At 43.2% G+C, this 106,852-nt stretch carries 77 protein-coding genes and 2 pseudogenes; 39 read left to right on the top strand and 40 right to left on the bottom strand.

All coding sequences use genetic code 11. The features are described 5' to 3' along the window. The first annotated feature begins 759 nt into the window (after nt 1-759). The 8 genes and pseudogenes from WKT20_RS04345 to WKT20_RS04310 all read left to right on the top strand — a co-directional run bounded on the left by WKT20_RS04345 (nt 760) and on the right by WKT20_RS04310 (nt 5,701). Nucleotides 760-1,179 carry a DUF2750 domain-containing protein gene (locus WKT20_RS04345; RefSeq protein ID WP_182425018.1) on the top strand — a complete coding sequence of 140 codons (420 nt, stop codon included), beginning with the start codon at nt 760-762 and terminating at the stop codon, nt 1,177-1,179. 121 nt (nt 1,180-1,300) lie between these two features. After that, nucleotides 1,301-1,744 (top strand): hypothetical protein, encoded by a 444-nt coding sequence (locus WKT20_RS04340; protein ID WP_340416893.1) that lies wholly within the window; start codon nt 1,301-1,303, stop codon nt 1,742-1,744. A gap of 51 nt (nt 1,745-1,795) precedes the next feature. Beyond that, nucleotides 1,796-2,053, top strand: a complete 258-nt coding sequence (locus tag WKT20_RS04335) for an Imm32 family immunity protein (protein ID WP_182425019.1) — start codon at nt 1,796-1,798, stop codon at nt 2,051-2,053. 212 nt (nt 2,054-2,265) lie between these two features. Then, nucleotides 2,266-2,622, top strand: coding sequence for a hypothetical protein (locus WKT20_RS04330; protein ID WP_118440947.1), 357 nt, complete (start codon nt 2,266-2,268; stop codon nt 2,620-2,622). A 191-nt stretch (nt 2,623-2,813) separates the two neighbouring features. Then, the gene (locus WKT20_RS04325) at nt 2,814-3,110 is read left to right on the top strand and encodes a hypothetical protein (RefSeq protein ID WP_118440948.1); all 297 of its coding nucleotides are present in this window, start codon (nt 2,814-2,816) and stop codon (nt 3,108-3,110) included. Nucleotides 3,111-3,381: 271 nt separating this feature from the next. Continuing rightward, entirely contained in the window at nt 3,382-3,987 is a 606-nt protein-coding gene (locus tag WKT20_RS04320) for an ankyrin repeat domain-containing protein (protein WP_182425020.1), read from the top strand. Nucleotides 3,988-4,173: 186 nt separating this feature from the next. Beyond that, nucleotides 4,174-4,545: pseudogene (locus tag WKT20_RS04315) on the top strand (hypothetical protein); the annotation flags it as partial. Between the two features lie 397 nt (nt 4,546-4,942). Beyond that, complete coding sequence (locus WKT20_RS04310) at nt 4,943-5,701, top strand: NigD1/NigD2 family lipoprotein (protein ID WP_118440950.1); 759 nt, start codon at nt 4,943-4,945, stop codon at nt 5,699-5,701. A gap of 254 nt (nt 5,702-5,955) precedes the next feature. Here WKT20_RS04310 and WKT20_RS04305 read toward each other — a convergent pair whose 3' ends face one another. Continuing rightward, the gene (locus WKT20_RS04305) at nt 5,956-6,855 is read right to left on the bottom strand and encodes a glycosyltransferase family 2 protein (protein ID WP_117701796.1); all 900 of its coding nucleotides are present in this window, start codon (nt 6,853-6,855) and stop codon (nt 5,956-5,958) included. Nucleotides 6,856-6,866: 11 nt separating this feature from the next. Then, nucleotides 6,867-7,775, bottom strand: a complete 909-nt coding sequence (locus tag WKT20_RS04300; RefSeq protein WP_340416892.1) for a lysophospholipid acyltransferase family protein — start codon at nt 7,773-7,775, stop codon at nt 6,867-6,869. Here WKT20_RS04300 and WKT20_RS04295 point away from each other — a divergent pair. Beyond that, nucleotides 7,676-7,906: a hypothetical protein gene (locus tag WKT20_RS04295; protein WP_181976309.1), complete on the top strand. Its 231-nt coding sequence runs from the start codon at nt 7,676-7,678 to the stop codon at nt 7,904-7,906. The genes WKT20_RS04300 and WKT20_RS04295 overlap by 100 nt on opposite strands. Nucleotides 7,907-7,920: 14 nt before the next feature. Further along, nucleotides 7,921-9,762 (top strand): ABC transporter ATP-binding protein, encoded by a 1,842-nt coding sequence (locus WKT20_RS04290; RefSeq protein ID WP_007560713.1) that lies wholly within the window; start codon nt 7,921-7,923, stop codon nt 9,760-9,762. Between the two features lie 69 nt (nt 9,763-9,831). On the opposite strand, the gene WKT20_RS04285 is transcribed toward WKT20_RS04290, so the two are convergent. Genes WKT20_RS04285 through WKT20_RS04275 form a run of 3 tightly spaced genes read right to left on the bottom strand, consistent with a single transcriptional unit; the run spans nt 9,832 to nt 12,204 of the window. Further along, nucleotides 9,832-10,728, bottom strand: a complete 897-nt coding sequence (locus WKT20_RS04285; protein ID WP_118242330.1) for a glycosyltransferase family 2 protein — start codon at nt 10,726-10,728, stop codon at nt 9,832-9,834. Between the two features lie 9 nt (nt 10,729-10,737). Further along, nucleotides 10,738-11,475, bottom strand: coding sequence for a lipopolysaccharide kinase InaA family protein (locus tag WKT20_RS04280; RefSeq protein WP_340416891.1), 738 nt, complete (start codon nt 11,473-11,475; stop codon nt 10,738-10,740). A 12-nt stretch (nt 11,476-11,487) separates the two neighbouring features. Then, nucleotides 11,488-12,204 (bottom strand): glycosyltransferase, encoded by a 717-nt coding sequence (locus WKT20_RS04275; protein WP_117701792.1) that lies wholly within the window; start codon nt 12,202-12,204, stop codon nt 11,488-11,490. Between the two features lie 244 nt (nt 12,205-12,448). On the opposite strand from WKT20_RS04275, the gene pdxB reads away from it, so the two are divergent. The 4 genes from pdxB (at nt 12,449) to rnc (ending at nt 16,158) form a co-directional block, all read left to right on the top strand. Then, entirely contained in the window at nt 12,449-13,459 is a 1,011-nt protein-coding gene (pdxB, locus tag WKT20_RS04270; protein WP_340416890.1) for a 4-phosphoerythronate dehydrogenase PdxB, read from the top strand. Between the two features lie 158 nt (nt 13,460-13,617). After that, nucleotides 13,618-13,854 (top strand): acyl carrier protein, encoded by a 237-nt coding sequence (locus tag WKT20_RS04265; RefSeq protein ID WP_007560723.1) that lies wholly within the window; start codon nt 13,618-13,620, stop codon nt 13,852-13,854. A 15-nt stretch (nt 13,855-13,869) separates the two neighbouring features. Continuing rightward, a complete protein-coding gene (fabF, locus tag WKT20_RS04260) occupies nt 13,870-15,135 on the top strand; it encodes a beta-ketoacyl-ACP synthase II (protein WP_007560725.1) in 1,266 nt (421 codons plus the stop codon). A 3-nt stretch (nt 15,136-15,138) separates the two neighbouring features. Further along, on the top strand, nt 15,139-16,158 hold the full coding sequence (gene rnc, locus WKT20_RS04255; RefSeq protein ID WP_118242332.1) for a ribonuclease III: 1,020 nt from the start codon (nt 15,139-15,141) through the stop codon (nt 16,156-16,158). 141 nt (nt 16,159-16,299) lie between these two features. Here rnc and WKT20_RS04250 read toward each other — a convergent pair whose 3' ends face one another. Genes WKT20_RS04250 through WKT20_RS04240 form a run of 3 tightly spaced genes read right to left on the bottom strand, consistent with a single transcriptional unit; the run spans nt 16,300 to nt 20,552 of the window. Beyond that, complete coding sequence (locus WKT20_RS04250; RefSeq protein ID WP_118242334.1) at nt 16,300-17,115, bottom strand: DUF3108 domain-containing protein; 816 nt, start codon at nt 17,113-17,115, stop codon at nt 16,300-16,302. Further along, complete coding sequence (locus WKT20_RS04245; RefSeq protein ID WP_340416889.1) at nt 17,112-19,037, bottom strand: Ig-like domain-containing domain; 1,926 nt, start codon at nt 19,035-19,037, stop codon at nt 17,112-17,114. Before WKT20_RS04245 ends, WKT20_RS04250 begins: the two co-directional genes overlap by 4 nt. Before the next feature lie 9 nt (nt 19,038-19,046). After that, nucleotides 19,047-20,552, bottom strand: coding sequence for a GH3 auxin-responsive promoter family protein (locus WKT20_RS04240; protein WP_118242337.1), 1,506 nt, complete (start codon nt 20,550-20,552; stop codon nt 19,047-19,049). Nucleotides 20,553-20,705: 153 nt separating this feature from the next. On the opposite strand from WKT20_RS04240, the gene WKT20_RS04235 reads away from it, so the two are divergent. The 5 genes from WKT20_RS04235 to WKT20_RS04215 all read left to right on the top strand — a co-directional run bounded on the left by WKT20_RS04235 (nt 20,706) and on the right by WKT20_RS04215 (nt 31,346). Next, the gene (locus tag WKT20_RS04235) at nt 20,706-21,716 is read left to right on the top strand and encodes an ATP-dependent 6-phosphofructokinase (protein ID WP_340416888.1); all 1,011 of its coding nucleotides are present in this window, start codon (nt 20,706-20,708) and stop codon (nt 21,714-21,716) included. 476 nt (nt 21,717-22,192) lie between these two features. Further along, a complete protein-coding gene (locus WKT20_RS04230) occupies nt 22,193-25,345 on the top strand; it encodes a SusC/RagA family TonB-linked outer membrane protein (RefSeq protein WP_340416887.1) in 3,153 nt (1,050 codons plus the stop codon). A gap of 13 nt (nt 25,346-25,358) precedes the next feature. Further along, a complete protein-coding gene (locus tag WKT20_RS04225; RefSeq protein WP_340416886.1) occupies nt 25,359-27,293 on the top strand; it encodes a RagB/SusD family nutrient uptake outer membrane protein in 1,935 nt (644 codons plus the stop codon). Nucleotides 27,294-27,306: 13 nt separating this feature from the next. Further along, nucleotides 27,307-28,692, top strand: a complete 1,386-nt coding sequence (locus tag WKT20_RS04220; RefSeq protein WP_118165525.1) for a DUF1735 domain-containing protein — start codon at nt 27,307-27,309, stop codon at nt 28,690-28,692. Nucleotides 28,693-28,775: 83 nt separating this feature from the next. After that, entirely contained in the window at nt 28,776-31,346 is a 2,571-nt protein-coding gene (locus WKT20_RS04215) for a M60 family metallopeptidase (protein ID WP_118165523.1), read from the top strand. A 74-nt stretch (nt 31,347-31,420) separates the two neighbouring features. On the opposite strand, the gene cysS is transcribed toward WKT20_RS04215, so the two are convergent. Both cysS and WKT20_RS04205 read right to left on the bottom strand, forming a co-directional pair. Continuing rightward, nucleotides 31,421-32,902 carry a cysteine--tRNA ligase gene (gene cysS / locus WKT20_RS04210; protein ID WP_117671089.1) on the bottom strand — a complete coding sequence of 494 codons (1,482 nt, stop codon included), beginning with the start codon at nt 32,900-32,902 and terminating at the stop codon, nt 31,421-31,423. A 97-nt stretch (nt 32,903-32,999) separates the two neighbouring features. After that, nucleotides 33,000-34,940, bottom strand: a complete 1,941-nt coding sequence (locus tag WKT20_RS04205) for a glycoside hydrolase family 97 protein (protein ID WP_340416885.1) — start codon at nt 34,938-34,940, stop codon at nt 33,000-33,002. Nucleotides 34,941-35,053: 113 nt separating this feature from the next. Between WKT20_RS04205 and WKT20_RS04200 the strand changes: the two genes are divergently transcribed. Further along, nucleotides 35,054-37,033 carry an alpha-L-arabinofuranosidase C-terminal domain-containing protein gene (locus WKT20_RS04200; protein WP_340416884.1) on the top strand — a complete coding sequence of 660 codons (1,980 nt, stop codon included), beginning with the start codon at nt 35,054-35,056 and terminating at the stop codon, nt 37,031-37,033. Between the two features lie 549 nt (nt 37,034-37,582). Here the strand turns inward: WKT20_RS04200 and WKT20_RS04195 are convergent. The 11 genes from WKT20_RS04195 to WKT20_RS04145 form a co-directional block, all read right to left on the bottom strand. Beyond that, nucleotides 37,583-40,930 carry a glycoside hydrolase family 2 TIM barrel-domain containing protein gene (locus WKT20_RS04195; RefSeq protein WP_340416883.1) on the bottom strand — a complete coding sequence of 1,116 codons (3,348 nt, stop codon included), beginning with the start codon at nt 40,928-40,930 and terminating at the stop codon, nt 37,583-37,585. A gap of 165 nt (nt 40,931-41,095) precedes the next feature. Beyond that, complete coding sequence (locus WKT20_RS04190; RefSeq protein ID WP_340416882.1) at nt 41,096-43,321, bottom strand: GH92 family glycosyl hydrolase; 2,226 nt, start codon at nt 43,319-43,321, stop codon at nt 41,096-41,098. A 27-nt stretch (nt 43,322-43,348) separates the two neighbouring features. Next, complete coding sequence (locus tag WKT20_RS04185) at nt 43,349-45,622, bottom strand: GH92 family glycosyl hydrolase (RefSeq protein ID WP_340416896.1); 2,274 nt, start codon at nt 45,620-45,622, stop codon at nt 43,349-43,351. A 27-nt stretch (nt 45,623-45,649) separates the two neighbouring features. Then, on the bottom strand, nt 45,650-47,866 hold the full coding sequence (locus WKT20_RS04180) for a GH92 family glycosyl hydrolase (RefSeq protein ID WP_445323261.1): 2,217 nt from the start codon (nt 47,864-47,866) through the stop codon (nt 45,650-45,652). Between the two features lie 150 nt (nt 47,867-48,016). Beyond that, on the bottom strand, nt 48,017-49,852 hold the full coding sequence (locus WKT20_RS04175; protein ID WP_118166218.1) for a SusD/RagB family nutrient-binding outer membrane lipoprotein: 1,836 nt from the start codon (nt 49,850-49,852) through the stop codon (nt 48,017-48,019). A 22-nt stretch (nt 49,853-49,874) separates the two neighbouring features. Continuing rightward, complete coding sequence (locus tag WKT20_RS04170) at nt 49,875-53,264, bottom strand: SusC/RagA family TonB-linked outer membrane protein (protein WP_340416895.1); 3,390 nt, start codon at nt 53,262-53,264, stop codon at nt 49,875-49,877. A 190-nt stretch (nt 53,265-53,454) separates the two neighbouring features. Continuing rightward, nucleotides 53,455-54,456, bottom strand: coding sequence for a FecR family protein (locus WKT20_RS04165; RefSeq protein ID WP_302462121.1), 1,002 nt, complete (start codon nt 54,454-54,456; stop codon nt 53,455-53,457). Continuing rightward, on the bottom strand, nt 54,453-55,013 hold the full coding sequence (locus WKT20_RS04160; protein WP_340416880.1) for an RNA polymerase sigma-70 factor: 561 nt from the start codon (nt 55,011-55,013) through the stop codon (nt 54,453-54,455). Before WKT20_RS04160 ends, WKT20_RS04165 begins: the two co-directional genes overlap by 4 nt. Before the next feature lie 153 nt (nt 55,014-55,166). Continuing rightward, the gene (locus WKT20_RS04155; RefSeq protein ID WP_445323260.1) at nt 55,167-57,299 is read right to left on the bottom strand and encodes a glycoside hydrolase family 97 protein; all 2,133 of its coding nucleotides are present in this window, start codon (nt 57,297-57,299) and stop codon (nt 55,167-55,169) included. Between the two features lie 244 nt (nt 57,300-57,543). Further along, entirely contained in the window at nt 57,544-58,224 is a 681-nt protein-coding gene (locus tag WKT20_RS04150) for an SGNH/GDSL hydrolase family protein (protein WP_340416878.1), read from the bottom strand. A 22-nt stretch (nt 58,225-58,246) separates the two neighbouring features. Beyond that, the gene (locus tag WKT20_RS04145; protein ID WP_445323259.1) at nt 58,247-60,598 is read right to left on the bottom strand and encodes a glycosyl hydrolase 115 family protein; all 2,352 of its coding nucleotides are present in this window, start codon (nt 60,596-60,598) and stop codon (nt 58,247-58,249) included. Nucleotides 60,599-60,967: 369 nt separating this feature from the next. Here WKT20_RS04145 and WKT20_RS04140 point away from each other — a divergent pair. Together WKT20_RS04140 and mnmA are read left to right on the top strand one after the other, a co-directional pair. Beyond that, a pseudogene (locus WKT20_RS04140) lies at nt 60,968-63,782 on the top strand (glycoside hydrolase family 3 C-terminal domain-containing protein). 10 nt (nt 63,783-63,792) lie between these two features. Then, nucleotides 63,793-64,842: a tRNA 2-thiouridine(34) synthase MnmA gene (mnmA, locus tag WKT20_RS04135; RefSeq protein WP_118440968.1), complete on the top strand. Its 1,050-nt coding sequence runs from the start codon at nt 63,793-63,795 to the stop codon at nt 64,840-64,842. Here mnmA and WKT20_RS04130 read toward each other — a convergent pair whose 3' ends face one another. Both WKT20_RS04130 and WKT20_RS04125 read right to left on the bottom strand, forming a co-directional pair. Continuing rightward, entirely contained in the window at nt 64,843-66,339 is a 1,497-nt protein-coding gene (locus WKT20_RS04130) for a DUF3843 family protein (protein WP_340416877.1), read from the bottom strand. A 282-nt stretch (nt 66,340-66,621) separates the two neighbouring features. Next, a complete protein-coding gene (locus WKT20_RS04125; protein ID WP_007560223.1) occupies nt 66,622-67,893 on the bottom strand; it encodes a peptidase U32 family protein in 1,272 nt (423 codons plus the stop codon). 88 nt (nt 67,894-67,981) lie between these two features. On the opposite strand from WKT20_RS04125, the gene dusB reads away from it, so the two are divergent. Further along, nucleotides 67,982-68,968, top strand: coding sequence for a tRNA dihydrouridine synthase DusB (gene dusB / locus WKT20_RS04120; protein ID WP_118242368.1), 987 nt, complete (start codon nt 67,982-67,984; stop codon nt 68,966-68,968). A 15-nt stretch (nt 68,969-68,983) separates the two neighbouring features. Here the strand turns inward: dusB and WKT20_RS04115 are convergent, their stop codons facing one another. The 3 genes from WKT20_RS04115 to WKT20_RS04105 are packed head-to-tail and all read right to left on the bottom strand — an operon-like array spanning nt 68,984 to nt 71,872. Further along, complete coding sequence (locus WKT20_RS04115) at nt 68,984-69,958, bottom strand: phosphatase PAP2 family protein (RefSeq protein WP_117701806.1); 975 nt, start codon at nt 69,956-69,958, stop codon at nt 68,984-68,986. Next, nucleotides 69,955-70,965, bottom strand: coding sequence for an NAD-dependent epimerase/dehydratase family protein (locus WKT20_RS04110; RefSeq protein WP_340416876.1), 1,011 nt, complete (start codon nt 70,963-70,965; stop codon nt 69,955-69,957). The genes WKT20_RS04115 and WKT20_RS04110 overlap by 4 nt, the downstream gene beginning before the upstream one ends. A gap of 4 nt (nt 70,966-70,969) precedes the next feature. After that, nucleotides 70,970-71,872 carry a cation diffusion facilitator family transporter gene (locus WKT20_RS04105; protein WP_007560214.1) on the bottom strand — a complete coding sequence of 301 codons (903 nt, stop codon included), beginning with the start codon at nt 71,870-71,872 and terminating at the stop codon, nt 70,970-70,972. 148 nt (nt 71,873-72,020) lie between these two features. On the opposite strand from WKT20_RS04105, the gene rnr reads away from it, so the two are divergent. Then, on the top strand, nt 72,021-74,171 hold the full coding sequence (gene rnr / locus WKT20_RS04100; RefSeq protein WP_340416875.1) for a ribonuclease R: 2,151 nt from the start codon (nt 72,021-72,023) through the stop codon (nt 74,169-74,171). Between the two features lie 78 nt (nt 74,172-74,249). Here the strand turns inward: rnr and WKT20_RS04095 are convergent, their stop codons facing one another. Continuing rightward, the gene (locus tag WKT20_RS04095; RefSeq protein WP_007560208.1) at nt 74,250-74,381 is read right to left on the bottom strand and encodes a hypothetical protein; all 132 of its coding nucleotides are present in this window, start codon (nt 74,379-74,381) and stop codon (nt 74,250-74,252) included. An 88-nt stretch (nt 74,382-74,469) separates the two neighbouring features. Here WKT20_RS04095 and WKT20_RS04090 point away from each other — a divergent pair, with 88 nt between their 5' ends. After that, nucleotides 74,470-75,375 carry a serine O-acetyltransferase gene (locus tag WKT20_RS04090; protein WP_340416874.1) on the top strand — a complete coding sequence of 302 codons (906 nt, stop codon included), beginning with the start codon at nt 74,470-74,472 and terminating at the stop codon, nt 75,373-75,375. A gap of 221 nt (nt 75,376-75,596) precedes the next feature. Here the strand turns inward: WKT20_RS04090 and fucO are convergent, their stop codons facing one another. From fucO to WKT20_RS04065, 5 genes are all read right to left on the bottom strand, one after another. Continuing rightward, entirely contained in the window at nt 75,597-76,751 is a 1,155-nt protein-coding gene (gene fucO / locus WKT20_RS04085) for a lactaldehyde reductase (RefSeq protein ID WP_118026302.1), read from the bottom strand. Nucleotides 76,752-76,783: 32 nt separating this feature from the next. Further along, nucleotides 76,784-77,593, bottom strand: a complete 810-nt coding sequence (gene rhaD / locus WKT20_RS04080; RefSeq protein WP_117701763.1) for a rhamnulose-1-phosphate aldolase — start codon at nt 77,591-77,593, stop codon at nt 76,784-76,786. Between the two features lie 26 nt (nt 77,594-77,619). Continuing rightward, nucleotides 77,620-78,630, bottom strand: a complete 1,011-nt coding sequence (rhaT, locus tag WKT20_RS04075; protein WP_340416873.1) for an L-rhamnose/proton symporter RhaT — start codon at nt 78,628-78,630, stop codon at nt 77,620-77,622. Between the two features lie 65 nt (nt 78,631-78,695). Next, nucleotides 78,696-79,949 (bottom strand): L-rhamnose isomerase, encoded by a 1,254-nt coding sequence (locus WKT20_RS04070; RefSeq protein WP_340416872.1) that lies wholly within the window; start codon nt 79,947-79,949, stop codon nt 78,696-78,698. Nucleotides 79,950-79,955: 6 nt separating this feature from the next. Next, on the bottom strand, nt 79,956-81,434 hold the full coding sequence (locus tag WKT20_RS04065; RefSeq protein ID WP_118165712.1) for a rhamnulokinase: 1,479 nt from the start codon (nt 81,432-81,434) through the stop codon (nt 79,956-79,958). 26 nt (nt 81,435-81,460) lie between these two features. Here WKT20_RS04065 and WKT20_RS04060 point away from each other — a divergent pair, with 26 nt between their 5' ends. Together WKT20_RS04060 and WKT20_RS04055 are read left to right on the top strand one after the other, a co-directional pair. Then, nucleotides 81,461-81,622, top strand: a complete 162-nt coding sequence (locus tag WKT20_RS04060; protein ID WP_181991916.1) for a hypothetical protein — start codon at nt 81,461-81,463, stop codon at nt 81,620-81,622. Further along, entirely contained in the window at nt 81,597-82,490 is an 894-nt protein-coding gene (locus tag WKT20_RS04055) for an AraC family transcriptional regulator (protein ID WP_007560193.1), read from the top strand. Before WKT20_RS04060 ends, WKT20_RS04055 begins: the two co-directional genes overlap by 26 nt. A 75-nt stretch (nt 82,491-82,565) precedes the next feature. Here the strand turns inward: WKT20_RS04055 and WKT20_RS04050 are convergent, their stop codons facing one another. The 7 genes from WKT20_RS04050 to WKT20_RS04025 form a co-directional block, all read right to left on the bottom strand. After that, the gene (locus tag WKT20_RS04050; RefSeq protein ID WP_445323258.1) at nt 82,566-84,929 is read right to left on the bottom strand and encodes a family 78 glycoside hydrolase catalytic domain; all 2,364 of its coding nucleotides are present in this window, start codon (nt 84,927-84,929) and stop codon (nt 82,566-82,568) included. Next, complete coding sequence (locus WKT20_RS18295) at nt 84,875-85,741, bottom strand: glycoside hydrolase family 78 protein (RefSeq protein WP_445323257.1); 867 nt, start codon at nt 85,739-85,741, stop codon at nt 84,875-84,877. Before WKT20_RS18295 ends, WKT20_RS04050 begins: the two co-directional genes overlap by 55 nt. Before the next feature lie 288 nt (nt 85,742-86,029). After that, a complete protein-coding gene (locus tag WKT20_RS04045) occupies nt 86,030-87,586 on the bottom strand; it encodes a sulfatase family protein (RefSeq protein ID WP_118165716.1) in 1,557 nt (518 codons plus the stop codon). A 20-nt stretch (nt 87,587-87,606) separates the two neighbouring features. Beyond that, on the bottom strand, nt 87,607-89,247 hold the full coding sequence (locus WKT20_RS04040) for a RagB/SusD family nutrient uptake outer membrane protein (protein WP_118165718.1): 1,641 nt from the start codon (nt 89,245-89,247) through the stop codon (nt 87,607-87,609). Nucleotides 89,248-89,253: 6 nt separating this feature from the next. Further along, nucleotides 89,254-92,559: a TonB-dependent receptor gene (locus WKT20_RS04035; protein WP_118165720.1), complete on the bottom strand. Its 3,306-nt coding sequence runs from the start codon at nt 92,557-92,559 to the stop codon at nt 89,254-89,256. Between the two features lie 230 nt (nt 92,560-92,789). Beyond that, nucleotides 92,790-93,794, bottom strand: coding sequence for a FecR family protein (locus tag WKT20_RS04030; RefSeq protein WP_304222570.1), 1,005 nt, complete (start codon nt 93,792-93,794; stop codon nt 92,790-92,792). A gap of 66 nt (nt 93,795-93,860) precedes the next feature. Then, nucleotides 93,861-94,469, bottom strand: a complete 609-nt coding sequence (locus WKT20_RS04025) for an RNA polymerase sigma-70 factor (protein WP_340416871.1) — start codon at nt 94,467-94,469, stop codon at nt 93,861-93,863. 466 nt (nt 94,470-94,935) lie between these two features. Between WKT20_RS04025 and WKT20_RS04020 the strand changes: the two genes are divergently transcribed. The 5 genes from WKT20_RS04020 to WKT20_RS04000 are packed head-to-tail and all read left to right on the top strand — an operon-like array spanning nt 94,936 to nt 97,268. Further along, nucleotides 94,936-95,256, top strand: a complete 321-nt coding sequence (locus tag WKT20_RS04020; protein ID WP_117702919.1) for a DUF3836 domain-containing protein — start codon at nt 94,936-94,938, stop codon at nt 95,254-95,256. Between the two features lie 25 nt (nt 95,257-95,281). Then, the gene (locus WKT20_RS04015; protein WP_270653512.1) at nt 95,282-96,115 is read left to right on the top strand and encodes a CPBP family intramembrane glutamic endopeptidase; all 834 of its coding nucleotides are present in this window, start codon (nt 95,282-95,284) and stop codon (nt 96,113-96,115) included. Nucleotides 96,116-96,144: 29 nt separating this feature from the next. Next, the gene (locus tag WKT20_RS04010; RefSeq protein WP_340416870.1) at nt 96,145-96,792 is read left to right on the top strand and encodes a DUF2975 domain-containing protein; all 648 of its coding nucleotides are present in this window, start codon (nt 96,145-96,147) and stop codon (nt 96,790-96,792) included. A gap of 14 nt (nt 96,793-96,806) precedes the next feature. Continuing rightward, nucleotides 96,807-97,046: a hypothetical protein gene (locus tag WKT20_RS04005; RefSeq protein ID WP_340416869.1), complete on the top strand. Its 240-nt coding sequence runs from the start codon at nt 96,807-96,809 to the stop codon at nt 97,044-97,046. A 12-nt stretch (nt 97,047-97,058) separates the two neighbouring features. Beyond that, complete coding sequence (locus WKT20_RS04000) at nt 97,059-97,268, top strand: helix-turn-helix domain-containing protein (RefSeq protein WP_007560176.1); 210 nt, start codon at nt 97,059-97,061, stop codon at nt 97,266-97,268. 62 nt (nt 97,269-97,330) lie between these two features. Here WKT20_RS04000 and WKT20_RS03995 read toward each other — a convergent pair whose 3' ends face one another. Further along, nucleotides 97,331-98,539, bottom strand: a complete 1,209-nt coding sequence (locus WKT20_RS03995) for an ROK family transcriptional regulator (RefSeq protein WP_118165731.1) — start codon at nt 98,537-98,539, stop codon at nt 97,331-97,333. A gap of 299 nt (nt 98,540-98,838) precedes the next feature. Between WKT20_RS03995 and WKT20_RS03990 the strand changes: the two genes are divergently transcribed. The 7 genes from WKT20_RS03990 to WKT20_RS03960 all read left to right on the top strand — a co-directional run. After that, nucleotides 98,839-99,921: a cyclically-permuted mutarotase family protein gene (locus WKT20_RS03990; protein WP_340416868.1), complete on the top strand. Its 1,083-nt coding sequence runs from the start codon at nt 98,839-98,841 to the stop codon at nt 99,919-99,921. A gap of 91 nt (nt 99,922-100,012) precedes the next feature. After that, nucleotides 100,013-100,930 (top strand): dihydrodipicolinate synthase family protein, encoded by a 918-nt coding sequence (locus WKT20_RS03985; protein ID WP_007560173.1) that lies wholly within the window; start codon nt 100,013-100,015, stop codon nt 100,928-100,930. Nucleotides 100,931-100,940: 10 nt separating this feature from the next. Continuing rightward, entirely contained in the window at nt 100,941-102,125 is a 1,185-nt protein-coding gene (locus tag WKT20_RS03980) for an AGE family epimerase/isomerase (RefSeq protein ID WP_340416867.1), read from the top strand. A gap of 38 nt (nt 102,126-102,163) precedes the next feature. After that, on the top strand, nt 102,164-103,402 hold the full coding sequence (locus tag WKT20_RS03975; RefSeq protein WP_117702926.1) for an MFS transporter: 1,239 nt from the start codon (nt 102,164-102,166) through the stop codon (nt 103,400-103,402). 19 nt (nt 103,403-103,421) lie between these two features. Continuing rightward, complete coding sequence (locus WKT20_RS03970; RefSeq protein WP_340416866.1) at nt 103,422-103,868, top strand: YhcH/YjgK/YiaL family protein; 447 nt, start codon at nt 103,422-103,424, stop codon at nt 103,866-103,868. A 15-nt stretch (nt 103,869-103,883) separates the two neighbouring features. Beyond that, nucleotides 103,884-105,506: a sialidase family protein gene (locus WKT20_RS03965; RefSeq protein ID WP_340416865.1), complete on the top strand. Its 1,623-nt coding sequence runs from the start codon at nt 103,884-103,886 to the stop codon at nt 105,504-105,506. 342 nt (nt 105,507-105,848) lie between these two features. Further along, a partial coding sequence (locus tag WKT20_RS03960) for a carboxypeptidase-like regulatory domain-containing protein (RefSeq protein ID WP_340416864.1) occupies nt 105,849-106,852 on the top strand: 1,004 nt, incomplete at its 3' end.

Raw genomic sequence — 106,852 nt, 5'->3', positions numbered from 1 at the left:
TAAATACCATTAAAGACTTCCTTTTAATCTTCAAACCGATTAAAGCGCCAATAAAAAAAGGCCAGCACTCACACCCTTCTTATTCGTAGTACATTCTTTTCCCTCTCGTTCCGAAAGCATCATAGAAGCACAATCCCGTAAATTAGGCACACTACCTTGAACGTGCATCATAAACAAAGAAAACACAATAACCCCAATGACACGATGACACTTTGACCTTATTGAACTTTTTGACCTTTTACCCTTTTTCCACATTATAAACCATCACACCTATAACCGAAGAACCGAGAGCTACATACAACCTTATATTTATAACCGTCAGCCCATAGAACACCGAACCCATATACAAGGCTATCTAGATGAGCAAAGATACCAACAACAAGAGCAACAAGTATCTTGGTCGTCAGATTGATTGTTTTCAGTTGCTTCAATTCATTTATCCCTCAAACAGTGCTATCTAAGGCTATTAAACGCTAATACTTAAGTTATTTACTCTGTGTTTCTTATGCATTAAATACCCATACAGCTCAAACACAATCAAACATTAGTTAATTAATTCACATTACTTTATACATTTTTCATCAGGTAAACAGGTAAAATACACCACAACAAACCACTACTTTTGTATTCTGTGCCACGGACATTTTTTTGCTGATTACAAGCAAAATATTCCACTCTACAGCAGGTAATTAGGATAATTATGCTATTTTTGGATAAGATAGAATGCGGTTCTGCGATTACAACATAAATATGACAACAATGGGAAAAGAAGCAAGTCTAAATGAACTTAGGATTTCTAATGAGGAATATGAGGCTCTAACAAAGTGTCAGCCTGAAGTAAGATATCAGTATACGCTTAAAAGAATTGCTGATACTGAAACAATGTGGTCAATAGTTGGAGATAAAAACTCCTTTGCGATTCAGCCTTTTGGAAAAGAACGACTACTTCCGATATGGTCTTCCAAAGAATATGCTCAAGCATTTTGTATGAAAGAGAATGCAGATTGCGTAAGTATTGCTATAACTCTTGATTCTTTTGAAGAATCTGTAATAGATTATATTTGTAAGGAAGAACTTCTTCTTAATGTTTTTCCGACAATACAAGAGCCCGTTGGCAAAATCGTAGGATTGAATACATTTGCAGAAGATTTAAGTGAAATTTTAGAAGACTACAAATAGTATAGCTTCCTGCTGACATACATGTCGATTCTTAAAGATGAGCTAACTATCCCATAAAGGCGATGATTGACTTCTTATATAGGCAGTAGCAACTTGAAACTATCATTTATTACACAAAATAATGAAAAAGTGGATAATAATAACCGGCTTGATAGTCTTGTCTGTGATAAGCTATTGGTTTATTGATAGCCGAATCATTGATTATACAGATGGTATCCCTGTGAAGTACATGGAACTTCGCAAAGAGGTACAAGATAGCCTTGTATGGCGGGGAAAACATGATGGGTGTGTTTCGATAGAGGATACTGTAATCGTAAGATATAAGCCCGTGATTTGTTTTGATTCGGATTATACGATGTTGTATTTTGATGTTGGACCATGGACTTTTGCTCATTTCCTGAAGCGTAACAGCGATGGGAAAATATGGAAATTTAAAGGGATATACAATATCCCCAAGCCTATGGTCACCATTGGTGATACGCTTTATGTTCCATCTGAATATAATATCAACTCCGGTGGCAGAGTAGATAACAATGCGGTCTTTTACCGACATATTCTAAAATAGATGAAGATTGTACAGAACATATTTGTCACATTTTATAACTACTTAGTAATAATGAAAGAATCACTTAATATTCCAGACTATTCTCCTAATATGGGGATGGCACTAAAATGGGAAGATGGCTATCAAATTAAAGTTTCCAGTGAGAGTGGTATTATTTCAATTGAAGCTAATAAAGAAGGGCTGATTTCTTTAGCAAACCATTTTCTGAATTTAGCTCAAGATGCCGTTCCAACTGGGATGCACATTCATCTGGATGAATTTAACTCTCTTGAAGAAGATTCATTGGAGCTGCTAATTGAAAAAGTTTAATTCTTTTAAGAAGCACATTTTGGCAATCATGTTTTTTATTTCTTATTCAATGCAAGGAGATTAAATCTTTCCAATCTTAAAATGGAATTATGCAATTTGAAAATAATTAATATGAATCATAATTGACGATAGCGTTGAATCGGTACCATGCGTAGCACTGTAATCGGTACCGTTTCGCCGATACTATCATCATAATTCAGCAACGGATAAATATGGGTATAAAGAAGAATATAGATGCGTATGTTGCAATCGTAGGGGTGCTACTATGTATCATCATTACATCCTTTATAAAAACATGCAATGATAATGCATTGCACAAAAACGGTAAAATCACAACCGCCATTGTAGAGAGGATTTACACTATTAGATATACAAAACATTTTCAATATGTCTTTTCTGTAAACGGAAAGATTTTTAGCGGAGATGATGTGTATTATTCTAAGACGGATAGTATTTCAGTAGGAGATTCTCTGCTTGTAATTTACAATATTTCAGACCCTTCGCAAAATCAGCCCATATGGAATATATCTTACCCATCTGATGGATCTGTCGAAGAAAGGAAAAAGTAACTTTGTGAGTAACTGATTAAATGACTACTTTTACTGGATAGTACGCTTGTAGAATCATACAACCTAATAACAATAAGAAGAGATGGCTGAAAGTAATTTGCGTTATAATAGGGGGAGCTATTAGTATTTGCCTCGTTATTTCATTGATTTGCATATTTGATTCAAAGGATAGTTCTCCACACCGATTAAGCATGAGCAAATATGATAGCGGATATGCAGAAATGCTCTTTATTGATCAAGGAGCATGGGGTTCATATGTAGAATTGAAAATCTATGATTTTGATATGAAGTTGATGGAAAGTATTTTCATGAGGTCGGAAGATGCAATTCCTTCGCTCGACAGTATTAAAGGTAAGGATGTCTATATCAGCTGCCAAAATCTTCCAAGCAATGATTCTATTTTAGGGCATGATAGATGTGTCTTAGGTGAATCACTTTGGAGTAAGGATAAACTAAAATATAACTACCATTTTAGAAGCATACGATGAAAAGCGGTAATATAATGAACATACAAAAATAATCTGATAGACAAATATTTATATTCAAAGTGAAAATTTTATCAATGAAAAAGTATCTTTGCAGATAGTTAAACAACATACACCCTCTATGTATCAAATGAAATACAGGCTATTCATCATATTATTTTTCATTCTCGCGATTTCTTGCCAACAGAACAAGACATTTCGCAGTATTGATTCTTTTCGGAATTCTCACATTTGGACACTTGCAAAACTCGTTCAATCCGAAGATACCGCAAAAATGAGGGAGTTCGTAAATTCCAATCCAGCAATTGATATAGATGAATTGGATTCCAAATTCCACAAGAACCTACTGATATGGGCGATATTTAACGGTCGTTATAAATCCGTTGAATCTCTATTACGTTTAGGTGCAGATCCCAATTTTATTGCTTTTGATGGAACGACACCTTTAATTTATGCATCCAGATTCTTGACTTCTGAATACAAAGCTGATAGCAGATATATTGCTATACTTTTAAAATTCGGGGCAGATCCAAATAAAGTTACCAAGGACTCTGTTTCAGGATTAAAAACGAATGCTTTGGACGTAGCTGCAATAACATCTATTGAATATGTAAAATATCTAATCGAAAAAGGTAAAGCAGACCCATTTGTAAAGGTAAATAACATATCTCCGGTTGAACAAGCTGTAATTCAAGATCAATTAGAAATTGTTGACTACCTTATATCATCTTCAAATGTTTCATTACACATCCCGTCAGGAACATATGGTGGTGGAAGGACGGTCTATGACATATTGGTTAAAAAACATTACCCATCCGATAGCGATTTATATACATTACAGCAAAGGATACTTCAGTTGCAGACTACTGTTCCTAATTAGTATAATGGAATACTATGATAGATTACAAAGAATTTTCTAAGTATTAAAATCACGGCGGATGCTTTAGATACAAAAAACAAGAGAGACAAGGAGAAGGTCACTTACTCCTACAACCTCGGCGGTCAGCTGGAAAAGGTACGCGGCTACAAGTCCTACGGCTATGACAAGTTCGAGCAGCGCACCTATCTGAAATACTGCAACGGAGCGGAGACCTTCTACACCTACGAGCCCGCACGCCGCAGGTTGCAGAACCTGACGGTCAACGCAGGCGGCAAGTCCATCATGGACAATGGCTATGCCTACGATGCCGTAAGCAACGTGCTCAGCGTTGCCAACAAGGCCGCTCTTCCCGAAAGTGGAAAGGCGGGCGGACAGATGGCTCATGCCTATACGTATGATGCACTCTACCGTCTGGCAAGTGCCACGGGAACCTATGCCGGAGCGGACAGCAAGACCGCTTCCTACCGGCTGGAGATGGGCTACGACAACATGCACCGCATCGTGTCGAAGAAGCAGCATCTCACGCAGCAGGGCGTACAGTTCGACGGTACGCTCCATGTGGTGTAGATAAGATAAATGTTTTTTCTATAAATTCCACTCTTAGTTGTTTTATTCTTTTAATCAAAATAACTAAGAGTGGATATTTCTACTTCATCAAAGGAATGCCTAATGCATACCACACAAATCCCAACGGACAACGTATTTTATCCAAAGATCTTGATAGTATCGGCGAAACGGTACCATCATAGCGCATGAATCGGTACCGCTATAGCGGACGAATCGGTACCACCTCAGCGCTCCAATCGGTACCAACGTAGCAAATGAATTGAAATAATTTTGGGACTCCTTGCAAAAACACAACACCATTTAACCTTTTTACATGCAGGAATTACCCATATCAAGCATTTTATGTATAAAACAGTAAGAAAAGAGTAAACTTAAAAAATAATGTATTATGAAAACTCAATCATTCATTCGCAAAGGATTCTTCATCCTGATGGCTCTATGTTTATCTATGGGATTTCAATCGTGTCTGGACGATGACAACGACGACTTCTATCTTTCACATTACTATGCCAATGCACTTGTCACAGTAAAACTGGGTGCAGACAATACCCCATACCTGCAACTAGACGATAGTACCACACTACGTCCAGTGAACATGACAACCTCTCCTTTTGGTGAGAAAGAGGTGAGAGCCCTAACCAACTTTGATTTTTCAAATGAAGCTCCTCAGGAATATGATAAAGCTGTATTCATCAATTGGATAGACAGTATATTGACTAAACCTATGGCTCCTAATTTGGGGGAAGAAGAAAATAGCCAAACTTATGGCAACGACCCGGTAGAAATTCTGAATGATTGGGTAACTATTGCAGAGGATGGCTACCTGACACTGCGATTTGCAACCCGCTGGGGCAATGGGCAACCTCATTTTGTTAACTTAATTAGCACACAGAACCCTGATAACTCTTATGAGGTAGAATTCCGCCACAATGCCTTTGGTGATACAGAAGGTAAAATGGGAGATGCACTAGTTGCTTTCAAATTAGACCAACTGCCCGATACACAAGGAGAGACTGTAAAACTGAAACTGAAATGGAACTCTTTCAGTGGAGAAAAGTCAGCAGAATTTGATTATTGCACCCGAAAAGCAACAAATCCAGATGCACAGGAAGTTACTTCCATTCGCAACATACAAAAAGTAAAATAAAAGTAGTGCAAATCACCTGGGCGTCATTTTTCTTTAAAACATCCATTGAGAAAATGGTTAACGCCAAGTAAGGAATCGGCGAGTATAAAATTATAATTTACTCTCCAAATAAATTTTCAAGGGTCGTATCCAATAGGATTACGCCCTTGTTTTTTGTTGACAAGTAAGTCTGAACAATTCCTCTCAACAGAATTGGTGATATAGAAGATTATGATAACGGTATACTGGGAAACCTATCAAAATCCTAAATAATGTCAGGGAAGATACTCTATTTTTGGGTTAAACGAAAGTCCATCCCAACAACCTCGCTTGATTGCATGTATAAATTCTTCTCTCCCTTCTTTTGATGGACGACGATTTAACCGCACCATACACACCCGATATTTATTTAATACTGAAAAGAAAAATACAATTCTATTTACCTGCTTTCTTTTAATATAACAGCTATTACGGATAGAATAATAAAAACGCCAGGCCATATTTGCCGGAGCCTTGTCAATAGAAGGAGAGTAATTGGTAGCCGTCTTATGACAAACAATACTATTCGGAGCATAAAAACAAGGATACGAATTAGCTATACGAAGCGTATATTCCAAATCATCACACCAAATAAAAAATTCTTTAATGGGTAGCCCCAACTGATAAACAGCCTTTGTATTTACCAAGACAGATACAAATGAAGCCAAATTGCAATGTATGCCTAAAACCCCATTATGCTCAACCTTACTTTGTACTCCATTCTTATAAATCAAACATGCTTTATTCATAGCATGAGGCTTTCCATCCGTCCAATTTACCTGGCTACAAACAAATCCTACATTTTCATCTAATAAAGTAACTTTTACCAGCTCTTCTAAGGCAGTAGAAGAAGGAATCGTATCATCATCCATTAACCACGTATAATCACATCCTTCCAACACAGCACTTTTAAGTCCTAATGAAAAGCCACCAGCACCACCAATATTTTCTTTGGAGTGAATAATCAGATACCTTGTATCTGTCAAGCTATCCAGAAACTCAGATGTTCCATCCGTAGAGCAATTGTCCACAATCACAATCCGTTGAATTGGATAAGTCTGATTTTCCAATGCTGATAAACATTCTTTTAATAAAGAAAGTCGATTATAGGTTACAACAACGCAATTTATTTTCATAGCCACATTTTTTATTTATTATCTTCTTTCCACTTCAACCAATCCTCTTTCATCCGTTTCCAGCGCTTATGTGTCCAAAGCCAGTATCCCGGCTGCTGGCGAATCTGCTCTTCTAAACGACGAGCATACAGGTCGGTTAATTCATAATCCGAATATTCTTTCGGATGCAATGCCATGCACTCAAAAGAAGCGCGATAATAGCCACGACGAATCCGCTCTACTCTCACATAATATAATGCCGCATCTACCTGCTTGGCAATGCGTTCTGCACCGATGAAAAAAGAAGTCTCATGATTCAGGAAAGTAGTCCAGTGATTCATATTCTCCCACTTGGGCAACTGGTCGGAAATAAAACCAATCATCACTTTCTTTTCCTGTCCGCGCAAAGTCAGAATACGCCGAAGTGTGTCTTTCATCAGAATAGATTCTCCACCAAACTGCCCTCGTAACTTCAAAAACAAGTCATCGAACGACTGATTGTATATCCGATGATAAATCTGCCCACAATGTATCTCGGGCAACCAGTATGCCAAAGATGCAATATATTCCCAATTACAATAATGCCCTAGATATAGAAAGCAGAATTTCTTGTTTTCACGTTCTAAATCTGCACGAACTTCATCCAGACCCACAAACTCCATCCGCCGCATCATTTCTTTCTTTGAGATAGAAAACAATTTTATCACCTCCATCAGATAATCACAAAAGAAATGATAGAACCGGCGCTCTATATCACGTTTCTCTTTCATACTTTTCTCCGGGAAACATTCATCCAACTGCTTTTCCACCACTTTCCGACGGTATTTTACCACATAAAATAATGGAAAAAATAAACAATCGGAGAAAAAGTAAAGAAGCCTCAACGGAAGTAAAGACAACAGATATAAAAAGAAAAATAATATACGATATACCAGCTTCATCAGGATATGGAGTTATAATTCAAGGCAAAGCTACAAAAAATATATCATCCCCGCAGTACGTAAAGTTCAAATTTTACAGAAAGGATGGCGTACCTATGGTATTTTGCACTATCTTTGCAAAATACAAGTAGTTACATTCTCTATTATGAAAGAATTCTTCCAACTCATGCGGCGGTTTGTATCGCCCTACAAAAAATATGTCTGCTGGGCTGTTCTTCTGAATATCCTTTCGGCAATTTTCAATGTATTTTCTTTTTCTCTTTTAATTCCTATTCTGAACATTCTCTTCAAAACGAATGCACAGGAAAAAGTGTATCAGTACATGGATTGGGAATGGTCGGTCGATTCATTGAAGGAAACTGCTATAAATAATTTTTACTATTATGTAAATCAATTGATAGACAGTTTTGGACCATCGACCACATTGTTGCTTTTGGGATTGTTTTTGGCAGGCATGACTTTTCTAAAAACAGCTTGTTACTTTGGCTCTACGGCTGTAATGGTTCCTTTACGAACAGGCATTGTGCGGGATATACGTACAATGGTATACACAAAAGTCACTTATCTTCCTTTAGGCTTCTTTTCAGAAGAAAGAAAAGGAGATATTATTGCCCGAATGAGTGGAGATGTGGCAGAAATTGAAAACTCCATCACCAGTTCGCTGGACATGCTGCTGAAAAACCCCATTCTGATCATTTCTTATTTCACAACTCTGATGATTATCAGCTGGCAGCTGACTTTGTTCACTATCCTCGTATTGCCCACCATGGGATGGTTAATGGGGAAAATCGGCAGAAAACTGAAAAGACAGTCGCTTGATGCACAGGAAAAATGGGGAGAAACCATGTCGCAACTGGAAGAAACCCTAGGCGGTCTGCGGGTCATCAAAGCCTTTACTGCTGAAGAGAAGATGATTAATCGCTTCAATAAATGCAGTAATGAATATCGTGATGCAACCAGTCGAGTATCCATCCGTCAGGCTATGGCACACCCGATGAGCGAATTTCTGGGTACAGTGCTTATTGTTTTTGTGCTATGGTTTGGAGGTTCATTGATTTTAGGAAACAACTCTTCCATTGATGCTTCTACTTTTATCTATTATATGGTGATACTTTATAGCATCATCAATCCGCTGAAGGATTTCTCAAAGGCCAGCTATATGATTCCAAGAGGATTAGCTTCTATGGAACGTGTTGACAAGATTCTAAAAGCGCCTAACAACATTGTAGAAAAGGAGCAACCGCAACATCTTTCTTCATTGAACAAAGACATTCAGTTCAACCATATCACATTCAGCTACAACGGCCAGACACAGGTGTTGAATGACATTAATCTCCGTATCAAAAAAGGAGAAACAATTGCGCTGGTGGGACAAAGCGGCTCCGGTAAATCAACTCTGGTAGACTTACTGCCCCGATTCCACGACGTACAAGGAGGAGAAATTCTAATTGACGGAGTGAATATAAAGGATGTATCTATCAGTGACCTTCGTTCACTTATCGGATATGTGAACCAGGAAGCCATCCTATTTAATGATAGTTTCTACAACAATATCACTTTCGGTGTAGAGAATGCCACTAAAGAGCAAGTGATAGAAGCTGCCAAGATTGCCAATGCCCATGATTTTATTATGGAATCGGAACAAGGATATGATACCAACATCGGTGACCGGGGATGTCGCCTTTCTGGAGGACAACGCCAGCGTATATCCATCGCACGGGCTATTCTAAAGAATCCGGCTATCTTAATATTGGACGAAGCTACTTCGGCACTTGATACGGAAAGTGAACGTCTGGTACAAGAAGCTTTGGAACGCTTGATGAAAACCAGAACGACTATTGCTATTGCACACCGTCTGTCGACCATCAAAAATGCCAACCAGATTTATGTGTTGTATGAAGGAAAGATTGTAGAAAACGGAAAACATGAAGAACTGCTTGCACAGAACGGATACTACAAACGTTTGAATGACATGCAGGCACTATAATAAACTCAAACGGCTTTAAAGGAATTGTAAACACCCTTTAAAGCCGTTTGAGTTTTTATTCTTATAATTCTAATATCTTCCTAACTTCTCGTGGATTCCATCACGGTAAGCTTGCCAGAATTTGGCTACGTCTTTCAGTGTATACACGTTCTTAAACGGGCAAGTGAATAAAGCTACCAGCAAATACCCCAGCATTCCATTGAAACCACGCAGATATTTCACCCACCAGTTACGTCCATAATGATGATTCAAATAAGTGGAATTACGTACCTGGTAAAAACGTTTCCATTTTTTCTTCCGGCTTCTCTCCTCCCAGTTATCATTTGAAAAGAACTTCTCCTTATCCATCAAGGCTGAGGGAATATATAGAATCCGGAAACCTGCCAATACTGCACGCAGACAGTAATCTGTATCGTCACAGAAAATAAACAACTCTTTATTCGGAAGGCCTATTTCTGCAACGGCCTTACGGCTTATACAAAGTCCTTCAAAAGCCGTACCACAAATATCTACCGGGCCATTAACCACCTGCTTCTTCAGTTTCTGCTGATACATGGAAGCAAACGGATTGCTCAGGTTCACCTTCTGAAAGTCATTGGTAAAAATCTGTCCTGCCATCAAACGACGAGGAGCAAGAATTCCTACCCCAGGTTCATGGGTATAAGGCAGCAGATACTCCATACAGTCCGGACGAGGAAACACATCATCGTCCATGCACCAGATCCAGTCTGCACCTGCCTGATAAGCGTACTGAATGCCTCGATAAAAACCTCCTGACCCACCGACATTTTCCTGATGAATAACGGTCAAGTCTTCCTGTTCATCCAACCATGCTCCAGTTCCATCCGTACTGCCATTATTCACAACAACTATGGAGGAAACAGGAGTATTCAAGCGTAAGCAAGCAATGTTACGCTTCAACAACTCTCTCCGGTTATAGGTTACTACTACAGCTATTATATTCATACCCTCTAGTTAATAAAGACCATCAATCTTTCCAGGCTGAGTACTCCGATAAGCCACCATCAGCTTGTAACACTCGTCGGCATCAAAACCACGTTCTTTAGCGTATGCTTCAGCCAACACCTTATGCATGTGAGGAGTGGCAGGAAGGCGCTCCAGATTCTTACAACCCGCTTTCATATCCAACGGTCCAATGTCCATGCGGTTCAAATCAACAATTTCTATTTTTATACCTTCTGCTGTCTGAGCAAACAAGATATTTCCTCTACCATAGTCTTTATGAGCATAGCCGTGATTATGCAACTGAGCCGTTACATGACCTACTGCACGAAGCACATCATCCTCATACTCAAATTTATGTTTGAACAATTCCTCATAAGTATACGGACAATCGGATGCATACGTTACATAATAACTTCGGTCGAACATCAATCCTTTACGGATATTCAAATAGCCGACGGGACGAGGAGTACCCACACCAATATCCAATAACATCTGGGCATGTTCAAAAGAACGTTTGGCTTTTGAAGGACGAAACACCCCATACACCCAACGATTGATTATATTCGGAGTACGAAAAGATTTTACTACAAGTTTTCCATTATAGGTAATTTTTCTCAATTCATTTCTACCTTTATGTATGATGGTACCCTCTCCCTTCTCAAAACGATCCGGAATAGAAAGCATGAAATCCCTAAACGATTCACATCCGGGACTTAATACCAAAGTCTGATGATTAAAGAAACTCATAAATCGTATTAACTAAATCTTATCCAATCCCTTTGTAAACTTCAACCAATAATATTTCAAAGGATTCTTGTATTTCAGCTGTTTCCATGGGCGACTTCCATGAGGACGATGCCAGACAGGCAAGACAGTAAACAAATAATTCTGGAAACCCTTCTTTAAAGCCTCATGAGAAATCGTTACATCATACCAGTTCTTCGTAGCATCCAGTTGGTGAAAATCAAATTCTTTCAGGAACCTCAATGTCAACAAAGAGCAACAAAAACTACAATGTTTCTTTTCCGCATAGATTTTATTCTCATTTCCCTTAGCATGCAGATAAGGGTAATTTATTTCTCCAGATTCATCCGTAGTCACAGCTGCTGCAATAGCACAATCAGGGCGCGCCAAAGCTCCATCAAACAAATCTTGCAAGGTATTCTTTTTCACCACCACATCCGATTCTACAATCAACAAACCAGCTTCTGCCCCAATCGCTTCCTTCTGAGCCATCTGCAACACCAATAAATAATTAGGTGAAGGATGATCTGTCAAATCAGACAGATTAACTAACCGAAAGCCCAATTGCTTTGAACTTTCCTCCAAAATTTTTGTATTCTCCTCCGTACTAAAATCATTATATACCGTATAAGTATAAGGAACTTTTATCTCGGAATCCAAAATAGCCTTTACTGTTTCTAAAGTAAACTCTATAGAATCCTTAACCGGAGTAATGATATGCAGACTTTTCATGCTATTTATTCATTTACAGATTCTTATTTCATTAAATTCAATACCGTTTCTATGGTTTCATCCATATAGGCATAAGCGCCAACAATCAGATAATCATACTGCTGTACCATAATTAATCCTATTTGGCAAAGATAGGAATAAAATAAGATTTACGATGCATTGTTTATGTTTTAGTATCGCATTTCACCAAAAGTATATACATTTGCAGATTCTAAAAAAGACTTTAGAACTGCATATAATAAAAATGAAAGTAATCGTAGACAACAAAATACCTTACATCCGCGAAGCCATCGAACAACTGGCGGATGAAGTGGTCTATCTGCCGGGGAAAGCCTTCACACCGGAGGTCGTTAAAGACGCAGATGCCCTGATTATCCGCACACGGACAATCTGTAACCGGGAATTGCTGGAAGGAAGCAACGTACGGTTCATCGGGACAGCTACCATCGGCTTCGACCACATTGATACGGTATATTGCCAGCAAGCCGGGATTACCTGGAGCAATTGTCCCGGATGCAATGCAGGGGCTGTAGAACAATATCTTCACGCTGTACTTCTGCTCCTTCAAAAAGAAAAGGGACTCAACCTCCAAGAATCTTGTTTGGGTATTATTGGTGTAGGACATGTGGGAGAACGTATTCGGCAGATGGCACAACGCCTTGGATTGAAGGTGCTGCCGAATGACCCTCCCCGGGCAGATCAGGGAGAAGAAGGCTTCTGTTCATTAGACACACTGGCCGAACAATGTAACATTCTGACCTTTCATACACCCCTCATCCGGGAAGGGAAATACAAGAGCTACCATCTGGCCAACAGCACTTTCTTTCAAAAACTACAACAGTCCCCTTATCTCATCAATACCTCACGTGGAGAAGTCGTAGATACAGAAGCATTGCTTACAGCAATGAATCAAGGGCTCGTAAAGGGTGCTGTCATTGACGTATGGGAAAACGAACCTCACATCAGTCAGGAGTTGCTCGACAAGGTATTTATCGGCACACCTCACATTGCCGGTTATTCAGCCGACGGAAAAGCCAATGCTACCCGCATGGTATTGGAAGCATTTTGCCGTTTCTTCCATAAACAGGCTGATTTTCATATTACCCTCCCCGACAATCCGAATCAAACCTTGTCGCAGGACGAGAATGTAAGGGTACTTCAACTGTATAACCCGCACAAGGACTGCGAAGAATTGCGTGCACACCCGGAGCAGTTTGAACAACTGCGCGGCGACTATCATTTACGAAGGGAATAAGGCATAAAAAAACAAGTTTACGTGCACAGATTGTATAAAAATGTGCAAAGGGAAAGCATTTATTTGCCTGAATATTTGCTTAGAATCAGAAATATTTATTCCTTTGCAGCGAAAAATCAATAAATTACATTATTTATAAACTTAAAAAACTTAGAATTATGTCTGAAATCGCATCAAAAGTACAGAAAATTATCGTAGATAAATTGGGCGTAGAAGAATCAGAAGTAGTTGCAACTGCTAGCTTCACTAACGACCTGGGTGCTGACTCTTTGGATACTGTAGAATTGATCATGGAATTCGAAAAAGAATTCGGAATCTCTATTCCAGACGATCAGGCAGAAAAGATCCAGACTGTAGGTGACGCTATCTCTTACATCGAAGCTAACGCAAAATAATTTAATTCTACCTTTATGGAATTAAAAAGAGTAGTAGTAACAGGTCTTGGTGCGTTGACTCCAGTAGGTAACACTGTTCCGGAATTCTGGAACAACCTCCTGAACGGCGTCAGCGGAGCAGGACCTATTACTCATTTTGATGCGTCAAAATTTAAGACTCAGTTCGCTTGCGAAGTGAAGAACTTCAACGCTGCTGACCATATTGACCGTAAGGAAGCCCGTAAGATGGACCTTTACACTCAGTATGCTGTAGTTGCAGCTAAAGAAGCGGTAACTGATGCCGGTATCGACGTAGAAAAAGAAGATTTGAACAAAGTCGGAGTAATTCTCGGTGTCGGAATCGGAGGTATTCACACTTTCGAAGAAGAAGTCGCTGGTTACGAGAAAACAAAAGATGACCTCGGACCGAAATTCAATCCGTTCTTTATTCCGAAGATGATTGCAGATATTGCATCCGGACAGATTTCTATCATGTACGGCTTCCACGGACCTAACTTCACCACTACTTCTGCATGTGCGTCTTCTTCTAACGCTATAGCTGATGCATTCAACTATATTCGTTTGGGAAAAGCCAACATCATTGTAACAGGTGGAGCCGAAGCAGCTATCTTCCCTGCAGGAGTAGGCGGCTTCAATGCCATGCATGCACTGTCTACACGCAATGACGACCCTGCACGTGCTTCACGTCCGTTCAGCGCCAGCCGCGATGGTTTCGTAATGGGCGAAGGTGCCGGATGTTTGATTCTTGAAGAACTGGAACACGCTAAAGCACGTGGTGCGAAGATATACGCAGAATTGGCCGGTACAGGTGCATCTGGCGACGCTTACCATTTAACAGCCTCTCATCCTGAAGGCCTGGGTGCGAAACTGGTTATGCAGAGCGCTCTGGAAGATGCCGGAATGAAACCGGAAGATATCGACTATATCAACGTACACGGAACTTCTACTCCGGTAGGCGACGTTTCTGAAGTAAAAGCCATCAAGGATTTGTTTGGCGAACATGCTTACAAACTGAACATCAGTTCTACCAAGTCTATGACTGGACACCTGTTGGGTGCAACCGGAGGTGTAGAAGCCATTGCTTGCGTACTGTCTGTAAAAAATGACATTGTACCTCCGACAATCAACCACGAAGAAGGTGACAACGATGAAAACATCGACTACAACCTGAACTTCACTTTCAATAAGGCACAGCAGCGTACTGTACGTGCTGCATTGAGCAACACATTCGGATTTGGTGGTCACAATGCATGTGTAATCATTAAAAAATACACTGAATAAACTGTGTTTAGCAATATACTAGATGAGATAAGACTTCTTTTTCGAAAGGATAAGGAGTCTTATCTTTGTTTTTATAAGATACTGGGATTTTATCCGCGAAACATCGAAATCTATCAGCAGGCCCTCTTGCACAAATCGTCTTCGGTAAAGGCCAAAGGCAGACTGTTGAACAATGAACGCCTGGAGTTCTTAGGAGATGCCATACTGGATGCAGTAGTGGCCGACATTGTGTACAAACGGTTTGAGGGGAAAAGAGAGGGATTCCTGACCAATACACGCTCTAAAATCGTACAACGAGAAACATTGAATCAGATTGCCGTAAAAATCGGTCTGGACAAGCTGATAAAATACACCACACGGCAATCGTCACACAACAGCTACATGTGCGGTAATGCCTTTGAAGCACTTGTGGGAGCCATTTATCTGGACCGCGGGTACGCCACCTGCAAGTTCTTCATGGAAGAACGCATTATCAAACCCTACCTGAATCTGGAGAAGCTGTCGCGGAAGGAAGTCAACTTCAAGTCGAAACTGATTGAATGGGGACAGAAAAACAAGTTCCTCATTGAATTCAACCTGCTAGAGCAGACGGTCGACGAGCAACAGAATCCGGTCTTTGAAACACAGGTCGTGGTAGAACAGGTTCCCGCCGGGCAAGGCAAAGGATATTCCAAGAAAGAATCACAGCAGGAAGCTGCTCATGAAACTTTGAACAAAATCAAGAATGACCCGCAGTTCATTGACGCGATCTTTGCAGAAAAAGCCGCACGAGAACAAGCTGCTGCAGAGGAGAATCCGACTTCAGCTGACGCAACCGAAGCATTGACTATGGAAGCGGATACTCTTCCCGCACAAGCAGACGGGCAGAACCCGGAATCTTTCGATACGGAAGTGAAAGAAGAAATTGCTGTTACTGAAAAGTACGATGACGTGGAGCGGATTATTGCCGAAGCAGAAGAAGCGGCATTCCAGCTTACAGAAGAGACAGAAACAGACAATGAAGAAACAAAAATTACTACGTAGTAATCGCTTGATTACCCCGTAGTAACTTCTAAATTACCTTATAGTAAATCCTCAACTACCCCGTAGTAATAGTTGAGGATTTTTTGTATGCCTTTTTGCTTGCTCCTTCCCAAAAACTCTTCAAGGAAGAAAGCTCTACATTTACCGTTCCTTTACAATGGAAGTCAGCGGATGGCGATTGCCTTTAATATCGGTCAGGAAGGCTTTTGCCGAACCAAAGTTCAGGTACATATCCAGACGTACCGGCAAGTGGTTACGGTCGTCTGTAATATAGAAGGTAATGACTTCTTTTTCCTTCTTTTCTTCTCCCACATATTCTACGAGCGAGAATACCAGACAACGATACGTTACCCCGTTTTCAGCCTTATAATTCTCCTTCCGGCGATAAATCAGAGTCTGTTTTTCCACTGCCCTTCCGGTAGCCATGGAGAAAAGAATCTTCTGCCCGGGCTTGTACTCTGTAGGGTCATACGAACGGGCCTGCAAGAGGATACTCAGCATATCGTACACACACACCGGCATCTCGTCATGATGCTTGTCGGTATTACCGCGCAAGGTGCGCTGCTGGTCGACGATACACTTTCCGTTCTGATAGCTGAATTTCACCTCATCTACCGTGTAACGTTTTCCTTCCTCTGCTCCCTTTCGGAAATACAGAGGAACCAGATCCTGCGAAGTGATGCAGGTCAGCGTGTCACGCATCTTGAAGAAGAAATCAATCTTCTTGTTGGTGTACGACTGTAAGTCCGTTTTCAAACATGGACGACCGTTATAAGTCGTCTCGTTTACCGTCATCTTTGCCCATCCGGCATTAATCCAGACGAATTTCCAGTTAAACTTCAGCTCATAAGAGAGTGTTTCTCCTGGCTTGATTGCATCATTCACTGCACCACATTGTGCGCTGGCTGCCATTCCTCCTGCCAGAAGGAAAAGGCAAAGAATCAGTTTCCTTATCATGTTCTTCCTAGTTTACGAGCCCGCTCCTTGTTGCGGTCTTTGATTTTCTTGGCCTCATCAGGCTTTTGTTTCTTTATCTCGCCCAACTTCTGTTTGTCAAGCGGCATAGCATGTATGTCCCACGTTTCTTCAAACTCAAAGTTGGCTTTCATTTCCCATACTTTCGGAAAGTAGAACACTTCTTCCGGTTGGCGTTTTTCTGCGTAGTTACCAGTATCCCACACCCCGTTGTTATTGTCATCGTTAAACAGACGGATATAATATTTTGTGCTGGGCTGCAAGAAATAGAAGTCACACGTATTCTTGTCCGTTACCGGCTGTTGCCGCACTACTCCGTCACTGCTGTTCAGCAACTGTACTATGGCATGAGGTCCTGCCCCTACGATATTCAGATACAGCGTACCGTAATCTTCAAGGGTCTTCACCTTCAACTGGTTTTCCACCTTGTTGGTATAGAGCCCGTAAATACCCTTGATACCTAACGAGTCTATCTTGAGCTGATACTCCTGTCCGGGTTGCCAGTCGGCCAGAATCTGATACTGACGTGGAGCTACGGAGTCTGCCATCAGAATAAACGGTATATCCTCCCACAACGAGTCTACCTTGACAGCCATGTGAATGGCCGCCGTGTCAATGTGTTCCACCGGCTCCTCAAATTTCAGCACAATGTTCCGGTTCAGGTCTAAACTGGAAGGTGCATCCACCGTCATAGCAAAGAATTTCGGTTGCGCTTTCAGTGTATCTCCCTTCTTTTCACGTTTTTTCCGCTCTTTCTCTTCCTTCTTCAGAGCTTCTTCGGCCAAAGCCATACGGCGTTTCTTGTCAATCTTGTTCACCATACGCAAGGTATCAGTCTTCGGCACAAGCTGACCCAACGTATCCGTAGCCAGATAGTCCATCTGGAAAGTCAACGTATCACGTTCGCACATCACGGTATCCTTAATCCAGTAACGGATGGTATCGTTACGCGGATTACTTTCGATGATAAATGCATCCTTCTCATCAAAATCCAATCCCTTGATGGTAGGAAGCGTATCCGCTTTGGCACTGAAATACAAAGAAAAACGGTTCAACTGTTCGCGCTCGCTCTTCACCAGATACTGCATCGGGTTCTCTTCCTTAAACGAACGAAGAATCAGGTTATCGGGCAGGAAGCGTGTGTAATGCACCTCGTAAATCGTATCATACGCCAATGTATCCAACTCGTTCCATACGGTATCCTGACGCATAGCCGGACGCATGTCGGGCACCACCAGCGAATCCAGGAAAGCAACGGCTTCCGTCTTCGAATCAAAGAAATAGTTCTGGTTACCGTCCATCAAGGCATAAATGCGGTATTTTCCCGGAGCAACTCCACGAATGGTAAAACGTCCGCGGCTGTCAGTACGTGAAATACGGTCAAACGGAAGTTTTACGAACGCACTATCCTCCAAATTCTTATGAAGCCCTACCTGAATACCCTTTACCGGTTCCAGATTTTCAGCTGCCAAGACTGTACCCGATACCTCCATCGTATCAATATGCTCGCCTGTAGAAAAAGCGTATGCAAAGTTGCCCAACGGATTATCTTCGTTATTGTCCACAATGGCATCACCAAAATCTATCGTATAAGTGGTATTTTCACGAAGAGTGTCGAAAAATTCCACCAAGACCCGATGTCCGCTTACCTTCACTTCGGGTGCCTCATTCTGAGGAGGCGAAATAATCACCTTCTCCGATGCCTTGTCAAGCTTGATGTATTCATCGAATTCAATGGAAATTTTCTTACGCTTGTTGTTCGTGGCATTGGGTTCCGGCGTAGCACGCACAAATTTGGGCGGCGTTTCATCATACGGTCCCCCGTCGGGCATACCCGTGCTCGCGCATGCATAAAACCCGATAATGACCAGCAACAAAGCAATATATTTAGGTATAGGTTTCATCTATATAGTTTAGTTATTCAGTTTCAACATTTCTTCAATATAGTCACGGCTGTTGCTCAGGCGCGGCACTTTGTGCTGGCCACCCAGCTTTCCTTTCTGCTTCAGCCAGTCATGGAACAATCCGGCGCGAGCCGTAATTACTTCCAGACGCTGTAAGGTAATATCCTTATGCCGTTTTGCCTCATAGTCTGAGTTAATTTCCTGTAAAGAAGTATCAAGCACCTGTGCAAACTTCTCCAGCGAATCCGGCATCACGCTGAATTCTATCAGCCACTGGTGACGACACTTGGCATTGGCATCCATAAAGACAGGAGCTGCCGTATATTCCAGTACCTGTGCACCGGTTTCCTTGCAGGCTCTTTCCAGTCCTTTTTCTGCATTATCTACCATCAGTTCCTCACCGAAAGCATTGATAAAGTGCTTGGTACGACCGGAGATAATAAACTTGTATGGGTCTTTCTGTGTGAATTTCACCGTATCCCCAATGATATATCTCCACAAACCGCAGGAGGTACTGATTACTACCGCATAGTTACGTCCTACTTCCACGCCCCACAAAGGTACAATCGTAGGATTCGGCTTATCGATTTCCTCCAAAGGAATAAACTCATAGAACACGTCATAGTCAATCATTAGCAACATGGCCGGATCGTGCAAATCGCTTTGCAGGCCAAAGAAGCCTTCACTGGCATTATACGTTTCCATGTAATGCATCTTGTCTGTAGGAATAAGCTGCTTGTACTGTTCACGATAAGGTGTGAAGCATACTCCTCCATGGAAGAAGACCTCCAGATTAGGCCATACCTCATTCAAATACTTGGCTCCCGTTTTTTCCAGTACGCGGTTCAACACGGCCAGCATCCAGGAAGGAACTCCCGAGATGTTGGTCACATTCTGATGAATCGTGGTACTGGCAATACGTTCTACCTTCTCTTCAAACTCACTCAACAGGGCAATCTCTTTCTTCGGCACCCGAATCAGGTTCACCAGCGGACTGATATTCTGAATCAGGATGGCCGACAAATCGCCCACCAAGCTATCCTTCACGTTATAGTTCGGACTATGGCTTCCTCCCAATATCAAGCCCTTTCCCGAAAAGAAACGGCTTTCAGGATTTTCACGAAGATACAATGCAACCGCATCTATTCCTCCTCGATAATGAATCTCCTTCAATCCGTCGGGACTGACAGGAATAAACTTACTTTTATCATTAGTGGTTCCAGATGATTTGGCATACCAGATGACCTTCCCTGGCCAAAGCACATTTCTTTCACCGTGACGCATACGGTCTACATATCCCTTCACATCCTCGTACGTCTGTATCGGAACACGCTGAAAATCCGTATAATCCTGGATATGATTATAATCATACCGCATACCCCACTCTGTAGCGGAAGCTTTATGTATCAGTTTTCGGAATACACGAGCCTGAATTTCTTCGGCCTTTGTCCCATAAAGGTCGATTTCCTTCTGTCGGGGGACAAATATTTTTCCTATTAACTTGGTTGAATTCATTGGTTTCTAAATTTCAAATCCTTATATGTGATGCTTGCAAAGGTAGATTTTTTCTGCCTAATTCAGCAGAGAGGAACATTATTTTTTCCTCCTTCATGACAAATATACAGTTTTTTCTTACCTTTACCACACAATCTATTAATACAGCAAAACATGAAGATAGGAATCTTGACTTCAGGAGGCGACTGTCCGGGAATCAATGCCACCATTCGAGGGGTATGCAAGACAGCCATCAACCATTACGGGATGGAGGTTTATGGAATTCATAGTGGTTTTCGGGGACTGCTGGACAATGACATTGTTCCGCTGGATGAAAGCTCACTGACAGGACTTCTCAATTTGGGAGGAACCATCCTTGGTACTTCACGCGAAAAACCGTTCAAAAGAAAAGCGGGTGCCGTATCAGAGAACAAACCTGCCATCATGCTTCAGACCATCCGCGAACGCGGCCTGGACTGCATCGTGTGCATCGGAGGAAACGGTACGCAGAAAACAGCAGCGAAACTGGCCGAAGCGGGAGTAAATGTGGTAAGCATTCCCAAAACCATCGACAATGACGTGTGGGGAACCGACGTTTCTTTTGGTTTCGATTCGGCCGTAACGATAGCCACCGATGCCATTGACCGCCTGCATTCCACTGCCAGTGCCCACCAGCGTGTCATGGTCATTGAAGTCATGGGCCACAAGGCGGGATGGATTGCCCTTCACTCCGGTATGGCAGGAGGAGGCGACATTATCCTGCTTCCTGAAATTCCTTTCGACATTCACCGTATCGGCGACGCCATCATCAACCGCCTGAAAAAAGGAAAACCTTACTCCATCGTAGTGGTAGCAGAAGGCATTCCTACTACCGGAGGAAAAAAGGCTGCACAATACATTGCCGAGGAAATAGAATATGAAACCGGATTTGAGACCCGTGAAACTGTATTGGGATACATCCAACGCGGAGGAAGTCCTACTGCCTACGACCGCAACCTGGCTACCCGTATGGGAGGGCATGCCACCGAACTGATTGCCCAAGGAATGTTTGGCCGGATGGTAGCACTGAAAGGTAATACCATTGAGTCTGTTCCACTGAGTGAAGTGGCCAGCAAGCTGAAACTGGTTACGGAAGACCACGACCTGGTGGTTCAAGGCCGACGGATGGGTATCTGTTTCGGATAAATATACAGTTTATACACATAAAATCATTGCTGAAAAAACGTCCTTGCGCTTGGAGGAAAACACCTTTACGTTTGACCTTAAACGCAAGGACGTTTTGTGTAAAACGCTTCGACGTTTTAGTTCAAACGCACTTGCGTTTTTTTACTGTCTTTCCACACTCCTATAAACCACTGATTTCCAGTACAAAACACCTTACCCATCCCAGATTATTTTTTTTATTTTTCATTTATTAATAAAAAATATTTCTTTCATATGCCACATTACTATATTTTTGCAAAAAGCAGAAAACAGAAAACCAAGAATCAATACTAACTGAAAACATATAATCAAAAGATTAATCATTTAACCTTATAACCTGAAAATCACAAGAGATAAAGACCGAATAACCTTATTACAGCCTTACTACTGTTTTTTTACCTTGAAACCTCTTCCACAAGAGCTTAATACCTAAATTTAATAACCTTAATTTTACTGACATGCAACAAGGAAAAACGAACAAGTTTACAAAAAAACTTGGACTGGCATTATGTATGCTACCTCTTTCCTCCTGGGCTGTGTCCAGTGCCACACTCGATGCAAGCCCCCTTCCAGCAGTTTCCTTTCATGAAACCAAAGACATCGAGGCTACTGCACAAAGTCCCAGAAAACGAACCATCACCGGTACCATTACCGATGCTTCGGACGGAACACCTATCATCGGAGCCAACATCGTATTGAAAGGAAAAAGCACCGGTGTCATTTCCGACCTGGATGGTAATTATTCTATCGAAGCTACCAGCAAAGACATCCTGGTGGTCAGCTTCATCGGTTATAAAACCCGTGAGATTTCCGTGGCCGACCTCGGCGTCATCAACGTGAAACTACAGTCGGACAATGAAATGCTGGACGAAGTTGTAGTAGTCGGTGCCGGTACGCAGAAAAAAGTCAGTGTCACTGGTTCTATCACCAGTGTAAAAGGTTCATCCCTTGTCACTCCTACTTCTTCTTTGACCAATGCCCTCGCCGGTAAGTTGGCAGGTGTCATCGCCAAGACTTCCAGCGGTGCGCCGGGACAGGCCGCCGAATTCTACATCCGTGGTATCGGTACCTTCGGTGGAAGAGCAACCCCGCTGATTATGTTAGACGATGTAGAAATCTCAGCTGCCGACCTGAACAGCATTCCGGCAGAAACCATTGAAAGCTTTTCTATTCTGAAAGATGCTTCTGCTACCGCGATTTATGGTGCCCGTGGTGCCAACGGTGTAATGTTGATTACGACCAAATCCGGACGTGAAAATGAACGTACACAGATTAACGTGACTGTAGAAAACGCTTTCAATGTCATGACCAACTTCCCCGACTTCGTGGACGGTGCTACCTGGATGACAATGTACAACGAAGCACAGGTAACCCGCACTCCGGGCATCACTCCGAAATATACTCAGGAACAAATAGAAAATACCCGTCTGGGTACAAACCCTTACATGTATCCCAGCGTAAAATGGAATGATGTAATTTTCAAGAACATGGCCATGAGCCAGCGTGCCAACATCAACGTGCAGGGCGGTGGTTCCAGAGCAACTTACTATATGAGTATCCAGGCTAATCACGATTCCGGATTGCTGAACACCCGAAAGGTATACTCCTATAACAACAACATCAACAACTGGAGTTACAACTTCCAGAACAACATCAAATATAAGTTAACCTCTACCACGACCGTAGACCTGAGAATGAATGCGCAGATACGAAACAATCAGGGTCCCAACTACAATACATCCGACTTGTTCAATATGGCCCTGACCACCAATCCTATCAAATTCCCTGTCACGTTCCCGGCTCAGGAAGGCGATACGCACATACGGTTCGGTAATGCCATTCTGAGTGGTAACAACTTACGCACCAATCCGTACGCCTACATGCTCTCTTCTTACAAACAAACTCAGGAAAACACCTTGAACACCTCATTAAAGGTAAGCCAGCAGCTTGATTTCATCACCAAGGGACTGAGCGCTACGGCATTGGTAAACTTCAAAAACTGGTCGTCCAACTGGTATAACCGCACCATTGAGCCCTACTACTACCGAATTAAAGACGGAAGTTTCAATCCTTCCACAGGAGAATATACACTGGAAAGATTAGGCACAAGCGGAACAGACTATATCGCACAGTCGGACATCACGAAAGCCGGAGACAACACATTCTTCCTGCAATTTACCCTCGACTATCAGCGTCGTTTCGGAAAACACAACGTAGGGGGTATGCTGCTCTATATGCAACGTGAATACCGGAATGCCGTGTTACCCAACCGCAACCAGGGATTCTCCGGGCGCTTCACCTACGACTTCGACCAGCGTTATCTGGCTGAAATCAACTTCGGTTACAACGGAACCGAGCGTCTGGCAAAAGGCGACCGCTTTGAATTCTTCCCGGCCATCTCTCTGGGATGGGTGGTTTCCAACGAGAAATTCTTCGCTCCCCTCAGCAAGGTCATATCGTCTTTGAAGCTGAGAGGTTCCTACGGTCTGGTAGGTAGCGACGAAACCGGTCCTCAAGGCTCACCTCACTTCTTGTACATCGACCAAGTAAATGTCATTGGCCAGAATCGCCCGGGAGCCACCTTTGGAGAAGACCTGAATGTCACCAAATACGGTCCTGTGGTCACTCAGTATGCCGTGCAAAACGCCGGATGGGAACGTGTGAAAAAACTGGACGTCGGTTTCGACATGGAACTGTTCCGCAGCTTGAGCCTGACCTTCGACTTCTTCTACGACAAACGTTACAACATCCTGCTGCACCGCGAAGCATGGCCACAATCGTTAGGATACGACTCCGCCAAACCCTGGAGCAACAAAGGAAAGGTAGACAACTGGGGATATGAACTGAGCATGAACTATCGCAAGCAGTTCAACAAAGACCTGGCTGTAGATTTCCAAGGAAACTTTACCTACACCCAAAACAAATACGTAGACTACGATGAGCCGCTCTATCCATATACATGGCAGACCGTGACCGGCAAACCTTTGAGCCACCAGACCGGTTACATTGCGGAAGGACTCTTCCAAAGCCAGGAAGAAATAGACAACAGCCCGACACAGAACTTAGGAAGTACCGCAATGGTGGGCGACGTGAAATACCGCGACGTGAACGGTGACGGCATCATCAATACGGAAGATAAGGTCATGATTTCAGAATACGGTAACATGCCGCGCATTCAGTACGGACTTGGCATGAACATCGACTACAAAGGTTTCAACTTCGGCGTGTTCTTCAACGGTTCAGCCATGCGTACACTCATGATCAGTGGAATTACTCCGTTTGGACAAAATGACTACAACGTCATGCAGTTCATTGCCAATGATTACTGGACAGAAGCCAACCCGAACCCCAATGCGGCTTATCCACGCCTGGGATTGACTGATGCACAGACAGCCAACAACACCCAGCCCAGTACCTACTGGATGAGAAACGGTAACTTCATCCGCTTCAAGACATTGGAAATAGGCTACCGTTTCAAGCATGCCCGCGTGTACTTCAGCGGGAACAACCTGTTCGTATTCAGCCCGTTCAAATTATGGGATCCCGAACTGGCATGGAACAGTTATCCTTTACAGAGAACGTTTAATATCGGATTACAGTTAACATTCTAAAAATCTAATTACGATGAAGACTTTAAAAAATATAGGAAAAATAGCCTTGCTTTCACTGGCTTTATGTGGAGGAACCACCTCATGTAATTACCTGGATGTGGTACCGCCCGAACAAGCTTCTTTACCGGATGCGACCAAAGATTCGGAATCAACCCTCGGATTCCTGTTCTCCTGCTACGGAGGTATAAGAAATCCTTTCGACTATCAAACGGTAGAAGCCGGTGCCGATGAATATGTGCTTCCTCCATTGTGGAACACCGGTTCACAGAAAATAACCTGGGACCTGAACCTTCCGACGAACATTGCCGACGGATGGAGCTGGGGCAGCAACTATCGGTTTATCGGACAGTGCCTGCTTTTCCTCCAGCAATTACCTCATGCAAGAGGAGTGACTGATGAGCAGAAAAGAGCCTGGGCTGCTGAAGCGAACTTCCTGCTGGCTTACTACCACATGGTTACACTGGTTGCCTACGGTCCATGCCCCATTACCGATACATACATTGATCAGGCCACTCCTGAATCAGAATACAACGGACGTATGCACTTCGACTATGTAAAAGACTGGATTTGCCAGAAATTCGATGAAGTATGCGAAGACGGACAGCTCCCGGCTACCCGCACCGGAGACGAATGGGGAAGAGCCACTTCTGTCATGGCCAAGGCCCTGAAAGCACGCCTGCTCGTCTATGCAGCTTCTCCATTGTTCAATGGAAGCTTCCCCTACAAAGACTGGGAGAACACAAATTTTGAGACTCCGGGATATGGAAAAGAACTCATCAGCCTAAAATATGACCGCAAGAAATGGGAAGTTGCCAAGGCTGCCTGCCAGGAAGCCATTACTGCTGCAGAAGCAGCCGGCCACAAACTGTTCAGTCTGGAAGATGCACAGTCACTATACCAGCAGGCCGGACTCCCTCTCCCGTTTGTTCCTTTCAAAAGCGCAGAAGGCGGAACGGCCGACAAGGACAAAGAGTTCATGGAACGCGTACAGCTGATGCGATACGTGGTGACCACACGCTATAAAGAAGGTAACCGTGAAACCATCTGGGGACTGGCTAATCAGGGAACCATGATTATCGGTTCTCTTCCACATCGTGTCATCAAGAACAATCAGGGAACCTGGAAATCCGGATATTCGGGTGTATCGCCCACGCTAAATACAGTGGAGCGTTTCTACACCGAGAACGGAGTACCTATTGAAAAAGACAATCAGTTCTACCCGCAATCGGAATGGTACCAGAGCGCAGGGGTAACCGACCGCAGTGACATTATCAAGCTGAACACCCGCCGTGAGCCTCGCTTCTATGCCTGGATTGCTTTTGACGGCGGCGACATGGGAAGCCGTATTTATGGCGGACAACCTTTGAAACTGGAAATGCGCAATTCGGAACTTCACGGCTACAATCCGTCCTTGTTTAACCGCGACAACTGCGTGACCGGATATCTGTCGCAGAAGTTCATTGAGCCTACCTTTGCATGGACAGCCAGCGCAGAAGAAAAGCAGGACAAGCCGAGACCTCTTATCCGTATGGCAGAGTTGTACCTGAATCTGGCAGAATGCTACGCCGCCCTGGATGAAGTTCCCCAAGCATTAGCGCAGTTGAACATCGTTCGCAAACGTGCCGGTATCAGAGAACTTACCACCAGTGACGTGACAGACGACATGCCGATTATGAAATGGGTACAGAACGAACGTTTCGTTGAGCTGTGGGGAGAAGGACACCGCTACTATGACATACGCCGCTGGATGATTGCTCCAGAATATATGTCGGCAGGCGTACGCCGGGGCCTCAACGCCATGAGCAAGCTTGATCCTTCTTTCGAAGAATTCAACACCCCGGTAGTAATCAGTCAGGACTTCAAATGGACTAACCGAATGTATTTCCTTCCTGTTTTTGAAAATGAAGTTTACAAGAATCCACAACTCATTCAAGCACCAGGTTATTAAATAAGTATCTAATATGAAATTACACCATATATTTGGGGCTGCATGTGTCTTAGGAGGCACATTGGCCCTATCCAGCTGCGAAAAATATGACGAACTGTTCCCTGCGCAATACCATTGCGTATTGAACATCAAGGATGCAGGCATCCGTAACACAGAATTATATACTACCGAGGCAGAAGGAACCACTCCGGTTTCCATCATGAAAACCGGAAGCAAGGGGGATGTACCCGCCAACGGAACACTTGTCCCGATGGCCGCAGAAGCTTTCCAGGCCTATTGCACCAACAACGCGCTGAAATATGCTTATCTGCCTGCAGAATATTATTCACTTCCCAATGAGGAACTGCAATTTTCCGCACAGGAACGCTACAAAATAATAAACGTTGTGCTGAAAACAAGAGAAATCTCGAAACTGCAGGAGAGCAATCACGGACAGAAATATGCCTTGCCCTTGCTGCTCCACGGAAACGGAGCTTCCGTACACGACAGCCTGCTCATCATTGCCCCTGACATCAAGGCTCCTTCACTCGAACTGACCAGTGCCGGATTCGTAAGTGCCGTCCAGTTCACTTCCAAGGGAGAAGCCAAACAGACCCATACGGTGGAACTGGCCCTGCCCACTCCAAACGCTTGGGGATTGAAATGCAGCGTCACTTGCAACGATGAAGCGATAGAGGCTTTCCAGAAATACAATGCACAGAACGGCAACCGTTACCAGCAACTTCCGGCAAACGCATACACCCTGCCCGACAATGGCGTGGTAACTTTTGCCGAAGCGGCCACTACCGCCACCATGGAAGTCACTTTCAACCGGGATGCCATGCAAATGGGAGAATATATCCTTCCTCTTACCATTTCCAATCCTAACGTGGAAGGCATGGAAATCAAAGCCTCTCAGAAAACCGTCCTGTTGGGAGTTTCTTACTCTCCAGACAAGCTGGTGCTGAAGGCAGACCAGTTTAAGACCAACTCCATTGCCGACGGCGACGGAACAGGACTTACCGGTCTGATTGACGGACTCGGAGCCGGCCTGCATTTCCACTCCAACTGGGGTACACCAGTGACAAATGCCACTTACGGCAACTACATTGATGTGACACTGACTGCTCCTATCCAATCCATCAAGCTGGACTACTGGACCCGCTTTGAAAACGGAAATGCGGCCCCGACCCACATCAAGCTGTTTACCAGCGTAGACGGTAATGACTGGACTGAACTGGGAGAGATTAAAAGCGGACTTCCTACAGGTGCAAACCAGCAGTATTCCTCTCCTATCTATCATGCAGCCAACCCATTCTCTCATTTCCGTTTCGCCGTGCTGACAAGTACCGCAGGCTCCATGACCAGTGGAGGAGGCTCTTGGTTCAACTTGGGAGAGCTCACACTGTACGGTAATTAATTCTTTACACATTCACTCAAAGAAAGAGGAAGGAGAACCAACCTATACTCCTTCCTCTTTTAACTACCCCAACCCTTATCACCATGAAAAAGAAATTATTTTTCGCGTCTTTCACGATGCTGTTGCTCCTGATACTTTCTTCCTCGGGATGTAAAGAGAAAGAAAATCTCAAAGACCGTATCTTTTCCATTGAGGAGGCAGACATGAACCAGGAATTCGGAAGTACTCCGGAAAATAAAATCATCCTTATCAAAACCAATCTGTCACTGAACGACTGGAAAGCCGAAAGTGAAGCCAACTGGCTTTTCCTGTCTACCCAAGAAGATGCTTCGCAGGGAGCAAGCCTCAAAATTTCTGCTACGGCCAACACCTCTGGGGAGCGTAGAACAGCGGTGGTCAAGCTTCTGTCTCCCGTACAGAACTATATCCTCAACGTGACCCAATATGGCTCGTCCGATATCGTCCTCAGCGAAGACATCAAAGTGCAGCCTTCTGGAGGAAAAGCCAGCGAATTCCAGCCAGGACAAGGTATTGAAAATACCTGGGATGGCAAATTCTCGGCTGATGGGGCCAACCCTTATCATTCAGTTTGGGGACAGTCGGCCAATTTCCCGGTCACACTGGAGTATTATTTCCAGGGAGGTGCCGATATTGACTACCTGATTTATTACACTCGTGCCGGAAATGGAAATTTTGGGGAACTCGACCTGCTGATTGCTACAGATGAAGGACATTCCAACTGGACAAAATATGGCACATACAATTTCCGTATGCAGAATGCTCCTTCAAAGATTTCTTTCAAGACTACCCAAAAAGTAACCGGTATCAAGTTTGAAGTGAAATCGGGTGCAGGCAACTTCGTAAGCTGCGATGAAATGGAGTTCTACCGCTATAATCAGGAAAACACATTGGAAAATACCTTGCTCACCGTCTTCAGTGACGTTACTTGCAGTGCGCTGAAAGAAGGAGTTACCGACGAACAAATCAATGCGCTTCCCGATTATTTTGTCCGTCTGGCCAAAGCATTACAGAATAATACGTACGACCCACACGAAAAGGAATTCCGTATCCGGGAATATGCTCCTTATAGTATTCCGGAAGAATGGGCTACTAAATTAATGACCAAGAAATACAGTAACCTGGACAACCCGACTGGCATCTCGGTTCAGCAAGGAGATGAAATCATCGTACTGGTAGGCGACACTCACGGACAGCAAATATCGCTACAAAGCATCTGGGAAAGCGGAGAAGAATATAAACAGACCAACGTGAGCGGTGAAGTGTATTTCTTATCTCCGGGCATCAACAAACTGACCATGCGCAAAGAAGGCCAACTGTTTGTGATGTACAACACCGACCTGACCTCTCCCGATGCCCAGCCCGTTAAAATCCATATCCCAATGGGAAGCGGAAAAGTCACCGGATTCTTCGACCTGAAAGAACATAAGACCGATGAGAAATATGCGGAATTACTGAAAAAAGCAACGCATAAATATTTCTGCGTACGTGGCGAACGTATCATGTTCTATTTCCACACAGCCAAGATGCAGGAGTTTGTGCCCAACCAGATACTATCGGCCATCAACTTATGGGATGACATTATCGGATGGGAACAAGAGCTGATGGGTATTGAAGATGTACGTCCTTCACAAGTCAACAACCATATTTTTGCCATCTCGCCGGAAGGAAGTTACATGTGGGCTACAGACTATTGCATCGGCTTCGTATACACCTACCTGAACAATATCCTGCTGAAAGAAAATGTAATGGCCAACAAGGACAATGCCTGGGGCCCCGCACATGAAATAGGCCACATCCATCAGGCTGCTATCAACTGGCCGGGCAGTACGGAATCATCGAACAATCTGTTCTCTAACTACATTCTGTACAAACTGGGGAAATATTGCTCCAGAGGAAGTGAACTGAATGATTTGGCAGATTCCCGTTTCGTACGCAAAAAAGCGTGGTATAATATGGGAGATGCCACCCATCAGGGAGAAGACACAGAAATACACATGCGCATGAACTGGCAGCTGTGGAATTACTACCATCGTTGCGGACACAATCCTAAGTTCTGGCAGACATTATTCAAATTGCTGCGTGAAGACCGGATTACCGAGAGTGACCCAGGAGGTGCACAACTCAAATTTGCCATGAAAGCCAGTGAAGCTGCCGGAGAAGATTTGACTGACTTCTTCGATTTATGGGGTTTCTTTATCCCAGGAGAAGACACGATTGAACAGTACGGTACCTGGAAATATAAGGTAACGGAAGAAATGATTCAGGAAGCCAAGACTTTCATGAAAAAATTCCCGAAACCCAAACATGCTTTCCAGTATATTGAAGACCGTAAGGCGGGAGATACCGGACTCGACACGAAACCTTCGGACACCGGATATTACACACAGTTTGAAGGAGAGGTAAAAGCCGTCAGTCCGAACATATCCTATACAGTTTCCGGACGGAAATATACCGTTGAGAATGGAGAAAATGCCGTAGCATTTGAATTACGTAAAAACAGTGCAGAAGGAGAACTGGTATACTTCTTCAACATGTTCAGCTATGATATCCCAGCAGGAGTGGAACTGGGAAATGCCAAACTTTACGCCGTACAGGCAGACGGGAAACGCATTGAAATTCCTGTGAAAAAATAACACAGATATACTACAAGAAAAGGGGTGCCGGAACAACCGGTACCCCTTCCTTTTTTATAAGAATCACTATTCGATTACTTGTTTAATTTCCAAGTGAAACCATCCTTGGTGTCTTTCACTTCAAATCCCAAAGCAGCCAGGTTGTCACGAATCTTATCGCTTGTAGCCCAGTCTTTGTTGGCCTTAGCCTGCATACGCTGTTCCAACAGCATGTCAACCACCTTTCCGTAAGCTTCTTCACGTGCTGCATTGTTTTCAGCTTCCGCTTTCAGACCAAGAATATCGAACACGAACAGATGGAACACACTCTTCAGTTCTTCCAGATCTTCGGCGCTGATGGTAGCCTTCTTGTCAATTACCGTATTAATCATACGGGTTGCATCAAACAGATGAGAAATAACAATCGGTGTATTCAAATCGTCGTTCATAGCCTCGTAGCATTTCTCACGCAGGCCTTTCGGTTCGATGCCTGAAGTAGCTTTCGCCGGAGTGATGCGATCCAGATTCTTCACACCTTCCAACAGACGTTCCAAGCCCTTTTCAGCAGCCTGCAGCGCTTCGTTACTGAAGTCCACTGTACTACGATAGTGTGCCTGAAGGATAAAGAAACGGATGGTCATCGGTGAATAAGCCTGTGTCAGCAACTTGTTAGAGCCTGTAAAGAACTCATCCAGGGTGATAAAGTTACCCAATGACTTACCCATCTTCTGTCCGTTGATAGTAATCATGTTATTGTGCATCCAGTAACGTACCATCTGATGACCTTCTGAAGCCACAGCCTGTGCAATTTCACATTCATGATGCGGGAACACCAGGTCCATTCCTCCTCCGTGAATATCAAAAGTTTCACCTAAATATTTGCGTCCCATAGCGGTACACTCGCAATGCCAGCCCGGAAAGCCGTTACTCCATGGTGACGGCCAGCGCATGATGTGTTCTGGCTGCGCACATTTCCACAAAGCAAAGTCGGCCGGATTGTGCTTTTCATCCTGTCCGTCGAGTTCACGGGTCGTATTCAGCACATCATCCAGGTTACGTCCTGACAACACACCATAGTGATGATCTTTGTTGTACTTCGCTACATCGAAATACACAGAACCCTTGCTTTCGTATGCATATCCGTTTTTCAGAATCTCTTCCACCAGCTTAATCTGCTCGATGATGTGTCCGGATGCATGCGGTTCGATGCTGGGCGGCAACACGTTCAATGCTTCCATTGCCTTGTGGTAACGCAACAGATAATACTGCACCACTTCCATCGGCTCCAGCTGTTCCAGACGTGCTTTCTTGGCAATCTTGTCTTCACCATCGTCTGCATCATGCTCCAGATGGCCCACATCAGTAATGTTACGTACATAACGTACCTTGTAGCCCAAATGAGTCAGGTAGCGGAACACAATATCAAACGTAATGGCAGGACGCGCATGTCCCAGATGTCCGTCACCGTATACGGTAGGACCACACACATACATGCCCACATGAGGAGCATGCAAAGGCACGAACAGTTCCTTCTTGCGGGTCAGTGTATTGTAAATAAAAAGTTGATTATTCTCCATAATTCAATGAGTTAGGATGCAAAGTTATAAATTAAAAAGAGAAAAGCGTGATTTCCACTAAAAAATCACGCTTTTTCTCTTTTGAAAACTCCTCAAATTATTTTGTCAGAATAATACCTCCCTCCGGCTGAATTACGACTTTCACCTCTGCCGGATTCTTGATTTTCAGTTCCTCCAGCTGCAGCTGACGTTTCTTGTCGTCCAGATAATAGGAAACCGTTTCGCCTTTCTCCCACATCGGCAGGTTCAGGCTTAGTTTCAATGGTTCTTTCTGCGCATTTACACCCACTACATACCAGCGGTCGCCATGGCGACGGGCCAGCACACAGTATTTGCCCGGATAACCATCAAGGAACACCGTTTCATCCCACGTAGTAGGTACCTGCTTCATAAAATCGATAGCCAGTGCCGGTGCATCTGTCAGGTTGTTCGGAGCCAGCGCAAAGTTCTGAATCGGGTTCTGATATAGCACTGCCGTAGCCAGCTGGAATACGTCCGTCGTCTTGCGGATGGTACCTCCGTCATTCGTACGGTTGTGACGCTTGTTCAGCAGTGTACCGCCAAATTCCATACAACCGATGGTATTGCGGATAAACGGATGCAGGCAGGCATTGTAAGCCTCCATGTCATCGAAGTGCTGGTTGAATATCAGGTTCTCAGAAGCAAGTACCGCCTCACTACCCACATAGTTCGGATACATGCGTTCCCAACCGCGAGGAATCGTACAGCCATGGAAGATTATCATCAGGCCGTATTCGTTGGCATCGGTCAGGATGTCTTCGTACAAGCCCATCATCTGCTGCTTGTCACTGCCAAAGAAATCCACCTTCAGTCCCTTCACACCGCACTTCTGCAACCATTTCATCTCTTTCTTGCGGGCTACCGAGTTGCTCATGCACTGCTTGGCATCCTGCGGAGCGTCGTTCCAGTAACCGTTGGAGTTGTACCACACGAATACATCCACGTTCTTCTGGTGAGCGTACTTGAACAGCTCTTCCATGCGGTCGCGACCGATGTTCTTTTCCCAGCCTCCGTCAATCAGCGTATATTCATAACCCATTTCACTGGCCAGGTCAATGAAACGAATCTGGTCATCGTAGTTGATGCTAGGGTCCTGCCACATAATCCAGCTCCAGGTAGAACGGCCGAACTTGTATTCCTGTGATGGCTCATACAGCGGTTCCACCACATCAAACGGGACGGTAGTCTCCACTATCGGCTTCAGTCCGCTGCCCACCGTAATCGTACGCCACGGAGTAACACCCGGAAGGGCCAGTCCCGGAGTAGAAGAACCCAGACCGTTCATCTCGCCCGGATTCGGGAAAGCAATGCTGTAAAGGCCGTCTTTGGTCGCATCGCTCAGGTGGGAAGCACAATACAGGCTGCGCACACCTGTCTCCGATACCAGCGCCCAGTTGTCGCCCACATGGAACAGAGCCGGGAAAGTATAGCCTTCACCGTATTTGGAAGGGGTAGCCACCGGTTCATCCGGCACATATTCCTCTTCGTAGCTCGGTTTGGTACGCATCCAACCAATCATCGGGTCACTCTGCGGAGAAAGGAACGTGGTAGTGGCAGAAGGAAAGTCAAAACCGGTCGCTTCCTTTTCAATGACCATACAGGCCGTTTCGCCATACTGGGGCATCTCGTAGCGGAAGGCAATGTCGTTATTACTCAACTGGAACACGATGTCCAGTTTCTTCTTCTCCGCATTTTCAAGGGTTACAGTCAGCTTGTTGGCAGAATAATTCACCGTAGAACACTTGATACGGTCCTGCGTGTACGTCTTTTCCACCTTGTCCGCCTGCTGGCCGACAAAACTCATCTGACGGCTGAAGTCACCGATATTGGATACAAAGCCGAGAGGAGAGTTCTCCAGCACGGTCTTTCCATCGTAGGTCACCGAATAGACAGGCTTGCCGTCCTGCAACTGAAAATCGAGTTTCAAACGAGAATCAGGGCCGGTAACTGCTGCCTGCTGGGCAAATGCCTGAGAGGCCAATAATGCCAATGTGCCAAAAAGTACTTGTTTTTTCATAGGTATTTTTCCAGATAATTACTAATCAGAACAAAAATAGGAATTAAGTGTGAATATTACAATTTTTTCTATATATTTGCGAAATCACTTTATAACTATATAACTAAAAACCCATGAACAAACACTTAACCTTTCTTTCTGCACTTGCACTAACGGCAGGACTCAGCTTGCAAGCACAGAATGTCAACCAAATGATTATCCAAGCCAACAAAATTGGAGCAGAGATTCAACCGACCATGTACGGTCACTTCTTTGAAGACATTAACTATGGAGCAGACGGGGGACTCTATGCAGAATTAATCAAAAACCGTTCATTTGAATTTCCACAGAGTTTTATGGGATGGAACATCTTTGGAAACGTAACTCTGCAAAACGATGGCCCGTTTGAACGTAATCCACATTACGTACGACTTGGAGCTCCCAGCCACGCACACAAACGTACAGGTATTGAAAATGAAGGATTCTTCGGCATCGGAATTAAAGCCAATGAAAAATATCGTTTTACTGTATGGGCAAGAGGAGAAAACCAGAAAATACGAGTAGAACTTATCGACAATGATTCCATGGATGAGACTCAGGTCATCACCGCACAATCTTTAGATATCAACTCCAAAGAATGGAAAAAATATGAGCTGATACTGACTCCTACAAAAACAGAAGCAAAAGCTCACCTGAGAATCTTCTTACAATCAGCAGGAACTGTAGACTTAGAACATGTATCCTTATTCCCAGTCGATACATGGAAGGGACGTGAAAACGGATTAAGAAAAGACCTTGTACAAGCATTAGCCGATACTAAACCGGGCATATTCCGCTTCCCTGGAGGATGTATCGTGGAAGGTACAGAAATAAGCGACCGTTACAACTGGAAAAATTCAGTAGGACCGGTAGAAAACCGTCCGCTGAACAGCAACAGATGGCATTATACCTTCCCACACCGTTTCTACCCTGACTATTTCCAGACGTATGGAATGGGATTCTATGAACTATTCCTTCTCTCAGAGGATATGGGAGCAGAGCCACTGCCAATCCTGAACTGCGGACTTGCTTGCCAGTATCAGAACGATGACCCGAAAGCACATGTTCAGCTATGCGACCTCGACAGCTACATCCAGGATGCACTCGACCTGATTGAATTTGCCAATGGAGGTACTGATACCAAATGGGGAAAACTCCGTGCCGATATGGGACATCCGGCTCCTTTCAACATGAAATTCATTGGAATCGGAAACGAACAATGGGGACCTGAATATCCAGAACGTTTGAAACTGTTTGTGGAAGTACTCCGTAAAGCACATCCTGAAATCAAGATTATCGGTTCATCTGGTCCGAACTCTGAAGGAAAAGATTTTGATTACTTGTGGCCGGAAATGAAAAAGCTGAAAGTAGACCTGGTAGACGAACACTTCTATCGTCCGGAAGACTGGTTCCTGAAATCAGGAAACCGTTACGACAATTACGACCGTAAAGGTCCGAAAGTATTTGCCGGAGAATATGCCTGCCACGGAAAAGGAAAGAAATGGAATCACTTCCACGCTTCTTTGCTTGAAGCAGCGTTCCTGACTGGAGTAGAAAGAAACGCAGATGTAGTACACATGGCTACTTATGCTCCGTTGCTGGCTCACGTAGAAGGCTGGCAGTGGCGTCCAGACTTAATATGGTTTGACAACCTCCGTTCTGTACGCACCTGTAGCTGGTATGTTCAGTCGCTCTATGGTCACAATGCAGGAACAAATGTAGTCCCTCTGACTATGGATAAAAAACCGGTAAGTGGTCAGGAAGGTCAGAATGGACTTTTCGCCAGTGCCGTATGGGACGAAAACACACAGACCTACATTGTAAAAGTAGCGAACGTGTCTGAAAAAGCACAACCCATCAGTCTGGAATTTAAAGGACTGAAGAAGTCGGTAACTTTAGGAGATGGAAAATGCATCACACTGCATACAGAAATTCCGGATGCCGAAAATACACTCGACAACCCGAATCTTATTACTCCTAAAGAAAGCAACATCTCAATTGAAGGAAATACGCTCAATACCCAAATAGGTGCCATGACATTTGCTGTCTACAAGTTTAAAAAAGAAAGCAAATAATTCATCGGCTTTTATTGCTAAAAAGGTGCGCCCGGAATTATCCAGACGCACCTTTTTTTACTCTACTAATAATACATGCACAATCTATATCCCAGATAAAACAAACAAGCACATGCTATACATAGCATAGCCAGTGTAACCGTCAATGCCTTCTGGCGCTCCCTAACACTTAATTCCATACAAAGTTCTGATTAATTCTGTAACAAAGAACAAAAAAACATATTACAGAACCATGTAAAACACATGACTTTTAGATGAATGTACTTTAGAGAACGATTCTTATTGCCACTGTAATTTTATTAATAAGTCTTTCAAATACGGCCAAAATTTCAAATTATGTTATAAAACACATGTAAACACACACAAAACTTGCATAACTCCAGAAAGTCCGTACCTTTGCATCGTGTTTTTCATAGTATTAGATTTAAGGTTAACAAAAGGTTGGAGTTCAGCGGAACTCCTTTTTTTATGTCCCTATCTGAACAAAAAAATTCCGGGCCTGAAAACAAGTCTTTTCAAGCCCGGAATTTTCATTTAACGCTTTATTATTTACATCGGTACAATCGTGAATCCCCATTGATACTCCTTATTGGCAGGAATCAGATATTGAGGATCTGGCACGGCACCCCAGCTATCAAATCCTCCTACACCCATCTGTCGCATATCCAAGCACACTTCCACGAAATCACGAGGAGTAATATCATTGATATGTGTATGACGAGGCTTGATATTCTTAGCGGTACTTACATCATGTTTCAATTCTTCTGCATCACGATTACCCCACTGATAGTCACGATGGGTAGCTTCTTCTCCATCAAAATCTTCTATCGAATTACGGAGTGAATTAAATTCCAATGTACCATCCGCATACACAGCCAGTCCTTTGCCGTTTTTCTTTTTCAGCATCAACCAACGTGTATCGGTATGATGTCCGTTTTCTTGTGGACGTACATAAGGGAAATACATTTGTTCTGCTGTCGCCTGATATTCACCTACCAATGTACCATTATTCCGGTCGCAATAATTCTCTTCCGGTCCGCGACCAAAATAAGTTACCTGTTCCATTTCGGCAGGCAAACGGAAACGGACACCAATACGCGGTACTACCAGTTTGGAACTTTCCTTGCGGATTGCTTCGTTTCCAGGAGTGAACGTGGCCATCAATGTAGCTTCCGAAGCTTCTGTCTTCGCAGCTTCCATTTCCGTAGAGGTAAATGTATAATTTGCTTTCACTACTCCTGAAGGATGAATGCGATAGGTAGCAATATACAAATTACCTGCAGCCAACAGATAGCTGACCTTCAATACCGCATCTTTTCCATCCATAGCCAATGAAGCATCTACCACATTAAAATTCTTGCTGGACTGCTTCCAGATTTGCAGACGTTTAGGCATCTGGCTTCCATAGTCATTGTCATTCGGGGCACGCCAGAAGTTAGGCTGTATACCAAATCCCTCATGGAAATATTCTGTTCCCTTCACTTTGTAAGAAGTTACCAGACCAGTCGACTTGTCAAATACAAAAGCTACACGCGAAGACTGCACACTCAACAAGTTGCCATTTTCACTGCACTGCAAAGCAGGACCCTGTACCGAGAATGAACGTGAAGCAGGGGCTATCGGCAAGCGGAACTGTTCGTGCGCTATCTCATATCCTTTCGGTACAAGCGGTTCAGATTCTAACGTAGTTACTGAAAAGTTCACAAAATATTCCGTACCCACTTTAGCTTTCAATCCACTAACATTCACCGCCAACTCTTTCTTTTCCTGAGGAGCTATATCCAGTGAAACTTTTCCACGACGTACCACCTTATCATTTTCCTTCACTTCATACGAAATCATATATTTCTTCAGGTTCGTGAAATAAAAACGGTTCAGTACATTAAACTTACCGTTTGCCAGGTCTGTAGCTTCAAAAGCTACATTCTGGTGCGCATATTTCACTTCGCTCATGGCCGGATGAGGATTGCGGTCCGGGTTCACGATACCATTACAGCAGAAGTTACCGTCACTCGGCATGTTGGTTCCGAAATCACCTCCGTATGCCCAATATTCTCTTCCATTTTCATCCTTCACTAAAATACCCTGGTCTACCCAGTCCCAGATATATCCTCCCTGCAAATTAGGATACTGATAGATAGCCTTCCACTGGTCCCACAAGCCTCCGGTAGAGTTGCCCATGGCATGTGCATATTCTGAAGGCACTACCGGACGGTCACTTCCCAACCGACCTATTGATTCCAGCCAGGATGCGCTGGGATATTGCGGCACGTACATGTCAGAGTTCCATTCCCACTGAGCACGTTCATAATTTACCGGACGGTCCATCAGTCCCTTGTCGGCCTGTTTTACCCACAAATAAGCCTCATAAAAGTTGTAACCGTTTCCAGCCTCATTACCTAACGACCAGAATGTAACCGAAGGATAGTTCTTATTCCGTTCAAACATATTCTCCACACGGTAAAGATGCGGCTTCAACCATTCCGGATTATTTCCCAAGGTTCCACCCTTACGCAAATCATAATACATTCCATGACTTTCAATGTTCGCCTCATCGTACACGTAAATACCATATTCATCACAGAGTTCATAGAAACGGCGGTCTTGCGGATAATGACACAAACGTACCGTATTGATATTGTTCCGTTTCATCAGCTCCAAGTCCTTACGCATCAGGGCCTCATCTACATAATGCCCTGTTAACGGATTATGTTCGTGAATATTTACACCCTTCAGTTTTAAAGGCTGCCCATTGATAAACAACACATGGTAATTCTTTCCATTAGTACCTTTCTGATCAATTTCTTTGATTTCAATGCGCCGGAATCCTACATGGTAAGGAATCACTTCGGTCACTTTTCCTTTTTCCTTTACAGTCATCAATAGTTTATACAAGTTAGGTGCTTCCGAAGTCCAGGTTTTTACTTCAGGCAGTTCCTTGCTGAACGATACGGTACCTTCTTTACCAGCAAGTACGTCTACGGTTTCTTCACCATTGGCTACTACCTTTCCGTTATTATCGAGTAATTCATATCTAATACTCAACCCAGCCGTATTGGTACGATGATTCTTCAGCTCCATATCCAAACGGAAAATACCGTTACGGTACGAATCATCCAAAGTAGACACAATCCGGAAATCCTGTACTGAAGCTTTCGGCTGCGAATAAAGGAATACGTCACGTTCTATACCGCTGATACGCCAGAAATCCTGACATTCCAGATAAGAACCCGTGCTCCAACGGAAGATTTTTAAAGTCAGCACATTATTGCCTTCCTTCAAATAATCATTTATCAGATATTCAGCCGGATTCTTGGAGTCTTCATTATAACCCACTTCTTTTCCGTTCAAATACACATAGCATCCTGATTTTGCTCCGGCAATATGGAGGTAAATATCACGGCCTTTCCATTCTGAAGGCACGGTAATATCACGCCGGTACACTCCCACTGGATTCTTCTCCGGCAACAAGGGAGGCTGAGGGTTACGAGGCTGAAATTCATATCCGTGATTCGTATAAATAGCCGTACCGAATCCTTGCACTTCCCAGTTTCCCGGCACCTTAATATCGTGCCACCCCTCTGTACTCACTTCCGGAGAGGTAATGTCTGCAGGAAGATTCAGGTACGAATCTGTATAATAAAATTTCCACGTACCATTCAACAACTCATAATAAGGGCTGTTTTCGTATTTTCCAGTCAGGGCCTGAGTCTTGTCGGCATAAGTCATAAAAGCCGACCTCGGTGCCTCCCGGTTTACTGATACAGTCTGAATATCCTTCCAATAAGGCAAGGATACATTTTCTGCATACAACTGCTGAGGAGTCCCACTAATCGTCAGCACTCCCGTCAATGAACAGCAAATAGTTTTGATTGCTTTAGTAAGAGTCTTTTCCATCTGTCCTTTTTAAGGTTAATTATTTCCGGTGCGCAAGTTAGGAAGAAATTTTCATATTTCTTCCTAACTCCTTTATGAATTTTATTTTCTTAAAAAAGAAAGCCCGCCACCAAGCCACAGGCTCGATGACGGGTTCCCAATATATAGTCAGACTTACATTTTATTTTAATACCATACTACCGGCTCATCTCCCATCAGGAACTTCAATTCGCCGCCTTTCATAATATCGGCGTATTCAATCCAGGGTTTCTTATATTCAGTTCCATTAAGGACAATACCTTGTATGTAATTGTTCTGTTGGCCTTTGTTTTCACGTTCTATAACGAATTTGCCAGCAGGAACGGTTATCTCTACCTTATCAAAGTTCGGATAACCAAATACAAACTTGCCACCGGCAGGTTCTACCTGATAGAATCCGAAAGAAGAAAGGATATACCAAGCCGACATCTGTCCTACATCCTCATTACCTGACAAACCATCCGGCTGGTCTGTATACATTGTATGCAGAATCTCCTTGATTCTATCGGCTGTCTTCCAAGGCTGCCCTACAAGTGTGTACAGGTAAACTGTATGATGACTCGGTTCATTACCATGCGCATACTGCCCAATCAATCCGCTAATATCCGGAGAAGAAGCTTCTCCCATATCACCGTTTGCCAGGAATAAAGAATCCAGTTTGTTCACAAACGCTTCTTTACTGCCGAAACATTCCACCAATCCTTCTACATCGTGAGGTACCAGCCATGTGTACTGCCATGCATTTCCTTCACAATAGTCGTCTTCTCTGTGAGAAGATGCATAAGGACTAAACGGAGTACGCCAGGAACCGTCGAGCATCTTTCCTCTCATGAAGCCCGTAGAAGCATCAAAATAATTCTTGTATGATTTGCTACGTTTCAGGAAATATTCATAATCTTCCTGCTTGCCAAGTTTCTGAGCGGCCTGTGCCACGGCCCAGTCTGCAATAGCATATTCCATATCGTACGCAATAGCTTCCGTCATCTTGTCTGCCGGAATGAATCCGTATTCAATGCGATGTTCCATTCCACGTTCAGGCAACATAGAAGACTCTTTCAGTGCCTTGAAGGCCAATTCTGTATCAAATCCTTTGATGTCCTTCAAAATGGCATCTGCCACCACCGGTACACCCGGATTACCTACCATACAGTTGGTTTCACACCCCATCAGATGCCATACCGGAAGCTTTCCTTGCTGCTGATGGATGTGAAGCATGGTATTGATAATGTCACTCATCTTTTCAGGATGCAGAATTGTCATCAACGGCTGTGCAGCACGATAGGTATCCCACAGTGAGAATGTAGTGTAATTTACAAAACCTTCTCCTTTGTGCATCTGTTTATCGACTCCATAATAATCACCGTTCACATCACAAAATTCAGACGGAGCAAACAAGGTGTGATACAGACTTGTATAGAAAATCTTCTTTGAAGCCTCATCTGTGGTATACACTTTTACCTTATTCAATTCCTTATTCCAAGCAGCCTTAGCATCTGCAATCGTCTTCTCAAAGTCCCAACCACTCAGCTCTGTCTGCATATTCAGTTGTGCACCTTCTTCTGAAGTAGGAGACAATGCCACCTTCATATACACCGGTTCTTGGTTTCCCGCAGCAAAGTTGACTCTGGCAAACAGTTGTGCACCTTTTGCCATGTTACCTTCCTTCACAGAGTCGTTGACAATAAATTCTACGTTATCAAACTTACGTGAGAATTCTGCACGGAAAAATACACGCTGGTCGTCAGCCCATCCCTTTGAATAGCGATAACCGCTCACGGTGCTGTCGTTTACCACCCGTATCACGGCTTCTGTGGTTTTATCCCAGCAGCCACCGTTTACCATATCAAATACAATGGCCGGACTTTCATTTCCCAGGAAGGTATATTTATGAAAACCGACACGCTTAGTAGCTGTCAATTCTACATCCACATTGTATCTTGACAGGTGAGTACGATAGTAACCCGGAGTCACAACTTCTTTCGAGCGGTCTGAGTAAGACCATAATCCCGTTTCATACGATGAAGCATCCCCTCTTGAATAAGTCACTTCTCCTACTACCGGCATTACATTGATGTCATGCAAGTCGCCTATACCGGTTCCACTCAAATGTGTATGTGGAAATCCTATCACCGTAGAGTCTGATACATGATACCCCGATACCCAGTCCCATGACTGAGGAATGCTTGTCGGACCCAGCTGAATAAATCCGTAAGGCACATTGGCACCATAAAACACATGTCCATGTCCGCCAGTACCAATACGAGGGTCTACAAACTGCGTCAAATCTTCCATCTCCTGCCCTTTCTGGCTACTTCCACAAGAAGCCAGACACAAGGACAAAACCGGAACAAACAATAATGATTTCTTATTCATGGTTTTAAATTTAATATATGAAGGTTCTTATTTCTCATCCACTGAAAACGAGTAAGGAGCATCTTCTGCAGCTATACCTCTGTTTTCGTTCGGCAAGTTACTCATTTCTATTTGTATTTTCGCTCCATTCATCAAATCTTCATGTGAAAAATAGTTATGAGTATAAGATTTTCCATTCAATTTCATCTCTTTGATGTACAAATTCTCCTCACTGTTCAACGGAGCTTCAATCGTTACGTCCTTTCCATTTTCCAGATGAATAGTCGCTTTCTTAAACAAAGGAGCACCTACCACATATTCATTGCTTCCCGGACATACCGGATAAAATCCCAATGCTGTAAATACATACCATGCAGAAGTCTGTCCATTGTCCTCGTCACCACAATATCCATCCGGAGTCGGTGTGTACATCTTGTTCATCACCTGGCGCAACCAGTACTGTGCTTTCCACGGCTGTTTGGCATAATTGTACAGATAAATCATGTGCTGGATAGGCTGGTTTCCATGTGCATAGTTACCCATGTTCATCACAGTCATCTCACGAATCTCATGAATTACAAAACCATAATAGCTGTCATCAAATACAGGCGGTACAGAGAAGACAGAATCAAGCATAGACACAAAAGCCTTGTCTCCTCCCATCAAGTCAATCAGTCCCTGAGGGTCATGGAATACCGACCAGGTATAATGCCAGCTGTTTCCTTCAGTGAATGCATCCCCCCATTTCAACGGAGAGAAAGGCTTCATAAATTCACCGTTCTCCTTCTTGCCTCTCATCAGTTTGGTTTCCGAATCAAACAGATTCTTATAGTTCATGGCACGTTCTGCAAAAAGCTTGATTTCCTTTTTCGGGCGCTTCAGCTCTTTAGCAAGTTTATAGATGCACCAGTCATCATACGCATATTCCAGTGTACGGGCTGCATTCTCGTGTATCTTCACATCACAAGGCACGTAACCTAATTTATTATAATATTCATATCCCAGACGTCCCGTAGAAGATACTTCCGGATGCACGTTCTTTGTTCCATGAAGCAATCCTTCATACAATGTCTTCAGGTCGTCCACTTTCACCCCTTTCATATAAGCATCAACTAACACGGAAGCAGAATTGTTGCCCACCATACATCCGCGATGTCCGGGGCTGGCCCATTCAGGGAAGAATCCACTTTCTTTGTAAGTGTTGACAAGACCTTCCTGTATCTCTTTATTAACTGACGGATAAGCTAAATTCAACAAGGGGAAAAGACATCTGAATGTATCCCAAAAACCCGTATCCGTGTACATATATCCCGGAAGTACCTGTCCGTTATAAGGACTGTAATGCACTACCTGTCCGTTGGCATCTATCTCATAGAACTTACGAGGGAACAACAGCGAACGGTACAAGCAAGAATAGAACATACGATACTGGTCAAGGTTACCGCCTTCAACCTCTATTCTGCCCAACGCTTCATTCCAGGCTGTCTTACCTTTTTCTACCAACACATCAAAACTGTCATTGCCCAACTCCTTCAGATTTTCTAAAGCCTGTGCCTGACTGATGAAAGAAGAAGCCACTCTGGCGTGTACCTTTTCACCTTTTCGAGTAGCGAAACCGATAATAGCTCCTGCATGATTTGCCTCCTGTTCAGCTTTACCCACAGAGATACAGCTGTCGGTCACCGTAGCCTTATATGTAAAAGGCTTGTCAAATTCAATTACAAAATAGTTCTTGAAGTTATCAGGCACACCACCGCTGTTTTTGGTAGAATAACCGATAATACGGTTATTTGCCGCATCAATCTTCACATAAGAACCCTTGTCAAACGCATCAATCACTACGTAAGAATGCTCATTTTCAGGGAAAGTAAAGCGGAAAAGGGCAGCCCGTTCAGTCGGAACCAGTTCTGTCACTACATCATGTTCTGCCAGATACACCTTATAATAATATGCCTTTGCTTCTTCACCTTTATGTGAGAACCAGCTGGCACGTTTATTTTCATCAAACACCGGCTCTCCTACCACCGGCATAATAGAAAACTGACCGTAGTCATTAATCCACGGGCTGGGCTGATGGGTCTGCTTAAATCCTCTAATTTTAGTCGCAGTATACATATACTGCCATCCGTCTCCCATCTTCCCGGTCTGAGGTGTCCAGAAGTTCATACCCCACGGACGTGCAATAGCCGGATACGTATTTCCGGAAGAAAACTCATAAGTAGACTGAGTACCAATCAGCGGATTTACATAATCTGCATAATTGGTGGCCTTACCGTGAAGGGCAAAGCACATTATCATAATTAACAATGCTAATTTCTTCATCATAAATTCCTAGTTTAAGATTTTCAATTAATACCATATATGTCCAGACTCATTACACATCTCCAGTTCCAATGTTGCACCCGACAGAATCTGCTCATGCGTAATAAAACTCTGATGATAGTCCTTACCGTTCAATTTCACAGCACGTATGTACCTATTTTCCTTATCAAGATTCTTTGCAACCACAGTAAATACTTTACCATTTGCCAGCTGCAATTCAACCTTTTCAAATTTCGGTTTTCCAATTTCATATTCACCTGAAACAGGATTTACAGGATAAAAGCCCATGGCACTGAACACATACCATGCCGACATCTGTCCGCAATCCTCATTTCCACACAAACCAGCCGGGGTATTCAGATACAGTTCATCCATAATCTGCGACACATATTGCTGCGTTTTCCAAGGCTGATTTACCTTATTATACAGATAGGCTACATGATGGCTCGGCTCATTTCCGTGTGCATACTGTCCAATCATACCCGTACTGAAAATAGGCAACTCGTGGTCATCCGTCGGGTGATATGTAAACATGCTGTCAAGCTTCTCTCTAAAACGCTCCTTTCCTCCCACCAGGCTCATAAGACCATCCACATCATGCTGTACAGACCAGAAATAATGCCATGCATTGCTTTCACAAATATGTGGCGTATATTCCTCAGCATGGAAGTCCTTGATAAAATTACCTTTATCATCTTTAGGCTGCATAAAAGAGGTAGCCGGATTATACACATTACGGTAATTCTGCGAACGGGCATAGAAAGTATCCGCAATGTCCTTCCGTCCCATCTTGGCAGCCATTTCAGCGATACAGAAATCATCGAACGCATATTCCAATGTTCTTGACAATGACCAGTTTTCAGAATTATATTCGTCTGTGACATTGTAAGGGATGTATCCCTTTTGCTTATAAAAGCCAATACCTCTGTACTCATCAATATTCGCCGTAGCGACACAAGCTTCCAATGCCTTTTCAGCATCAAAATCACCGATACCCTTCAAATACGCATCCACAATCACTGGTACTGCGTGGTAACCAATCATCATGTCCGTTTCACTTCCATAGAAATTCCATACCGGCAAACGGCCGTTCTGCTCATAGAATGCCAAGAATGACTTAATCATATCATTAGTCCGTTCTGGCTGCGTATAAGTAAACAGCGGATGTGATGCACGGAACGTATCCCAAAGAGAGAATGTACTGTAATTGGTCCAGTTCTCTGCCTGATGTATCTTCTGATCTGGTCCGTAATATTGTCCGTCTACATCCGAATAAATAGTAGGGGCAAGCATACTGTGATAAAGTGCAGTATAGAACATGGTCTTGTCATCTTTATCCTCCGACTCTACCTTTATCTTTGATAATTCCTTATTCCATGTTTCCTTAGCCAGCAACCGGTACTTTTCAAAGTCATTTTCCGGAATTTCTGCCTGCAGATTCTTGGCGGCACCTTCCATACTTACTCCCGAAATGGCAGTGGAAACAATTATCTGCTCATCCTTTTTCGTCGAGAAATCAAACCGGGCAATGTATGCAGTACCCATAGGAAGATTGTCCTTCAAAATAGGAGTCGTATCCATTTGTACATTCTCAAAAGGAACAGAGAAACGGGTCTGGAAGAACACCTTCTGCTTTCTGGCCCAACCATCCGAAAAACGGTATCCACGGATAGTCACAGAATCTACAACTTCCACATAGCTGTCCTGAGTAGCATCCCAGTTCATTGCCTTTTTCAGGTTCAGGATAATGGCCGACTTTGCTTCCGGGAAAGTATAGCGTTGAATTCCACAACGCTCCGTTGCCGTCAGTTCCACATTGATTCCATAATCATCCAAAAAGACCTGATAATAGCCCGCTGATGCACTTTCCTTCTCATGTGAAAACTTGGAATGTACCCCTAAAGGAGCTTCTGCCTCTACGTATGGCAGGGTCACTGGCATAAAAGAAATATCGTACAAATCGCCTGCTCCTGTTCCTGAAAGATGCGTATGACTAAATCCGGCAATGGTACTGTCCGGATAATAATAACCAGCGATTCTGTCCCATCCCGGAAGTCCGTTGTCCGGACTTAATTGGACCATGCCAAAAGGTACTTGTGCACCCGGATAAGTATTTCCGGTAAAGTCCGTTCCAATGAAAGGATTCACATACTGTGTCAAATCTTCTTCCACAGGAGTAACAGGAGTAGAACAAGCCCATGTTAGACCAGCCAAACCAATAAAAGCCCAAAGTGAATTTTTCATGTTATTATAATAGCTAAAAGATACTGCAACCCCGCAGTGACTAAAGTTAAGAAAAATAATGATTAAAAAAGCCGTTTTAGCCATATTAATGTATATCAAACCAATACCAACAGGCTAAAACGGCTTTCTTTATTCATTTATTAAAGGTAATTATCTGAAGTTGTTCGGCGTATGCCATTTGCCGCTGTCATCCATCGTGTCAGCTACATCCCACCAAACTCTTGTACCTTGAGTATAATCTGGCTTCAACGGATTACGTGACTCACTATTTGGATAACTAATACGCTTAATCAGTTTCGTATTTTCTACTTCACCGTTAGAGTTATTACCATAACGCGGCAACAGCAAATAGCGAGGATAATCAGTACGACGTACCTCTGCCCAACCTTCATTACCATTAGGATATACAGCTAACCACTTCTGTGTAATAATCTGTTCAAGCTGTTCTTCGTCAGAACCGCTAGTGAAAGCTTTCATACCAGCCAAGTGATTAATGTAATTATCAATCTTCTGCTGACCTTCGGCATCTGCATCAATTTCATAATAGTTCATTGAAGCACGAATACCCTCTTCATAATATTTCTTGGCGTCAGTTTTAGGCAGTCCAGCCCAGCCACGCAAAGCAGCTTCAGCCTTCAGGAAGAGGCTTTCAGAATAGCCCATCCATACAATTTCACGAGCTAAGTTCCACCATACCTTACGGTTCATAACATCTGTACGCTGATCTACACGCATCGGAGAATAAACTGTAGTATATTTAGAACCAACCTCTGTTACTCCATTACGGTAACCACCGAATTCTTTATCTGATTCATGAATACCATCTTTCGCATTCAAATCATCCAAAGATGTAGGACGGAACCATAACACTTCACAACGGGGGTCAAGATAACAATTTGCTTCTTTTTCATTAAACTTCTGGTTATCCAGGCCCACTACTGTACCTTCTTCAGCACCTTGTGACACCTTAGCCACAAAACCATCAGCCGATGAGTCAATGCCATCCTTTAACGCCTGGTTCTTGTATGCCCACTCCATTTCCTTAGGCAAAACTACACTGGCACCCCAACCGTACATCAAGGCAAAAATATTCTCATTACCGCCGGTTACAAACTGACGTTTAGGAATCAGTTTCATATTGTCTTCCTGTCCCTGCATCAAGCCAGCAGGATCTGTCAATGCCTTCTCACCCTGTTCCTTAGCCAACGCTGGATTTACATTTGACACACGCAAGGCAAGACGCAGACGTAGTGTATTCGCAAAACGAAGCCATTTATTTACATCACCTTTGTACACACGGTCATCCGTATCACTGAACTTATACTGAGCACCAGCTGGAGGATTATGCAAACCTGTGATAGCCTGATCAAGTATCTGGAATATTAAACCATATACTTCCTCTTGTGAACTGTATTCCACATTTTCTTCAGGAGGAATCATACCTTTTACATAATACTTAATTGGAATATCTCCATAAGTATCAGTCTGAGCAGACATCAAGAAAGCATAGTAGATACGTGTAATGTGGAATACATTGTGATAATATTCTCTATTACAGAACCAAAAAGTCTTAATCAACTGGCTATATTCTGAGATGGTACGGTCATCATAGAAATGACGCCAACGAGATGCTGACCAAGCATCGTTATACGCATAAGCCGGAGCATTATTCAAAAAACCGTTTGATCCACTATAAGCTGCATACACATCATGTGTCAGGTTAGTAGCAGTCTGATAATCATTGTATAACCCTTCATACATGAAGTTAAAGAAAGTTGCACCTACCGCACTTTCTGTAGCTTGTAAACTCTTTAACGCATTTTCCGACAAAGTATAGTCGATATCAATGCCGTCAGCCGTACCTCCTATCACTGTAGGATCATAAACCGGAGCATACGGATTGGTATTCATTTCTTCAAAGTCATGACAGCCTGTAAGTGCTAACAACGAACACAAGGCGACAGATTTATATATATTGAATTTCATAACTCTATACTATTTTTTAAGATTAAAAACCTAAACTAACAGACAAACCAAAGGTACGAGTATAAGGCAGAGCCGCATAATCAATAGCCTGTGAGAACATAGTTGTATCGTAACCACCTTCAGGACTTGTACCCGGTGTATGCTTCAACAGATAACACAAGTTACGTGCTACAAATGAAACGTTCAGTGAAGTCAACGGGGTCTTTTTCAGCATCTTTGACGGGAACGAATAACCCAATGACAATTCTTTCAACTTAATAAATGAAGCATCATACAGGAAGTCTTCAGCCAACAACGCACCATAGTACTGGCTAGCTGTAATCTTCGTGGTATTAGGCTGACCATTTTCAGTCACACCAGGGAATACCATCATATAATTATCAGCTTCTCCACGATTTTCCGTACGCTTAGCCAAACCTCTACCGGTAGACATCATTTCTGAGTAAGAGAAGATATCACCACCGAATTTCATATCAAACATAGCAGAAAGAGTTACACCTTTATAAGTGAAAGTAGGTGATACAGACATGGTCAGGTCAGGCTGAATGTTACCAATCGGGTTAGCTACATATTCAGCTTCATCAGTCACAGTCATCGGCATGCCGTCGGCACCGATTATAATATCACCGTTATCATTGCGTTTGTACAAGGTAGTTGCATAAATCTCACCCAGTTTTTCACCTGCACGAGCACCAACCTTAACAGGGAAGTTGCCATCACCGTTAAAGAACATATAGTTCACATTAGATTCAGGAGCCAGTTCTTTAACAGTAGAAACATTGTGCGCCATGTTCACATTCAAATCAAATGTGAAGTCCTTAGTATCTACAATGGTAGAATACAACATCAATTCAACACCCTGGTTCGAAATCAAACCGGCATTAACCCACTGTCCACCACTCCAAGGAGCTGCAGCAGGCACCTTCATAATCTGGTTCTTAGTCTTGCTGTAATAATAAGTAAAGTCAAACCCGAAACGATTATCAAAGAACTTCATATCCAAACCAGCTTCGTATGAAGTAGCAATTTCCGGCTTCAAATTATCGTTCAACTTCACATTACTCTTATCAGGAGTCAAGATGCCATTATCAAACTTATAAGCATAAGTATTGTACAACTGATACGGTTCTGTATCCTTACCTACCTGTGCAGCAGACAGACGCAACTTAGCAAAAGTTACCCATGAAGGTAAAGATTTGTCGATAGACTTCATGAAATCAGAAATAACAAAACTCAAGTTAGCAGAAGGATAGAAGAATGAATTATTCTGCTTAGGCAATGTAGATGACCAGTCATTACGAGCAGTAAGGTCTAATGACAAATATTCCTTCCATGCCATCTGCACAGAACCAAATACAGAATTCATGGCACGTTCCTTACCTGTTTCAGCAGCTGTACGCAACAGGTTAGCCGCATTGAACATCCATTCACCCTTAGTCAACATATTACCTACACCGGCACTCAAAGACTCGAACTTCTGATACATGAAGTTAGAACCCAGCGTAAAGCCAAGGCGGAAGTTTTCAGTCAACTGACGGTCACCCATCAAAATAAATTCAGCATTTGATTCGAAGAAGTTTTCTTCGCCACGATCCATCTTGTCATCAGTGATAGCACTAGGAACCGTTTCATTATTATACGCATCACCTGCATTGGTATTCTGAACACGCGTACGGTAATAATCGAAGGCATACTTAGCAGATAAATGCAACCAGTCAGTAAAGTTAATCTTAGTGCTATAATAACCAAATGCACGCCAGCGTTCGTCAGAATTATGACGCTGATGCAATACATAATATGGGTTACGGATTTCAGCACTCGGTCCATACCAGTTCACATGTACGGCATCTTCAGTTGAATACTGTTTCAAATCATCCAAACGTACATTGTGAGGAATACCCATCAACTGGTTGATAGCACCGTATGTACCATATTCAGGCCGATCCTCTGCTTTGGTACGTGACAATGAAATCTTTCCGTCGATTGACATCCATTTATTCAATTCTGTACCAGCATTCAGGTCGATATTTATACGATTCAACTTTTCATTCGGGAACACACCCTTGTTATCCGATGCACCGAACGAAGCACGGAAATGTGATGTTTCAGTACCGTTGCTGATAGACACATTGTGATTCTGTGAGAAACCAGTATCAAAATAATCCTTCAACTTATTGCCATATTTTGAATAAGCATATGTCTCACCATTCCAAGCTTCAAATGGGCTTCCATCCAATACGGGTCCCCAGCTACCTGATGTTTCTTTGGTATAGCTAGCACCACCATTGGCACCAATCTGTCCCTGGCCATAACGTTCCTGCTGCTCTAATGTTTCGGCTACGCTACTCCATGTAAAGTTACCAGTATAGCGGATACCAAAACCATCTTTCTTGGAACCTTTCTTCGTTGTAACCAAAATTACACCGTTACCAGCACGTGAACCATACAATGCTGCGGCATTCGGGCCTTTCAAAACTGAAATACTCTCAATGTCATCCGGATTGATGTCTAACGAAGCACCACCACGGTCTACACCACCATAGAAAGAAGCATCAGAAGTACTGTTATCACTGAACGGCACTCCATCCACAATCCACAACGGTTGGTTATTGTCGCTCAATGAAGAGTTACCACGAATAGTAATCTTGGTAGAACCTCCCAAACCGGTAGATGAAGTATTCATTGACAAACCGGCTACCTTACCCTGCAAAGCACTGGTCACAGAAGGGTCACCTGTCTTGTTCAACTCATCACTCTTCAATTCCTGCACAGCGTATCCCAGCATTTTTTTCTCACGCTTGATACCCAAAGCAGTAACGACAACCTCGTCCAATACCTCAGTATCTTCATGCATGGTCAAGTCAATCACTTCTTTGCCTTCTACCTTCATCTCTACACTCTTATAGCCGATATAAGAGAACTGAAGCACTGCATTTCCAGGTACACTCAAAGAATAATTTCCATCATAATCGGTAATGCTACCATTGGTAGTTCCTTTTTCCATAATAGTCACACCAATCAATGGTTCACCTGTCGCATCTACTATACGTCCGGTAATCGTCTTCTTTGCAGCATTCTGTGCAGGCGACTTCTTTACTGTGGAATTATCCATAGACAGATAAACGACTTTATCGTCTATTTTATAAGAAATATTTTTTCCACTCAAAGCCTTACTCAATACTTCCTGCAAAGAAGAATCAGTTACATTCAAAGATTCAAGTTGAACAGAAGCAAGCTTATCGTCATAAAAGAACTGATAATCCGACTGCGCCTGAATTTCTTTAATCACACTTCCCAAACTGGGATTAGACAGTGAAAGATTAAACTGCGCCGAAACCCACTGAAACGGAGCTGCCGACAAGCCTAGAAAAACCAATGTCCTGAGATACTTTCCCGAACATAAGGATTGCATTTTCCCTTCTAAAAATAAATTCTTTTTAAGGTTAAACATAATCTTGTTATTTTAAATTATTACTACAATTTCCGATAGTACATATATAACAGCCATCTTATATAAAACACTTACTCAAATTCATTATTTTTTTCAGGGAACAAAAAAAATCGGCAAACACCTCATAAAAGCGTGTTTGCCGAATCGGATTTTACTCCACAGGTTCAATCAAAACCTTATCACTCTCTATCTTATATTTTATCGGTATACTATTTTGCAAAGTTTTTATTACATCTTCAAGCTCTTGCTTTTTCTCTATCATGCCCGAATAAGTATGTTCCAGGTCAATATCCTTACGAACCTCTATCTTAACATGATATAAATCCTCCAGCACTTTTGCAATATCCTGAATTGTCGCATTCTGGAATGGCACCATGTTGTTTCGCCAGATTCCATCCATAATTGAATTGGTTTCTTTCACCACCATCTTATGGTTATTCTTTTCTACAATGGCTTTCTGACCTGGAAGCAAAACGATTTTTGAATCATCATTAGCAGATTCCACAAGCACTTCTCCTTCAATAAGCGACGTTTCGGCTACGGTATCCCTAGCATAACTCTTCATATTAAAAATCGTACCATGCACTACCACCGTCATCAGCTTACTCTCTACCGTGAACTTATGTTTGCCTGTCTGACGGGCTACTTGAAAATAAGCTTCCCCATCCAGTCTGACTTTCCGGTTGTCTTTCGTAAAAGTTTTCGGATATTCAAACACACTCCCTTTATTCAACCAGACTTTTGTTCCATCCGCCAGTTCAATCTTTCTTATCTTACTGTCCGCGTAAACTTTTATCATGTCCTCGCTTGTCAGCCCTTTAAAGGACAGCCACCCTATAAGCACCAGAACCAGCACGGCCGCCGCATATCGAGTCCACAAAAAGAGGTGCTTCATCTGTTTTTTCTCCTTCTTTTCCGAAACCACAGACATCTCAACAGGCTGTACAACCGATTTCAGTCGTTGCATGGCTGCGTTTATTTTATCTTCTTCGTCGTATTTCCACTTTCCCAGATGATACAACTCCTCTATGGAAAACAAATACTTTTTGTTTTCAGGCGAAGCACTGATATACTCATTCAATGCCTTCATGTCTTCAGTAGTCGCAGTTCCCTGAAGATACCTCCATATAATATCATCACTAATTTTATTCATACACACCTAAAAAAACAAATTAATAATAAAAGCAAATGACTGAGCTTTACACGCAGTATCTTCAAAGCCTTATACATATGGGCTTCTACTGTTCTCAGGGAAATACCAAGTATGTCGGCAATTTCTTTATTCTTCATATCGTAGAGATAGCTCATCTTAAACACTTTCCGGCTCTGGTCTGGCAAGTCGTTTATGGCAGACAGAATTTCCTTCTTCAACTCCATATTCTCCAACCGTGCCATTACCTCAGAATTTTCATAATTATAATAGGCAATCTTCTGGGCAAAAAATTCTTTTTCTTCCGACGTATAACCATCCACCACCGATTTATGCTTCAGAAAATTAATAGATCTTGTATAAACAGCCCGATATAGAAAAGCTTTAATATGATTATCAAAATCAATCTTGCTTTTGTTATTCCACAACTCAACAAATACATCTTGAACAATATCTTCCGCATCATCCTCACCTACCAGACGGGCTGCATAAAACAACAACGCAGAATAATGTTGTTTAAACAAGTCATAATATATTGTTTCAAAATTGTTTACAGACATAAGTGATCAGATTTGGTATTTATCACAAAGATAAATTTTAAAATCGATTTCAACAACTTTTATATAAAGTCATCCACTCATATCTGTTTTAAGCAATTATGCCGACAAGGATGTCAAAGATCTATCTTTATTTTCCTGAAAACAATCTTCTACCTATAATTCCTTTATACTAATAGCTACCCCACCACTGGGTGCCAGTTCCTGTCTGAGTTTAGTCTTATGACTTACCGTCCGTGTCTCTATCACATATTCTTTCGGATTTGTCCGCCAATCGGCTTTCTTACCGTCTGCATAAATAACGGCCTGATACTTCTTTCCTTTCGGCAGGAAGCTGAAGTCGATAAGAGCTTCACGGCTGTTTTCATCCGTAATACCTCCTACATACCATTCATTTTTCCCTTTGACCTTACGGGCAATTGTGATGTAATCTCCCGGTTCAGCTTCTAATATATAAGTACGGTCCCAATCAACCGCCACGTCCTTAATAAACCGAAACGCATCCGGATATTTCTCATAATTCTGATACAAATCGGCTGCCATCTGAAGCGGACTGTACATCGTGACATACAGAGCAAGCTGTTTCACCAGTGTAGTACCCAGCTTTGCCTTGTTACTGCCATACACCGACAAATCTCCTTCAAAAATACCGGGAGTATAATCCATCGGACCTCCCATCAGACGGGTAAACGGAAGTATGGTCTGGTGGTCCGGACGAATGCCGTTGAACGATTCAAACTCCGTCCCTCGCGCCGACTCCTGCGCAATCCAGTTGGGATAGGTACGGCATAAACCGGTCGGACGAACCGCTTCGTGCGAATTGACCATAATCTTATACTGAGCCGCCTTTTCTGCTACACGGTTGTAATGGTTCACCATCCACTGTCCGTCGTGATGCTCACTACGTGGAATAATCGGGCCTACATATCCGGTTTTCACCGCATCATATCCGTTGTCTTTCATGAAACGGAACGCATCATCCATCTGACGCTCATAATCTGCCACAGACGAAGTAGTTTCATGATGCATGATAATCTTTACCCCTTTGGAAGCCGCATACGCCTGTAACTCCTTCACGTCAAAATCTGGATAAGGAGTAGTAAAGCTATAGATAAACTCTTTGGCATACGCATAGTTATCTTCCCATCCTTCATTCCATCCTTCCACCAGCACGGCGTCAAATCCATGTTTGGCTGCAAAGTCGATGTATTCTTTCACATGAGCTGTATTGGCTCCATGATGTCCGTTAGGTTTCAGTTGCTTGTAATCAGTCTGTCCAATCACGACATCCTGCGTATCGGTATAGGCCCATGTAGAGCCTCCTCCCGTGAAGTATTCCCACCACACACCAACGTATTTAGTCGGCTTTATCCAGGAAGTATCTTCTATCTTACACGGCTCATTCAGATTCAGAATCAGGTTGGAAGCCAAAATATCACGGGCATCGTCGCTCACAATAATCGTACGCCACGGAGTCACACTTCCAGTCTGAATGTATCCCTTATTTCCATTCTTATCGGGCGTCAAGTGTGCACTCATAAGGTAAGTCTCTGCATCCAGGTTCAAATGCATGGCCGGATAATTTACCAGTGCTGCTTCATGAATATTGATATACAGTCCGTTATCCGACTTCAGCATAAGCGGAGTCTGTACAGCCAGATTCGGAGTCGGTGATTTACAAGCCAAAGGCTCATTACGGGCCTCATCAATTAAAAGAGGTACTTCCGAAAGGCGGGAGGTAGTTATCTGAAATTCATTGGTATCGTAATCAGCCGGAATCCAGAAAGCTTTATGATTGCCAGCCAGCTGGAATTCTGTCAGTTCTTCTTTCAGAGTAAAATGACGCAGATTACTTTGCACGGGGAATTCATAACGGAATCCCAGTCCGTCATTAAATAACCGGAAGCGGATATTCAAGAGTCTGCCGGATTTTTCTTGTTTCAACGCCACCCACAACTCCTTGTGATGATCTCTAATCTCACTGTTCTGCCCCCACACTGTTTTCCAGACCGTATCGCAACTATCTATCTTCGTTTCCACCACACTAAAGTTACGGTCAAAAGCAATCGAAGGACTTATCTGAAAGCCCATTTTGCTTTCTTTTATCACTTCTTTTTCTTTGTATATCAACGAATAGACTGGTTTGCCTTCGTCTGATAGATGAAACTGCATCTTGAAGTTTCCGTCGGGCGAGGTCAATGTCTGTGCATTCACCGTTACAGATGCTGCCAGCAACCCAAGCAATACAAAAATCGTTCTCATCGCTGTATATTTTTTTATGTTCGTCATATCTGTTTTCATATATAACAACCATACAAAAAAAAACACTTACTGCATGACGCATAATATGAAAATAAAATACCCCTTCTATATTTCCGAGAATCCCTTTATCTATTCTCTGTTTCACACTGCGGGATTTGTATCCCACACTGTGAAATATGTATCCCACACTGTGGTTTTTGTATTTCACAGTGTGAAACAGAGAATATGCCACAACAAAATGACTTATATACAGAAAGGAAAAGATGTTTTATCAATATTGAAGCAAAAAAGCTTCCGCACAAGGCAAGAAACGGTCATGTCCTTTCGCATTCAAATGAGCTGTATCGTTTACGCCTTCATTCTGAAAGTAAATCTTGCGGAAAGCATCGCTTTGCGCAAAGATATTTCCCTTACGTGCTGCATCAAAAACAGGAATACTGTAACGCCCGCACACCTCCAATGTCGCATCCACGACTTTCTCGGCTGCACTGCCTGAAAAATTTTTCCGTGTCCAGCAGGTAAAGAAAAACAGCTTGGCAGAAGGATACTTTTCAATCAATCCCTCACACAATATGCCCAGTTTTTCCTTATAATTATCAATACCGATAGAATCGAGAAGAGAAGCATCATTGTGTCCGGCAATGACCACCACATAATCCAATGAATCAGTCATTTCTTTATAACGTTTATACATCGCCTCGCCGAAACGAGCACGAGGCATGGCTACACAATTCCCATTACGCCCGTAATTGAAATATTGCATTCCATGCTTTTTCGCAAACTTATAATGCCATGTATATTCCACCGGCTCACGATGATTTCTCACATAGCTGTCGCCTATGACTCCGATACGTTTTCCATACAACGGATCAGACGACGTACTCACCTGTCCCCAAGCGGTATGGATACATACCCATGCCATAATGATAAAAAAGAATCTCAACTGTTTCATATTGTTATCTCTGTTTACATAATTAATCCTTCCATTCATATACATACAACTGGTCCAATACCACACCCTCATCCAATGCCTGTATAGTAATTCGATGTCTTTGATTCCCCCGTAAAGGAAACTTCATACGAAGTACAGCCTGATTCGACAACACATTTTGTTTCCACTCTTCACTACGGCCATAAGTACGATAAGACACAGGAAGCGACTGCGCCTCATCTAAAGAAACTTGCACGCGCAATTCATTTCCAACCACTGGATGTGCCGGAAGAAGACGGAGTTCCACTTCTACCGAGTCTGCCGGACATCCGTCAAAGTGAAACACCGCTGAGGAGTCTTTTGAAATACCAGCTGCCATACCTTCGTACCCCAATCCCTCGCACGGCAACGGATTACCTTCCATAGCCTCCAGGCCATTCCATTTAAAAAGATAGGAGCGAGTGGATTTCAAAGAATCAGTGGCCAAACTTTTCGGAATCCGTTGATATACGGACAAATTACGGGGTTTATAATCCATAAAACCTTGCCATTTCCCCTGATTGTACCTATGTGTCAGCGATACAATACTGTCGAACGCCTGTTCACTCAATTGCCAGTCAGCCTTTCCGTGACGGGCCAACTGTGCATACAGACATTTCTTGTTCATCTGTGAAGCTCCCTGTACGGGATACTGTACCAAATGAAAATAAGCAGTACGCTTTGTTTCAGGCATTCTTCTGCTCCATATTTCCGCACGGTCTTCAAGAGACTGGTAAAGCGACAATCGCTTCCGGATTTCCCCCTCACTCCAAGGAAGGTCAGCAACGATTTTGTATTTCGGATCTTTCTCTTCGGTTCTTGTATGCCCCATAAACTCCGGTTTACGGATGTATGCCAACCGGTAATGCTCCTGCAACAAAGGTAACAGAGCAGAAGCTGAAACAGTCCCGAACTCCCGGGACAAAAAATGAGAAAGATGCCCGGTAACTCCAGTCTGCTGTACCCGACCGATATTCCAAGCCATATCCATAAACAACTCCGTCTGATATTCTGCCGGCTTAATATCCCCTACATTCAGAATCCACATCTGACGGATACCTTTTTCGTATGCCTGCTTCATCTGCTGATAAAGCAAGTAAGGACTCGCCGTAGAAAGCCACAGGTAATCGTGCGGACGCCCCCAATAAGACACATGATAGTAAATGCCATTCCCTCCGGGACGAGCGGCCTCTTCGGCAGTAGGGAAATGGGTTATATATCCATAGTTGTCGTCACACCACATCAAAGTCACATCCTCAGGCACCTGCAGTCCTGCCTGATAAATATCCAGCACCTCCTTATACGGAATCAGTACTTGCGGCACTTTTGTCAAATCCTTTCCTTTATATTTTGCCAGCATACGACGCTGGTCTGCCAGAATCTCCATAAGCGCCTTCTTCTGTTCTTCCAGTGTCTTGGCTCCCTGCATCTTGCCATCGTGTACACCGCGCATACCTAAGGTGTAAATATCATCCGAATGACGAAGTTGCTTTACGCGCTCCTCCCAGAAAGACAAGACATTTTTCCGGTTGTGTACATAGTCGTACTCCCCCTTTCCGGCCGTTTTCCACTCACCGTTGGTATTGCGCATCATTGGTTCACAATGAGAAGTACCCAGATAAATTGCATACTTATCGGCCATTTCCTTATTCCCTTCAGTAAAAAAGAAAGGAATGGAGCACTCATGCATGGCCGGCCAGAATGTATTGGCCCGCAAGCGAAGCAACAATTCAAAAATACGTGCATGCGTTTTCGGTCCTATCTGCCCTTTCCGCTCAGACGGTTCATAATGTTTCCAGCTCCAGGGAGTCAGTCCCCAATCCTCATCATTGATAAATATTCCCCGATAAGCTACCTGAGGATAATCCAGTTTCCGGAAACCTGCGGGCAAGCGCAATTCCTCTTTTTTTTCGGGTACCGCATCGGCCCACCATTCCCATGGGGAAACTCCCATCATACGAGAAAGTTCAAGCACTCCATAGGCCGTTCCACGCTTATCACTCCCTGCCACAATCAGTCTTCCGTCAGGAAGTACATTTAATAAAAAAGCCTCTTTATGCTCATTGAGCAGAGCTACATCCAGCTGGCGAGTTTCAGCTAACGCTTGCAGCACGGAACTTTCTCCCCATGTACCGACATAAATATTTCCGGTGTTCTCCGAACGAGATATATTTCCAGAAAGTACCGACCGACAATCACGCTTCAACAAATCAAGCGCAACTTTCACTACCGGAGCTTCTGTAGTATCACACACCACCTTCATATTCTGTCCCGATTTCCAGACAAAGTCTTGTGCTGCCCAGCCCATGTGACAAGATATACAAATCAATAAAACAACAGCTAATTTTCTTTTCATACGTATTTTCATAGATGATTTGTCTGCAAAAGAACATATTTCTTACATCTATTCCATATACCCATTGTGCTTTTACATGGAAATTTGTATAAAAGGTTTGAATGGAAGCCGTATATTTCTTAATTCATGTTATAAAACATATGATTCGCTTGTCATTTTCCCAGAAACCCTTACCTTTGCAATGTGTTTTTCATAGTATTAGATTTAAGGTTAACAAAGGTTGGAGTTCAGCGGAACTCCTTTTTTTATGCCCATAGCTTAAAATAAAGACAGAAAGTTCATTTGAATGGACAATTTTATCACTACTTATTCCCTGAATAATTCTATTTTTGAGGTCAAGTAAAACAACCCTAATTCTAACTTTATCACATGAAAAAACAATTATTCTATTGCCTTCTTTCTTGCACATCGCTTTGCAGTATAACAGGTCATGCATTGGAAGTTTCCAAAACGTATGTTCCCAAAAAGAAAAGCATGTACCATAAAGAATGGATTGACTTCAACAAAAACGGCCGGAAAGATATTTACGAGGATCCTAAAGCGCCATTAAACGAACGAATTGAAGACTTGCTTTCCCAGATGACCGTAGAGGAAAAGACCTGCCAGATGGTCACGCTTTATGGGTATCAAAGAGTTTTAAAACCAGTTATGGAAAGACGGTATCGGAGCTATCGATGAGCATCTGAATGCGTTCCGAGGATGGGGTGTTCCTCCAATGCAGAATGAACTGGTATGGCCGGCTTCGAATCATGCCTGGGCACTGAACGAAGTACAACGCTTTTTTGTAGAAGAAACACGCCTGGGTATACCGGCTGACTTTACCAATGAAGGTATCCGGGGAGTAGAAAACTATATTGCAACCAATTTCCCAACCCAACTGGCACTCGGACACACCTGGAACAGGGAACTGATACGCCAGGTAGGTTACATCACAGGACGAGAGGCCCGCTTACTGGGGTACACCAACGTATATGCCCCCATCCTGGACGTAGGCCGTGACCAACGCTGGGGACGCTACGAAGAGGTTTATGGAGAAAGTCCTTATCTGGTGACAGAACTGGGCATCGCCATGGGAAAGGGACTTCAAACCGACATGCAGGTAGCTTCTACGGCCAAACACTTCATCGCCTATAGCAATAATAAAGGTGCTCGCGAAGGATTTGCAAGAGTTGACCCGCAAATGTCATGGAGAGAGGTAGAAAACATACATGCCTATCCTTTTACAAGAGTAATCCAGGAGGCTGGTATCCTGGGAGTGATGAGTTCCTACAATGATTATGACGGATTTCCTATCCAAAGCAGTTACTACTGGCTGACACAACGTCTAAGGGGCACCATGGGATTTAGGGGTTATGTGGTATCCGACAGTGACGCGGTGGAATATCTCTACAGCAAACACAAAACGGCAAAGGACATGAAAGAGGCAGTCCGCCAGAGTGTAGAAGCAGGACTTAACGTACGCTGTACGTTCCGTTCACCAGAATCATACGTACTCCCGTTGCGTGAGCTGATTCAAGAAGGAGAACTCAGTATGGAAACCATTGACAACCGGGTAAGAGATATCTTACGTGTCAAATTCTTGACAGGTCTGTTCGACACACCTTACCAGACAGACCTTGCTTTAGCTGATAAAGAAGTCAACAGCGAAGCACATCAACAAGTTGCCTTACAGGCTTCCCGCGAAGGACTCGTGCTGTTGAAAAATGCAAATAACCTGCTTCCTTTGGATAAATCACAAATCAAGCGTATTGCCGTATGTGGTCCGAATGCCGATGAAACATCCTTTGCACTTACCCACTACGGTCCCGTAGCAGTAGAAGTAACTACCGTACTAGAAGGTATCAAACAACAGGTTAAGGAAGGTACAAAGGTAACCTATACCAAAGGATGTGACCTCGTAGATGCCAACTGGCCGGAATCGGAAATCATTTCTTATCCACTTACCGCAGAGGAAAAAACCGAGATTCAGAAAGCTGTCGATAATGTCAAAGAAAGTGACGTAGCTGTAGTAGTACTGGGAGGAGGCATCCGCACCTGTGGAGAAAACAAATCGCGTACCAGCCTGGATCTCCCTGGCCATCAGCAGCAACTCTTGGAGGCCATAGTAGCCACTGGAAAACCGGTGGTACTGGTACTGATTAACGGTCGTCCGCTCAGTATCAATTGGGCAGATAAATTTGTACCGGCCATTCTGGAGGCCTGGTACCCTGGTTCGCAAGGAGGAACAGCTATTGCCGAAGCTCTCTTCGGAGATTACAATCCGGGAGGCAAGCTGACTGTTACCTTCCCTAAAACCGTAGGTCAGATACCTTTTAACTTCCCGGCCAAGCCTGCTTCACAAGTAGACGGCGGACAAACACCTGGCGTGAAGGGTAATCAATCGCGTATCAACGGCCCACTCTATCCGTTCGGATACGGACTGAGCTATACCACTTTTGAATACAGCAACTTACAACTCTCCTCTCCTGTCATTACCGATAAAGAGCCGGTAACCGTGACCTGTAAAATTAAAAACACCGGTACACGAAGCGGAGATGAAGTGGTACAGTTGTACACACGCGATGTCGTCAGCAGTGTGACCACGTATGAAAAGAACTTGCGCGGCTTCGAACGCGTACACTTGGAGCCGGGTGAAACCAAAGAGGTCAGTTTCCAGTTACTTCCACGTGACTTCCAGCTACTCAACAAAGACAATCACTGGGTCGTAGAGCCTGGTATGTTCCAGATTATGATAGGGGCTTCTTCCGAAGACATCCGACTGAAAAAAGGACTTGAAATTCGAGCTTACGGACAAGCATCCGCTAATGAAATAATAGAATCGGACCCGCGTGACTTTATCAGTGCCAGCAAAAACAAGAGCCATATCCTCCATGTGGTTGACGGAGACTATTCCACTACCTGGAAAGGTGAAAAAGGGGAATACATATCCTTCGAACTGGCAGAAAATGCCAAGGTAGACCGTATCAATGTAGCCTGGAAGAATGCGGAAGCCGGCACACACTACGAGATTCAGACTTCCAGCGGAGGCGGACAATTCCTTCCGGTACAACGCGGAGAAGTTACTCCTAATCAGGAAGAAACCATTCGGTTCAACAAGACAGGAGGCAGTGACCTGCGTATCCTGATAACTAATGGGAGTGCAGAAATTGCAGAAATCAAATTGCCGGAACTGAGAAAAGAGTAACTTTGTCCCGATGAAAAAAAATAACAAAGTTCTATTGGGAATGAGCGGCGGCACCGACAGTTCGGTTGCCGCCCTTCTATTGCAAGATGCAGGCTACGAAGTGACCGGCATCACCTTTCGTTTTTATGAGAAAGATGGAAATACAGAATACCTGGACGATGCACGTGACCTATGCCGTACGCTAGGCATACCTCATCTGATTTACGATGCACGGGAAATGTTTCAGGAAAAAATCATACACTATTTTATTCAGGAATACATGGCCGGACGTACCCCGGTACCCTGTACACTCTGCAACAACTACCTGAAATGGCCCTTACTGCAACAGATAGCTGACGAGAAAGGTATTTACCATCTGGCTACCGGGCACTACGTCAACAAACAAAAAATAGATGGATACTGGTACATTACCTGCGGAAATGATGCAGATAAAGACCAGTCTTTCTTCTTATGGGGACTTCCACAATCCATTTTGGAGAGAATGTGCCTCCCTATGGGCGAACTGACCAAGACCCGTGTACGCGAAATCGCCGCCGCACGCGGATTTCTGAAAGCCGCCAAGAAACGTGACAGTTTAGGTGTATGTTTCTGCCCGATGGATTACCGTACCTTCCTGAAAACTCATGCACCCGAAGGTGAAATCATTCCTGGGAACTTTTATGATGAGCAAGGACAGAAAATCGGGAAACATGAGGGTTATCCGTTTTACACCATCGGACAGCGAAGAGGATTGGGAATTCACCTGAACAAAGCGCTCTTTGTCAAGGAAATCATTCCGCAGGAAAATAAGGTAATTATCAGCGACAATCTGCAAGCACTGGAAAAAAATGAGATGTACCTCACACACTGGAACCTTATCAATCCCGATGTAGTGCTTGGACACGAAGATGTCATTGTCAAAATACGCTACCGGAAACAAGCCAACCGATGCACTGTCACCTTACTGGATGACCAGCGACTGCATATACAACTGCATGAGCCGCTGGCCTCTATTGCCAGCGGACAGGCAGCTGCATTTTATCGGGGTAATATTGTATTAGGAGGAGGGATTATTGAATAATCAACAATCCTTCTCTCTGCATTTTTCAAAGAAATAATCTGTAAAGAAACATGCGTTTCTCTTCATTGTTTCCCGTCCATGTTCCTCGCCCAACGCACTGTTCAGACAAGCATCCGGAAGCATATCGGCATCCTGCAAGGCACAACTCAAATCGTAAGGTATCACATTGGGATTCAATATAAACATGGCAGCCTGCTTCTTGGCTGCTTCAGCATCATAGAATGTATTATCCGGTGAGGAGATACATTCACACAATTGCATTTGAACATGTATGCCGGTATGTGGAGAAACCATCAGCACCAATCCGTGTGCCGCGTCCATCTTCGGCAACTCCATTCCTTCATTATTCTTATATCCCAATTTCTGAGAAAGGAAATCCTGCACTTCTTCTTCTGATTTGCAGAACACAAATTGCTTGCCACCGGATGCTTCCATAAACTCATCGAATGTTTTCTTTATGCCCTCACGTGCGGCAATTCGCTGGTCAATCTCTTCCTTCACTTTCTCCTGGAAATCGGATACAACCAGCATACCGTCTTGCCACCAGTATCCTCCATACTGAACCAGCCGGCAACTTAATATGGTTACTCCTTCTTTACGACCTTTCAAGGAATCCATATTCAAAGAATCTTTCCGAATACCCAGCTGTTCTCCTTCTTTCTTTGACAAATCTTTTACAAACAGGAATTTTTCATCTTCCCCTTCATAAAGATACATTTCCTGAGGAAGAGCTTTTACTTCAGCCCACAAAGCTGTTTCAGGATGACTCTTTCCTATCAAAGCCAACCATTCGACTGATGTCAAGGAAAGTAAGTTCTTGCGTCCTTCAAACAGAATGTTCTGCTTTACATCGTACGACAAAATATGTGGATTGACATTCTGTCCCATTCGTGCAACCGTATCTACCACTCTCTGATATTCACCCCGGTTTTCAAAACCTACATAACTGCAGAAGTGGAACCACTCCAGCACACTACGATAACGCATGTAATCGTTTTCTCCAAAAGCCTCCCCATATAACATCGCATGCAACCGCTCATTCTCTGGAGCTACTTGAAACTCTTCCGACAAATAATCATAGATCTGATTAGCCAGTTCCTCAAAAACCGGATTTTCCGGATTCAATACGCCACCAGCCTGCTTCTCCATGCATTGAAGATAATGCCATAACAGAAACTGCAAATCTTCCGGATTCACTTCTCCCGGATAATAGTCTTTTTCTTTTTCCGAAGTCATGAAAGGAACAAGGCAGCCATACCGCTTACGGCATTCTTCAGAGAATGCTTGCCAAATTCCGGTCTGTGAAATCACATCCTGAAACCAGAGCGTCAAATAAATGGCAATTCCATGCACTGAATGTTCTGGATAACGTCCTCCAACAAAATCCTTTAAACATGCAGCTATCTGATTAGCAACGTTTACATAGTACGTGTCTACTTCATCCTGTCGGTCGTATGGTTGAAATAACATCCACTCTTTTACATATATCTTTTTCATATTACATGAGATTTTAAGTTCTGGAGTGCAAATGTAAAATAATTATGAGAACAAGCAAGCTATCCCAAAGGGACTTATTTATTATTCACAAGTAATTCACAACCTGTTAATTTACACATCATGCTGATAATCAATAAAAAATTAGGATATCAACAATTATATTCACAAGTCTTTCAACAAGTAATTAACCGAGGTGTTTATATTCTATTCTCATAAAAAAATCCTGTCAAGGCTCCTTTTTAGAAGCCCTGACAGGATACTATCGCTATTCTTCAAATAAATTTACTCTTTCCGTTTTGCCTTCAATTCTTCGGCGGGCACCATGCGGTACAAACGATCGCTGGGCCGGATACGGTCGGGCACTTTAAATGACACGTGCACACCTTTCTTCACCACATCCACCGGCTTCAAGTCTACACGAGCCTCATCCAAGGTGACATACATGGCACCGGTAGTAGGACCGGTAATCAACAGTTTATCGCCGACTTTAATTTCTGAGGCTTCAATCAGGAATTCAGCTACTCCAATATTAGAGAAGTACTTGATTCCACGTCCGGCATATACCTTACGCTCCGTCGCTTCCGAACCGTAGTTCTTGCTCCATTCACCCAAACGCTGTCCTAAATAATAGCCGTTCCAGAAACCACGATTGAATACTGTCTTCAGACGTTCATCCCAGTTGGCCACCTTTTCATCGGAGAATGTACCGTCAATGTACGACTGGATAGCTTCCTTGTAGCATTCTACTACTGTACGTACATACTCAGGTCCACGTGCACGACCCTCAATCTTGAATACCCGTACACCCGCTTCAATCATCTCGTCCATAAAATGAATGGTTTTCAAGTCTTTCGGCGACATGATGTACTGGTTATCCACTTCCAGTTCAATGTCACTTTCCTTATCCTTCACCGTATATGCACGACGGCATACCTGCATGCAAGCTCCGCGGTTGGCCGAAGCATTCAGCTCGTTCAGGCTCAAATAGCACTTCCCGGAAACTGCCATACACAAAGCTCCATGGCAGAACATTTCGATGCGCACCAGCTCACCCATCGGACCCTTGATTTGCTGTTCCTGAATGGCATCGTAAATCTTACGTACCTGTTTCAGGTTCAGTTCACGCGCCAGTACCACCACATCGGCAAAGCGTGAATAAAATTTCAATGCTTCTGCGTTACTGATGTTCAACTGAGTAGAAAGGTGTACCTCCTGTCCTACTTCATTACAATAAGCCATGACTGCTACATCGGCCGCAATAACCGCACTGATACCTGCTTCTTTTGCCGCATCCACTATTTTACGCATCAAGGTAATATCCTCGTCGTAAATAATAGTATTAATGGTCAGGTAACTCTTTACTCCATGTTCATCGCATATCTTGGCGATTTCACGCAAATCGTCTATAGTAAAAGTGCTCGCCGAACGCGCACGCATGTTCAAGCTTTCAATACCGAAATAAATAGAATCAGCTCCGGCATGAAGGGCAGCCGCCAATGACTCACGTGAGCCCACGGGTGCCATGATTTCAAAATCTTTGATTGTATAACTCATTTCCGTGATTGTAATATTACGGTGCAAAGGTAGCGTTTTTTCAGGATATAATAAAATTTCACTACCTTTGCGCGACAATATCAAGGCAATGAAAATTAGAAACATAGATTTAGGAGAAAAGCCAGTATTACTGGCACCGATGGAAGACGTCACCGACCCTGCATTCCGCCTGATGTGCAAGCAGTTTGGTGCCGACATGGTGTACACGGAATTTGTATCGAGCGATGCCCTGATTCGTTCGGTAGGGAAGACCATGCTGAAACTGAACATCAGTGAAAAGGAACGTCCGGTAGCCATTCAGATTTACGGAAAGGATACGGATACCATGGTGGAAGCAGCCCGCATCGTAGAACAGGCCAAGCCTGATATATTAGACCTGAACTTCGGTTGCCCGGTAAAACGGGTGGCAGGAAAAGGCGCCGGTTCCGGCATGCTGCAGAACGTACCTAAAATGCTCGAAATAACCCGTGCGGTAGTAGATGCCGTAAAGATTCCAGTTACCGTGAAAACTCGCCTGGGATGGGATGCAGAACACAAGATTATCGTAGAACTGGCGGAACAATTACAGGACTGCGGAATTGAAGCTCTGACCATCCACGGACGTACCCGTGCACAGATGTATACCGGTGAAGCCGACTGGACCCTGATTGGAGAAGTCAAGAAAAATCCGAGAATGCATATCCCCATTATCGGAAACGGTGACATCACTACTCCACAACGTGCCAAAGAGTGTTTTGAACAATATGGAGTAGATGCCATCATGATTGGACGAGCCAGTTTCGGACGTCCCTGGATTTTCAAGGAAGTAAAACATTATCTGGAAGCAGGTGAAGAGTTGCCGCCTCTTTCTTTCAAATGGCGGATGGATGTATTGCGTCAGGAAGTGCTCGACAGTGTAAACCTGCTGGATGAACGCAGAGGTATCCTGCACGTACGCCGTCACTTAGCCGCATCTCCTCTCTTCAAAGGGATTCCAAATTTCAAGGACACACGCATTGCCATGCTTCGCGCAGAAACATTAAATGAACTGAATGGCATATTAGACCATATAGAAGCTACTTTCGGTAAGGAATAATCCTTACCGATTTTTTTAATACATTCGTTTAAAGACCGGGGAAATAAACCAGCGCTTATACATCAGCGTGGCCAGCTGATAAACGAAGAAAGCGGTAATAAGTCCTACCAGCGAATCAATCAGGTAGTGCGCCTGAATATACACCGTGGCACAGCACAGCAACACATAGAACGGGAACAGAATGTAGGCCAATTTTCGGTTCACACGCCAGGCCATAATCATCACAATCGTAGAGATTCCCACATGTGAACTGGGGAAAGCTGCCGTAGGGCGTTCACCTACTTCCTGTGAAGCTTCTACCAGATTATAGAAGAATCCGTGTTCATATCCCGGACCAGGAAGCAAGAAAGTATTGTCATTAAAATAATCTCCTATTGCCGGAAAATCACAAGCGTTTACTTTATCCATTCCAATGGCAGGGAAATAGAATTGCGGTCCGGCCACCGGCACCAGAATGTAAAACAAATAGTAAATGAAGAAAGAAGTGACCAGTACGAAGCAAATTTTCTCAAACCATTCAAAACGAGTCAGGAAATAATATACCACCACAATCAGCATCATGGGATAGTAAAAGAAATACCCCATATTGAAAGGCTCACTGAACCACATGGAAGGACACAGCTTGCTAAATTCCACCGAAGGCTGGCAATGAAAAATAGCCTGTTCGGCAGAAGCAAACACGTAATCCAGGTTCGGGAACAAGCGGTTAAATTCAAACGTATCCGGATACCAGTATGCCAACAATGACATTTGCACGACCATACGGATAAAAGCCGTCAAACGACAGGGGAATGCCTGATACAAATATATCAGTACGAACGTCAGGACCACAATGCCCAGACGCTCCAGCAACATCATCCCGGGATGATCCATCCGGGGATACAAAAGCAAAATCAAAATAGTGGTCAGTGCATTGTAAATCAAGCTAATGCTTTCTACAGCAAACAAGCCCTTTCCACTTTCTACTCGTTCAAATAACTTCAGTTCTATAGCCATCCTTCTTTTTTATACCAGGCAATGATTTCTTTTACTCCTCTTTCCAACGGATATTCGGGAACATATCCTAATTCCTTTTCCAGCGGTGAGATGTCGCACCGCCAGTTGCGCTGTTTCATAATACGGTATTTATCACAATTCAGTGTACTCGTCTTACAGAGTATTCGTCCTACATTCTCTGCCACAAAGGAAATGGCTTTCAAAAGGAACAACGGACAGACGAAACGAAGCATCCACGGATTTCCCAATTCTTTCCGAATCAAGTCGGAAAACGTATGACTACTGTATACCTTTCCGTCGCTCACAAAATAAGCGCGGCCTGTGACATTTTTTTCAATAGCCAGATAAATGGCCTGTACCAAGTCCTTCACAAACACAAACGTAATATCCTGACGTTTGAAACCTGCTGCAAAATCCACATGCTGCTGCACGGACTTCGCCATCAGGAAATAATCGCGTTCCCGTGGACCGTAAACTCCCGTCGGACGGAAAATCACATACGGGAAATTGGTGAGGGATTTCAAATATTCCTCGGTATGCAGTTTACTCAGCCCATACGCTGTATTAGGTCGGGGAGTGTCCGTTTCACAAATAGATGAATAGTCTTTTTCCCGAATCGGTCCAAATATACTTAACGAACTTATGTAAATAAAGTTCACGGGAAGCATGTCTAATCGCTTCAGGGTCTCAATAAAATGTCGGGTAGCCCAGTAATTCCCGATTTCAAAATCGGCCTTGTCCAGGCATTTGGTCACCCCTGCACAATGAATAATGTAATCCCATTTCCCATGCTGGCGTTTCTGTTCCTCCAACTGACTGGCCAGACGGTCGGAATCAGTAAAATCCAGTACGGCAAAATGGATACGTGAATCCTGCAAATATTTCCGGCTGCTGCTCTTCCGCACACCGGCCCACACCTGCATGCCACGCTCCAGCGCACCTTCCACCAAAAAGCTCCCGATGAACCCACTGGCACCGGTGACTAATATTTTTTTCTCCATAAACTTATTTTTCCGGTTCTACATGGATACTGATGTAGGTATCCTCTCCAAAAGTATCCCGCAACTTCTGCTCAATGGCAGTAGCCTTTTCATGTGCCTCATGCAGCGAGATACTTCCGTCCATCCGCACGTGCATGTCTATCGCATAATGACTTCCAATACGGCGGGTACGCAAATGATGCGGCTGCGACACACCGTCCAGTGACAATACCGTCTGCGTAATTTCCTGCTCTATATCATCGGGCAACGAGCGTTCCAATAGTTCATCAATACAAGCCTTCAGCTGCTTCACGGCCACCTGCACAATAAAGAAACTGACAATCACTGCCGCCAGAGGGTCGAGCACACGCCAGCTTTCTCCCAACAAGATAGCTCCTCCAATACCTACGGCCGTACCGATAGAAGAAAATGCATCGCTGCGATGATGCCAGGCATTGGCTATCACGGCCGGACTATTACAGCGTTTTCCCACCAGACGGGTGTAATGAAACAAGATTTCTTTCGATACTACGGATACAATGGCAGCGGCCAGTGCAATCCAGCCGGGCGACTGTAATGCCTCTCCTTTTGCAAAACTGATGATTGATTCTATTCCACTCCAGCAAATTCCTACGCCTACAGCCAGCAAAGCCGCTCCAATCAAGAGCGTAGCCAGTGTTTCATACTTTCCATGTCCGTAATCATGTCCCTTATCTTCCGGTTTGCTGGAAATACGCACAAACACGATGACAATCAAGTCCGTTATCAAATCCGACAAAGAGTGCACCGCATCGGCAATCATCGCCGCACTCTTACCCCAGAAGCCTGCCGCAAACTTACAGGCCACCAGCAGAATATTGACCAGACTACCCACCAGGGTTACCTTGTAAATCTCACGTTCACGAACGGATGTTCCAATCTCATTCATATCTTACTTTTGTAAAAAGAATGTGGCAAAGATAATAGTTTTTCAGCATCTTAACAGAAAAAACCACGTTTATTCCCCGGAAATCACTTTCTTTGTATAAAGATAATCTTATCAACAGCAGAGAGCTGTTGATTTAAAACAAAACAACATGGCTAAAAAGAAAAAAGAAAAGAAAGGCGGAAAGCACCTGAAGAAAAAAGAGCTCGTAGAGATACTGCTCAACTATTTCCGTACAAAGCCGAATGAAGCATTCAGCCTCAAGCAGTTGTTCCAAGCTCTAAAACTTACAACCCATCCGGGAAAAATGCTCTGCATCGATGTAGTGGAAGAAATGTTGGAAGACAACTTCCTGATTGAAATCGAAAAAGGGCGCTATAAAATCAATGACAAAGGACAGATTCTGACCGGAATCTTCGTACGTAAAAGCAATGGAAAGAACTCGTTTATTCCTGAAGAGGGAGGAGAACCCATTTTCATTGCGGAACGTAACTCTGCTCATGCAATGAACAATGACAAGGTGAAAGTTGCCTTGTGTGCCAAACGTAAAAAGCATCAGCTGGAAGCACAGGTAATCGAGATTCTGGAACACGCCAACGAAACCTTTGTCGGTGTATTGAAAGTCAGCAAGAATTATGCGTTCCTGCTTACGGAGACCAGTACTCTGGCTAACGACATCTTTATCCCGAAAGACAAGCTGAAAGGCGGAAAGAACGGTGATAAGGCTATTGTCCGCATTACCGAATGGCCGGAAGAAGCAAAGAATCCGTTTGGCGAAGTGATCGACATCCTCGGAAAAGCGGGTGACAACACCACTGAAATGCACGCTATTCTGGCTGAATACGGATTGCCGTACGTATATCCGCAGGCAGTAGAAGCTGCAGCAGAGAAACTGTCGGCCGACATCACGCCGGAAGATTATGCCGAACGGGAAGATTTCCGTGATGTCGTGACGTTCACCATCGACCCGAAAGATGCCAAAGACTTTGACGATGCGTTGTCCATCCGCACCCTGAAACCCGGCTTATGGGAAGTGGGTGTGCATATTGCGGACGTATCTCACTATGTAAAAGAGGGAAGCATCATCGACAAGGAAGCGGCCAAACGTGCGACTTCTGTCTATCTGGTAGACCGTACCATCCCGATGCTGCCGGAACGTTTGTGCAACTTTATTTGCTCCCTGCGTCCTGATGAAGAAAAACTGGCTTACTCTGTCATTTTCGAAATGAATGAAAAGGCGGAAGTGAAGAACTACCGCATCCGTCATACGGTAATCAAATCCAACCGTCGGTTCACGTACGAAGAAGCACAGCAAATCATTGAAACAGGGGAAGGTGACTACAAGGAAGAGGTACTTCAACTGAATCGTCTGGCGCAGATTCTGCGACAGAAACGAATGGCCGCCGGCTCTATCAACTTTGACCGCTGTGAGGTAAAATTTGAAATTGACGAGACGGGTAAACCGCTCAGCGTATACTTCAAGGTGTCTAAAGAAGCCAACAAGCTGATTGAAGAATTCATGCTGTTAGCCAACAAGACGGTGGCAGAATACGTAGGAAAAGTTCCTAAGAACAAAAAACCGAAGGTACTTCCTTATCGTATCCACGACCTGCCCGACCCTGACAAGCTGGATAACCTGAATCAGTTTATCGCCCGCTTCGGTTACAAAATCCGCACAGGAGGTAGCAAAGCTGAAGTATCCAAGTCTATCAATCATTTGTTAGGCGAAATTGAAGGAAAGAAAGAACAGAACCTGATAGAAACAGTGTCTTTACGCGCCATGCAGAAAGCACGCTATTCGATTTATAACATCGGACACTACGGACTGGCATTCGATTACTACACGCACTTCACCTCTCCTATCCGCCGTTATCCGGACTTGATGGTACACCGCCTGCTTACCCGTTACCTGGCAGGAGGACGAAGCGCACAAGCCGACAAGTATGAAACTCTCTGTGAACACAGTTCGGCAATGGAGCAGACTGCAGCCAGTGCAGAACGTGCATCCGTGAAATACAAACAGGTGGAATTTATGGGTGAACGTATCGGAGAAGTGTACGATGGTGTAATTTCCGGTGTCACAGAATGGGGACTCTACGTAGAAATCAACGAAAACAAATGCGAGGGCATGATTGCCATGCGCGACTTGGGCAACGATTTCTATGAGTTCGACGAAAAGAACTACTGCCTCATCGGACGTCGTCATCACCAGAAATTCAGTCTCGGCGATCCGATTAAGATTAAGGTAGCCCGTGCTAACCTGGCTAAGAAACAGCTGGATTTCGTATTGGCTGAAGCTTGACGAACCGCGTTTAAATAAATTATTTCCCCGCTTCTTTTTAGAAAACAAAAACTTTCTACAAGGAAGCGGGGATTTTTATTATTTCACCCTGCGGTTTAACTGGTTATTCGCTTTCTCCGGACGGGACTTTCCCACCCGTTTTCCACTTGTCTTTTTCTTATTGCTCTGTTTTGCCTTGAAAGCAAACGGATTTTTCTTGTTTACTACCATACCATTCTGATTTTTCTACAAAAATAAGATTTTATTGGATTCATCACAAAATATAGTTACTTTTGCCAATTATCAAAAAGGAATGCTTATGAGCCCAATTGATTACACACATATACTGACAAAGGCTGTTGACGAACTTTCCGACAGCCAATCTTACCGTGGGCTGTTCCATCAGCACAGAGAAGGTGAGCCGCTTCCTTCCGGAAAATCACTGGAACGCATCGTAGAACTGTCACGTGCCATCTTGTTCCCCGGCTACTTTGGCAATTCTACCATCAACAGCCAGACCATCAATTACCACATTGGTGTCAATATTGAAGAACTGTTCTCTCTGCTTATTGAGCAGATACAGGCCGGACTGTGCTTCGGGGTGGAAAATTCAGGTCAGTGTGACTGTCAATCGCCTTGTCGTGCTACAGCTACCCAATTAGCAGCAGAATTTATCAGCCGTCTGCCGGAAATCCGACGGATTTTGGCTACCGATGTAGAAGCTGCATACTATGGTGACCCGGCTGCCACCTGCTTTGGTGAAATCATCTGCTGTTACCCCGTCATCCGTGCAGTGACCAACTACCGGATTGCCCACGAGCTTCACCGGCTCAACGTGCCTCTTATTCCGCGTATCATCACGGAAATGGCTCACTCCGAAACCGGAATCGACATCCATCCGGGTGCGCAAATCGGACATCATTTTACCATTGACCACGGTACGGGTGTCGTAATCGGTGCGACCTGCATCATCGGTAATCACGTGAAACTGTACCAGGGTGTTACATTGGGTGCCAAGAGTTTCCCTTGCGACGAACAGGAAAACCCCATCAAGGGTATTCCACGCCACCCGATACTGGAAGACAATGTGATTGTCTACTCCAATGCCACCATTTTAGGACGCATCACCATCGGTGAAGGAGCTACCATTGGAGGTAACATCTGGGTGACGGAAAGTGTACCTGCCGGTGCCCGCATTGTACAGCGAAAGAGCAAGGAAAATTAAGGAAAAATTACCCATTCCAAAACGTACTTACGTTTACTTCAGAACACAAGGACATTTGAAACCAAACGCAAGTACATTTCATCTTAAACACCTTTGCGTTTCAATCCAAACGTAAAGGCGTTTTTTTTCCCAGGAAGGAGTCTTCAAAAAAATAACGTCCGCAATCCCGGAAAACTCACCGGAAACTGCGGACGTTTTTGTATATAAAATAATATGAATGCTTAGAAAGCCTTATGGTAGAGTGCTTCAATGTCTTCTACTGAAGTCGGACGCGGATTACCTCCGGTGCAGACATCATTGAATGCATCGATAGCCAACTGATGCAAATCTTCTTCCTTCACACCGATTTCATGCAACTTCTGCGGAATACCGATGCTCAAAGAAAGCTGGCGAACAGCTTCTACCGCAGCTTTTACACCTTCTGCTTCGCTCATACCAGTAGTATCTACTCCCATCGCCTTGGCAATATTCAGGTATTTCGGTGCAGCAGGAGATTCTGCATTGTATTCCATGACGTAAGGCAACAGCAGTGCATTGGCTACGCCGTGCGGAGTGTCATAGTGCGCACCGAGAGGATGAGCCATAGAGTGAACGATTCCCAGACCTACATTGCTGAATCCCATTCCGGCAATATACTGTGCCTGCGACATGGCTTCACGAGCTACCGGATCACTGCCATTGTCTACGGCAGCCTTCAGGTTCTTGGCAATCATCTCAATGGCCTTCAATTCAAACATATCCGACATCACCCAAGCTCCCGGAGTAATGTAGCTTTCAATGGCATGCGTCAGGGCATCCATACCTGTAGCGGCAGTCAGGCCCTTCGGCATAGAATACATCAGTTCAGGGTCTACGATAGCTACTGACGGAATATCGTTCGGGTCTACACACACCATTTTCTTGGTAGCAGCCTCATCAATAATCACATAGTTGATGGTTACCTCAGCTGCAGTTCCCGCAGTAGTAGGCAGAGCAAAAGTCGGCACTGCTTTATGATGCGTATTTGCTACCCCTTCCAATGAACGCACATCGGCAAATTCCGGATTGTTTACTACGATACCGATACCTTTCGCCGTATCAATAGAAGAACCGCCACCCAATGCTACGATAAAATCGGCACCGGAAGCCTTGAAAGCTGCCACACCGTTCTGCACATTGGCAATGGTAGGATTGGCTTTTACATCACTGTATATTTCGTAAGGAATACCTGCCTTTTCGAACACTTCCACCACCTTGTCTGCTACGTGAAAACGAATCAGGTCCTTGTCAGTTACAAAAAAAGCTTTCTTGAAACCTCTACGGCCTGCTTCTGTAGCGATAGCTTCGCGACATCCGGCACCAAAGTAAGAGGTTTCGTTCAAAATCATTCTGTACATAATTTCATGGTTTTAAAAGGTTAGATTTTTATTTATTTCGGAAGATGGAACACGTCCGTCAGTTCCTGCATTTGTTCTTTCGTCATACCGTCCGGCTCAAATCCCATGCAACGGGCATTAATGTAAATCTGGGCAGCCTTGGTCAGCACGTCAATCTGGTCGAACGCATCCATTACGTCGGTACCTACGGCAAATACACCGTGTTTTTCCCACATTACCACATCATAATCGTCCAGTTCCTTCAGTGTAGCATCTGCCAGTTCTACTGAGCTCGGCATCTTATAAGGCACGATACCCAATCCACGCGGACAGAATGCCTTTGTTTCTGGAATCATGCTCCACAACAGATAAGTCAGCACATCCTTTTCCAGGAACTTCGGAGTATGGCTCATTGCCACCAGTTCGATGGGGTGTGTATGTACGGTAGCCTTTTTCTGGGCACCTTCCGCAATCAGCGTATTGTGAACAGTCAGGTGAGAAGCCACTTCCGAAGTCGGCATCACCGGCTGGTCAGCGATAATGACATAGCTGGCACAATCGTCGCAGATACGAATTACAGAACCGTTTTCCATCGGCCAGCGAGCTAGGTCGCGCATACGTTTCTGTGTACCTTTGCAGAAGAAGTAACAGCCTTTCAGATGCGGTAATACCGCTCCAATCTGTTTCGGTTCACTGATAGCCGGCATCTGACGGATTTCATCGTCTACAAACTCTGTTACATTGATGGTGATATTTCCACCGTTGCGTTCAGCCCATCCTTTTTGCCACAAATATCCGGCCACTTCGGCCACTTTATTGATTTCACGGGCCAAATCCGGACGTCCTTCAAGAATTGATTTCATTATATTATGTATTTAAATTTGATTTTTTATTTCAACAGCTGCGGAAGGAAAGAAGATACAATCAGGACAATCAGCCCCAATACCAGTACCCAGATGGTCTTGGAAGAACATCCTTTCCATTCCTTCAAAATAATTCCCCACACATTCGAGAATGTCACGTTCAGCGACATCAGGATACACCAGGAGAACGTAAGCAGTACCGGTGAAGCTACCAGGAAACCTTTTCCCAGACTCAAGCCAAAGAACTGGCTATACCATAACACACCGGCCAACGCACAGAACAGAATGTTGTTCACATACAGCGAGGTCTTTCCATAATCACCCCATGTCTTGTTCTTTGCATTCTGATAAAAACAGTACACCATGTTGGTAAGGAAACCTCCGGCAGTCACCATAAGAGTAGCCGGCAAAGTTTTATACACTTCTGCACTTTCCGGGAAACACAAACTCTGTCCGAATCCTAATCCGATACTGAAACAGGCACTCATGAAACCCGCCAATAAAGCTACGAAAATTCCTTTAGTAAAATTGAAATCTTTCACAGCTTTTTTCTTTTCTTCCTCGCTCAGACTGGCAGACTTCATATTTCCGGCATAACCGATGATGCCGATACCCAGCAAAGTCACAATCACTCCCACAATAACCGGCATGGTCAGTTCATCCATGTGACCAGTAAATATGGGCGTCAAGATTGTTCCCAGTCCGGCACAGGTACCCAGCGAGATAGACTGTCCCAATGCTACTCCAAGGTAGCGCATACTCAAACCAAATGTCAGACCACCCACTCCCCAGAGTACACCGAAGAACATCGCCCAAAGCGTATCGGCTGGATGAGCCGCATAAACCTCAAAAAGGCTGTGTCCGTCCGGAACAGCCAGCAACGCGCCCAAGAAAGGAAAAACAAGCCAGGCAAAAACTCCCTGCACAATCCAGTAAGATTCCCAGCTCCAGTTCTTTATTTTATTGATGGGTACATAGCAGCTCGACTGGCAGAATGCTCCCACTGCAATAATCAACAATCCGATAATGATTTCCATAGCCTATAAATTAAGCCAGCCGGACAACGGGCAAGACAAGCTTTTCCCGCCATCCGGCTGTAAGATTAATTTCTCTTAGAGGTTACTTCTGCTTCGTATTTTTCTACTTCAGCAATGTATTCTTCGCCTACAGGTACATTGTTCTTCAAGCAGAACATATCCCATACAGCTCCCCAAGGCAATGACTTGCATTCTTCGAGCAATGCCAAACGCTGGAAGCCACGGTCAGTTTCTTCATAGTCACGCAGCGTGTTCAGCGGTTCGAGCAATGCCTGCAACAGGCACTTCTGTGTAGCACGCATACCGATTATATACGCACCGATACGGTTGATAGATGCATCGAAGTAATCCAAACCGATGTGAACACGGCTCAACGCATTGCAACGTACGATTTCCTTGCACAAATCGAGTGTATCGTCGTTCATGATAGTTACATGGTCTGAGTCCCAACGAACCGGACGGCTTACATGCAACATCAGTTCCGGTACATAGAGCAACAGAGAAGAAACCTTATCAGCCACGCTTTCTGTCGGATGGAAGTGACCGGTATCGAGTGTAATCAGTTTCTGGTTCTGTACACCATAACCAATATAGAAGTCGTTAGAACCCACTGTATAGCTTTCCAGACCAATACCGAATACTTTTGATTCGATACAGTCCTTCATGTGATCGTATTTCTGTGCAAAAATCTGGTCCAAAGAATCTTTCAGCAATGCACGGTACTTCATACGGTTTACGGTAATATCCTTGCTACCATCGTGTACCCACAAGTTCATGATACAAGGATCGCCCTGACGCTTACCCATTTCTTCAGCAATGGCACGGCAACGCTTAGTATGTTCAATCCAGAAATCACGGATAGCCTTGTCAGGATTTGACAAAGACAGGTTTCCAGACTTCGGGTGAGAGAAAGAAGTAGAGTTGAAATCCAGCTTCATGTCATTTTCTTTTGACCACTGCATCCAGCCTTCAAAATGTTTTACTTCCACCTGGTCACGGTCTACAAACTGTCCACCGAATTCACCATAGATTTCATGCAAGTTTAAACGATGTTTTCCCGGTACGTAAGAAGCAGCCTTCAGGATATCTGCACGCAATTCCTCAATATTACGAGCCTTTCCCGGATAATTCCCGGTAGCCTGAATACCTCCGGTCAGTGAACCCTGTGATTCGAATCCGGTCACATCGTCTGCCTGCCAGCAGTGCATAGACATAGGTACAGACTGTAAAGTTTCCATTACGGCATCTGTATCGATACCCAATTTGGCATAGCGTTCTTTAGCTATTTCATACGCATTGATAATCTGTTGTTCTTTCATGGCAAATTATTTTTTAATGATTGATATATATTTCTGATAAGCTTCATTCCACACTTCCGCATCCGCCGGTGAGAAATAATCCGGTTCCACATTGACGGAAATCACGTTACGCATTTCCTGCAACGTACTTACTACTCCGGCAGCTTTAGCCTGAAGCATGATATTTCCAATTGAAGATGCCTCGCTCGGTCCGGCCACAACCGGCAAGCCGATGGCATTTGAAGTAAACTGATTCAGCAGTTTGTTGCGTGAACCTCCTCCAATGATATGCAACTTTTCAATCGGATTTACGGAAAGTTCACGGAATACATCGAGTACCTCACGGTATTTCAATGCCAGACTCTCAAAGATGACACGGATAAACTCACCATGTGTCTGCGGTGCGTTCTGTCCGGTACGTGCACAGTACTCACAAATGGCTTTAGGCATATCCTGTGGATTGGTAAATCCCGGATCATCCGGATTGATGAAGCAAGCAAACGGGCGAGCAGCCTGAGCCAGTTCCACCATCTGCGGATACGTATAATCCGTTCCTTCCTTATGCCATTTCTTCAGACATTGTTCTACAATCCACATACCTGTGATATTCTTCAGCAAGCGAATGGTACCGTCTACTCCTCCTTCGTTCGTAATATTATAGTGAGTTGTCTTTTCATTCACAACCGGACCATCTGTTTCAATTCCCATCAACGACCATGTACCCGAACTCAGGTAAGCAAAGTTCTTGTTGGCAGCCGGTACAGCCGCTACGGCAGAAGCAGTATCGTGTCCGGCTACGGCAATTACCGGAACAGATTCTATCTGAAGTTCTTCACACAAATCCTCGGTCAGCATACCGATCTTAGCTCCCGGTTCCACCATATCCGCAAACAAGGATTTGCTGACACCCAGCACTTCCAGCAAATTCTCATCTAATTTGCGTGTTTCCGGGTTCAGCAACTGAGAAGTCGATGCAATGGTATATTCTGTCACCATCTTTCCTGTCAACAAGTAAGAAAGCGCATCCGGCATAAAGAGCAGACGACTGGCGTGTGCCAACCCGAAGTCCTTCCGTTGTTTTAAAGTGTACAACTGGAAAATACTGTTGAAATCCATGTGCTGAATTCCCGTCTTTCCATACAACTCATCTGCCGACATCACCTTTTCAAAGAACTCTTCCTTCTTACCGATAGTCTGCGGGTCACGATACGCATACGGAAGGCCTATCAGTGCCCCTTCCTCGTTCACAAAAGCAAAATCCACTCCCCATGTATCAATACCGATAGAAGTGACAGGTACTTTTTTCTGTGCCACGGCAGCCAGACCTTTCTTCAAATTCTCATACAAGGAAAAAATATTCCAGTAAAAATGTCCGTTGAGTTGCAGCATCTGGTTCGGGAAGCGAGTAACTTCTTCCAGTGTCAATTTATCACCGGTCAGCGTCCCCAATATGGTTCTTCCGCTAGTTGCTCCTAAATCAAATGCAATAAAATATTTGGAATCCATGCTAAAAGTTTATTTGGTTAACTACTGTGACAAAAGTAGAAAGAAAAAATTCCCTTCTTGCGGAAGAAATGACTTTAAAATATAAGTTTTTGATTTTTCCTGCCGACGAAAATTCAGGAGTTTATCAGGGATTTTTTATCTTTGCGAAGAAAGGGACAAAAAATGGAAAAAAACAGCGTAAACTATAAATATCTGGTACGAAGTCCGCGCGATATAGACTGGGGAATTACCGTGGACACCGTAGGCTCGGAACCCATACCACCCAATTACCCAGTGTACCCACCTCGTACCGGACATCCGGATGCCTTTTATTTCACTCCCTCACGCGGTCGTGTGCTGGACAGCTACCAGCTATTATACATCACGCACGGAAAAGGCTATTTCTATACCTCTCCCGATACTTTCATCGAAATCAAGGAAGGAGACATCTTGATTCTCCAGCCTCACGTATGGCACAGCTATTTCCCCGATAAAAAAACCGGCTGGCAGGAATACTGGATCGGATTTCAGGGAATCAACATGGACAGCCGTTTTCAAAACAATTTTTTTGCGAAAGACCAAATTGTATATCACATCGGTGTGCAGGACAGCATCGTCAAACTTTACGAACAAGCCATTCAAGTGGCCATGGAAGAAAAAGCAGCCTGCCAGCAATATCTGGCCGGCATTGCCAATCTTATCTTAGGCATGACCATGTACTACTCGCAGAACTACGAGTTCGACAACAAAGCTACCGAACAGATTAGCAAAGCCAAGGTGTTCATCCGCGAGAACCTGTTAAAAGGTATCGGTCCGGAAGAAGTTGCCGACTCCCTGCACATGAGTTATTCCTGGTTCCGGAAACTATTCAAAGAGTATACCGGACTTTCTCCGGCGCACTACATTCAGGAACTGAAAATCCAGCAGGCCAAAGATTTGCTGGCCACCACTCAGCGAAGCACCAAAGAAATAGCCTATTACCTGACCTTTGACGATATACCTTACTTTACCAAGGTTTTCAAGAAATATACAGGATACACTCCGCAATCCTACCGAAAAAAATTCGGAAGAGAATAAAAATACAACCTCCTTCTGCGCTGAAGAATTGCTCACAGCAAGCAGAAGGAGGTTGCTTTATTTTATAGCCTAAAATTATTTCACCACAAAGTGATAAGTTCCCGACAACAATTCCGCCTTGCACATTCCATCCTGATATGTCACTTCTTTTATACCCTCTTTCCCAGCTTGTAACGCGCGACCATTTTCAGTTACGCTATCCATTGAAGCAGCAGGCAAATAAAGTGTCGCACTGGTATTTGCCGGAACTGTGAATGAATACCTCACCTCTCCGCCTTTTACTTCCCATGCACTTTCTATACGTCCACACAGCGAATCATAATATCCTCTGGCAAAAGTCATCTTTCCTGTAGGGTCTACCTTAGGACAAAGCACAAAATGCTTGAATCCCGGATGGTTTTCATCCCGCATAATACCCAGTGAATAGGCATACATCCATGCCCCGACAGCTCCAAAAGAATAATGATTAAACGAGTTCATCCGGTTGTTCTCGCCAAATCCGTCGACATGCGTATACGAGTTCAGGCGTTCCCAAATGGTCGTAGCTCCCTGCTCCACAGAATACAGCCACGAAGGATAAGTAGTCTGTTGCAGCAGGTTGTACGCCACCTCATCATATCCATTGTCCGAAAGTGCCTTGTTAATCCATGCCGTACCGATAAATCCCGTCATCAGCGAATAAGCCGGATAAGTCTTTCCATCGTCTGCCACATTCTCCCTCTGCACCGTATGCGCCAGATTAGCCGCAAACTGTTCTTTCCATTCTGGGTTCACAATGCCGAAAGATAGAGGAAGCACGTACGAAGTCTGTATATCCACCAGTTTTCCCTTTTCCGGACCGTTTGCCCCGGAAGAAATCGTTTTCGCTGTCTGCGGGTCAATATATGTACGGTTGAAGAACGCCTTACGTTCGTCATACAACTTCCCAAACTTTTCCGCATCCTCCTTTTTACCTAAAATCTGAGCCACTTTTTTCATAATGTCCAAATCATAAAGGAAGTATGCTTCCCACATCAGTGTTTTGTCATTCTTGTTGTCCTCCGGTCCCAGCCAGTCGCCCAAGTTTCCCCAGACCTTTTCCTGTTCCAATATGCCCGTCTCCGGATTGATATTCCTGGTCCGTACATAATCCACATAACGGCACATCGCCTCATAGTGCTCTGCCAGCAAACTCTTGTCACCATATTGCTGATACACTTCCCACGGCACTGTAATACCAGCACTACCCCACAGCAAGCCACCAAATCCGCCACCTAGAGGAGCCACATCCGGGAAACGGCCATCCTCACGCTGTACGTCCCTCATGGCACACAAATAACGACGCAAGAACTGCGGTACATCTGCCAGGTAAGTGACCGTGCGGGAGAATACCGATATATCACCCGCCCATCCCAAACGCTCGTTACGCTGCGGACAGTCGGTCGGGATAGAGAAGAAATTGGCATAAGTAGACCACACAATATTGTGCCACAACTGATTAACCTTCTTATTAGACGTTTCATACTTGGATGCCAGTCCGTCAATCGAACTTAACACCACTCCTTTCACATCCTCCAGCGGCAAAGCTTTGTCTATGCCCGTAATCTCAATGAAGCGGTATCCATGATAGGTAAATCGCGGGGCAATCGTTTCATTTCCTCCTTTCGTGATATATTTATCCTGCGCCATGGCTGCACGAATATTTTCCAGCATAATCATTCCCTCGTTTCCGGCATAACGCGGCAGGTCGGGATATTTCACCTCGGCATAACGCAGATTGATTTCCTGTCCTGCCTTGATTCCCTTGAACGTGATTTCTGGCACTCCTACCATATTCTGCCCCATGTCGTACACAAAGATGCCCGGACGAACCTCTTCTACCGATTGTGCCGTAAGTTTCTGAATGGCCTTTACCGTCTGACCGTATTGAGCCACCAAGTGGAAATTGGAATAATCATCGACTTTAGGCATTGTTCCTCCACCTAACCGACTGACATGACCTCCCAGCGAAACTTCTACCGCTTTCTTCCAGGCCGAATCATCATATCCCGCTTTCGTCCATCCTTCAATCGCTTTTTCTCTCAAGGCATCATATACCTCTCCCTGAAAGAAACTGCCATACACCACAGGCCCCTGATTAAAATACTTCCACGTATCCGGAGAAGTTACAATCGTCTGTACCTTTCCATCCTCATAAGTCACAACCAACTGTGCCAGCAATGACTGACGGTCGCCAAAGAAATTCCAGTTTTCTCCGGCATAAGTTGCTCCTCCACTCCACCATCCTTCGGCCAAAATGGCTCCAACGGCATTCTTTCCTTTCGCAATCAACTTCGTCACATCGTACACCTGATACAGATGCGTTTTATTATACTGTGTCACGCCCGGGTTAAAATAATCCTCTCCTACGCGCTGTCCGTTGAGATACATTTCATAAATACCACGAGAGGTAACATACAAACGAGCCTTACGAACCTTATGGGATTCAGATTCACTTCTCCAATCTGTACCTCTCCTTTTTTCAGTGTGGTAAAACCCAAATTGGAATACAAAGAGAACGTATGCAGCTGATATTGATTCTTCGCATTCAGCACATCAACGGGTAGCATAAAAGATTTCAAAGGAACAGAAGGTTTATCATCCGGCTGATAACCGGCACGATAAATATGTATCCAGGCATTTCGTCCGTCTTTCAAAAGAGACAAATCAAACTCCACTTTTATGTATGATTCATCCTTCCCGCTGGCAATGTGATAGATGTTCTTATTCGCATTCATCAGACGTTCATCGTTGGCACCATACACAAATGATATCTTGCGCGACGTAGCCTGTTTTTTCATCTGAAATGAACAATCCAGTCTGAATACTGGCAAATAATGTGAATAAAGCACCATATCCTCGTCACTGCCTCCAATCCAACGTGCTCCGTTCCAGCCTTCTTTATCATCAGACGTCATCAGGCTTGTCTCAAACCAAGCATCTTTTTCCGCAATTTCTCCCTTATTGTTCCAGATTTTTACTTTCCAGATATAACGGGTAGCCGGCTTCAACGCCTCTCCCTGATAAGTCACATGCTGGGATACATCCGTTGTCACTTTTCCGGAATTCCAGATTACCTTTCCAGCCTCATCCTTTACCTCTAATTGATAAGCTGTCTGATATATGCCTCTTTCGTGTGGGTTACTTACAAGTTGCCAACCGAATCTGGGGATTGACGTATCTAACCCTAAAGGATTCTCAGCTAACCCCACTTTCATTTCAGCTATTGACATGTATTCCTTCCTATAAGTGCTGCTCGATAAAATTATTCCTAACAAAATTATTATCAAAAAAGATTTTCTACCCATACCTCATTATAATTAAATTTCTCTCGAAATTACAAAAAGAGATTATCTCAAATAGAATTACAAAAAAATTAAAAATAAAAAACCTCCTACTTTTAGACATATCATTAAGGTAAATGAAAGCTAAAGCAGGAGATTTTTATATTATAATTTACAGACTTTAAGTAAGTCTATCCATTGATTCTCCTTTAGAGCACCAACTAAATAGCTTTACAACTACTGACCTAATTTCGCTTTTCGCAACAAAGTCTGCATTTCAAATAACTTTTCAGGATATTGAGCCGCTACATTTTCTTGTTCGTTAACTTTCTTCATTTCATACAATTGTGGAATACTGTCATTACCTGTTTCTATTCTCGGTCCCCAAGTAATCATGCGTGGCCCATCATTTGGTTCTATATATTTCCAATCTTTAGTTCGGATAGACAATACATGATTAGCCGCAAACTCTACAACCCAGGGACGATCTGTATTATCCGTACCCAATAGATTACCTAACCGGTTCCAACTATCAGGAGCACTCCCTTTAGGTAAACGTGCATGAATTAGCTCTCCTAATGAAGCCATCCAATCAATCTGCGACATCAACACATTTGATACGCCCTTTTTTTGTATCATTTTTGGCCAGCGCACAATGGCAGGAACAGTTGTTCCACCTTCAAAAGCACTATACTTATAACCTCTTAGCGGTCCGGAAGGCGTATGCCCATTCAACAGTTCTTCAGCTCGATCATCATAACCATCATCCACAACCGGCCCATTGTCACTAGACAAAATAACAAGCGTATTTTCTGTTAAACCCAATCTATCTAACGTTTTCATAATTTGGCCTACACTCCAGTCAAATTGCAGAATAGCATCTCCACGCAACCCCATCGGACTTTTTCCTCGAAAACGTTCGTGGGGGAAACGGGGTACATGCACGTCATTTGTTGCAAAATAAAGAAAAAACGGTTCATTTTGATGCTGGCTGATAAAATCAATAGCATGCGAAGTAATAGAATCAGCAATATTCTCATCTTTCCACAATGCCTTTCCACCTCCTTTCATGTATCCAATACGGCTAATACCGTTCACAATTGACATGTCATGCCCATGGCTTGGCTTCAGGTTATACAATAGCTCAGGATTGTCTTTTCCTGTAGGTTCTCCTGGAAAATTTTGCTTATAACTCACCTCGATAGGAGCTGTCGGATCATATCCCGCCACTTGTCCATTCTCTATAAATACGCAAGGAACACGGTCAGCTGTAGCAGCCATAATATAATGATAATCAAATCCCAAATCAGCCAAAGAGGCAGGTAAAGGAGCATTCCAATCCTGCTCACCAGTCTTATCACCTAAGCCTAAATGCCACTTGCCAACGGCTCCAGTCACATAACCAGAATGCTTAAACATATCAGCCATAGTATATTGTTCAGGACGAATAATCATTCCTGCATTTCCAGCTGCAACATCTGTACCTTTTTTCCTCCAAGCATATTCACCCGTCAATAATGAATAACGTGAAGGAGTACTGGTAGCAGCCACAGCATGCATATTCGTAAAACGTAACCCTTCATCAGCCAGCTTGTTCACATTTGGCGTCTCTATATTTTTCGCGCCATAACATTGCAGATCACCATACCCCAAATCATCTGCATAAATGATAATGACATTGGGCAATAGGCGTTCAGTTACCTCATTCTTATTGCTATCTTCCACAGAAGCTCCACTAACCCAATTACAAACAAACGGAGAGAGTAGAGAGAATGTTAAATACTGTATTTTCATATCATTAATTATTATCAGTACTAATCACGTAAATTGGGATTTATATTCTGCTCTGACAAAGGAATAGGCCATTTATAATCTTGCGGATTGCGAAAATCACGACGTCCAACATACCAACGACAATTCCCTGTAGGATCTATTTCCTTAGTAGAGGAAGCATAAGTAGTAGAAGAAGGGTAAGGTGCTCCCCAAACTTCTCCAACTAAAACCTTGTCTGCAATTTCCCAACGCAATAAATCCCAATAACGTATTCCCTCATAGGCCAATTCTATTCTTCGTTCGTTACGGAGTCTTTCCCGTAAAATAGACGGATCTGTTTCTGTAATAGGAGGCATCTCTACCCCGGCACGACCACGCACTTTGTTGATTGTAGCATCTAATATAGGCTTATCAATAACCTCTCCCCCTTCAATCAAACATTCCAGATAACCCAACAACACTTCCGCATAACGAATTATAGGTGTCACTGCGCTATAGCTTTGAATATCATTAATCGGATTCTCATCAAAATACTTCCGCCACATGAAACCTGTTTTTGATGCTTCTGACGAATAATCAAGTCGCTCTTTAGCAGAAGCTTCATAATCTGGACTCATGCGATACGTTGTACCCATAAAATCCACACCATTATAAAACAAAGTATAGTCCAAACGAGGGTCACGGTTCTCTCCTAAATTATTTGGATTATAACGTGGGTCATCATAACTGAACGGAGTACCATCAACAAATTCATAAGATTCAAACAAGCCGGCAGAAGGATTGGAAAGACTCCATCCTCCATCTTTAGCTGGAAGCACTTGCTGAGGCATACCACAGCCAAAATAATTCTCCAAATAAGCAATATAGAAAATATTCTCTTTATTGCCAACCCCGGTACCTGGCCAGAATAATTCCGGATAACTCGTGTGGATATCATTGTCTCCATAATCTATGATTTCCTTATAAGCGGCAGCTCCACTCGCCCAATCTTTTTGAAGCATACATGTGCGGCCTAGAAAAGCCAAAGCAGCCTGTTTGCAGGCACGGCCCGTTTCACTTGAAGCAAGATCCTTAAAGCGTGGCAAATCTGCAGCAGCTTCTTTAAATTCAGTAGCACACCATGCCAATATTTCAGCTTGTGAAGTTTTTTTTACAGTATTTGCTTCCTCACCACTCAATACAGTAGTAACCAATGGCACATCTTTAAAATAACTTGCCAAATAATGATATTGGATCGCACGCAAAAAACGAGCCTCAGCTATCATCCTCTTTTTCAAATCCGACTCCGGCATCCTTTGCATTCCTTCCAAGAAACGGTTACATTTACCTATACGCGAATAAGCTGAAGACCAGTAATTCTTTATAAAAGAATTCGTATTCAACAACTGTCCGCTGGCTATCTTGTAAAAGTCATTATTTTCTCCCCGGCGGTCAAACGCATTGTCTGTCAAATGTTCCATAAACAGCAACCCATGATAAGACCAGAAATCAGACACGCTATATTCCAAGCCATTAGTTATCTTTCCACGATAAAGAGCAGTCAAGGCAAGTTCTGCATTTTTTTCATCATTCCAAAAATTTTCTTCCGATAGGTCGGTCAGAGGCAATCTTTCCAAGTCACATGACGAGAAAGACAATGAAGCAAGCAAGGTAGCAAGCATCAAATATTTAGAACATTTCATAAGGCTTTAGAATTTTAATGTTAAACCAAAGGTGTAAGTAGACATAGTTGGATAATATTGTCCATCATTACTTGTATTCTCAGGATCCCAACCTTCACGATAGCTTTTAAATGTCAGCGGATTATCCAAACTTACATAAAAACGCATACCACTGGAACCAAACTTCCGAGTCACAGATTCAGGCAATGTATAGCCTAACTGGATGTTACGAACTTTGACATAAGAAGCATCCAACACCCAATAATCAGAAGTTAACGTATTATTGCTTCCCGCATTCGACATCACCTCCAAACGCGGGTATTCAGGATAACGATTGTCTTGCTGCACATTCCAGCAGTTTTCCATCTGCCAGCGCTGTATATTGCCTTCCTGATAGAAAGCATATCCGGCATATACAGAAAGTTTACCTTTTACACCAGCAACTCCCTGTATCAGCATACTAAAATCGAATCCCTTATATTCAGCACCCAGATTCAGACCAAAAGTATATTTCGGAATGCGTGAACCCAAGTATGTTCTGTCGTCAGGCGTTACTTTTCCATCACCTGTAATGTCTACATAACGGATATCTCCAGCCTGTGAACCTTTGGCTATTTCAGTCTGATCATACCAATCGTTCACTTCCGCGTCCGTCAGAAACACACCATCTGTCTTATATCCATAAAACATCTGCATTGGATAACCGATAAACAAATCACTTCCATTACCTACCATGCCATTATTTTGGGTTACATTTCCCATTCCCAACGTTAAAACCTTATTCTTAATAATAGACAAATTACCATTGACATGATAATGGAAATCACCGATTGTATTTTGATGTCCTATTTCAAATTCCCATCCTTTGTTTTCTAGTTCACCGGTATTGACCTCCGAAATAGACAATCCAAAAATAGAAGAATAACTGGCTGCAGGCTTATAAAGCACATCCGTTGTCTTCCGATAGAAATAAGTAGCATTCAAGGTCAGTTTATTATCGAAGAAACCGGTCTCGATGCCAAAATCAGCCGTGCGAGTACGTTCCCATTTCAATGTCGGATCTACATAAGTCGTAACGGCGGCTCCTTGTGTATATACACCTCCAAACACATAATTCTGCGCTTGTCCTAATGTATACACAGACTGATAAGGATAATTACCGATATTATTATTTCCCAATATACCGTAGGAAGCCTTTATTTTCAAATTATTGAACCAGTCGGACACGTTTCTCTCCTGCCAGAATTTCTCTTCAGATACACGCCATCCGGCGGCTACAGAAGGAAAGAAACCAAATTTCGTATCTGAGGGGAACTTTGAAGAACCGTCATATCGCATGGTCGTCTCAAAAAGATACCGCTGATTATAATTATAAGTCAAACGACCAAAAACAGACTGTATTGCCCAGTCATACCCACCTCCATCGTTGGTTTGACCGTCAGCTCCACCCGCTCCCAAATACGGCACATCATCTGATGGAAAATTATTACGGCTTCCACTTAATGTACGTTGCCCTTCATCTTCCCAAGTATAGCCCAGCAATACCGACAAATTATGTCTCTTTGCAATGGTAGTATTATAATCGGCTACAGCCTGAAATGTCTTATATACGGTACGCGCCATGGAATTGGTTAAAGATGAAGGACCTGTACTTCGACCACCAGCCAGCGTCATATCTGCCCTATAGTTACGGACGGTGCTTAACGCATAATTATATCCACCAATAGCTCTCAACGTAAGTCCTTTTACAGGTTTCCAGGCAAGCTCGATATTACCATTGAACTTGTCAAAATCCTCACGGTAAAAAGAAGCACAATTCACCCATGCAACAGGTGTTCCTTGCAGCTTAGGACCCGAGCCGATTTCACCAGTCGACAAATAACTAGGTGTCAATCCCGGATAACGGACAGCATTGGCTATAATTCCTTTGAATCCCCCATTGTCAAGTACTCCAGGAGTAGAAGGTTCATGCCTGTCAGATGTCATTCCGCTGACTCTCACACTAAGTGACACGTTTTTAGCAATTTCCGCATTCAGGTTTACTCTAGCATTGTAACGGTTATAATAATTATTATCCAGTAAACCATTCTGACGGAGATATCCAAGTGAAGCCATATACTGAAGTTTTCCAGAACCTCCATTCACACTTAATTCATGCTTAGTCTGCAAGGCATGTCCACCAAGCAATTCATCCAAATACATTTCATCAGCATAATTGTCCGGATCGGAACCATCACGATATTTCCGAATCATCTCTGGAGTGTAAGTTTCTGTTCCCATCGCCATATTATAGTATTCTGCATACTCATACGAATGGGCAAAATCAGGTAATTCCGTAGCCTGACTCATACCTATAGAACCATTGTAGGTAATATGTGTTTTGCCTTCCTTTCCTTCCTTTGTAGTTACAAGGATTACCCCATTTGCCGCACGCGAACCATAAATCGCAGATGAAGCCGCATCCTTCAGCACTGAAATGCTTTCTATTTCCGACGGAGTCAAATCACTAAGAGAACCAGGCATCCCATCAATCAGCACCAACGGATCAGGGGTAGCTCCGAAAGAGCCTACTCCACGCACACGAATTGTACCGGCATCTTGTCCCGGATTTCCACTTGTCTGTGTGATAGTTACTCCAGATAACTGGCCAGTCAACATATTGGAAACATCCGGAACCGCACGTGATTCTAAAGTTTCACTGTCTAATGTTGCAATAGAGCCTATCACATTCACCTTTTTCTGTGCTCCATAACCAATGACTACGACTTCATCCAACGTTTCAGAATCTTCTCTTAAACTAATAGCTATTTGTTTCCCTGAAAGCACTTGTACACTTTGGTTCTTGTACCCTACATACGAAATGTCTAGCATAGCTCCTTCGGGCACTTCCAACATAAAATTACCGTCAATGTCCGTAATCGTACCATTAGAAGTTCCTCGTTCCATGACTGTTGCACCAATAATCGGTTCGCCATTCACATCCCGAACAGATCCTTTTGTCTGCAACTTTTTGGACGAAACCACCCCATTCTCGGACTTTTTTATAATAATATTCTTATCTTTAATCTCATAAGTAATTCCTATTTGGCCAGCCAAGATTTGCCGAACCACATCATCTATATTCCCGTCTTGCACGGAAATGGAAATGTGTTTCTGTGTGTCCACATCAACTGATGAAAATACAAATGAATACCCTGACGACTTCTTCAACTGTTCCATCGCCTCCTTTACCGTCACATTACCGGTTTTCAGTGTAATATTCTGAGAAAAGACCGATAAGTTCAGGCAAAGCGCTGCCGAGGCTACTAACATAGCCTTATTGAAATATCTCATAATTCTGTTGATTTTTAATTAAATAACTAAAATAAGAATTGTAAGAATCGAAGAATACCTATCTTTGCGGCATCTTTGATTCAAGTTTTTGCCCTATGCAGAAGACTTGCAAACCAGCAAGGAGGATGTGCCCGCATCTTCCTTGTTTTTTATGTCTTCGCCTTATAGACCCTGTCAGCCGGAAGATTCTATGTTCATGGTGTTTCTCTTTTTAAGGTTTGACAAATTAGTTAATAAAGGATGTATTTTTCATTTTCGTATCGATACTTCATACGATTGGTTGAAGCAATAGTTTCCAGTACTTCTTCTATAGTATTACCCATCACCTTGAAGCTACCGTAGAAACGACGGTTCTTCAGGCTGTCGGCTATCTCAATTCGTACATCGTAGCTACGCATCAATTTCTTGGCAATGTCTTCCAATAATTCCTCGTCGAAGAACAGCTCATCATTTGTCCATAGCATGGAATTCTCTGCACGGGCTCTCGATTTCACCATTTCGCCCGTACGCTTGTTCAGCACCATTTTCTCATTAGGAGAAAGATATAAGTCCGACATGGATTTCAAACTATTATGCAAAGCAACCTTTCCCTCCAATAGACTCACCGTCACTTCTTCATCATCCGAGTAGTTCTTGAAATTGAACTTGGTACCCAATACACGCAAGTCTACTTCATGCGTATGAATCTCAAAAGGAAGATCTTGATTATGAACCACCTCAAAATAACCTTCTCCTTCCAGACTGAGCTGACGGTTATCCATACCAAATCCCTGCGAATAGGTGATTTTGGAACCGGCATTCAGCCACACTAACGTACCGTCCGGCAAATACAGCTTAGTACGTGCTCCCAGCGGAGCCTCTACCACCATATCCGAGAACGTCTGACGAAGTGTTTCCTGTCCTTTCCAGTAACCGGCCAGCGGAAGCAGCACAATCAATATCACGGCTGCCACCCGGTAGAAGGTCTTCCATGAGAAACGGTACACTTTCTGCTCTTTATTTCCGATTCGTTTCTGGAAACGGGCAAAAGCTTCTTCTTTATCAAACACCTTATCTTTTGCAGCTACTCCCGATGAAAACCAGACTTCTATCTGATTACGGACGTACATCCGGGTCTCGTCCGACTGCTGGCTCCAGTTTTTCAATTCCTGAAAAGCGTCTGCCGTCAGACTACCGGAAAGGTATTCCGCAATCAACTGATCAATCCGTTCATTTATCATTTCTTCGTGCTGCATAATTTGCTGTGTTTATAAGTAAGACAAAAAAGAGAAAAAAGAGGGTAGTCAAAAAAGAAGATTTTTTCAATTTCCCAGAAAAATATACCACACGAGCAGCTTCAGATAGCCTGACATGCGCCTCTGAAGAAAGGCCAATGCATTCTTTATGTGATACTTAACTGTATTGACAGAGATATTCAACTCGCGGGCTATTTCTTCGTATTTTTTTTGTTCAAAACGACTTTTTTTGAAAACCACACGACATTCTTCTGGCAGGGCCTCAATACTGCGTTCAAGTTCTTCCTCCAGTTCCTGCTCCAACAGATAACCTAACGGATGGTCTTTCTCTATAAATAAGGTATCCAGAAATTCCGCATTCTCGGGAAGAGAAAAAGAAGAAAACTGCAATTCTTCACGATGTGCAAGCGAATTCAGTTCATTCAAGCAACGATTACGAACCGATTTCATCAAATAGGCTCTCAAAGAATAAGTGATTTCCACCTCACTTCGATGTTCCCACAAATAAAAGATGGCATCATCTACCACCTCCTCCGACAAAGACGTGTCATGGAGAAACAAATCTGCGAAACGGCAGAGAGGGACATAGTGCCGGTCGTAGATGTGTCTGAAAGCAGATTCATTTCCACATCGCAGTTCTTCTATCAGTTGTTTTTCCGTCATAGATTGATTCATACTCAGCAAATTTAGAGATTTTCTGGCTATATCCACGGTTTTCCTCCATTATTTCATGTAAGGATATACCCAAGTAAAAGAAAAGCAGGCCTAATAATCTACAAAACCGACAGAATTAACTCAAAATTCAGTAATATATTCCTCAAAACGCTTTGAAAAATTCTCTGTTTCACAGTGCAGGATTTGTATCCCACAGTGTGAAATATGTATCCTACACTGTGGTTTTTGTATTTCACAGTGTGAAACAGAGAATTTGCCTTTGCAATTCCAAAAAGATGAACCGACAAACAGATATTCCCCTCCTAATCCGGAAAAGAATAAAAATTTATCGTTTTTCGATAAAATATTTCTGTTTTTCTTTTGCAGTTCAAAAATAATACTTACATTTGCATATCGAAAAACGATAAATATTTATCGAATACAAGCGCAAACAAACACTATTATTTACACACAAACACGTACAATTATGAAAAAGACATTCACAAAAAAGACACTGGTAGCAGGAATCGCTGCTGCATTGATGACATTGACAGCCACAAATGCAAACGCAAAAGAAACCTTCATTTACGGACAGAACCAGCAAAGCCTGATTGTTTCCACCTTAAATGAAGACGGCAAAACACTTACTCCCAAGTGGAAGTACGAATACCAGTACGACACATTGGGAACTATGACCGAGAAAAAAGCTTACCGCTGGGATGCAGAACAAATGACCTGGACACCAGCTTATCTGCTGACTTGGAGAACTGAGGGGCCAACCCTTCAGAAGCTTTCTGAAAACAAATAAACTAACCACTTAAAACGCACAAATTATGGGACGCACTATCAAATTATTACTGTATTTCTTCGCTTACCAATTAGCTTTCATGGGAGTAGCCATCTGTGGATATATGTTATATCAAGGCAGTTATGAGGTTCCACAGACACCAGACAGCCTGTATACAAACCTTATCATGCTGGCACAAATCCTCTCCACCGCGGCAGTAGGTATCCATCTGTTAGTGGGGAAATATGTGGGACTGGACCAGAAGACTTGGGGGTATCACAGCTCACCCAAATTGTTAGCTACCTCAGTGGTATTCATTGTAGCGATGGGCTTATGGACCAACTACTTTAATGAGCTGGCCGACTTACCTAACAACATGCAGGAAGCGTTCGAAATGATAATGCGTAACCCACTGGGTATCATTTCCGTGGTTATCATGGCTCCTATCATAGAGGAACTGCTGTTTCGCGGAGCCATTCAGGGACATTTACTTCGCAAATGGAAACATCCGGCAGGAGCCATCGTAGTTTCGTCATTGATTTTCGGAATAGTACATGGCAACTGGGTACAGGCGCCGTTCGCCTTCGTGACCGGATTGGCACTGGGATGGATGTATTATCGCACAGGCAGTCTGCTGCCCGGCATCCTGATGCACTTTGTCAATAACAGCGCAGCCGTAGTTTCTTTCTTATTAGCAGACGACCCGAATGCCACCATGGTTTCTACTTACGGACAAACAGGAGCAGCTCTTATGGCAGCTGCAGGAATGGTTCTTACCATCATCTGTGTACTGTTTATTCAAAAGAAACTGGTTCCGCAGCCGGCAGTATGGCATCAGCCTGCTCAGGCAGAAACAATCGAAATAGAGAATAAAAAATGATTTGACCATTTAAAATCTTCATCTGCATTATGAAAAAGAGACTGAATATATTCTGTGTATGCATGATTGCTGCTTTCCTGTTGTCCGTTTCCGGGAATGTATACTTAATTATAGAAATGTTTGTAAACGGAGTAGAGGTAGGCATGAAAGCTGCACAAGGAGAAATCACTGAGATTCCTCAATATAAAATGGTACACGTCTTGCCTACTGACATGATGGAAACGACCGGAACAGTCACCAACTTGAAAGACGGCAGACAACTGGCTGTCAAACCGATTACAGCTCTTGTGGAATGCCCCTATTCCCATTCCAGCCATGGCTTTGAAGTGCTGCAAGGTCTCATCGGTTTTATTGTCATTATCGGATTTGTCTATGCAACTGTCTATTTCGCCAAACTGATGATACACATCAACCGGAATATCGTGTTCGACTGGATTAACGTAAAACACTTGCGCCGCGTCGGATGGAGTCTGACAGGAATGTGTGTGCTTTCTTTTATTAGTGTCTGGATTTCAAACCATCAGCTTGCACAATGCATTGAACTGGCAGGAAGCAAATTGAATATATTAGTTGCCTTCTCTGATTCCACACTGATTTTAGGCTTTATCGCCCTCTTAGCCTCAGAAGTGTTTGCCATCGGCTTACGGTTGAAAGAAGAGAATGAATTAACTATTTAACTTTGAATGCAAAGATGAAAACTACTAATACTAAATGGAAAGCTGCAACCGGTATCATTCTGATCATGATACTTACCTTGATGCTGCTGACCATCATTTACTGGCTGTTCATCGAGCAACAGATAGAAACACGTTCCCACCGCGTGTTAGTCATGATGGGAATGATTTATGGTGGAATGTACCTACACCATGTATTGATAAAACGCTATACCTGCTGGTGGAAGGTATTGACTGAAGAAGAAGAAGAAAACTAAACTGAATAATTTATGCCGATTATCGTAAATCTAGATGTGATGATGGCGAAACGAAAGATTTCGCTGGGAGAGCTTGCTGAAAGGATTGACCTAACGCCGGCAAATCTCTCTATTTTGAAAACAGGAAAAGCCAAGGCCATACGTTTCTCCACCCTGGAAGCAATCTGCAAAGAACTGGACTGCCAGCCGGGAGATATATTGGAATACAGAGTGGAAGAATGAGTCTAATATGTAGCAAGAATGCAGCTATCCGGAATGAAAAATCTCAGATAGCTGCATTTAAATTACCATTCAAATAATTTGCTTCTTGATAATAAGCAGGCTCCTATAACTCCAGCTTTAGCTTGTAACTTAGACAATACAACAGCCGAATCTTTGCTTACTAAATTTAAAGAATACTTACGTATAGCTGTCTTTATAGGTTGTAAAATATAATCCTCCGTCAAAGCCAAGGTTCCTCCAATTACAACTAGTTCCGGATTAAATAAATTTATCAACCCGGCGAGATAGCGACCTAACTTACGGCCTATCTCCTCAACCAGTTCAATACACAGAATATCTTCCTTGTTGGTCGCATCTACGATTTCTTCTAATGTGACAGACGTTTCTCCTGTAAGAATCCTTTTTGAAAGAATAGAACTTTGACCACTTTTCACTTTTTCACAAAGAATCCGATGTAAGGCTGAGCCTGAAACTTCTGTTTCCAGACAGCCTTTTTTTCCGCAACGACAAATTATCTCGTTATCAAACACACTAAAATGGCCAAATTCGCCTGAAAAGCCGGAACGACCTGTATAGATTTTCCCATCAATAATAAAAGCGGATCCTAATCCCCAGCTAATATTGATAAAAACAATATCTTTTTCTCCTTTCACAGCACCCTTCAACAATTCTCCGTAAGCCATCGCACGAGTATCATTATCAATGTTTACAGGAATCCCTATCTTTTCACCCAGAATTTCTGCCAATGGACGTTCTTCAAAATTGAACATGCTGAAACTATACCCTTCTTCAGGATTTACCCGCCCTGAAATATTTACCCCAACCTGAAGGATTCTTTCTTTGACAGTTTCATGCTTATCGATAAAATTACGGATATGTAGAGTCAACTCTTCCAAACTTTCCAGCGTATTATAAAGCCGGCACTCAACTCCCATCTGAACATCTACCATATCACCCGTGAAATTCATCAGACCGATGTTCAAACAAGAAGCTTTGATATCGACTCCTACCATATAGGCAGAATCAGGATTCAAGCCATAGAGATTGGGAGGTCTACCTTCACTGGTCTCTTGTTTTCCATAATTCATAATATACCCTTCTTCTACCAGCTCCATTACAAATTTAGTCACTGTAGGGATACTCAAATCTATATCCTTTGCCAGATCGGGAATAGTAGATGAATGGTTATGCATCAGATAAGTAATGATACGCTTCTGGGTAAGCATATTTTTTGTTCCACTTCCTAATCCTTCAATTAATCTTTGTACCATAGTCACAGCATTTAGGGTTAAACCTATAGTAATCTATATTATATTCTGTTTTAGTTCCTACAACTTCATTAATAAATTATTATATTTAAGGCTTTTAAATTTAGAAATACCTTATTAACTTTTACCTAATAATAGGACTGCTAAAATAATAAAATTAATAATACCATACAATAAAACAAAGTATTAATTATATCGGGAAGCTCTCAAAAAATCTTTCATTAAATAGCCATTATTTTAAATATTATGCTTATTTTAGCATACATGAGTTTCTACAACCTTAACCTGATAAAAACATCGTTATGAAGAAATTATTTTTGATTTTAGGCATACTAATTGCCCAATGCACAATAAATATGGCACAAGTTCCTACGCTGCTTCCCGATTACCCTATTACAAAAGGCGTATCTGCACCTTTCGCCGGCTTTATAAGAAACTGGCTAATTGTGGGGGGAGGTTGCAATTTCCCGACAATTCCTGCAGCCGAAGGAGGGGAAAAAGCCTATTACAATCAATGCTATGCACTGGATATTCATGCCGCATCTCCTCGTTGGAAAAAAATCTCTGATCTTCCCTATCCTATTGCTTATGGTTGCAGTGTGGAAACTCCCCAAGGACTGGTCTGCATTGGAGGAATGAATGCAGATTCTTGTCTTACCAGCGTATTTCGAATTCAAAAAGATTCTTCTTCTGAGAACTTTCTAATTTACCAACTTCCTTCTCTTCCTGAAACAATAGACAACGCCTCAGCCACAATGTTAAATGAATGTATCTACATCACAGGAGGGAACCAACAGTTACGACAAAACGTATTATACAAACTGGATTTAAAGGCATGCGACAAATGGCAAAAACTATCTTCTTTCCCCGGTCCTCAACGAGTACAACCCATTCTGGTCAATGATGGAAAGAAGCTTTATTTGATTGGAGGTTTTCAAGCCCCATCGGATTCTTCTGCCAGTATCCTTTCACATGACATATTATGTTACACCCCCCAAACTGACCGTTGGGAATATGATTCTCACATTCCTTATCAGGGAAACAAAGAAAAACGTTGCATGGCAGGAGGTAGCGGTGTGCAGACAGACACACATCTTATCCTGACAGGAGGAGTTAATTATCACATCTTCAAAAACGCACTGGATGGAAAAGCAGGAAAAGATTATTTAACTCACGCCCCCTCTTGGTACAAATTTAATAATGATATTCTATTTTATGACTTTACCCATAAAACATGGACCATAAAAACAAATATTTCAGGTATGGCACGTGCAGGAGGCATCCTGCTACATCGTGAAGGTTATTTATATATGATATGCGGAGAAATAAAACCAGGCATAAGAACTCCAAAAATTACAGTTTATCCTCTCAAAAAAGAAGAATAATTTCAAAATAAGCACATAAAACCTTGTAATATAAAAATTATATCCTTATTTTTGTAGCTATTAAATAAACTAATTTATTAAATATAATATTATGGAAAAGATTATTGGACTAATTGATGCCCCGTTTACTCCATTTTATGAAAATGGTGAAGTAAATTATGAACCCATTGCTGCTTATGCAAAAATGTTAGCAAAAAATGGACTGAAAGGTGTGTTTATCAACGGTTCATCTGGCGAAGGCTACATGCTGACCGAAGAAGAACGTATGAAACTGGCAGAAGAATGGGTGAAAGCTGCTCCCGAAGGTTTCAAGGTAATTGTACACGTAGGAAGCTGCTGTGTAAAGGCAAGCAAGATGCTGGCCGAACATGCTCAAAAGATTGGTGCATGGGGTATCGGTGCCATGGCTCCTCCATTCCCGAAAATTGGCCGTATCGAAGAACTGGTGAAATATTGTGAAGAAATCGCAGCAGGCGCACCCAACCTTCCTTTCTATTATTATCACATTCCGGCATTCAATGGCGCTTTCTTACCGATGGTAGAATTGCTGAAAGCTGTAGACGGAAGAATTCCTAACTTCGCAGGTATCAAATATACATACGAAAGCATTTACGAATACAACCAGTGCCGCTTGTACAAGAACGGAAAATTCGATATGTTGCACGGTCAGGATGAAACAATCCTTCCGTCATTGGCTATGGGCGGTGCACAAGGTGGTATCGGTGGTACAACTAACTATAACGGTATCAACCTGGTTGGCATCATCGATGCCTGGAAAGCTGGTGACATCGAAAAGGCACGCGAACTGCAGAACTTCTCTCAGGATGTGATCAACGTGATTTGCCATTACCGCGGCAATATCGTAGGTGGTAAACGAATCATGAAGCTCATCGGACTGGATTTGGGTAAGAACCGTACTCCGTTCCAGAATATGACAGACGAAGAAGAAGCACGCATGAAGGCTGAACTGGAAGCCATCAACTTCTTTGACCGTTGCAACAAATTCTAAATCCATCCTTATGTCTATAGAAACTTACGCTAAATATTGGGCCGAGAACTACAAGGAAGATCTCACCCATAACATCATGCCATTCTGGTTGAAGAATGGTCTTGACAAAGAACACGGTGGCATATACACCTGCGTAGCACGCAACGGTCAGTTGGTTGACACCACTAAATCGGTCTGGTTTCAGGGACGCTTTGCTTTCATTTGCTCGTACGCATATAACAATATTGAAAAAAATCCTGAATGGCTGGATGCTGCAAAGCTTACACTCGATTTCATCGAAAAGCATTGTTTCGACACTGATGGAAGAATGTATTTCGAGGTAGCAGCAAACGGAACTCCGCTCCGGAAAAGAAGATACGTATTTTCTGAAAGTTTTGCTGCCATCGCCATGTCGGAATATGCACTGGCTACCGGTAATAAGGAATATGCCCAAAAAGCACTTGACTTATTCAAGCGCATGCGCCATTTCCTGAATACTCCAGGTATACTTGAACCGAAATATTTACCCACGGTTCAGGCACAAGGCCATTCCATCACCATGATTATGGTCAATGTGGCTTCCAGCATCAAGAAAGTCATTTCCGATCCTGAACTCGATGCACAGATTGAAGAATCTATTTATGCATTGAAAAACTATTTCATGCACCCTGAATTCAAGGCTTTACTGGAAATGGTTGGCCCTAAAGGAGAATTTATCGATACAATGAATGGCCGTACCATCAATCCGGGACATTGTATCGAGACCTCTTGGTTCTTGTTCGATGTAGCACGTAACATGAACGATAACAAAGAGCTCATTGACATGGCTCTGACCATTCTTGACTGGTCCTGGGAATGGGGATGGGACAAACAGTATGGAGGTATCATCAACTTCAAGGATTGCAAGAATCTTCCTCCACAGGATTATTCACAAGACATGAAATTCTGGTGGCCACAAACAGAGACCATCATCGCTAACTTATATGCATATAAACTGACCAAGGACGAGAAATACCTGAAACGTCACAAACAAATCAGTGACTGGACGTATGCTCACTTTCCTGACAGTGAATTTGGAGAATGGTACGGATACTTGCACCGTGACGGAACAGTAGCCCAACCTGCGAAAGGAAACCTTTTTAAAGGTCCTTTCCATATTCCAAGAATGATGATAAAAGGATATACATTATGTAAAGAAATACTTGCCGGAGAATAATCCGGCAAGTTACATTACTAACTGAATAACCATAATATATGAAAAACTCAAAAATTTATCCGTGGATTGTTGTAGGCCTACTATGGGGGGTGGCATTGCTTAACTATATGGACCGACAAATGCTTAGCACCATGAAAGATGCGATGCAGGTCGATATTGTAGAACTGCAATCAGCTACCAATTTCGGCTATCTGATGGCAATCTTTCTCTGGATTTACGCACTGATGAGTCCCGTATCGGGTGTCATAGCCGACCGTATGAGCCGCAAATGGCTGATTGTTGGAAGTTTGTTCGTATGGTCTTCCGTAACCTATCTGATGGGAATAGCCGAAACTTTCAACCAAATTGTCTTTCTGCGTGCTTTAATGGGAGTGAGCGAAGCACTCTACATTCCCGCCGGACTTTCCTTGATTGCAGACTACCACACCGGAAAATCTCGCTCTTTAGCCGTAGGTATCCACATGACCGGTTTGTACACAGGACAAGCTATCGGAGGATTCGGAGCGACTGTAGCCGATGCTTTTTCCTGGCACACCACTTTCCATTGGTTCGGTATCATCGGAATTGCCTATGCCGTAATTCTGATGTTATTTTTACATGATAAAAAAACAGAGATTCTTCCTACAGAAAAACTGCAAGCCAATCCACAAAAAGAGAAAGAGAGCGTCTTTACCAGTCTGAAATCCTTGCTAACCAACGTAGCTTTCTGGGTAATCTTACTCTACTTTGCAGCCCCAAGTCTCCCCGGATGGGCTACCAAAAACTGGCTCCCGACCTTGTTTGCCGAAAACCTTGATTTACCCATGTCACAAGCTGGACCTATCTCTACTATAACCATCGCCGTATCTTCGTTCATCGGAGTCCTTATTGGTGGTCCTTTATCAGATAAATGGGTACAGAAAAATCTACGTGGACGCGTATATACCGGAGCTATCGGTTTGGGACTGACCATTCCGTCACTACTTCTATTAGGATTCGGACATAATCTGGTAGCAGTAGTAGGTGCCGGACTGCTGTTTGGTATCGGCTATGGAATTTTTGATACTAATAACATGCCTATCCTCTGTCAGTTTGTATCTCGCAAACAACGGGCTACTGCCTATGGAGTGATGAACATGATTGGCGTATCTGCAGGTGCTTTCATTACTCACCTTTTAGGACGATGGGGTGATAGCGGCAATTTAGGAGCCGGTTTTGCCATGCTAGCCATCGTGGTGGCTATTGCTCTTGGCGTACAGTTATATTTCTTACGTCCTAAAACTGACAATATGGAATAACTAAAAACTTTTATATATTATGATTGTTTCCAATTTACAAAATAGTAGTAGAATCGAACCGCTACATCCTTTATTTAAACAATTGTTCGATTACGTAAAGAGTCACGACTTACTGCATACACCATGTGGAAGAATAGAACTGGATGGAGATAGCCTATTTATCAACAACGTAAATCCCACATGCGTGAAAGAAGCTGAGCAGGTTTTGGAAGTACATCGTGACTACATTGATATACATATCCTCCTGGAGGGGAAAGAACGTATCGGTTGGAAAGCCATTGAAGATGTAACCCAACTGAAACAAGCATATCAGGAAGAAGGTGATTGCGCACTCTATTCAGATGTACCCACCACCTTTGTTGATTTACTTCCCGGACAATTTGCTATCGTATATCCGGAAGATCCACATGCACCTGTAATCGGAGAAGGGAAAATAAGAAAACTAATAGCAAAAGTAAAAATCTAAACCAACAACTGCATTATGAAAAAACTATTATCCTTATGTATCGGAATGCTTTCCATCGGTCTGCACGCTGCTGATACTGTTTTTGTTAAAATTCCACAAGTACCTATATTAATAGAAAGACATGATAATGTCTTGGCTTATCTGCGTCTCGATGCCAAAGAAACAAAGACCCTTGACAATGTCACTATCTCGTTCGACAAGAACGTACCTTTGTCACAAATCAAAGCTATTAAATTGTATTATGGAGGAACAGAAGCCCCACAAGACAGAGGGAAAAAACGCTTTGCTCCAGTAGAATACATTTCCAGCAACAATCCGGGACAAACCCTTTCGGCTAATCCGTCCTATTCTATAAAAAAAGCAGAAGCAACACCTAAGAGCAATACTCTAACACTCGAAGGAAAACAAAACCTCTTTCCTGGATATAATTTCTTCTGGATTAGCATAGAAATGCAGCCTACCGCTTCACTACATACAAAAATCTGTGCAGAAGTAACTCAAGTAAAAGGTGACGGAAAAATTATACCTACAAAAAGTACAACTGAACAAAAAGTCGTACAAAGAATGGCAGTAGGAGTTCGCCATGCAGGTGATGACGGTTCAGCCGCTTTCCGTATTCCCGGACTGGTTACTACAAACAAAGGCACTTTGTTGGGAGTATACGATGTACGTTACAACAGCAGTGCAGATTTACAAGAACATATCGACATAGGTCTCAGCCGCAGTACAGATGGAGGAAAAACATGGGAGAAAATGCGCTTGCCTCTATCGTTCAAAGAATACGGTGGACTTCCTTCTGCTCAGAATGGTGTAGGTGACCCTTCTATCTTAGTAGACACCAAAACTAACACTGTATGGATTGTAGCAGCATGGACGCACGGAATGGGTAACCAGAGAGCATGGTGGAGTTCACATCAGGGAATGGACTTGAACCATACCGCTCAATTGGTACTCGCCAAAAGTACAGATGATGGAAAAACATGGTCTGAACCAATCAATATTACAGAACAAGTAAAGCTTCCGGAGTGGTATTTCTTATTGCAAGGCCCGGGACGAGGTATCACAATGGAAGATGGTACATTGGTATTCCCCATTCAGTTTATCGACAAGACCCGTATTCCGAATGCAGGTATCATGTATAGCAAAGACCGCGGAGAAACATGGACCATACACCACCATGCACGTACAAACACCACAGAAGCACAAGTGGCAGAACTTGAACCTGGCACTTTAATGCTGAACATGAGAGACAACCGAGGAGGAAGCCGCGCAATATATACTACCAAAGATTTAGGTAAAACTTGGAAAGAACACGAATCATCTCGTACTGCCTTAATAGAACCCGTATGTATGGCTAGTCTGATTAGTGTAAAAGCGAAAGACAATGTATTAGGTAAAGATCTTTTAATTTTCTCCAACCCCAATTCAACAAATGCCCGCAAAGACATGACAATTAAAATCAGCATGGATGGAGGAAATACCTGGAGTCCGGAACATCAGCTTCTGTTAGATGAAGGATACAATTGGGGATATTCCTGCCTGACAATGATAGATAAAGAAACTATCGGTATATTGTATGAAAGCAGTGTAGCTCACATGACTTTCCAAAGCATTAAACTGAAAGATATTATAAAATAATTTATTATATAAAGATTTCAATAAAAAAGGGGCTATCAATTATGATATCCCCTTTTTTATTGCTGAATATCAGCATATATAAATAACATTTTTATCATTATACGTATAATCAGAATCACAATAAAAGAAATTCAACTTTATAAACTATCGGTAAAAACAAAAATACAACACAAATAAAATCGGTATTTCATAAAATATTTTATCAAATAATTGTGACATCAAATTTTTATTTCTATATTTGCCGCATGCAAATAGACGTATTAATAAAATTCATTTTAAAAAGGCCTTAAGTTAACTGAAGAATCATCAATCGCAAACTTTAACCTTATATATGCATGAATTATGAATAGAAAAATGAAGTCAGTCGGTATGTGGCTGTTACTAGGCAGTTTATCTACGGGTATGGCATATGCGGACTTATCAAAAAACGAATCTGAAATTGACATTGTACAACAATCTGGTATATGTCAAGGTATTGTGAAAGACGCAACAGGTGAATCTGTCATTGGAGCTTCTGTAATAGTAAAAGGAACTACAAATGGAACAATTACAGACATTGACGGAAACTTCTCTCTATCAAACGTAAAGAAAGGAGATGTTATTGAAATTTCTTTCGTAGGATATATTACACAAACCATAAAATGGGATGGTACTCCGATTAACATCATTCTGAAAGAAGATACCCAAACATTGGAAGAAGTTGTCGTAACCGGATATGGTGGTTCACAGAAACGAGCTGCATTGACTACGGCCATTTCAAAAATGGATGATCAAGTTCTGAAAAATGCTGCTATGAGTAACGCAGGACAGGCTTTACAAGGTTCTGTAACAGGTTTGCGAGTTATCAATACAACAGGACAGCCTGGAGCTGAACCTGATATCACTCTTCGTGGTGGAGCAACAATTACCGGTGGTAATAGTAAAGCATTGATTGTTGTTGATGGTATTATTCGCGAAAGCATGAGTGACATCAACCCTTCAGATATTGAATCTATACAAGTATTGAAAGATGCCGCTTCTACTGCTATCTATGGTGCACGTGCCAACGGAGGTGTTATCCTTGTAGAAACAAAAAGCGGAAAAGCAGGTAAAGCTTCAGTAAACTATAAATTTAAACTGGGTGTAAACTTTGCACGTTACGGATATGATTTCTGTAATGCCCACGATTATCTTTACTATAACCGTCTGGGTTATAAACGTTATACAAACAACGTACCGGGAGCAGCAAGCGTAGATACTCAAACTGGATATGGTACACAAAATGACCTTATCGACGTAAAATATCTAACCGATGAAAATTCTCATCTAAGAAATGAAGGTTGGTTAGTTATGGATGATCCATACTG

It is taken from the genome of Phocaeicola sp. ICN-14070 (assembly GCF_037892625.1).
GTDB lineage: Bacteria > Bacteroidota > Bacteroidia > Bacteroidales > Bacteroidaceae > Phocaeicola > Phocaeicola plebeius.
This window is presented reverse-complemented; position numbering and strand designations above follow the sequence as displayed.

What these genes read in the sequence shown, in the direction of transcription:
- WKT20_RS04105 (WP_007560214.1), bottom strand. Translation starts at nt 71,872, where the DNA reads ATGAATGAGATTGGAACATCCGTTCGTGAACGTGAGATTTACAAGGTA.
- WKT20_RS18295 (WP_445323257.1), bottom strand. Translation starts at nt 85,741, where the DNA reads ATGTCAATAGCTGAAATGAAAGTGGGGTTAGCTGAGAATCCTTTAGGG.
- WKT20_RS04295 (WP_181976309.1), top strand. Translation starts at nt 7,676, where the DNA reads ATGGAAAAAATAAACAATCGGAGAAAAAGTAAAGAAGCCTCAACGGAA.
- WKT20_RS04320 (WP_182425020.1), top strand. Translation starts at nt 3,382, where the DNA reads ATGAGGGAGTTCGTAAATTCCAATCCAGCAATTGATATAGATGAATTG.
- WKT20_RS03990 (WP_340416868.1), top strand. Translation starts at nt 98,839, where the DNA reads ATGAAGAAATTATTTTTGATTTTAGGCATACTAATTGCCCAATGCACA.
- WKT20_RS04025 (WP_340416871.1), bottom strand. Translation starts at nt 94,469, where the DNA reads ATGAATCAATCTATGACGGAAAAACAACTGATAGAAGAACTGCGATGT.
- WKT20_RS04005 (WP_340416869.1), top strand. Translation starts at nt 96,807, where the DNA reads ATGAAAACTACTAATACTAAATGGAAAGCTGCAACCGGTATCATTCTG.
- WKT20_RS03965 (WP_340416865.1), top strand. Translation starts at nt 103,884, where the DNA reads ATGAAAAAACTATTATCCTTATGTATCGGAATGCTTTCCATCGGTCTG.
- WKT20_RS04175 (WP_118166218.1), bottom strand. Translation starts at nt 49,852, where the DNA reads ATGAAATTCAATATATATAAATCTGTCGCCTTGTGTTCGTTGTTAGCA.
- WKT20_RS04095 (WP_007560208.1), bottom strand. Translation starts at nt 74,381, where the DNA reads ATGGTAGTAAACAAGAAAAATCCGTTTGCTTTCAAGGCAAAACAGAGC.
- WKT20_RS04145 (WP_445323259.1), bottom strand. Translation starts at nt 60,598, where the DNA reads ATGAAAAGAAAATTAGCTGTTGTTTTATTGATTTGTATATCTTGTCAC.
- WKT20_RS04185 (WP_340416896.1), bottom strand. Translation starts at nt 45,622, where the DNA reads ATGAAGAAATTAGCATTGTTAATTATGATAATGTGCTTTGCCCTTCAC.
- mnmA (WP_118440968.1), top strand. Translation starts at nt 63,793, where the DNA reads ATGAAAAAAAATAACAAAGTTCTATTGGGAATGAGCGGCGGCACCGAC.
- WKT20_RS04180 (WP_445323261.1), bottom strand. Translation starts at nt 47,866, where the DNA reads ATGAAAAATTCACTTTGGGCTTTTATTGGTTTGGCTGGTCTAACATGG.
- WKT20_RS04305 (WP_117701796.1), bottom strand. Translation starts at nt 6,855, where the DNA reads ATGAAAATAAATTGCGTTGTTGTAACCTATAATCGACTTTCTTTATTA.
- WKT20_RS04015 (WP_270653512.1), top strand. Translation starts at nt 95,282, where the DNA reads ATGGGACGCACTATCAAATTATTACTGTATTTCTTCGCTTACCAATTA.
- dusB (WP_118242368.1), top strand. Translation starts at nt 67,982, where the DNA reads ATGAAAATTAGAAACATAGATTTAGGAGAAAAGCCAGTATTACTGGCA.
- WKT20_RS04330 (WP_118440947.1), top strand. Translation starts at nt 2,266, where the DNA reads ATGGGTATAAAGAAGAATATAGATGCGTATGTTGCAATCGTAGGGGTG.
- WKT20_RS04250 (WP_118242334.1), bottom strand. Translation starts at nt 17,115, where the DNA reads ATGATAAGGAAACTGATTCTTTGCCTTTTCCTTCTGGCAGGAGGAATG.
- WKT20_RS04285 (WP_118242330.1), bottom strand. Translation starts at nt 10,728, where the DNA reads ATGAATATAATAGCTGTAGTAGTAACCTATAACCGGAGAGAGTTGTTG.
- WKT20_RS04020 (WP_117702919.1), top strand. Translation starts at nt 94,936, where the DNA reads ATGAAAAAGACATTCACAAAAAAGACACTGGTAGCAGGAATCGCTGCT.
- WKT20_RS04130 (WP_340416877.1), bottom strand. Translation starts at nt 66,339, where the DNA reads ATGAAAAAGATATATGTAAAAGAGTGGATGTTATTTCAACCATACGAC.
- WKT20_RS04125 (WP_007560223.1), bottom strand. Translation starts at nt 67,893, where the DNA reads ATGAGTTATACAATCAAAGATTTTGAAATCATGGCACCCGTGGGCTCA.
- WKT20_RS04280 (WP_340416891.1), bottom strand. Translation starts at nt 11,475, where the DNA reads ATGAGTTTCTTTAATCATCAGACTTTGGTATTAAGTCCCGGATGTGAA.
- WKT20_RS04245 (WP_340416889.1), bottom strand. Translation starts at nt 19,037, where the DNA reads ATGAAACCTATACCTAAATATATTGCTTTGTTGCTGGTCATTATCGGG.
- WKT20_RS04275 (WP_117701792.1), bottom strand. Translation starts at nt 12,204, where the DNA reads ATGAAAAGTCTGCATATCATTACTCCGGTTAAGGATTCTATAGAGTTT.
- WKT20_RS04090 (WP_340416874.1), top strand. Translation starts at nt 74,470, where the DNA reads ATGAGCCCAATTGATTACACACATATACTGACAAAGGCTGTTGACGAA.
- WKT20_RS04000 (WP_007560176.1), top strand. Translation starts at nt 97,059, where the DNA reads ATGCCGATTATCGTAAATCTAGATGTGATGATGGCGAAACGAAAGATT.
- WKT20_RS04155 (WP_445323260.1), bottom strand. Translation starts at nt 57,299, where the DNA reads ATGACGAACATAAAAAAATATACAGCGATGAGAACGATTTTTGTATTG.
- WKT20_RS03970 (WP_340416866.1), top strand. Translation starts at nt 103,422, where the DNA reads ATGATTGTTTCCAATTTACAAAATAGTAGTAGAATCGAACCGCTACAT.
- WKT20_RS03985 (WP_007560173.1), top strand. Translation starts at nt 100,013, where the DNA reads ATGGAAAAGATTATTGGACTAATTGATGCCCCGTTTACTCCATTTTAT.
- WKT20_RS04195 (WP_340416883.1), bottom strand. Translation starts at nt 40,930, where the DNA reads ATGGAAAAGACTCTTACTAAAGCAATCAAAACTATTTGCTGTTCATTG.
- WKT20_RS03975 (WP_117702926.1), top strand. Translation starts at nt 102,164, where the DNA reads ATGAAAAACTCAAAAATTTATCCGTGGATTGTTGTAGGCCTACTATGG.
- WKT20_RS04200 (WP_340416884.1), top strand. Translation starts at nt 35,054, where the DNA reads ATGAACAAACACTTAACCTTTCTTTCTGCACTTGCACTAACGGCAGGA.
- cysS (WP_117671089.1), bottom strand. Translation starts at nt 32,902, where the DNA reads ATGGAGAATAATCAACTTTTTATTTACAATACACTGACCCGCAAGAAG.
- pdxB (WP_340416890.1), top strand. Translation starts at nt 12,449, where the DNA reads ATGAAAGTAATCGTAGACAACAAAATACCTTACATCCGCGAAGCCATC.
- WKT20_RS04290 (WP_007560713.1), top strand. Translation starts at nt 7,921, where the DNA reads ATGAAAGAATTCTTCCAACTCATGCGGCGGTTTGTATCGCCCTACAAA.
- WKT20_RS04300 (WP_340416892.1), bottom strand. Translation starts at nt 7,775, where the DNA reads ATGAAGCTGGTATATCGTATATTATTTTTCTTTTTATATCTGTTGTCT.
- WKT20_RS04345 (WP_182425018.1), top strand. Translation starts at nt 760, where the DNA reads ATGGGAAAAGAAGCAAGTCTAAATGAACTTAGGATTTCTAATGAGGAA.
- WKT20_RS04240 (WP_118242337.1), bottom strand. Translation starts at nt 20,552, where the DNA reads ATGAATTCAACCAAGTTAATAGGAAAAATATTTGTCCCCCGACAGAAG.
- WKT20_RS04150 (WP_340416878.1), bottom strand. Translation starts at nt 58,224, where the DNA reads ATGAAACAGTTGAGATTCTTTTTTATCATTATGGCATGGGTATGTATC.
- WKT20_RS04230 (WP_340416887.1), top strand. Translation starts at nt 22,193, where the DNA reads ATGCAACAAGGAAAAACGAACAAGTTTACAAAAAAACTTGGACTGGCA.
- fabF (WP_007560725.1), top strand. Translation starts at nt 13,870, where the DNA reads ATGGAATTAAAAAGAGTAGTAGTAACAGGTCTTGGTGCGTTGACTCCA.
- WKT20_RS04040 (WP_118165718.1), bottom strand. Translation starts at nt 89,247, where the DNA reads ATGAAATGTTCTAAATATTTGATGCTTGCTACCTTGCTTGCTTCATTG.
- WKT20_RS04215 (WP_118165523.1), top strand. Translation starts at nt 28,776, where the DNA reads ATGAAAAAGAAATTATTTTTCGCGTCTTTCACGATGCTGTTGCTCCTG.
- WKT20_RS04235 (WP_340416888.1), top strand. Translation starts at nt 20,706, where the DNA reads ATGAAGATAGGAATCTTGACTTCAGGAGGCGACTGTCCGGGAATCAAT.
- WKT20_RS04070 (WP_340416872.1), bottom strand. Translation starts at nt 79,949, where the DNA reads ATGAAAGAACAACAGATTATCAATGCGTATGAAATAGCTAAAGAACGC.
- rnr (WP_340416875.1), top strand. Translation starts at nt 72,021, where the DNA reads ATGGCTAAAAAGAAAAAAGAAAAGAAAGGCGGAAAGCACCTGAAGAAA.
- WKT20_RS04225 (WP_340416886.1), top strand. Translation starts at nt 25,359, where the DNA reads ATGAAGACTTTAAAAAATATAGGAAAAATAGCCTTGCTTTCACTGGCT.
- WKT20_RS04340 (WP_340416893.1), top strand. Translation starts at nt 1,301, where the DNA reads ATGAAAAAGTGGATAATAATAACCGGCTTGATAGTCTTGTCTGTGATA.
- fucO (WP_118026302.1), bottom strand. Translation starts at nt 76,751, where the DNA reads ATGTACAGAATGATTTTGAACGAAACCTCTTACTTTGGTGCCGGATGT.
- WKT20_RS04110 (WP_340416876.1), bottom strand. Translation starts at nt 70,965, where the DNA reads ATGGAGAAAAAAATATTAGTCACCGGTGCCAGTGGGTTCATCGGGAGC.
- WKT20_RS04010 (WP_340416870.1), top strand. Translation starts at nt 96,145, where the DNA reads ATGAAAAAGAGACTGAATATATTCTGTGTATGCATGATTGCTGCTTTC.
- WKT20_RS04165 (WP_302462121.1), bottom strand. Translation starts at nt 54,456, where the DNA reads ATGAATAAAATTAGTGATGATATTATATGGAGGTATCTTCAGGGAACT.
- WKT20_RS04160 (WP_340416880.1), bottom strand. Translation starts at nt 55,013, where the DNA reads ATGTCTGTAAACAATTTTGAAACAATATATTATGACTTGTTTAAACAA.
- WKT20_RS04325 (WP_118440948.1), top strand. Translation starts at nt 2,814, where the DNA reads ATGAGCAAATATGATAGCGGATATGCAGAAATGCTCTTTATTGATCAA.
- WKT20_RS04170 (WP_340416895.1), bottom strand. Translation starts at nt 53,264, where the DNA reads ATGCAATCCTTATGTTCGGGAAAGTATCTCAGGACATTGGTTTTTCTA.
- WKT20_RS04310 (WP_118440950.1), top strand. Translation starts at nt 4,943, where the DNA reads ATGAAAACTCAATCATTCATTCGCAAAGGATTCTTCATCCTGATGGCT.
- WKT20_RS04190 (WP_340416882.1), bottom strand. Translation starts at nt 43,321, where the DNA reads ATGAATAAGAAATCATTATTGTTTGTTCCGGTTTTGTCCTTGTGTCTG.
- WKT20_RS03995 (WP_118165731.1), bottom strand. Translation starts at nt 98,539, where the DNA reads ATGGTACAAAGATTAATTGAAGGATTAGGAAGTGGAACAAAAAATATG.
- WKT20_RS04205 (WP_340416885.1), bottom strand. Translation starts at nt 34,940, where the DNA reads ATGAAAAAACAAGTACTTTTTGGCACATTGGCATTATTGGCCTCTCAG.
- WKT20_RS04265 (WP_007560723.1), top strand. Translation starts at nt 13,618, where the DNA reads ATGTCTGAAATCGCATCAAAAGTACAGAAAATTATCGTAGATAAATTG.
- WKT20_RS04030 (WP_304222570.1), bottom strand. Translation starts at nt 93,794, where the DNA reads ATGCAGCACGAAGAAATGATAAATGAACGGATTGATCAGTTGATTGCG.
- WKT20_RS03980 (WP_340416867.1), top strand. Translation starts at nt 100,941, where the DNA reads ATGTCTATAGAAACTTACGCTAAATATTGGGCCGAGAACTACAAGGAA.
- WKT20_RS04035 (WP_118165720.1), bottom strand. Translation starts at nt 92,559, where the DNA reads ATGAGATATTTCAATAAGGCTATGTTAGTAGCCTCGGCAGCGCTTTGC.
- WKT20_RS04055 (WP_007560193.1), top strand. Translation starts at nt 81,597, where the DNA reads ATGGAAAAAAACAGCGTAAACTATAAATATCTGGTACGAAGTCCGCGC.
- WKT20_RS04065 (WP_118165712.1), bottom strand. Translation starts at nt 81,434, where the DNA reads ATGGATTCCAAATATTTTATTGCATTTGATTTAGGAGCAACTAGCGGA.
- WKT20_RS04220 (WP_118165525.1), top strand. Translation starts at nt 27,307, where the DNA reads ATGAAATTACACCATATATTTGGGGCTGCATGTGTCTTAGGAGGCACA.
- WKT20_RS04335 (WP_182425019.1), top strand. Translation starts at nt 1,796, where the DNA reads ATGAAAGAATCACTTAATATTCCAGACTATTCTCCTAATATGGGGATG.
- rhaD (WP_117701763.1), bottom strand. Translation starts at nt 77,593, where the DNA reads ATGAAATCAATTCTTGAAGGACGTCCGGATTTGGCCCGTGAAATCAAT.
- WKT20_RS04045 (WP_118165716.1), bottom strand. Translation starts at nt 87,586, where the DNA reads ATGAAAATACAGTATTTAACATTCTCTCTACTCTCTCCGTTTGTTTGT.
- rhaT (WP_340416873.1), bottom strand. Translation starts at nt 78,630, where the DNA reads ATGGAAATCATTATCGGATTGTTGATTATTGCAGTGGGAGCATTCTGC.